105 protein-coding genes, 2 pseudogenes and 1 riboswitch (1 of these 108 running past the window's edge) are annotated in these 115,343 nt (G+C 35.0%); of the genes and pseudogenes, 16 read left to right on the forward strand and 91 right to left on the reverse strand.

The genetic code is table 11. The features are described 5' to 3' along the window. Nucleotides 1-555, forward strand: a 555-nt coding sequence (locus GFJ36_RS19295) for a Gly-Xaa-Xaa repeat protein (protein ID WP_142311178.1), incomplete at its 5' end; no start/stop codon positions are given. Between the two features lie 80 nt (nucleotides 556-635). Here the strand turns inward: GFJ36_RS19295 and hfq are convergent. Together hfq and miaA are read right to left on the reverse strand one after the other, a co-directional pair. Continuing rightward, nucleotides 636-860, reverse strand: coding sequence for an RNA chaperone Hfq (gene hfq, locus GFJ36_RS19300; RefSeq protein ID WP_000813896.1), 225 nt, complete (start codon nucleotides 858-860; stop codon nucleotides 636-638). Nucleotides 861-881: 21 nt separating this feature from the next. Further along, nucleotides 882-1,835: a tRNA (adenosine(37)-N6)-dimethylallyltransferase MiaA gene (gene miaA, locus GFJ36_RS19305; RefSeq protein WP_000504945.1), complete on the reverse strand. Its 954-nt coding sequence runs from the start codon at nucleotides 1,833-1,835 to the stop codon at nucleotides 882-884. A 181-nt stretch (nucleotides 1,836-2,016) separates the two neighbouring features. Between miaA and GFJ36_RS19310 the strand changes: the two genes are divergently transcribed. After that, on the forward strand, nucleotides 2,017-2,262 hold the full coding sequence (locus tag GFJ36_RS19310) for a hypothetical protein (protein WP_000814419.1): 246 nt from the start codon (nucleotides 2,017-2,019) through the stop codon (nucleotides 2,260-2,262). A 62-nt stretch (nucleotides 2,263-2,324) separates the two neighbouring features. Here the strand turns inward: GFJ36_RS19310 and entD are convergent, their stop codons facing one another. The 8 genes from entD to gabP all read right to left on the reverse strand — a co-directional run bounded on the left by entD (nucleotide 2,325) and on the right by gabP (nucleotide 11,304). After that, nucleotides 2,325-3,257 carry a cell wall-binding protein EntD gene (entD, locus tag GFJ36_RS19315; RefSeq protein ID WP_060487491.1) on the reverse strand — a complete coding sequence of 311 codons (933 nt, stop codon included), beginning with the start codon at nucleotides 3,255-3,257 and terminating at the stop codon, nucleotides 2,325-2,327. A 347-nt stretch (nucleotides 3,258-3,604) separates the two neighbouring features. Then, nucleotides 3,605-5,464, reverse strand: coding sequence for a PTS fructose transporter subunit IIABC (locus tag GFJ36_RS19320; RefSeq protein WP_097889699.1), 1,860 nt, complete (start codon nucleotides 5,462-5,464; stop codon nucleotides 3,605-3,607). A 13-nt stretch (nucleotides 5,465-5,477) separates the two neighbouring features. Continuing rightward, nucleotides 5,478-6,389, reverse strand: coding sequence for a 1-phosphofructokinase (gene pfkB / locus GFJ36_RS19325; RefSeq protein ID WP_060487493.1), 912 nt, complete (start codon nucleotides 6,387-6,389; stop codon nucleotides 5,478-5,480). Continuing rightward, a complete protein-coding gene (locus tag GFJ36_RS19330) occupies nucleotides 6,386-7,138 on the reverse strand; it encodes a DeoR/GlpR family DNA-binding transcription regulator (RefSeq protein WP_000957278.1) in 753 nt (250 codons plus the stop codon). Before GFJ36_RS19330 ends, pfkB begins: the two co-directional genes overlap by 4 nt. 158 nt (nucleotides 7,139-7,296) lie before the next feature. Beyond that, complete coding sequence (locus tag GFJ36_RS19335; RefSeq protein ID WP_046956536.1) at nucleotides 7,297-8,460, reverse strand: iron-containing alcohol dehydrogenase; 1,164 nt, start codon at nucleotides 8,458-8,460, stop codon at nucleotides 7,297-7,299. 117 nt (nucleotides 8,461-8,577) lie between these two features. After that, nucleotides 8,578-9,120: a DUF420 domain-containing protein gene (locus tag GFJ36_RS19340; protein ID WP_000228316.1), complete on the reverse strand. Its 543-nt coding sequence runs from the start codon at nucleotides 9,118-9,120 to the stop codon at nucleotides 8,578-8,580. 317 nt (nucleotides 9,121-9,437) lie between these two features. Next, entirely contained in the window at nucleotides 9,438-9,776 is a 339-nt protein-coding gene (locus tag GFJ36_RS19345) for a hypothetical protein (RefSeq protein ID WP_113732328.1), read from the reverse strand. A gap of 133 nt (nucleotides 9,777-9,909) precedes the next feature. Next, entirely contained in the window at nucleotides 9,910-11,304 is a 1,395-nt protein-coding gene (gene gabP, locus GFJ36_RS19350; RefSeq protein WP_000360103.1) for a GABA permease, read from the reverse strand. Between the two features lie 422 nt (nucleotides 11,305-11,726). Here gabP and GFJ36_RS19355 point away from each other — a divergent pair, with 422 nt between their 5' ends. After that, complete coding sequence (locus GFJ36_RS19355) at nucleotides 11,727-12,809, forward strand: chitinase (protein ID WP_088064244.1); 1,083 nt, start codon at nucleotides 11,727-11,729, stop codon at nucleotides 12,807-12,809. A 52-nt stretch (nucleotides 12,810-12,861) separates the two neighbouring features. Here GFJ36_RS19355 and GFJ36_RS30275 read toward each other — a convergent pair. Next, nucleotides 12,862-12,941 (reverse strand): annotated as a pseudogene (locus GFJ36_RS30275) (N-acyl-L-amino acid amidohydrolase); the annotation flags it as partial. Between the two features lie 168 nt (nucleotides 12,942-13,109). Continuing rightward, complete coding sequence (locus GFJ36_RS19360) at nucleotides 13,110-14,003, reverse strand: metallophosphoesterase (RefSeq protein ID WP_097889697.1); 894 nt, start codon at nucleotides 14,001-14,003, stop codon at nucleotides 13,110-13,112. A gap of 196 nt (nucleotides 14,004-14,199) precedes the next feature. On the opposite strand from GFJ36_RS19360, the gene GFJ36_RS19365 reads away from it, so the two are divergent. Beyond that, on the forward strand, nucleotides 14,200-15,015 hold the full coding sequence (locus GFJ36_RS19365) for a formate/nitrite transporter family protein (RefSeq protein WP_087984993.1): 816 nt from the start codon (nucleotides 14,200-14,202) through the stop codon (nucleotides 15,013-15,015). 141 nt (nucleotides 15,016-15,156) lie between these two features. Further along, the gene (locus GFJ36_RS19370) at nucleotides 15,157-15,429 is read left to right on the forward strand and encodes an HU family DNA-binding protein (RefSeq protein WP_001043904.1); all 273 of its coding nucleotides are present in this window, start codon (nucleotides 15,157-15,159) and stop codon (nucleotides 15,427-15,429) included. Between the two features lie 20 nt (nucleotides 15,430-15,449). Here the strand turns inward: GFJ36_RS19370 and GFJ36_RS19375 are convergent, their stop codons facing one another. From GFJ36_RS19375 to GFJ36_RS19425, 11 genes are all read right to left on the reverse strand, one after another. Continuing rightward, a complete protein-coding gene (locus GFJ36_RS19375; protein ID WP_088064246.1) occupies nucleotides 15,450-15,929 on the reverse strand; it encodes a GNAT family N-acetyltransferase in 480 nt (159 codons plus the stop codon). 161 nt (nucleotides 15,930-16,090) lie between these two features. Beyond that, nucleotides 16,091-18,511, reverse strand: a complete 2,421-nt coding sequence (locus GFJ36_RS19380) for a heavy metal translocating P-type ATPase (RefSeq protein ID WP_097889696.1) — start codon at nucleotides 18,509-18,511, stop codon at nucleotides 16,091-16,093. 95 nt (nucleotides 18,512-18,606) lie between these two features. Further along, a complete protein-coding gene (gene copZ, locus GFJ36_RS19385; RefSeq protein WP_002014669.1) occupies nucleotides 18,607-18,813 on the reverse strand; it encodes a copper chaperone CopZ in 207 nt (68 codons plus the stop codon). A gap of 202 nt (nucleotides 18,814-19,015) precedes the next feature. Continuing rightward, complete coding sequence (locus GFJ36_RS19390) at nucleotides 19,016-19,318, reverse strand: metal-sensing transcriptional repressor (protein WP_000349636.1); 303 nt, start codon at nucleotides 19,316-19,318, stop codon at nucleotides 19,016-19,018. A 293-nt stretch (nucleotides 19,319-19,611) separates the two neighbouring features. After that, a complete protein-coding gene (locus tag GFJ36_RS19395; protein WP_000849106.1) occupies nucleotides 19,612-19,839 on the reverse strand; it encodes a hypothetical protein in 228 nt (75 codons plus the stop codon). 276 nt (nucleotides 19,840-20,115) lie between these two features. Continuing rightward, nucleotides 20,116-20,934, reverse strand: a complete 819-nt coding sequence (locus tag GFJ36_RS19400) for an alpha/beta hydrolase (protein ID WP_097889695.1) — start codon at nucleotides 20,932-20,934, stop codon at nucleotides 20,116-20,118. Nucleotides 20,935-20,951: 17 nt separating this feature from the next. Further along, on the reverse strand, nucleotides 20,952-21,773 hold the full coding sequence (locus tag GFJ36_RS19405; RefSeq protein WP_046956533.1) for an ABC transporter ATP-binding protein: 822 nt from the start codon (nucleotides 21,771-21,773) through the stop codon (nucleotides 20,952-20,954). A 14-nt stretch (nucleotides 21,774-21,787) separates the two neighbouring features. Further along, entirely contained in the window at nucleotides 21,788-22,810 is a 1,023-nt protein-coding gene (locus GFJ36_RS19410) for a FecCD family ABC transporter permease (RefSeq protein WP_088609494.1), read from the reverse strand. Continuing rightward, nucleotides 22,803-23,810 (reverse strand): FecCD family ABC transporter permease, encoded by a 1,008-nt coding sequence (locus GFJ36_RS19415; RefSeq protein ID WP_088122939.1) that lies wholly within the window; start codon nucleotides 23,808-23,810, stop codon nucleotides 22,803-22,805. Before GFJ36_RS19415 ends, GFJ36_RS19410 begins: the two co-directional genes overlap by 8 nt. Before the next feature lie 27 nt (nucleotides 23,811-23,837). After that, nucleotides 23,838-24,803, reverse strand: coding sequence for an iron-hydroxamate ABC transporter substrate-binding protein (locus tag GFJ36_RS19420; protein ID WP_060487502.1), 966 nt, complete (start codon nucleotides 24,801-24,803; stop codon nucleotides 23,838-23,840). A 298-nt stretch (nucleotides 24,804-25,101) separates the two neighbouring features. After that, nucleotides 25,102-25,860: an exodeoxyribonuclease III gene (locus GFJ36_RS19425; protein WP_157349721.1), complete on the reverse strand. Its 759-nt coding sequence runs from the start codon at nucleotides 25,858-25,860 to the stop codon at nucleotides 25,102-25,104. A gap of 154 nt (nucleotides 25,861-26,014) precedes the next feature. Here GFJ36_RS19425 and GFJ36_RS19430 point away from each other — a divergent pair, with 154 nt between their 5' ends. The 3 genes from GFJ36_RS19430 to GFJ36_RS19440 are packed head-to-tail and all read left to right on the forward strand — an operon-like array spanning nucleotide 26,015 to nucleotide 28,030. After that, nucleotides 26,015-26,587 (forward strand): bifunctional transcriptional activator/DNA repair enzyme AdaA, encoded by a 573-nt coding sequence (locus tag GFJ36_RS19430; RefSeq protein WP_060487504.1) that lies wholly within the window; start codon nucleotides 26,015-26,017, stop codon nucleotides 26,585-26,587. A gap of 4 nt (nucleotides 26,588-26,591) precedes the next feature. Next, nucleotides 26,592-27,122, forward strand: coding sequence for a methylated-DNA--[protein]-cysteine S-methyltransferase (locus GFJ36_RS19435; RefSeq protein ID WP_088064252.1), 531 nt, complete (start codon nucleotides 26,592-26,594; stop codon nucleotides 27,120-27,122). Beyond that, the gene (locus tag GFJ36_RS19440) at nucleotides 27,119-28,030 is read left to right on the forward strand and encodes a DNA-3-methyladenine glycosylase family protein (protein WP_087985002.1); all 912 of its coding nucleotides are present in this window, start codon (nucleotides 27,119-27,121) and stop codon (nucleotides 28,028-28,030) included. Before GFJ36_RS19435 ends, GFJ36_RS19440 begins: the two co-directional genes overlap by 4 nt. A 36-nt stretch (nucleotides 28,031-28,066) precedes the next feature. Here GFJ36_RS19440 and pepT read toward each other — a convergent pair whose 3' ends face one another. Beyond that, the gene (gene pepT, locus GFJ36_RS19445; RefSeq protein WP_097889694.1) at nucleotides 28,067-29,299 is read right to left on the reverse strand and encodes a peptidase T; all 1,233 of its coding nucleotides are present in this window, start codon (nucleotides 29,297-29,299) and stop codon (nucleotides 28,067-28,069) included. 193 nt (nucleotides 29,300-29,492) lie between these two features. Here pepT and GFJ36_RS19450 point away from each other — a divergent pair, with 193 nt between their 5' ends. Beyond that, entirely contained in the window at nucleotides 29,493-30,131 is a 639-nt protein-coding gene (locus tag GFJ36_RS19450) for a YczE/YyaS/YitT family protein (protein WP_097889693.1), read from the forward strand. A gap of 91 nt (nucleotides 30,132-30,222) precedes the next feature. Here GFJ36_RS19450 and GFJ36_RS19455 read toward each other — a convergent pair whose 3' ends face one another. From GFJ36_RS19455 to GFJ36_RS19465, 3 genes are all read right to left on the reverse strand, one after another. Beyond that, entirely contained in the window at nucleotides 30,223-30,540 is a 318-nt protein-coding gene (locus GFJ36_RS19455; RefSeq protein WP_060487508.1) for a hypothetical protein, read from the reverse strand. A 317-nt stretch (nucleotides 30,541-30,857) separates the two neighbouring features. After that, on the reverse strand, nucleotides 30,858-31,433 hold the full coding sequence (locus tag GFJ36_RS19460) for a histidine phosphatase family protein (protein ID WP_097889692.1): 576 nt from the start codon (nucleotides 31,431-31,433) through the stop codon (nucleotides 30,858-30,860). Nucleotides 31,434-31,463: 30 nt separating this feature from the next. Continuing rightward, nucleotides 31,464-32,279 (reverse strand): alpha/beta fold hydrolase, encoded by an 816-nt coding sequence (locus GFJ36_RS19465; RefSeq protein WP_097889691.1) that lies wholly within the window; start codon nucleotides 32,277-32,279, stop codon nucleotides 31,464-31,466. Between the two features lie 439 nt (nucleotides 32,280-32,718). Between GFJ36_RS19465 and GFJ36_RS19470 the strand changes: the two genes are divergently transcribed. Then, nucleotides 32,719-35,439 carry a sensor domain-containing phosphodiesterase gene (locus tag GFJ36_RS19470; RefSeq protein WP_157349722.1) on the forward strand — a complete coding sequence of 907 codons (2,721 nt, stop codon included), beginning with the start codon at nucleotides 32,719-32,721 and terminating at the stop codon, nucleotides 35,437-35,439. Nucleotides 35,440-35,535: 96 nt separating this feature from the next. On the opposite strand, the gene GFJ36_RS19475 is transcribed toward GFJ36_RS19470, so the two are convergent. From GFJ36_RS19475 to GFJ36_RS19490, 4 genes are read right to left on the reverse strand one after another with little or no spacing between them, the layout of a single operon-like run. Further along, on the reverse strand, nucleotides 35,536-36,603 hold the full coding sequence (locus GFJ36_RS19475; protein ID WP_088609498.1) for an undecaprenyldiphospho-muramoylpentapeptide beta-N-acetylglucosaminyltransferase: 1,068 nt from the start codon (nucleotides 36,601-36,603) through the stop codon (nucleotides 35,536-35,538). Nucleotides 36,604-36,651: 48 nt separating this feature from the next. Continuing rightward, nucleotides 36,652-36,972: a DUF6572 domain-containing protein gene (locus GFJ36_RS19480; protein ID WP_060487512.1), complete on the reverse strand. Its 321-nt coding sequence runs from the start codon at nucleotides 36,970-36,972 to the stop codon at nucleotides 36,652-36,654. Between the two features lie 25 nt (nucleotides 36,973-36,997). Continuing rightward, the gene (locus tag GFJ36_RS19485; RefSeq protein ID WP_060487513.1) at nucleotides 36,998-37,909 is read right to left on the reverse strand and encodes an SDR family oxidoreductase; all 912 of its coding nucleotides are present in this window, start codon (nucleotides 37,907-37,909) and stop codon (nucleotides 36,998-37,000) included. Beyond that, nucleotides 37,906-38,892, reverse strand: coding sequence for a UDP-N-acetylglucosamine 4,6-dehydratase family protein (locus tag GFJ36_RS19490; protein WP_088064259.1), 987 nt, complete (start codon nucleotides 38,890-38,892; stop codon nucleotides 37,906-37,908). Before GFJ36_RS19490 ends, GFJ36_RS19485 begins: the two co-directional genes overlap by 4 nt. A 309-nt stretch (nucleotides 38,893-39,201) precedes the next feature. Between GFJ36_RS19490 and GFJ36_RS19495 the strand changes: the two genes are divergently transcribed. Together GFJ36_RS19495 and GFJ36_RS19500 are read left to right on the forward strand one after the other, a co-directional pair. Then, nucleotides 39,202-40,380, forward strand: coding sequence for a DUF2515 domain-containing protein (locus GFJ36_RS19495; RefSeq protein WP_087985011.1), 1,179 nt, complete (start codon nucleotides 39,202-39,204; stop codon nucleotides 40,378-40,380). Next, nucleotides 40,343-40,756, forward strand: coding sequence for a CBO0543 family protein (locus GFJ36_RS19500; RefSeq protein WP_141542695.1), 414 nt, complete (start codon nucleotides 40,343-40,345; stop codon nucleotides 40,754-40,756). Before GFJ36_RS19495 ends, GFJ36_RS19500 begins: the two co-directional genes overlap by 38 nt. 22 nt (nucleotides 40,757-40,778) lie before the next feature. Here GFJ36_RS19500 and GFJ36_RS19505 read toward each other — a convergent pair whose 3' ends face one another. From GFJ36_RS19505 to GFJ36_RS19560, 12 genes are all read right to left on the reverse strand, one after another. Beyond that, nucleotides 40,779-41,204: a YfmQ family protein gene (locus GFJ36_RS19505; RefSeq protein ID WP_088064260.1), complete on the reverse strand. Its 426-nt coding sequence runs from the start codon at nucleotides 41,202-41,204 to the stop codon at nucleotides 40,779-40,781. A 20-nt stretch (nucleotides 41,205-41,224) separates the two neighbouring features. Next, nucleotides 41,225-41,896 carry an LrgB family protein gene (locus GFJ36_RS19510; RefSeq protein WP_060487517.1) on the reverse strand — a complete coding sequence of 224 codons (672 nt, stop codon included), beginning with the start codon at nucleotides 41,894-41,896 and terminating at the stop codon, nucleotides 41,225-41,227. A gap of 23 nt (nucleotides 41,897-41,919) precedes the next feature. Beyond that, complete coding sequence (locus GFJ36_RS19515) at nucleotides 41,920-42,276, reverse strand: CidA/LrgA family holin-like protein (protein WP_060487518.1); 357 nt, start codon at nucleotides 42,274-42,276, stop codon at nucleotides 41,920-41,922. Between the two features lie 33 nt (nucleotides 42,277-42,309). Then, complete coding sequence (gene pdxR, locus GFJ36_RS19520; RefSeq protein WP_048545917.1) at nucleotides 42,310-43,743, reverse strand: MocR-like pyridoxine biosynthesis transcription factor PdxR; 1,434 nt, start codon at nucleotides 43,741-43,743, stop codon at nucleotides 42,310-42,312. 68 nt (nucleotides 43,744-43,811) lie between these two features. Further along, a complete protein-coding gene (locus GFJ36_RS19525) occupies nucleotides 43,812-44,585 on the reverse strand; it encodes an alpha/beta fold hydrolase (protein ID WP_088609500.1) in 774 nt (257 codons plus the stop codon). Nucleotides 44,586-44,608: 23 nt separating this feature from the next. After that, the gene (gene bshB2, locus GFJ36_RS19530; RefSeq protein WP_088609511.1) at nucleotides 44,609-45,289 is read right to left on the reverse strand and encodes a bacillithiol biosynthesis deacetylase BshB2; all 681 of its coding nucleotides are present in this window, start codon (nucleotides 45,287-45,289) and stop codon (nucleotides 44,609-44,611) included. 53 nt (nucleotides 45,290-45,342) lie between these two features. Next, the gene (locus tag GFJ36_RS19535) at nucleotides 45,343-45,534 is read right to left on the reverse strand and encodes a hypothetical protein (RefSeq protein ID WP_000575326.1); all 192 of its coding nucleotides are present in this window, start codon (nucleotides 45,532-45,534) and stop codon (nucleotides 45,343-45,345) included. A 215-nt stretch (nucleotides 45,535-45,749) separates the two neighbouring features. Beyond that, nucleotides 45,750-46,457, reverse strand: coding sequence for a GntR family transcriptional regulator (locus tag GFJ36_RS19540; RefSeq protein ID WP_088122945.1), 708 nt, complete (start codon nucleotides 46,455-46,457; stop codon nucleotides 45,750-45,752). A gap of 30 nt (nucleotides 46,458-46,487) precedes the next feature. Then, nucleotides 46,488-47,897: a GH1 family beta-glucosidase gene (locus GFJ36_RS19545; protein WP_088064263.1), complete on the reverse strand. Its 1,410-nt coding sequence runs from the start codon at nucleotides 47,895-47,897 to the stop codon at nucleotides 46,488-46,490. Between the two features lie 231 nt (nucleotides 47,898-48,128). After that, nucleotides 48,129-49,844 carry a methyl-accepting chemotaxis protein gene (locus GFJ36_RS19550; RefSeq protein ID WP_098230332.1) on the reverse strand — a complete coding sequence of 572 codons (1,716 nt, stop codon included), beginning with the start codon at nucleotides 49,842-49,844 and terminating at the stop codon, nucleotides 48,129-48,131. A 231-nt stretch (nucleotides 49,845-50,075) separates the two neighbouring features. Further along, a complete protein-coding gene (locus tag GFJ36_RS19555; protein ID WP_088064265.1) occupies nucleotides 50,076-51,056 on the reverse strand; it encodes a phosphatidylinositol-specific phospholipase C in 981 nt (326 codons plus the stop codon). A gap of 177 nt (nucleotides 51,057-51,233) precedes the next feature. Further along, on the reverse strand, nucleotides 51,234-53,075 hold the full coding sequence (locus tag GFJ36_RS19560) for a S8 family peptidase (RefSeq protein WP_097889687.1): 1,842 nt from the start codon (nucleotides 53,073-53,075) through the stop codon (nucleotides 51,234-51,236). A 290-nt stretch (nucleotides 53,076-53,365) separates the two neighbouring features. Here GFJ36_RS19560 and GFJ36_RS19565 point away from each other — a divergent pair, with 290 nt between their 5' ends. The 3 genes and pseudogenes from GFJ36_RS19565 (at nucleotide 53,366) to GFJ36_RS19575 (ending at nucleotide 58,154) form a co-directional block, all read left to right on the forward strand. Further along, nucleotides 53,366-54,169: a cell wall hydrolase gene (locus tag GFJ36_RS19565; RefSeq protein ID WP_097889686.1), complete on the forward strand. Its 804-nt coding sequence runs from the start codon at nucleotides 53,366-53,368 to the stop codon at nucleotides 54,167-54,169. A 260-nt stretch (nucleotides 54,170-54,429) separates the two neighbouring features. Continuing rightward, the gene (locus tag GFJ36_RS19570; RefSeq protein WP_097889685.1) at nucleotides 54,430-55,767 is read left to right on the forward strand and encodes an NAD(P)/FAD-dependent oxidoreductase; all 1,338 of its coding nucleotides are present in this window, start codon (nucleotides 54,430-54,432) and stop codon (nucleotides 55,765-55,767) included. 465 nt (nucleotides 55,768-56,232) lie between these two features. Next, nucleotides 56,233-58,154 (forward strand): annotated as a pseudogene (locus tag GFJ36_RS19575) (LTA synthase family protein). Between the two features lie 97 nt (nucleotides 58,155-58,251). Here the strand turns inward: GFJ36_RS19575 and GFJ36_RS19580 are convergent. Further along, the gene (locus tag GFJ36_RS19580; protein ID WP_157349723.1) at nucleotides 58,252-61,035 is read right to left on the reverse strand and encodes a dynamin family protein; all 2,784 of its coding nucleotides are present in this window, start codon (nucleotides 61,033-61,035) and stop codon (nucleotides 58,252-58,254) included. Between the two features lie 483 nt (nucleotides 61,036-61,518). Here GFJ36_RS19580 and GFJ36_RS19585 point away from each other — a divergent pair, with 483 nt between their 5' ends. Continuing rightward, the gene (locus GFJ36_RS19585) at nucleotides 61,519-61,704 is read left to right on the forward strand and encodes a hypothetical protein (RefSeq protein WP_000461129.1); all 186 of its coding nucleotides are present in this window, start codon (nucleotides 61,519-61,521) and stop codon (nucleotides 61,702-61,704) included. Nucleotides 61,705-62,160: 456 nt separating this feature from the next. On the opposite strand, the gene GFJ36_RS19590 is transcribed toward GFJ36_RS19585, so the two are convergent. From GFJ36_RS19590 to rnpM, 47 genes are all read right to left on the reverse strand, one after another. Continuing rightward, entirely contained in the window at nucleotides 62,161-63,147 is a 987-nt protein-coding gene (locus tag GFJ36_RS19590) for a choloylglycine hydrolase family protein (RefSeq protein ID WP_097889682.1), read from the reverse strand. A 276-nt stretch (nucleotides 63,148-63,423) separates the two neighbouring features. Then, nucleotides 63,424-65,367 (reverse strand): DNA mismatch repair endonuclease MutL, encoded by a 1,944-nt coding sequence (gene mutL, locus GFJ36_RS19595; protein ID WP_097889681.1) that lies wholly within the window; start codon nucleotides 65,365-65,367, stop codon nucleotides 63,424-63,426. 8 nt (nucleotides 65,368-65,375) lie between these two features. Continuing rightward, the gene (gene mutS / locus GFJ36_RS19600) at nucleotides 65,376-68,048 is read right to left on the reverse strand and encodes a DNA mismatch repair protein MutS (protein WP_097889680.1); all 2,673 of its coding nucleotides are present in this window, start codon (nucleotides 68,046-68,048) and stop codon (nucleotides 65,376-65,378) included. A gap of 181 nt (nucleotides 68,049-68,229) precedes the next feature. Continuing rightward, nucleotides 68,230-68,772, reverse strand: coding sequence for an outer spore coat protein CotE (cotE, locus tag GFJ36_RS19605; protein WP_001288802.1), 543 nt, complete (start codon nucleotides 68,770-68,772; stop codon nucleotides 68,230-68,232). Between the two features lie 125 nt (nucleotides 68,773-68,897). Next, nucleotides 68,898-69,329: a YlbF/YmcA family competence regulator gene (locus GFJ36_RS19610; RefSeq protein ID WP_073516058.1), complete on the reverse strand. Its 432-nt coding sequence runs from the start codon at nucleotides 69,327-69,329 to the stop codon at nucleotides 68,898-68,900. A gap of 3 nt (nucleotides 69,330-69,332) precedes the next feature. After that, nucleotides 69,333-70,862 carry a tRNA (N6-isopentenyl adenosine(37)-C2)-methylthiotransferase MiaB gene (miaB, locus tag GFJ36_RS19615; RefSeq protein ID WP_098082083.1) on the reverse strand — a complete coding sequence of 510 codons (1,530 nt, stop codon included), beginning with the start codon at nucleotides 70,860-70,862 and terminating at the stop codon, nucleotides 69,333-69,335. 428 nt (nucleotides 70,863-71,290) lie between these two features. Next, nucleotides 71,291-72,157, reverse strand: coding sequence for a 2-oxoacid:ferredoxin oxidoreductase subunit beta (locus GFJ36_RS19620; RefSeq protein WP_073516060.1), 867 nt, complete (start codon nucleotides 72,155-72,157; stop codon nucleotides 71,291-71,293). Then, a complete protein-coding gene (locus tag GFJ36_RS19625; protein ID WP_000625413.1) occupies nucleotides 72,144-73,901 on the reverse strand; it encodes a 2-oxoacid:acceptor oxidoreductase subunit alpha in 1,758 nt (585 codons plus the stop codon). Before GFJ36_RS19625 ends, GFJ36_RS19620 begins: the two co-directional genes overlap by 14 nt. 227 nt (nucleotides 73,902-74,128) lie before the next feature. Then, nucleotides 74,129-75,052, reverse strand: a complete 924-nt coding sequence (locus GFJ36_RS19630; protein WP_097889678.1) for a dipeptidase — start codon at nucleotides 75,050-75,052, stop codon at nucleotides 74,129-74,131. A 58-nt stretch (nucleotides 75,053-75,110) separates the two neighbouring features. Further along, nucleotides 75,111-75,371: a stage V sporulation protein SpoVS gene (spoVS, locus tag GFJ36_RS19635; protein WP_000404341.1), complete on the reverse strand. Its 261-nt coding sequence runs from the start codon at nucleotides 75,369-75,371 to the stop codon at nucleotides 75,111-75,113. A 149-nt stretch (nucleotides 75,372-75,520) separates the two neighbouring features. Then, the gene (locus tag GFJ36_RS19640) at nucleotides 75,521-76,315 is read right to left on the reverse strand and encodes a TIGR00282 family metallophosphoesterase (RefSeq protein WP_001221093.1); all 795 of its coding nucleotides are present in this window, start codon (nucleotides 76,313-76,315) and stop codon (nucleotides 75,521-75,523) included. Nucleotides 76,316-76,469: 154 nt separating this feature from the next. Next, nucleotides 76,470-78,032 carry a ribonuclease Y gene (rny, locus tag GFJ36_RS19645; RefSeq protein WP_048545962.1) on the reverse strand — a complete coding sequence of 521 codons (1,563 nt, stop codon included), beginning with the start codon at nucleotides 78,030-78,032 and terminating at the stop codon, nucleotides 76,470-76,472. A gap of 481 nt (nucleotides 78,033-78,513) precedes the next feature. Further along, the gene (recA, locus tag GFJ36_RS19650) at nucleotides 78,514-79,545 is read right to left on the reverse strand and encodes a recombinase RecA (RefSeq protein ID WP_048545964.1); all 1,032 of its coding nucleotides are present in this window, start codon (nucleotides 79,543-79,545) and stop codon (nucleotides 78,514-78,516) included. Nucleotides 79,546-79,687: 142 nt separating this feature from the next. Beyond that, nucleotides 79,688-80,926, reverse strand: a complete 1,239-nt coding sequence (gene cinA, locus GFJ36_RS19655) for a competence/damage-inducible protein CinA (protein WP_046956498.1) — start codon at nucleotides 80,924-80,926, stop codon at nucleotides 79,688-79,690. A 20-nt stretch (nucleotides 80,927-80,946) separates the two neighbouring features. Then, entirely contained in the window at nucleotides 80,947-81,525 is a 579-nt protein-coding gene (gene pgsA, locus GFJ36_RS19660; RefSeq protein ID WP_046956497.1) for a CDP-diacylglycerol--glycerol-3-phosphate 3-phosphatidyltransferase, read from the reverse strand. A gap of 63 nt (nucleotides 81,526-81,588) precedes the next feature. Next, complete coding sequence (locus GFJ36_RS19665; protein WP_000137490.1) at nucleotides 81,589-82,500, reverse strand: helix-turn-helix domain-containing protein; 912 nt, start codon at nucleotides 82,498-82,500, stop codon at nucleotides 81,589-81,591. Nucleotides 82,501-82,521: 21 nt separating this feature from the next. After that, a complete protein-coding gene (locus tag GFJ36_RS19670) occupies nucleotides 82,522-83,307 on the reverse strand; it encodes a DUF3388 domain-containing protein (RefSeq protein WP_000574107.1) in 786 nt (261 codons plus the stop codon). A gap of 139 nt (nucleotides 83,308-83,446) precedes the next feature. Further along, a complete protein-coding gene (locus tag GFJ36_RS19675; protein WP_000114455.1) occupies nucleotides 83,447-83,695 on the reverse strand; it encodes a DUF3243 domain-containing protein in 249 nt (82 codons plus the stop codon). A gap of 75 nt (nucleotides 83,696-83,770) precedes the next feature. Next, nucleotides 83,771-84,484 (reverse strand): elongation factor P 5-aminopentanone reductase, encoded by a 714-nt coding sequence (gene ymfI / locus GFJ36_RS19680; protein ID WP_088610158.1) that lies wholly within the window; start codon nucleotides 84,482-84,484, stop codon nucleotides 83,771-83,773. 99 nt (nucleotides 84,485-84,583) lie between these two features. Then, a complete protein-coding gene (gene yfmH, locus GFJ36_RS19685; RefSeq protein WP_048545969.1) occupies nucleotides 84,584-85,870 on the reverse strand; it encodes an EF-P 5-aminopentanol modification-associated protein YfmH in 1,287 nt (428 codons plus the stop codon). After that, nucleotides 85,871-87,145, reverse strand: coding sequence for an EF-P 5-aminopentanol modification-associated protein YfmF (gene yfmF / locus GFJ36_RS19690; RefSeq protein WP_157349724.1), 1,275 nt, complete (start codon nucleotides 87,143-87,145; stop codon nucleotides 85,871-85,873). Between the two features lie 198 nt (nucleotides 87,146-87,343). Beyond that, on the reverse strand, nucleotides 87,344-88,303 hold the full coding sequence (locus GFJ36_RS19695) for an ABC transporter permease (RefSeq protein WP_000008857.1): 960 nt from the start codon (nucleotides 88,301-88,303) through the stop codon (nucleotides 87,344-87,346). Beyond that, nucleotides 88,304-89,362 (reverse strand): ABC transporter permease, encoded by a 1,059-nt coding sequence (locus GFJ36_RS19700; RefSeq protein WP_001085261.1) that lies wholly within the window; start codon nucleotides 89,360-89,362, stop codon nucleotides 88,304-88,306. Continuing rightward, a complete protein-coding gene (locus GFJ36_RS19705) occupies nucleotides 89,355-90,887 on the reverse strand; it encodes an ABC transporter ATP-binding protein (RefSeq protein WP_064475025.1) in 1,533 nt (510 codons plus the stop codon). The genes GFJ36_RS19700 and GFJ36_RS19705 overlap by 8 nt, the downstream gene beginning before the upstream one ends. A gap of 118 nt (nucleotides 90,888-91,005) precedes the next feature. Next, complete coding sequence (locus GFJ36_RS19710; protein WP_088610159.1) at nucleotides 91,006-92,082, reverse strand: BMP family lipoprotein; 1,077 nt, start codon at nucleotides 92,080-92,082, stop codon at nucleotides 91,006-91,008. 92 nt (nucleotides 92,083-92,174) lie between these two features. Beyond that, complete coding sequence (locus GFJ36_RS19715; protein WP_000114176.1) at nucleotides 92,175-92,900, reverse strand: GntR family transcriptional regulator; 726 nt, start codon at nucleotides 92,898-92,900, stop codon at nucleotides 92,175-92,177. Between the two features lie 233 nt (nucleotides 92,901-93,133). Beyond that, nucleotides 93,134-93,235: riboswitch (purine riboswitch) on the reverse strand. A gap of 203 nt (nucleotides 93,236-93,438) precedes the next feature. Next, nucleotides 93,439-95,823, reverse strand: coding sequence for a DNA translocase FtsK (locus GFJ36_RS19720; protein WP_097889677.1), 2,385 nt, complete (start codon nucleotides 95,821-95,823; stop codon nucleotides 93,439-93,441). 212 nt (nucleotides 95,824-96,035) lie between these two features. Further along, the gene (locus GFJ36_RS19725; protein ID WP_000605020.1) at nucleotides 96,036-96,239 is read right to left on the reverse strand and encodes a YlzJ-like family protein; all 204 of its coding nucleotides are present in this window, start codon (nucleotides 96,237-96,239) and stop codon (nucleotides 96,036-96,038) included. Then, nucleotides 96,236-96,985 (reverse strand): translocation-enhancing protein TepA, encoded by a 750-nt coding sequence (gene tepA / locus GFJ36_RS19730; protein ID WP_000139828.1) that lies wholly within the window; start codon nucleotides 96,983-96,985, stop codon nucleotides 96,236-96,238. The genes GFJ36_RS19725 and tepA overlap by 4 nt, the downstream gene beginning before the upstream one ends. A 104-nt stretch (nucleotides 96,986-97,089) precedes the next feature. Next, nucleotides 97,090-98,760: a ribonuclease J gene (locus GFJ36_RS19735; protein WP_000823079.1), complete on the reverse strand. Its 1,671-nt coding sequence runs from the start codon at nucleotides 98,758-98,760 to the stop codon at nucleotides 97,090-97,092. Nucleotides 98,761-99,518: 758 nt separating this feature from the next. Next, nucleotides 99,519-100,397 (reverse strand): 4-hydroxy-tetrahydrodipicolinate synthase, encoded by an 879-nt coding sequence (gene dapA / locus GFJ36_RS19740; RefSeq protein WP_000564777.1) that lies wholly within the window; start codon nucleotides 100,395-100,397, stop codon nucleotides 99,519-99,521. Between the two features lie 11 nt (nucleotides 100,398-100,408). Beyond that, nucleotides 100,409-101,641 (reverse strand): aspartate kinase, encoded by a 1,233-nt coding sequence (gene dapG / locus GFJ36_RS19745; RefSeq protein WP_087985046.1) that lies wholly within the window; start codon nucleotides 101,639-101,641, stop codon nucleotides 100,409-100,411. Nucleotides 101,642-101,664: 23 nt separating this feature from the next. After that, on the reverse strand, nucleotides 101,665-102,711 hold the full coding sequence (asd, locus tag GFJ36_RS19750) for an aspartate-semialdehyde dehydrogenase (protein ID WP_000414854.1): 1,047 nt from the start codon (nucleotides 102,709-102,711) through the stop codon (nucleotides 101,665-101,667). Nucleotides 102,712-102,861: 150 nt separating this feature from the next. After that, entirely contained in the window at nucleotides 102,862-103,461 is a 600-nt protein-coding gene (gene dpaB, locus GFJ36_RS19755; RefSeq protein WP_001049480.1) for a dipicolinate synthase subunit B, read from the reverse strand. Then, nucleotides 103,458-104,360 carry a dipicolinic acid synthetase subunit A gene (gene dpaA / locus GFJ36_RS19760; RefSeq protein ID WP_000954740.1) on the reverse strand — a complete coding sequence of 301 codons (903 nt, stop codon included), beginning with the start codon at nucleotides 104,358-104,360 and terminating at the stop codon, nucleotides 103,458-103,460. The genes dpaB and dpaA overlap by 4 nt, the downstream gene beginning before the upstream one ends. Nucleotides 104,361-104,633: 273 nt before the next feature. Further along, a complete protein-coding gene (locus GFJ36_RS19765; protein WP_001239751.1) occupies nucleotides 104,634-104,885 on the reverse strand; it encodes a YlmC/YmxH family sporulation protein in 252 nt (83 codons plus the stop codon). 129 nt (nucleotides 104,886-105,014) lie between these two features. Beyond that, on the reverse strand, nucleotides 105,015-106,256 hold the full coding sequence (locus GFJ36_RS19770) for a M16 family metallopeptidase (RefSeq protein WP_000593006.1): 1,242 nt from the start codon (nucleotides 106,254-106,256) through the stop codon (nucleotides 105,015-105,017). Nucleotides 106,257-106,342: 86 nt separating this feature from the next. Further along, nucleotides 106,343-107,242 (reverse strand): polysaccharide deacetylase family protein, encoded by a 900-nt coding sequence (locus tag GFJ36_RS19775; protein ID WP_088064282.1) that lies wholly within the window; start codon nucleotides 107,240-107,242, stop codon nucleotides 106,343-106,345. 152 nt (nucleotides 107,243-107,394) lie between these two features. After that, on the reverse strand, nucleotides 107,395-109,533 hold the full coding sequence (gene pnp, locus GFJ36_RS19780) for a polyribonucleotide nucleotidyltransferase (protein WP_046957398.1): 2,139 nt from the start codon (nucleotides 109,531-109,533) through the stop codon (nucleotides 107,395-107,397). Between the two features lie 160 nt (nucleotides 109,534-109,693). Continuing rightward, nucleotides 109,694-109,963: a 30S ribosomal protein S15 gene (rpsO, locus tag GFJ36_RS19785; RefSeq protein ID WP_001229392.1), complete on the reverse strand. Its 270-nt coding sequence runs from the start codon at nucleotides 109,961-109,963 to the stop codon at nucleotides 109,694-109,696. A 100-nt stretch (nucleotides 109,964-110,063) separates the two neighbouring features. Further along, nucleotides 110,064-111,035, reverse strand: a complete 972-nt coding sequence (gene ribF / locus GFJ36_RS19790; protein ID WP_088123292.1) for a bifunctional riboflavin kinase/FAD synthetase — start codon at nucleotides 111,033-111,035, stop codon at nucleotides 110,064-110,066. Nucleotides 111,036-111,078: 43 nt separating this feature from the next. Further along, the gene (gene truB, locus GFJ36_RS19795; RefSeq protein ID WP_046957399.1) at nucleotides 111,079-112,002 is read right to left on the reverse strand and encodes a tRNA pseudouridine(55) synthase TruB; all 924 of its coding nucleotides are present in this window, start codon (nucleotides 112,000-112,002) and stop codon (nucleotides 111,079-111,081) included. A gap of 86 nt (nucleotides 112,003-112,088) precedes the next feature. Beyond that, nucleotides 112,089-112,445: a 30S ribosome-binding factor RbfA gene (rbfA, locus tag GFJ36_RS19800; RefSeq protein WP_000776445.1), complete on the reverse strand. Its 357-nt coding sequence runs from the start codon at nucleotides 112,443-112,445 to the stop codon at nucleotides 112,089-112,091. A 15-nt stretch (nucleotides 112,446-112,460) separates the two neighbouring features. Then, nucleotides 112,461-112,742, reverse strand: coding sequence for a DUF503 domain-containing protein (locus tag GFJ36_RS19805; RefSeq protein WP_000582364.1), 282 nt, complete (start codon nucleotides 112,740-112,742; stop codon nucleotides 112,461-112,463). Beyond that, entirely contained in the window at nucleotides 112,739-114,799 is a 2,061-nt protein-coding gene (infB, locus tag GFJ36_RS19810) for a translation initiation factor IF-2 (RefSeq protein ID WP_000036353.1), read from the reverse strand. The genes GFJ36_RS19805 and infB overlap by 4 nt, the downstream gene beginning before the upstream one ends. A 4-nt stretch (nucleotides 114,800-114,803) precedes the next feature. After that, nucleotides 114,804-115,115, reverse strand: a complete 312-nt coding sequence (locus GFJ36_RS19815) for a YlxQ family RNA-binding protein (protein WP_001286521.1) — start codon at nucleotides 115,113-115,115, stop codon at nucleotides 114,804-114,806. Beyond that, nucleotides 115,116-115,343: the 3' portion of an RNase P modulator RnpM gene (gene rnpM, locus GFJ36_RS19820; RefSeq protein ID WP_000071127.1), read on the reverse strand. It continues 45 nt past the right edge of the window; only the last 228 of its 273 coding nucleotides appear in the window; its start codon lies off the right edge, out of view; the stop codon is at nucleotides 115,116-115,118.

Raw genomic sequence — 115,343 nt, forward strand, 5'->3', positions numbered from 1 at the left:
GGACCTCAAGGCGTTCAAGGTAACACGGGCACTACCGGTGCCACTGGACCTCAAGGCATTCAAGGACCAACAGGTGCTACTGGCGCCACTGGTATAGGAGCTACTGGACCTACTGGACCTTCTGGTGGACCTACTGGACCAACCGGGCCTACTGGACCTAGCTTCCCTGTAGCAACAATTGTTGTTACAAACAACATTCAACAAACAGTACTCCAATTTAACAACTTCATTTTTAATACTGCAATCAACGTAAACAACATTATCTTCAATGGCACAGATACAGTTACTGTTATCAACGCTGGTATTTATGTCATTAGCGTATCCATCTCTACAACTGCACCAGGATGCGCCCCACTTGGAGTAGGAATTTCAATAAATGGAGCAGTCGCAACTGACAACTTCTCTTCAAATCTAATAGGCGACTCACTTTCATTCACTACGATCGAAACATTAGCTGCCGGCGCAAACATTTCCGTCAAACCTACCCTTAGCGAAATTACAATTCCTGAAACAGGAAACACTAACATTCGCCTTACTGTATTTAGAATCGCTTAAATTTCACTATGTATCGTTTATGGCAAATAAAAAAAGAGCGAGAAATTCGCTCTTTTTTTGTTATGTACAATAATTCATTACTACTCTAATTCAATTGAAACATTTTTTTGTGGTACAAATGTAGAAATTGCATGTTTATAAATAAGCTGTTGCTTACCTTCTGTTTCCAGTAGGACTGTAAAATTATCAAATCCTTTAATTAATCCACGAAGCTGGAAACCATTTAATAAGTACAGCGTAACAAACGTATTTTCTTTACGGAGTTGATTTAAAAACTGATCTTGAATATTGATTGATTGCTTCATGTCGAATCCTCCTCTTTTTCTCTACTTACTATTATTCGACTTTAGTTGTAACTTTCCTTCTATGTATCGTAAAATTTCTGACGTTTTTTCACCGCCTGTAACATCAAACCACGTGACATCCATCTTATTACGGAACCACGTTAATTGACGCTTTGCATAACGACGTGAATTCGTCTTTAATTGTGATACCGCTTCTTCTAAAGAGACACGATCCTCAAAATAATCATATATCTCTTTATACCCAATCGCTTGAATAGATTGACAATCTCGTATCCCTCTATTATACAATCCTTCTACTTCTTCTAATAACCCTTGGTCCATCATTATATCAACTCGTAAGTTAATGCGATCGTATAGCATTTCTCGATCCATTGTCAAGCCAATCAAGGAAACATCGTATAATAACTCGTTTTCTTGTTTTTCAAGTTGATCACTCATTTTTTCACCCGTCGTGTGGAAAATTTCTAACGCTCTAATGACACGACGTACATTATTTGCATGAATACGCTCAGCACTTTCTGGGTCTACTTCTTGTAATTTCTTATGTACATATTCCACACCACGTTCTAATGCTAACTTTTCCATTTGTTCTCGGTATATAGTATCGCCAGCATCATCCGTAAACTGATAATCGAATAAAACAGATTGTATATACAGACCAGTTCCACCAACGATAATTGGCAATTTACCACGCTCTGTAATCTCTCGAATATGCTTACGAACACGTTCTTGAAATTCGGCAACAGAAAATGATTCTTCCGGATTTTTTATATCGACCATATAATGCGGAATTCCATCCATCTCTTCTTTTGTCACCTTTGCAGTTCCAATATCCATCGTACGATAAATCTGCATGGAATCTCCACTTATAATTTCACCATTCAACGCTTTGGCAAGATCAATACTTAACTTCGTCTTTCCAACAGCAGTTGGTCCAATGATGACAGCAACTTTTTCACGTTGCACTTCTCCCATATCATTCAACTCTCTTTATGTAATGTACTCCATCTATTGATTATATCCAATCTTACCAATTTTAACGGCATGATTGCAAGTTCTTTCATTCCGGTACATGAAATTACAAATAAAAAAGAACATAGTTTGTCCAATTCCGCATATACATGATTAAAAATACCTTCGAGAGGATGAGTTGACTATGAAACAATCCACCATCAATTTTTCATCTTTAACAAAAGACCTTATTTTAGCTACTGCTACAAAAGAACAAAATTGTTCACAAGAAGAATTATATTTCGCCTTAAATTGTTTGCTACGTTCTTTTCATTCTACTCTCCAAGAAACAACATTACATCCAGAAAATAAAAATACAGAGTATATACAAAATCAATTTTGCAGTGCATATAAAATTATTACAGGTAAAACTATTTATCCTTTTCAATAATCCATAAAAAGCGGTTGCCTACATACTTTCAAGCAACCGCCTTTTATATTAATACATATACACTATTTGATTACTTTCACTTTTACAGATTTGCGCCCCCAGCTATCGGCACTACCATCTGAACCGACTAATACATCAATACGATTTCCTTTAATCGCACCACCAGTATCTCCAGCAATCGCTTCTCCATATCCTTCTACCCATACTTTTGATCCAAGCGGAATTACTTTAGGATCAACAGCAATTACTTTCATATTCGGATTTGCTGTTAAATCATGCCCCATTGCAGTTAATACACGACCACCATACGTACCATTCTCACTTGGATGCGCTGTATACGCTGTCGCTTCTACTGTTATTTCACGTCCACCAGCAGGTGCACTTGTTTCAGTAGATTTCGTAACTTGTTTCGTAGTTGACTGCTGTTTTGCCACAGGTTTACTTGATTCTACATTTTTAACAGACTCTTTGCTTTTAACTACTTTATTATTTTTAACCGGCGTATTTACTCTTACTGGCGCCTCTTCTTGCGTTACAACTTCTTTCTTTTCAATTACAGGTGCCGTCCCTGTTAAAAATGGCATGTGAACATATCCTGTTTTTCCATTATAGTCAAATTGTAACCATTCATTTTGAACTTGATTTGTCGTTTCAATTACATCATCTTTATTCAGTTTACCAAGAATTTCAGAGTCAGTATTCGCTCCAGCACGAACATTTAACACGCCCGGCGTTACATAATATGTACTTTTTGTAAATTCAGCACTTACAAACGCTTCTTTACCATTTAATTTAATTTTTGCCCATCCGTTTTCTGTATTTATAACATCTAATTTATTTCCACTTAACATTTTACCTACAAGCTTTGACTCTACAGTTGGGTTTTCTCTAACATTTAATACGTCTGTTGTTACAATCGTTTCTGCTTTCGCAGAACCTGCAAAAATCCCAAGACCAAAAACTGCCGCCGTTGCTATACCTAATAATTTTTTCATGAATAGCCTCCATTTGCTTTGTTTTCGTATTTTCATTATAGCAACAGATTTTTAGGATTTTTAGAAATCACACAATTACAAACCATTCGTAATACACGATTAATGAGTTGTAACATAAATTTCCATATTAATGAATTCCATTTCTAATAGAATCCCCAATAGTTTTCATATATTTTCCACATACTAGCCCAGAATTTTTTTCCAAAAAAAATTACAGTATTACTTTTTTGTTACAAAAAAACCATATTTCATTACATCTTTTACCAAAATTCATCATTCTCCAATTATTAATCTCCTTTTTTGTAATAAAAAAGAGCAGCTAATAAAAGCTACTCCTTTTTCATGTGTTATTTAACTTTCTTTTTCCAAATCCCCATCATAAGAGCTGAAATAACTGTCCCTATGAATATCGAGAAAATATATAGCACCGGTTTATTTACTAATGCGATAACAAACAATCCACCATGCGGTGCTGGTAATGTAATTTGGAATAACATAGATAATGCACCCGCAATACTTGAACCAACAACACAACTTACTATTACTCGAATCGGATCTGCAGCTGCAAATGGAATCGCACCTTCTGTAATAAACGATGCTCCCATAATATAATTTGTTAAACCAGATTTACGCTCTGCTTCAGTAAATTTTGATTTAAAGAAAGTAGTTGCGAATGCAATCGCTAATGGTGGCACCATACCACCGGCCATAACAGCAGAGTGTACGCCAAAGTTCTGCGCTTCTATTGCAGCAATACCAAATGTAAATGCAGCTTTATTAATTGGACCACCCATATCAATTGCCATCATACCACCTAATATAAGACCTAGTAATATAGCATTTGTACCGTTCAAACCATTTAACCATCCTGTTAACATTTCATTCAATGCTACTACAGGCGGAATTACTACTTTTTGCATAACAACTCCTGTAATCAACAATCCAAAGACCGGATATAACAATACAGGTTTAATTCCTTCTAACTGTGCTGGTAATCCTGAAAATAATCTTTTCAATCCTAAAACAACATACCCAGCTAAGAAACCAGCAATTAATCCCCCTAAAAATCCAGCATTCGCATGTGCTGCTAAAAATCCACCGACAACACCAGGCATAAATCCTGGACGATCAGCAATAGAACTCGCAATAAATCCAGCTAAAATTGGTACGAGGAATAAAAACGCACCTGTTTTGCCTCCACCAATAGACATTAACAATTCAGCCAATGGTCCTTCTGCTTTTATACCACCAATCCAAAATGCTAGTGCAATTAAAATTCCTCCACCCACAACGAATGGAAGCATATTACTTACACCGTTCATTAAGTGCTTATAAATTCCTAACCCTTTTTCTTTCTCTGTACTTTCTGTCTTCCCATCTTCCTTTATTCCATTAAAGATTGGCGCGTCTTGTTTTACAGCTCGATTAAGAAGTGTTTCCGTTTTTCTAATCCCATCAGCGACTGGCACTTGAATAACATGCTTCCCAGCAAAACGGTTCATTTCTACTTGTTTATCTGCGGCAACAATAATAGCTGTTGCTCGTTCAATGTCCTCTTTCGTTAAAGCGTTTTTTATACCTGTTGATCCATTCGTTTCAACTTTAATCGCTATTCCTAGCTCTGCTGCTTTTGCTTTCAAGCTATCCGCTGCCATATAGGTGTGAGCGATTCCAGTTGGGCAAGCCGTAACTGCTAGTACGTATGGTTCATTTCCTTCTGGTTTTGCAACTTCAATGTCTTCTTCTTCTTTTTCATTCTCTTTTTCATCAAATAAACGAAGAAGTTCCTCTTCATCCTTCGCTTCTAACAATTGCTTACGAAATCCTTCATCCATTAATAATGTAGATAGGCGCGATAACGTTTCTAAATGAGTATTATTCGCCCCTTCGCTCGCAGCAATCATAAAGAATAAATGTGCAGACTGCCCATCAAGCGATTCATAGTTGATACCGCTTACACTTCTACCAAAACAAATCGCTGGTTGCTTAACAGCTTTTGTTTTCGCATGAGGTATTGCAATCCCTTCCCCTATTCCAGTTGTACTTTGTGACTCTCGCTTTAAAATAGCTTCTTTAAATTCAGCTTTACTATTTAAACGATTTGCTCCGTCTAATTTCTCAACTAATTCATCTATGACAGCTTCTTTATTTGAAGCTGTCAAGTTCATAATAACTGTATCCCTTTTTAATAGTTCTGTAATTTTCATATGTTACTTCCCCCTATCGCTTAGTTACAATTACTTGCGACAATAATTCTTCTACTTTTTCTTTTTCACATAAATCAGCTGAAAATGCTGTTGCACTCCCTGTTGCAACGCCATATTGAAATGCCTTTTCAATATCTTTTGTCTGTTCATATTTACCTACAAATCCTGCAACGAGAGAATCTCCGGCCCCGACCGAATTAATTACAACACCTTTTGGAACAGTTGCTTCATATATACCTTCTGCCGTAAATAATAAAGCCCCATCTCCAGCCATTGATACGATAACGTGCTCTACACCTTGTTCAACTAATTTTCTTCCAAACGGTAAAACATCTTCTACTGTTGAAATCTCTACTCCGAATAACTCACCAAGTTCATGATGATTAGGCTTTAGTAAAAATGGTTTATTTTTAATTACATGCTGCAGCGCACTTCCACTTGCATCGACTACTACGCGAATACCTTTCTCAGCTCCGAGCGCTGCGATTGATTCATAAAAAGTAGTTGAGATAGACGCCGGTACACTTCCAGCTAGTACAACACAATCTCCCTGCCTCATACTTTCAATTTGTTTCATTAATTGTTCAAATTGTTCATTTGTCACATTAGGACCTTGCCCATTTAATTCTGTCTCTTCTTGCCCTTTTATTTTCACATTAATTCGGGAATCACCGTCTACTTGGACGAAGTTTGTTGTTACACCTTCCGCCTGTAATACATCTTTAATAAATCGACCGGTAAATCCACCAGTAAATCCAAGCGCTACATTTTCAACACCTAAACGATGAAGAACACGAGAAACGTTAATGCCTTTCCCTCCAGGAAATTTCATATCTTTCTCTGCTCGATTTACTGCTCCTAAATCGAAGGAATTAACTTGTACTACATAATCAATAGATGGGTTTAAAGTAACTGTATAGATCATTGTTTATCAGCCTCAATTACATTGGTTTGTCTTTTATATTTTTCTAAATCAATTTCTAAATAGTTTGTAATAATATTTGCTTCTTCAACATTGGCAATTTTCGCAAACGCAACTTCTGAAAACTTACTTTCATCAATTAAGAAATATCCTTCGTTTGCTAATGTTAATGCCATTTGTTTTAAAAGTGCCTCTTCTGGATCTGGAGTTGTAAAACCAAGCTGTTCATGCACACCATTCGCTCCTAAGAAACATTTATCAAAACGGTACTTCTGCATGCTTTCCTGTGCCATAGCACCAATTAAAGCTTTCGTCCTGCTTTTCATCATTCCGCCTAGTAAATACGCACGAATATTATTTTCAACTAAAGCTTCAATATGCATAAGTCCATTCGTAACGACAGTAACATCTTTATTTATTAAAAATGGAATCATTTCAAATGTTGTACTTCCTGCATCTAAATAAATGCAATCACCTTGTTCAACAATGCTAGCCGCATACTTCGCAATTTGTTGTTTTATTTGAATGTTTTTGGATGATTTTTCAACCATCGTTGGCTCTTGTCCTTTTCCTGTTAAAACAGCAGCACCACCATGAACTCTTTTTAATAACCTTTGCTTTTCCAATTGCGCTAAATCACGACGAATTGTTGATTCAGAGCTTTCTGTTCTTTCCACTAATTGCTGTAATTTAACAACCTTCTGCTCTTTTACAAGTTGCAATATCATTTGATGACGTTCAGGAGTTAACATTTTATTCACCTCTTCTTTGATTACAGTATAATGAAAACGATCATAAAAATCAACCATAAACATTCACGAATAACCAGAAACAGTCACAAACAGTTATAAACAACAAAAAAGAAACCCATTTGATTGTTATATCAAATGGGTTTCTTTTTTCGATTCACTTATAAAGAAGCTTTATATATACTTAAAACATCGTCTTTATTTAATTTTTTAAAGTTACCAAATTCACCATAAGCCATCGCTTTATCAGCCATTAAATCAATTTCATTTTCCCCAATACCGTAATCCGCTAACGTTACTGGTGCCTCAATTGAAGTCCAAAATTGACGTAACGCCTCAATTCCTTCTAACGCAATTTCTCGATCAGTCTTTTCATCTGTTTCTACATCGAATACGCGAATAGCGAACTGTTTAAAACGACTTACATTTTCATCTACAACACGCTTCATCCAGTTCGGGAATAAAATCGCAAGGCCACCCCCGTGTGGTATATCATGAACCGCAGAAACTGCATGTTCAATATTATGAGTCGCCCAATCTCCTTTTACTCCCATCGCTAAAATACCGTTTAACGCCATAGTACCGCAATATAAAATAGTTTCTCTATGCTCATAATTTTCTAAATCACTTAAAAGCTTAGGAGCAGTTTCAATTACTGTTTTTAAAACAGATTCACAATAACGATCTTGTAATTCTGTATTTGTTCCATGATGGAAATATTGCTCTAATACATGTGACATAATATCTACCATACCGTAAATTGTTTGATCCCTCGGCACAGACGCAGTATGAACTGGATCTAAAATCGAAAACTGCGGGAAAGTAACTGGGCTACCCCAGCCATATTTTTCATTCGTTTCCCAGTTTGTAATTACAGAACCAGCATTCATTTCAGATCCTGTTGCCGCAAGCGTAAGTACCGTACCAAATGGTAACGCCTCACTAGCAAATGCTTTTTTCGTTACAATATCCCATACATCTCCATCATATTTGCTACCAGCAGCAATTGCTTTCGTACAGTCGATTACACTTCCTCCGCCAACCGCTAATATGAATTCGACACCATTATCTTTACAAATTTGAATCCCTTTCTTTACAGTTGATACACGAGGATTCGGTTCAACACCTGTCAATTCAAATATTTCCGCATTTATATCTTTTAAAATAGAAATTACATTATCATAAATACCGTTTCTTTTAATGCTGCCTCCCCCGTATACGAGAAGAACTTTTTTACCGAACTGTGGAATTTCAGTTTTTAACTGTTCCAATTGACCTTTACCGAAAATAAGTTTCGTTGGATTACGAAATACAAAATTTTGCATATCCCTTTACCATCCCTTCTATATGAAAAGCAACTATACTTTTGTATACCATATTTTTTTCATTTCACAAAAATATTTGCCTAACAAAAAAAATCCCAGCCTAAAGGCTGAGATTTTTTATTGATAATAAGGTGAGATCATTAAGTAAACAATAACACCAGATAAACTTACATATAACCAAATTGGCATCGTCCAACGTACAATTTTACGATGACGTGTTAATTGATTTGTAAAACCAAATACAAGTGCAAACAATGCAAGTGGTACAATAATTGCTGCCAGGATAATATGTGTAATTAAAATGATGAAATACACATATTTAATGAATCCTTCTCCGCCAAAATGTGTTGCTGGCGCCAAGTAATGATACGATAAATAAGAAACACAAAATAGCAACGTCGTTGTAAATGCTGCTAAGATGAAACCACGGTGCATTTTCACATTCTTCTTAATAATAGAGTATAAAGCTGCTAATAAGAATACGAACGTAAAGCTATTAAAAATTGCATTTAACATTGGTAAAATTGTTACATCAAAATGTACTTCTCCTTCATAGCCAACAGGTCCAAAGAACAAAAATAAAATAATCGCATTTACAATTACAGAAAGCGTTATCACAATAGGAGCATAGCTTTTCTGATTAGTTGATTGATCCACCAAAATGGTCACTCCTCTTCCTTCAAATATGTATACGTAACCTCACTATTTTAACATATTATTCACAGTGTAAATGTGACAATAGTTTGACACAGTAAGACAGCGCAAAGAAAAAAATCCTTCTTAATAAAACTTCTTAAGAAGGATTTTATCGCTTTATTATTTAAATAGCAATGTAATTAGTTTTTGTTAAAAAATGTATTGCTATATGCTTGATAAATTTCAGACACTTGATATCCCATTAAAGAAATTGCTGTTAATGAAAAGAAACCAATCATAAGAAATCGAAACCACATATAAATCTCCTCCTTGTATTTAGCTTAAAAAGCAGTCGCTATATTACAAGTTGAATGGCACTCTTCATCGTCACTTTCCTTTTTCTTTACAATTGCTGTTATAAATCGAATCATAAAGAAAATCACAAAAGGAAATTGTTCGTAATTTACCTTGGCATAGTTTGGCAACGGCTCGCGCTGCACATCGAACGGAGATGAGAAGGAATAGAACATACCTTGCTCTTCCATATATACAATTACAATTTTCATACAAAACATTATTCCTAAAAATGAAACAATATCTTGCCATTCTGTCGTATATAACAAGTTATACAGCTCTAGTACGTACTCTTCCATCGTCATCCCCCCTTCCTTTTTTACCATTTTGCTCGCCTTCATATAAAAAGTCAAGAAAAAAGTTTATATTCACTATGACAATAGTAATTACTTGTCTCTATGATTATATATGATTCTTTTATAGCAATGATTGGGTGTAACTCTCTTCTAAAACAAGAAATTAGAATCGAACAGATTCCTCATTCTTGCTTTTAGGATTCAACAATGTACTATTTTTATTTCTATTAAAAATAAAATAAGAAATTATTATAAGAACAGTAACAAGCATTGTTAAAAGCGCTTGTGAACGTAAAGATTCAATTGCGAGCATGGCAACTAAAACTGCTATAATCGCAGTAATTGTAACATATGTTACATATGGAAAAAGCCACATTTTGACTTTCAAATTTTGTTGTTCCGCTTTCCCCATTTTTTTACGTATCTTGAAATGTGAAACTGCTATAACGAGATAAACGAGTAACGCAATCCCGCCAGATGCATTCACTAAAAATAAAAATACTTTATCTGGAGATATGTAACTAAAAACAACTCCAATGTAAGCAAAGAAAGTTCCAAATAAAACCGCCCGAACTGGAACACCACTACTATTCAATTTCAAAAATGCCTTTGGCGCGTCTCCTCTTTCTGCCATTGAAAAAAGCATTCTTGAGTTCGTATATAAACCCGAATTCAAACAAGAAAGTACAGCTGTTAAAACGATAAAGTTCATAATTTGTGCTGCCGCTGGTATCCCTATATGTTCCAGCACCGCCACAAACGGGCTTTTTAGTATGTTCGCTGAATTCCACGGAAGGAGTGTAACAACTACAGCAATCGATCCAATGAAAAATACGAGAATACGCCAAATTACACTATTTGTTGCTGTTTTTACTGCTTTTACAGGTTCGGCAGACTCTCCAGCGGCTACTGCGACAATCTCTGATCCCATAAATGAAAATATAACGACGGTAATTCCAAGTAGCACCGAACTTATACCATTTGGCATAAATCCTCCTTGCCCTACTAAATTCGAAGTGCCAGGTGCTTCCGTTCCTGGTACAAATCCTAAAATAACAGCGAGTCCAAGACAAAGGAACAAAACGATACTTATTACTTTAATAAATGAAAACCAATATTCAAACTCTCCAAATGATTTCACCGAAAAAACATTCGTCAATGTTAATAAAATCGTTAATATTAAGCTTAATAACCAGAGCGGGATTTCTGGAATCCAATATTGAATAATACCAGCACCTGCTGTAGCTTCTATCGCAATAACAATTACCCAGAAAAACCAATATAGCCACCCAATTGTATAACCCGCCCATGGACCAATTGCTTCTCTTGCATATGTTGCAAATGAACCACTTGTCGGGTTAATAGCTGCCATTTCCCCTAGCATTCTCATAACGAAAATGACTAGAAGTCCTGCTAATGCATATGAAACGATAGAACCTGGCCCTGCTGAATGCACAACCGCACCGCTTCCAACAAACAAACCAGCTCCTATTACGCCACCAATGGAAATCATTGTAATGTGGCGTATTTTGAGGTCTTTCTTAAGATTTTTATCCAACTCTTGTACATCCCCTTCCAAACTTAATTTTGAAATTTCCCCCGCATTAACGGGCAGTAAGACCCCCACCTTAAAATTCAGCTGAAGCAAAGAAGTTAGGTGGGGGATCGACTGCCCGTAAAAGCCCGATTGGTGAGGGCTGATAATCAGCGGGGGATGAACAAAGCCCCACTGATTAAAGTTTCACTTTATGTAAGAGTATTATGCGAAAAATCTTGTCCTATACTTTAAAATATATCAAAATATTCTGAATTTAACAATCGTAATTCGACCTCCTCCAAAAATTATTACATTAGGTTTAATAATTTTCCATACACAATTGTTGAGAAAATTATAGTCACCTTACAAAAGTTAAAATTTTCAGATATCATGAAATAAACAAGATTATACATCTAGACAACTTTTTGTATAGGAGTGTTGATATGTTAAACAAGTTCAAATTTATTTGTTGTACTTTAGTAATTTTCTTACTGCTACCGCTAGCTCCCTTCCAAGCACAAGCTGCAAACAATTTAGGATCAAAATTACTCGTTGGATACTGGCATAACTTCGATAACGGTACTGGTATTATTAAATTAAGGGACGTTTCACCAAAATGGGATGTAATCAATGTATCTTTCGGTGAAACTGGTGGTGATCGTTCCACTGTTGAATTTTCTCCTGTGTATGGTACAGATGCAGAGTTTAAATCAGATATTTCTTATTTAAAAAGTAAAGGTAAGAAAATAGTTCTTTCAATAGGTGGACAAAATGGGGTCGTTTTACTTCCTGACAATGCGGCTAAGCAACGTTTTATTAATTCCCTACAATCTCTGATCGATAAATACGGTTTTGATGGAATAGATATTGACCTTGAATCAGGTATTTACTTAAACGGAAATGACACTAATTTTAAAAACCCAACTACTCCTCAAATCGTAAATCTTATCTCAGCTATTCGAACAATCTCAGATCATTACGGTCCAGATTTTCTATTAAGCATGGCTCCTGAAACAGCTTATGTTCAAGGTGGTTATAGCGCATACGGAAGCATCTGGGGTGCTTATTTACCAATTATTTACGGAGTAAAAGACAAACTAACATACATTCACGTTCAACACTACAACGCTGGTAGCGGGATTGGAATGGACGGTAATAACTACAATCAAGGCACTGCAGACTACGAAGTCGCTATGGCAGATATGCTCTTACATGGTTTTCCTGTAGGTGGTAATGCAACTAACATTTTCCCAGCTCTTCGTTCGGATCAAGTCATGATTGGACTTCCTGCAGCACCAGCGGCCGCTCCAAGTGGCGGATATATTTCTCCAACTGAAATGAAAAAAGCTTTAGATTATATCATTAAAGGAATTCCTTTCGGAGGAAAGTATAAACTTTCAAATCAGAGTGGCTACCCTGCATTCCGCGGCCTAATGTCTTGGTCTATTAATTGGGATGCAAAAAACAACTTTGAATTCTCTAATAACTATAGAACATATTTTGATGCTATTCCCTTGGAAAAATAATAAAAAACAACAATAGGTTACATAACCTATTGTTGTTTTTTATTTATTTAAATTACTTTTTCACTTCTACATGATGAAAAGATTCTTTTCCATCTCTACATAACTATTTACAATACTTAAAAGTAATTTGCCACGAAACCATTTCGTTATATAAACTTTCCAATTCTTTATGCCATGTTTCTACCATAGAAATTCCCCTTTCCTTTTTAACACTTTAAATAAAAATCACATAACATTCTGTATTTATCCAATAAAAAAAGAGAACTTTCTCTGAAAGTCCTGTTACTACTCTAAAATAGTCTAGTTGCTATTTTGCTTTAACACAAATACTGAAAGTTCAGGTACACTCCAAAATCTAACAGGCATTCGGGTTGTCCCAATACCACGATTTACGTATAAATGTAACGGCTTATTCTTCCCTTCTAATTCATACATACCTTCAACATGACTCTCAGCTAATTTTGTAGTAATTAATGGACCTATAAAAGGAATTTGAACTTGTCCTCCGTGACTATGTCCTGACATTTGAAAATCAACTGGGTAACGAGCTACTTTTTCTACAACATCCGGCTCATGTACTAAGAGCATATTAAAATCTTGTTGCCTTACTTGTTTTAAAGTCGCGTCTATTTGCGGCTTCCCTAATAAAAAATCATCCAAACCTGATATTGTAATATATTTGCCATTTTCCGCATTAATTTTATGCACTTCATTTACTAACACAGAGAAACCAGCTTCCTCCATATACTTTTTATAAAATAAACTACCTCCCCCGCCCCTATCATGATTCCCAAACACTGCATATTTCCCTAAGGGCGCATGTATTTTCTGCAAAATGCTTTGCGCTTCTTCTCTTTCTGCCTTATACGATCCAAACTTATCTATTAAATCCCCTGTAAAAACTACTATATCTGGATGTAACGTATTCATCTTCTCTACCAAATTTTCTAGTTGTTTCAATGTAAATTCTGGCCCTAAATGCACATCTGAGAATTGTAATATCTTTTTGTTATTAAACTCTTTAGGAATTGTAGAAGCTTCTATTTCATTCCACGTAACTGTTACTAGTTTTCGTTCTATTTCTGTCGCATAGAAATACAAACTTATTGAAATCATTACTATACTTATGAAACTGATTATACATATCTTGACGATTGATTTTTTTTGTTCTTTTTTTACATGATTCGTATTCATGTTCTCACCTCTAGAAGTACTTTAAAGCCTTATTGTTACATTAATGTGACAACATGAACAATGTTAGCTATATCCAATTCTATCCTCATTCACTTTGACAAATTTATACAGAAGTCATAACATATTTTTATAATACATAGATTCTTAAAAATGTTCCTTCTATTCATTCTATCATTTTATTAAGGAGAGATTATTCATGTCTGTATTTACACCAGAAGAAATTACGGAACTTGCTGCGAATTCCGGAAGAAAAAAAGCTCATTTATCATTACTCCCTATGCTAATTCTCGGTTTTTTTGGTGGTGCTTTCATAGCATTAGGGTATTTACTCGATATTCATGTTATTGGAACAATGCCAAAGTCTTGGGGATCATTTACTAGTTTTCTAGGTGCCGCTGTATTCCCTATCGGTCTTATACTCGTTATTCTTGCAGGCGGTGAGTTAGTAACTGGCAATATGATGACCGTTTCAATGGCGTGGCTTCACAAAAAAATCGAATTATTTCACTTCATTCGAAATTTAGTTATTGTTACGTTTAGCAACTTCATAGGTGCTGTATTCGTTGCTTATTTTTTCGGTCATATCGTCGGATTAACAGAGGGAGCTTTTTTAGCGAAAACAGTTTCTATTGCGCAAGCTAAACTACAAGATACACCACTACAAGCCTTCATTTCTGCAATCGGATGTAATTGGCTCGTTTGTTTAGCTGTTTGGCTCAGTATGGGAAGTAAAGAATTTATCGGGAAGATTATCGGTATTTGGTTCCCAGTTATGACTTTTGTTGCGATTGGATTTCAACACGTTGTAGCCAATATGTTTGTCATCCCAGCTGCAATTTTTGCCGGTCATTTAACTTGGATTGAATATTTTCCAAACTTCATTTTTGTTTTCTTCGGAAACTTAGTAGGAGGTATGTTATTTGTAGCATTACCTTATTTCATATCCTATAATAAGGAACTCCCTTCCAATAAAGAGCAAACTGCATTAAAGAAAAAATCTGTATCCGCTTAAATTGAAAGTCTATACAGTGGCTCTAAAAAATATTACAAATTTCATTTTTTTTACGAATATATGTGCGTACACTTGTTCTCGAATGTTTTATACGTTATAATAACAACTTAAATAGCATTATTTACATATGAGGTGAAAAACATGAACAAAACAGAATTAATTAAAAACGTAGCACAAAATGCTGAGATTTCTCAAAAAGAAGCTACTGTAGTTGTACAAACTGTAGTAGAATCAATCACTAACACTTTAGCTGCTGGTGAAAAAGTACAACTTATCGGATTCGGTACATTCGAAGTACGCGAAAGAGCTGCTCGTACAGGCCGTAACCCACAAACTGGTGAAGAAATGCAAATCGCAGCTTCTAAAGTACCTGCTTTCAAAGCTGGTAAAGAACTTAAAGAAGCTGTAAAATAATGAAAAAATAGCCTTCTCGTTTACGAGAGGGCTATTTTTTTCATTACATAATTAATAAAAATCTGGCCATTATGCTGTTTCTTTTGTTCCTTTATGCAAATAAAGCCTTTACTTTCAAAGAAAGGTTTTGCTGTAATACTTGCTTCTGTATAAATCTCCCTATGCCCCAAGTTCACTGCTTCTTTTTCTAGCTTCTTTAGTATGTATGAGGCTATCCTTTTCCCTTGATAATCTTTATGCGTAAATAAGCGATCTACGTAATGATCATCATTATAATCCCCAAATCCCACTATCCTACCGTTATGATCCGCTACATAACTAATATTCTTCTCTAAAGACTGTAACCAACTTTCCCTATCTAGTTGATCTGGTGCCCATGCCTGTAGCTGTAACACGTTATAATCTTTTGCATTAATTGTATGAACTGTTTCATAGAACAACTGTAATACTTGTTCTAAATCCTCCTTATGGAATATTCTAATGATCGTATCTTTTAACATATATGAACCTCCTTACTAAACTATCATTTAACTTGTCTACCATCTAGTATTCAATATTTCTGCTTTATTATATCTTTTTTCTTTCTATATAAACAAAAAACAATACTTATTTCAAAGTATTGTTTTTCGTTTAAAAGCATATGCAATTACTCTCTAGATTTTTATTTTTTTAATTTCACTCTTTGTAATCGTAATGCATTTAATACAACGGATACAGAACTAAATGCCATAGCCGCTCCTGCAACCCAAGGTGCTAAGAAACCGAACGCCGCAATCGGGATTCCTAATCCGTTATAAGCTAGTGCCCAGAATAAATTTTGCTTAATATTTCTTATCGTCATCTTACTCATAAAGATTGCATCAGCAATACTATTTAAATCCCCACGGATTAACGTAATATCTGCCGCTTCCATCGCTACATCCGTTCCTGTTCCAATTGCCATACCGATATCCGCCGTAGCAAGAGCAGGAGCATCATTTATTCCATCTCCAACCATTGCTACTTTCTTACCTTGTGCTTGGAGTTTTTTCACTTCTTCTGCTTTTCCTTCTGGTAATACTTCTGCAATTACGTGATCAATACCAACTTGCTTAGCGATTGCCTGAGCAGTTTGTGTGTTATCTCCTGTAATCATAACAACGTCTAGACCCATTTTCTTAAGTCTTGCGATAGCTGCTTTTGAAGTATCTTTTACAGTATCTGCAACGGCCACTATACCAGCATATTCTTTATTGATCGCAATAAGCATTGCTGTTTTTCCTTCTCGTTCTAGCTCTTCCATCGATTTAGAAACTTCTTCAATATCAATATCGAATTTCTTCATTAATCGACGTGTACCAATTAATAATTGTTTCCCTTCTACAACTGATTCGATACCGAATCCTGGAATCGCTTCAAACGTTTCTGAACTTGGGATATCAATTTTCTTTTCTTTAATTCCTTCTACAATCGCTTCTGCAAGTGGATGTTCAGAATTTTTTTCTGCCGCAGCGACTAAACGTAGTATTTCTTCTTCATGGAATCCATCTGCTACAATTACATCTGTTAAAACAGGCTTTCCGTTTGTCACAGTACCTGTTTTATCTAGAATAACTGTATCTAATCGGTGCGTTGCTTCTAAATGCTCTCCACCTTTAAATAAAATACCATACTCAGCTGATCTTCCTGATCCAGCCATAATAGATGTAGGTGTCGCAAGACCTAATGCACATGGACAAGCTATAACAAGTACGGCTATCATTTTCTCAAGTGCTCCGCCAAAATCACCAGGTGTAACAAATAACATCCACACTGCAAATGTGATAATAGCAATCACAACTACAACGGGTACGAAAATACCTGAAATTTGATCAGCTACTCTTTGAATAGGAGCTTTTGACCCTTGCGCCTCTTCTACTACTTTAATAATTTGAGCTAATGCAGTATCTCTTCCTACCTTAGTTGCTTTCACTTTTAAAAATCCATTTTTATTCATTGTAGAACCGATTACTACATCCCCAATTGTTTTATCAACTGGAATACTCTCACCTGTTAACATCGATTCATCTATTGCTGACTTTCCTTCTACAATTTCTCCATCTACCGGGATTTTTTCACCAGGTTTTACATAAACGATATCACCAGCTACTACTTCTTCGATTAAAATTTTCATTTCTGTTCCGTCTCGTAGAACAGTAGCGGTTTTCGCCTGTAATCCCATTAATTTTTTAATTGCTTCTGACGAGCGTCCCTTTGCCTTTGCTTCAAATAATTTACCTAAAATAATTAATGTAATAAGTACTGCACTCGTTTCAAAATACAAGTCTGTCATATGTTCCGAAGAACCAATCGACCTAATACTTAAATACACACTGTAAAAATACGCTGCCGACGTTCCAAGTGCCACGAGAACATCCATATTGGCACTTTTATTTCGTAACGCTTTATAAGCTCCAACATAAAACTGCCCACCAATGATAAACTGAACTGGAGTTGCAAGAGCTAGCTGCACCCAAGGGTTCATAAGCATATCAGGTAAATAAATAAACGATGTAAATGAGAAATGACTTACCATTGCCCACAGTAACGGGAATGATAAAATAAATGAAATGATAAATTTCTTCTTTTGTCGCTCAATTTCTTGTAAGCGATGATCAGTTGATCCATCTTGCTCATCTGATTTCACTTCCAATTTATATCCTAATTTCGTAATTGCACTCTTCATTTCATTTACATTAATTTCATCAGGATTAAAATCTACTGTAGCTGATTCCAAAGCGAAATTTACTGTCGCTCCGTTCACACCTTCTAACTTATTTAAACGCTTTTCTACTCTATTCGCACATGCTGCGCATGTCATCCCTGAAACAGTAAACTCAGCTTTATCACTTACAATTCCATATCCTAACGATTCAACTTTTTCCTTAAACTGTTGCGGATTTGTTTTTTGGGGATCATACATTATTTTTGTTTTTTCAAGTGCAAAATTTACATTTGCATCATGAACACCTTCTACTTTTTTCAGACCTTTTTCAATTCTATTCGCACATGCCGCACATGTCATTCCTGATATTTGAAGATTAGCCTCTTTCTGTTCATTCATGTCTCTCACCTCTATATACCCTCATAAGGTATAATTATTAACAAAATAAATCGTACTTCCTATAAAGTACGATTTATTTCCATATCTAAAAATAATTATTGAACATCGTATCCTTGATCTTCAATTACAGCAACGATATCTTTTAGTGTTACAGCAGACGAGTCGATAGTAACTTCAACAGTTCCTTCTGCTAATTGAACCTTCACTTGTTCAACACCGTTTAGTTCTTTCACACTGCTTTCAATAGAATTTACACAATGTCCACAAGACATACCTTCAACTTTTAATGTTAACTGTTCCATTTAAAATCCTCCTCTTGTTTCTTCATTGTTTGTTAATCACAATTACATCTTACCATACCCCCCTAAGGTAATCAATGGTTTTGTATCATGATTTTTCAATTATTTTCTAAAAGTTTATTTTACATACACTTTTTCACATCAATACCCCGAAATCTTATATGAAGGTAAACAAAAAACAAGCCAGTTACATACTAGCTTGTTTTTACGCTTTTGAAAAACGTTCAAATACAGTCATTAATTCTTCAATTGCTTCGTCACCATTGCCATCTTTAATAGCACCTGAAACACAATGACTTGTATGGTTTTTTAATACACCCATTCCTACTTTTTTCATCGCTGCATTAATCGCTGAAATTTGCACTAAAATATCCACGCAATAACGATCATTTTCAATCATATTTTGAATACCGCGGACCTGTCCTTCAATTCTCTTTAATCTATTTATAATCTGCTCTTTTTCTTTTTCTGATCTATGTGTTACCGCTTCATGCTCTTTATGATCCATAATTATCACCTTCTTAAAGTTTCTCTTCATCCAATAAAACAATTGCTTTTACGAGTATACCAATTATAGCATTAATTATCTACGTATGATACCCCATATGAGTATATTTCCGCTCTATGCTTATTCTTAACAACTTATTAGCTTCTCAGACTCAATTATTATGATACCCTTGCCTTTTTTTCAAAAAACAATAATAAGCAGGGATTATCCATCCCCGCTTATTATTCATCCACAAATATAAAAGTCTCAATTTTCACACGTTTAAATTGAGACTTTTTTCTTCCTATATATAATTATTGCTGATCACATACTTTTGTATCATTCACTACTGAAGTTCCTTCAACGGTTACCGTATGAAAACAATCATTTACACGAACTGTCACGACATTATCTTGCCGATCAATAACGTGATATTCATTAAAATTTTTATTCAGAGCACTGCGAATTTGTTCTCCTTCATAAATTGGAATGCCATGTGATAAAACCCAAATAAGCCCAGCGATAGCAAGAATAGTTTTCATACGATCTACCTCCTTGAGAATATAGTGAACTTTTAATCCATGCTGTTTCAGCTCTTCTAATCATGAATGGAATGAATCAAGCCTTTTTGGAAATAAGTTCATTTCGTCTATTTTATGTTTATGCTAATTGTGACCGAATTGTGACAACTTTTTGTCTCTTTAGACGAAAAGTTGAAACAAAACGTTCAAAAAGGACAATTCTACTTGCACAAACAAAAGGCTATGGAAAATTTACCATAGCCTTTTGTTTGCATTTTATTAGATATTCATTTCAATTTATACGTAACTAATAAACCTTAACCCTTTACTTAAAGAAGTCGGCACAACAGATGCGTGATTCTCCCCTTCAGCTTCATAAAACGTAAATCGAAACTGACCGTGTTCTACTCGGAGAAGGCGCTCTGATAATTCATTTGCCCCTATAACCATATGCTCCCGTTCTAGTGACCCAACTGTAAGGAACACTCCCGTTTGAAACTTGGCACTGTTTAATTCATTTATAAGATTCGCTTCTTTTTCAAGCACAGATTGGTTATTCCACCAGATTGATGGACTACTAATAAAATAATTTTGAAAGGCATTTACGTTTGTAAATAATATATGTAAAGCAAATAAGCCACCTAACGAATGCCCAAATAATGTTTGCTTTCCTTTATCAATCTTATAATTATTTTCAATTTGAGGTTTCAGTTCTTCTTCCATAAAAGTAAAGAAGTTATGTGCTCCTCCTGTTTTAGGCCACGGTTTGCCATCTGGTTTTAAAGGCGCATCTTTTGAAATTACACTTGGCGTAAAATCATAACATCTTTCTTCTCCTGAAAATGCCTCTTCAATTGGATAACCAATACCTATTATAATGGCTGGTGAAACACCTGTTTTTTCCGCTCTAACTGATTGTATTTTAACCGCTTCATGGAATGTTTGAAAAAAGGCATTGCCATCTAATACGTATATAACAGGATATCCTGACTCTGGTGCTGGCCGCCTCGGCTTTGAAATATGAATTTGATATTCCTTACAGTCTAATTTTGAATACAGTTTCCACTGTTCTGTATTAGGTGTAATAATCTGCTGTTTTTCAATAGTAGTATTCATCTTATATTCCCCCCTTCTTAACTCGTTACATATATCTCTACTTTCTCTTCTTGAAGTGCAACGCTATCGTATCCAAAACAAACAGGAGACCCATTATACGGATCAATCATGACACGCGCATCAATATGAAATACTTCTTTTAACACTTCATTTGTAATGATTTCTTCTGGGCTACCAGTTGTAACGATTTCCCCTTCCTTCATCGCAATAATTTCATCTGAAAACCTTGCTGCATGGTTAATATCATGTAGTACCATAACAACCGTACAATTATGTTCTTTATTTAACTTCTCCACAATTTGTAATACATCTAATTGATGAGACATATCGAGATATGTAGTTGGTTCATCTAGTAGTAACACTTCTGTCTCTTGTGCTAAAGCCATCGCTAGCCATACCTTTTGTCTTTGACCGCCTGATAAATTTGCAATTTGTCTCGTTCGAAATTCAGAAGTTTTCGTTATATCTAATGCCCAATCAATCATCTCTTTATCTTTTGAAGTTAACTTATTTACATTATTTCGATGTGGATAGCGTCCATAGGAAATTAATTCTTCCACTTTAAGTTCTCCTGGTGCAATTGGAGTTTGCGGGAGTAAAGCTAACTGCTTCGCAATTTCTTTTGTTGGAATCGTATTTAAATCCTGTCCTTGCAAATATACTTTACCGCTCTTTTGCTTTAAAATTCTTCCCATTGTTTTTAACAGTGTTGATTTCCCGCACCCGTTTGGCCCTATAATTGTCGTTACTTTTCCTTCTTGTATTTCCACATTTAAATCGCGAAACACTGTAAGCTTTTCATAACTCGTTTCTAAATTTTTTGCACTTAAAATACTCACTTTTATTCCTCCTCTTACGCTTTCGCCTTATAAAGTAAATATAAGAAATACGGTACACCGACAATAGAAATAACGATTCCAACAGGTAACTCTACAGGGGTGAAAACTGTTTTTGCAATAAAGTCTGAAGCTATTACAAGGAACATTCCGATTACTCCGCACGTAGGAATGATATGCTTATGCTGAATACCGACAAGCCTTTTTGCTATATGCGGTGCCATTAATCCAATGAAACCAATACTTCCTGAAACTGCAACACATGCACTTACAAGTCCGATACTACTTAATAGTAAAATAGATTTCTCTCTTTCTACTGAAACACCTAAACTTGTAATACTCGTTTCTTCCAATTGAAATAAATCTAATAAATAAGCTTTCTTTTGTATAAGCGGAATTAATATGATAAGCCACGGCAACATAGCAATAATATACTTCCAGTTTGCACTATATATACTTCCTGACACCCAAACTGCAGCCATCTCGAAATCAGTTGACTTCATTTTGAGTGATAAGTACATAGAAAATGCTCCAAATCCTGACCCAATCGCAATCCCTGTTAATAAAAGACGTTGGGAGTCTAGCTTACCGTTTTTCCATGAAAACAGATAAATGATGATAGCTGCACCTAATCCGCCGACTAAACCAAACATTGGCATCATCATAATAGACATCCAGTCTGTGCTCTTTAATTGCCCTTGAAAGAAAAACATAAAAATAACGATTGCTGTGCCGGCCCCAGCATTCACTCCTAAAATACCTGGGTCTGCCAATCCATTTCTCGTAATCCCTTGAATAACAGCACCTGCAACGCCTAGGCCTAATCCTACTAGCCCAGCAATTACGATACGAGGAAGACGAAACTCAAAAATAACTAAATCATGGTCTGGTACTGGATCTATTCTAAAGAGTGTTTTAAATACATCTGTAATTGTAATATCAAACGTACCATTCGTTAAACTAATATAAATAGCACATAGTATTAAAAATATAATAATCCCCATCGTCATTCCAAAACGTTGACTTGAACTTTTAAGCATGTCTCTCTCCTCCTCTTGTACGAATTAAATAAAGGAAGAAAGGAATTCCAATTAAGGAGGTAACGACCCCAATAGGTGTTTCAAATGGATAGTTTACAAATCTACTTAAAACATCACATAACGCTAAGAAAACTCCACCAATAACGCCTGCACATGGCAAAATCCACTTATAATCTACCCCAATTATAAAGCGAGTAATGTGCGGAATAATTAAACCTACAAAACCAACTTTTCCTACTAAAGCAACTGCTGTTCCTGTTAAAAAGATAACTGATAAAATTGCCATCGCTTTAACTAGTTTTGTACGCTGCCCTAGATTAATAGAAACTTCTTCTCCTAAAGAAAGAATGGTAATAGATTTTGATATTAACAACGCTAAAATTATTCCGATTATCCCAAACGGTATCGTGATTTTAATGATATTAGGATCCACTTGGTCTAACTTTGCATTAAACCAAAAACTAACATTTTGAGAGATTTGGAAATATGATGCCATCGCGGCCGATACACTACTTAAAAATGTTCCAATAACTGTTCCGATAATCGCTAACCTAACTGGTGATAAGCCATTTTGAAGGAGCGAGCCAAAACCAAACACGATACCGGCTCCTAGTGCAGAACCAATCATTGAACATAAAACCATACCAATTGATGACATTCCCGGAAGAAAAATCATACAAAGTGTAATAACAAAGGCTGCCCCATCCGTCACACCCATAATAGAAGGGGATGCAAGATAGTTTCTTGTCATCCCCTGCATAAGTGCTCCTGATATGGCTAGAAATGCTCCAACTAAAAGAGCTGCAACTACCCTTGGTAAACGTGAAGTAATAATAATATTATGATTTACATCGCTTGAATCAAAATGAAATAATGCGTTCCACACTATTTCAGCATCAATACTCTTCGCCCCATACAAAATAGAAAATATAACTGTAAATAAGATGAGTATGGGTGCTATACATAATATAGTCACTGGTACTGCATTTGTTTTCTGCATATCATTCAACGCACCTTACTTATTGTATTATTTAGATAAATTTTTCACTGCTTCTTTTAAGAATGCTGTTTTACTCCAAGCAGTACCACCTTGTGCCATTGGGTCTACAACGTTTACAAATACTTTCTTTTCCTTCGCAGCATTCATACTTTGCCAAATTGGATTACTTTCAATTTCTTCTAGCACTTTCGGATTTTTATTTTCAGTTGTCTCATATTGTAAGAAAATATAATCCGGATTAAGTTCAGCAAGTTTTTCAAATGAAATTTTCTCTTGTGCTTTTACAGTTTTCAATTGTTCTGGAGCAGTTAATCCAAGATCTTTATAAATGACAGGGTTGAAGTATACTCCTTCTGGATATAGGAATAATTCGTTTGCTCTTAGTCTAATGACAAGTACTTTTTTGTCTTTTAACTTATCTCCTAGTTTTGCTTTTGCCTTTTCAGCGTCTGAATTGTAATCTTTAATAATTTTTTCTGCTTTATCTTTTTTACCAGTTAATTCTCCCATTAACTTTAAGTTATCTTCCCAATTTGTTGAAACGTGTGATACCGGGAATGTAGGAGCTACTTTCGTAAACTTTTCAGCTGTTTCTGCTGGGAATTTCGTACTTGATGTAATAACGTCTGGCTTTAATTGTAGTAATGTTTCAAAATTTGGTTGCATTTTCTCGCCAACAGATTTCGCACCCTCTAAATCTTTCTCAAGATACTTCGGTAATTTACCACCAACAGTAATGGCACCTACTGGCTTAATACCAAGTACCGCTGCATCTTCCATTGACTCTAAACTAGCTGTCGCAATTTTATCTACTTTTGCTGGTACTGTATATTCTTTACCTAAATATGTAATTTTTCTTTTTTCGTCTTTTTTCGTTTCCGTAGCTTTTGTCTGTTGCTTTTGTTCTCCTGAAGTTTTATCCGTACTATTGCATGCTGCTAGTCCTACACTTAAAACTGTAACCATCCCTAAAGTAAATAACTTCTTGTTCATCTTTATATAACTCCTCTCGAATTCTCAAACTATATTCTCAATAAAATTTAACTATATGAAACTTGTCTCACATATATATTTCATTAGATTAATAATTCTATCCAGAACTCATTCTCGTTCACTTCCCCTAAACTATAATTCTTTTACACCTCATCTATTGATAACACTTTTCATTGATAATGATTATCGTTACTAAGTATATATTTAATATGCAATTATTTCAAGAAAGATTTGAAAAATTTTAACAAACTGAATAAAAAAGAAGTATCCGCCTAATCTTAGGAAGATACTTCTTTTTTTAGAAATTTATATGTAATTCAACTGGGCAATGGTCTGATCCCATCACTTCACTATTAATTTTCGCCTCTGTTATTTTGTCTTTCATTCTTTCCGAAACAACAAAATAATCTAAACGCCATCCAATATTTTTTGCTCTCGCTCCCATACGATACGACCACCACGAATATGCACCTTCCTGATCAGGATACAGATAACGATACGTATCAATAAATCCTTCTTCTAAAATACATATGAATTTCTCTCGTTCCTCATCAGAGAATCCAGGGTTTTTACGATTACTTTTTGGATTTTTTAAATCGATTTCTTTGTGAGCAACGTTTAAATCACCGCAAAAAACAACGGGCTTTTTTTCATCTAATTGCTTAATATAAGCCCTGAAATCATCTTCCCATTTCATTCTGTAATCTAATCGTTCTAATCCTCGTTTTGAGTTTGGTGTATATAACGTTATCATGTAAAAATCTTCGAATTCTAAAGTAATAACTCGTCCTTCTTGATCATGCTCTTCAATTCCTAAACCGTATGTTACAGATAGCGGTTCTTTTTTCGAAAAAATAGCCGTTCCTGAATAACCTTTTTTCACAGCATAATTCCAGTATGTATAATATCCCTCTGGATTCAAATCAATTTGCCCATCTTGTAATTTAATCTCTTGTAAACAAAATATATCAGCATTTGATTCCTCAAGATATTCTAAAAATCCACCTTTTGCGATAACTGCTCGCAAACCATTTACATTCCACGAAATTAACTTCACCTATAGTCCTCCTCTTGATGTTCACTTTCAAATTTCATGCTATCACAAAATAGAAAAACAATCATATTTTCACCTTTGTAATCTTGCTCTTACATTTGTGAATACATACATACGCACTTTATTCAGGTTATACTAATTTCAGAGGTGATGTTCTTTGCACAATGAAGGGATTACGTTAACAAATGAGCATTGGCAAGCAATTATTCATAATGATTCTTCCTATGATAGTAAATTCTTTTATGCTGTGAAATCAACCGGAATCTTTTGCCGACCGTCATGCAAATCAAGAATACCGAATAGAAACAATGTACGAATTTTTCATCATGCAGAGCAAGCATTAAGCGAAAAATTCCGCCCTTGCAAACGTTGTAAACCAAATGGGCTCACTTTACCTAATGAAGAGTGGGTAGAACAAATTAAAGATTATATCAAAAAGCACTTTGACGAATTATTAACTCTCAACATACTTGCTGAAATATGTCATGGTAGCCCATTTCATTTGCAACGCACTTTCAAAAAAGTAACAGGAATAAGTCCAATAGAATATATACAGCAGTTTAGGATTGTTAAAGCGGCAGAACACCTTTTACACACAAATCAATCCATTAAAGAAATTAGTACTGCTGTCGGGATAGAAAACCCAGAGTATTTCGCAACTTTATTTAAAAAGAAAACCGGATTCACTCCTACTGAATATCGAAAAAAGAACGAAATGAAAGAAGGATAAAATAATGAATTCCTCCAAAAATAAATTTATATATTGGACGCTACTTACACATGAAAATTGGCAGTTTCATATTGCTGCAACTGAAAATGGACTATGCTTCATTGGATCACAAGATGAAAAATTTGAAGAACTAAATATATGGGCTAGAAAGAAATTGCCACAACATATATTGGCATGTAATCCAGATTACCTACAATCATATACGAAAGAAGTTATCGAGTATTTAGAAAGTAAACGAGAAACTTTTACATTCCCTATCGATGCTTACGGAACTGATTTTCAATTATCTGTTTGGAATACGGTACGTGAAATTCCTTATGGGGAGACATATTCTTATTCAGAAATTGCCGAAAGAATGCAAAAACCTACTGCTGTGCGTGCCGTTGCTACTGCTATTGCTGCCAACCCTCTTCTCATTACAATTCCTTGCCATCGTGTTATTGGAAAGAATGGTAAACTAACCGGTTTTAGAGGTGGATTAGAAATGAAGAAAGTGTTGCTTACATTAGAAAAGTCTCCGGTAGAATGCATATGACAGCAAAATATACTAGCACATTAACTTTAGCAGTTCCAACAGAATTTAGTTTCCAAGAAAATTTACGCTATCTATCACGTTCTAACAATGAATGTATGTTCCACATTGAAGATAACAAAATTTATAAAGTTATCCCTGTTCAGGATGTACATCCTTTAGTTGAAATTAGTATGAACTCGGATGATAATATTCAAATACGTTTTTTAGAAGAATCATATACGTCTGAAGAATCGATATGCGAAGCTGTAGCTCACTATGTAAAAGAGTGGTTTGATTTAACTACTGATTTAGCTCCCTTTTATACATTAGCTAAACATGATGTACTCCTTCAAGGACCAATTGAACAATATTATGGGCTTCGTACTTTAGGTATTCCAGACTTATTTGAAGCACTTTCCTGGGGAATTATCGGTCAGCAAATTAATCTCACATATGCTTATACACTAAAAAGAAGATTAGTCGAACACTTTGGAAATTATGTAGAATGGAACGATAGTAAACATTGGATATTCCCTTCTCCTGAAACGATTGCCAATTTACATGTAGAGGATCTCAAAAACTTAAAAATGACGACTAGAAAATGCGAATATGTAATAGGTATTGCAAAGCTTATTACAGAAGGAAAATTATCAAAAGAATCTTTACTGCAAATACAAGATGTGCAACAAGCTGAAAAACAATTAACTGCTATACATGGTATAGGACCGTGGACTGCCAACTATGTTTTAATGCGCTGCTTACGATTTCCTTCCGCTTTTCCCATTGACGATGTTGGCTTGCACAATGCAATTAAATATATAACAGGTTCTGAAAGTAAACCGACTAAACAGGAAATAAAAGATTTTGCGGCAAATTGGACCAACTGGGAGTCTTACGCAACTTTTTATTTGTGGCGAGTATTATACTAAAAAACCAAGTAGCGCATCCGCACTACTTGGTTTTTTTTAAGCTTGTTCTTCGAAGCGTCTTGCGATTTCCACAATAACTTGAACAGCTTTTTCCATCGTATCCACCGAAACATATTCAAATTTACCGTGATAGTTTTCACCACCTGTGAAAATATTCGGCGTTGGTAATCCCATATACGATAATTGTGATCCATCTGTTCCACCACGAATCGGGTGAATGTTTGGTTCGATATTTAAACTTTTCATCGCTTCATATGCAATATCAACAATTTCTCTCACTGGTTCGATTTTTTCAAGCATGTTATAGTATTGATCATTCATTTCTAAAACGACTGCATTTTGTCCATACTTCTCTTGCATTTGCTTCACAATATTTTCAACGTTATGTTTACGCGCCTCAAAATTTTCACGATCAAAATCTCGAATAATATAATACGCTTTACTTTGCTCAACATCACCATTTAATGAAAGTAAATGATAGAATCCTTCATAGCCTTCTGTATATTCTGGTGCCTCTTCTACTGGTAAGTGCCCATTAAACTCCATAGCAAGTTTAGTTGCATTACGCATTTTATTTTTCGCTGTTCCGGGATGTGTATTCGTTCCGTTAAACGTTAACTTAGCACCTGCAGCATTAAAGCTTTCATACTCTAAACCACCTAATGGACCTCCATCCATCGTATAAGCACATGATGCACCAAATGCTTCTACATCAAAATGCGCTGGCCCACGACCAATTTCTTCATCCGGCGTAAATGCTACTCTTATTTTCCCATGTTTAATTTGCGGATTATGTATTAAATAGTTCATTGCAACCATAATTTCAGTTAGACCAGCTTTATCATCTGCTCCTAGAAGTGTCGTACCATCCGTTGTAATAATCGTATGTCCTTTATATGATGGTAATTCTGGAAACTGTTCTGGCGTTAACACAACATTTAGCTCTTCATTTAACGTAATTGCATTGCCATCAAAATTTTCATGAATTTGTGGTTTTACGTTTTTCCCTGTAAAGTCTGTTGCCGTATCTAAATGTGCTAAAAAGCCGATTACTGGAACATCCTTATTCGTATTAGCAGGAAGTGTTGCCATTACATACCCATTATCATCCATTGTTACTTCTGTTAAGCCAATCTCTTTTAACTCTTCCACTAATAACTTACCAAACTCAATTTGTCCAGATGTTGTTGGTACTGTATGACTTTCTTCATTCGATTGTGTATCAATCTTTACATATCTCGTAAATCTTTCAATAAGTTCTTGTTGCAAACTCATTCACTCCCTTTTATGTTTCTCTCTCTATTATAATCCTTAAAACGAAATATTTTAACTTTTTTGACTGCGAATATATATTTCATTTGTATTTTAGCAATTTTAAATAACAACTAAAAAGTCTTAATATTTGTACATTAAAAATCTTACATGTAATATACATAATTATAAAATATAGGAGGTATTAAAGATGAGGCTAACTCTCTTTCGCTATTTTCTTTTTTTCTTAGGGTTAATTTTTTTTGGCCTTGGAAATGCTCTTGCAGTCAAAGTGAAATTTCTCGGTTTACATCCTTGGGAAGTTTTAAATATGGCTCTCTACCAAAGATTTGGATGGACCATTGGTACGTGGAGTGTCATATGTGGATTATGTCTCGTTCTCATTTCTTTATTAGTAGATCGAAAATATATAAATGTGGGCACATTTTTAAATGCACTACTTATCGGTCCCATTATGGACTTTTTCTTACAATCAAACATTCTTCCAAACGCTAGTGATTATTTATGGATAAACTTACTCATTTTATTTGCTGGGATTGCAATTACAGGTATTGGGGGAGGGATGTATGTTGCGGCTGGGATTGGTGCTGGCCCTCGAGATGGATTCATGCTTACTATTTCCGACAAAACAGGGCTATCTATTAGCCGTGCTAGAATCATAGTAGAATGTGTTGTACTAGTTATTGGATTTATGCTAGGAGGTCCTGTTTTCATCGTAACTTTTCTTTACACCTTTATTCAAAGTCCAATCTTTCAGCAATCATTTAAGATGTTTCAAACCCTCTTACATACTTTACATAACAAAGAGAAAGTTAATGAACATATTTAAACTACAACTTAATACAAAGTATTCACCCTATTTACGATTCTCACCGCAAATAGGGTGTTTCTTTTTTCATCTCACAATTTCAGAATATATACTACTCATTTACAATAAAAGTATATACATCGTCATAAATACAACCATTTACTTTAATTACATACTTCCCTGGTTTACTAAAACGAATTGTGTAATTATTTAACTGAATTGCTTCTTTATCTCCAGAAAGAATATCAATACTTCTACCACTCAATACATAAAATTCACTTTGATTCATCGTTACATCAATCGCATTGAAATTTCCTTCTTTCACCTGCTTTGTTTCCGCAGCGCTTACACTTGGTTCTAAAAACAGTAGTCCACTTAATCCAACCGTACCTGCTAAAGCTACTCCCGCAAACTTTTTAATCTTTTTCATCACATTGTCCTCCTTATAAATTTTGTATAAAGGTGATTTTCCCCTTTACACCACAAAGCCTATATGTAATGAAATGAAAAGTAAACGGGGACCGTAAGACAAAATTCTACATCTTTTTTTCCAATTGAATAGAAATCCAACGTTTGGAGTTTTGTCACATTTTAAATTGTTTCCTTAACCCAACTTCCATTTATATTATTCAGAAATTGAATAATTACTTATTGATTTAAGATTCTAAAAATAGTTGATAAAAATGCTTTCTATAAAAAAAGTATATTTTATAAGTACGAATTAAAACACACTCCATATATTCAGTTTCATTCTCCTATCCATAATTTTTTTACATTCAATAATTGTTCATCATTAAATTCCAGCTTATATATGTCAGGCTTTGATGTATGTATTAGAAATTCAAACCCGTATTGCTTATCAAAATAATTCATCATGAGTGTCATTACAAGCCCATGTGTGCCAATTACAATTTTTTGTCCTTGAAAATCCATTAATATTTCCTTTAACACTTTCACTACCCGTCTCTGACAATCCTTATATGACTCTCCTTCTGTTAGTGCAAAATCCGGATCAGAGAACATCTTCTTTACAAGCGGATATACCTCTCTATCTAATATAACTTGATCCCCACTGGAAAACATACACTCTTTAAGGTTTTCATATATTAATATTTCTTTTTCATAGAAATTGGCTGTTTTTTCTATCGTTAACACAGCCCTCTTATATGGACTTGAAATGAAAGTATCGATTCCCTCTGTTTTTAATATGTCTGTTATTCTATGAGCGTCTAAACTTCCCTTTTCAGTTAAACCACGTGTTCTTTCACTCCCTTCTAATTTTGATGATTCACCGTGCCTAACCATATAAATATATGTATTCATACTTCCTCCTTGAAAATATTCATTCGTTTTTTATAAATTTTGTTGTTTTGTTCGTGTAATCCATTCTCCTACTAAACTCTCGAATAGTTCAGGCTGTTCAATTTGCAAATTATGTCCCGCCATATCAAGCACCGCTAATGTTGCTCTTGGATAATCTTCAATAATTTCTATAATATCTCGATAACCTACCGATATATCTTGTCTTCCTGCTAATAAAAGAACGGGTTTCTCATATTTCTTTCGGTGAAACTCCATAGTAAGAGAATATTTTTTTTGCAATCTTTCAATAAATTCATAATTAGCAACATCTAACCCCGGCTTAATTTCTTCTTTAAATCGCTTATATGTATATTCATTTGCTACCACTGCTAACTCGCTAAATTCTTTTCTTTCGGTAGAAGTTAACGTATTTAAAAACTCCTTATCTTGTACAATTATCTGTTTATCCGGTAAACGTCTTTCTTTTTGCAGTGCAACAACCACAGGACATATTAATAATAATCCATTGACTCTCTCAAACATTTTTGAAAGTATCCCTCTAGCTAAATATCCGCCGAAAGACTCTCCTACTAGTAAAAAATCTTTCTTTGGAATGATTTCTTCAATAAATATAGTTAACACTTCTAATATATGATCTGAACTATTTACCCAATCTGGAGCGTTCGACTTTCCCATTCCAGGTAAATCAATATATATTCGTTGATAACCTTCATATTTTTGAAATACTGATTCCATACATTTCATCATTAACCTATGATCCGGCGCACAGCCATGTATAATAATGACTGGCTTACCCTCTCCAACAATTTCATAGTATATTTCCGCATCTTTAATTCGCCATAACATAAAAAGTCCTCCCTATTTAGTGAAAATACTATCCACTCTGTAAGAATACACGTTCTTATTTTATATCCTTTTGTAACATTTTTACAAATGTTAATTTTCAGATTAAAAATGAAAATCTTACTTAAAATAGCCTATAACAATCAAAAGATCAGCTAGAAAGAGGATTCTCATCATTTTATATGCAATTTTGCATCTCCGCTTGCAAATCACTAAAAAACCTTTACAATTCAAAGGATGACTAAATATACAATTTCTATTTAAAATCTTGATGCAATACATACTATCAAACGCAATGTTTTTTTAATTTTAAGAAGTATTAAACTCTTCAATACTTTCCTTATAAACAAGATTTTTACAAGGAAATCTGATACAATTTTTAAGTAATATTATTATGTATAGATATTACGAATATAGTGCATAATTAAAGAAGGTGATTTTATTGGAATTAAATAAAAATTTACAACTATGTATATTAATCGGAACATTAATATGCTATTCAATCTATTTTATATTTTTTTATCTGTTCCCTACTCATTTTTCAAATTCGGATGTACGCTTCGCTTCACTTATTGTTGAAGCCATTACATTTGTATCACTAATTTATTCTATATATTCTAAAAAAGTCAGTTCAAATCCGTTTTGGATATGTATCACGATAGCAATTGGGAGTTTTTTATTAGGTAAAATAGTATATACATATCAAGATAGTTTCTTCGAAATTCCAATACATCGTTTTACTATTTCTGATGTATTTTACATGTTTTTTCTACTCTTTTGTCTTATCGCTTTCAGTTATAAAATTTTAAAAGAATGCGATAAATGGGAAAAAACGTTCTTTATTTGTGATATATGTATAGTACTTACTTCCATATTCACATTAGAGTGGTATTTATTTAATCAACCAAATTTAAATATATTCTCTCTTTCACTAGGCGATGTTTTCCTTTCATTTCTATATCCAATTGCAGATTTATTGTTTCTTCTACTAGGCGTTAGTCTCTTTTTCCGTCCGACAATTTTTAATTCTAAACGGAAGATTTATATCTTTATTTTTGTATTGATAAGTTCTGCAACTTTTAACTATATTTATTTTTACTTAAATAACCATTTAGCAACTGAAACGATAACATTATTACGTCTTTTATATAGAATACCTATATTATTTATTGCAATAGCTGGATCTATTTCAGCAGATCGTAATAGCCATAAAAATTATTTCATTGTTAACCCTATAATAGGAAAAAAGGCTTTAGTTGTATTTCCCTATCTTGCTGTTGCAATACTAATCGGGTTTACATTAAAAGAACAAACATCATCCTCAACTCTCATTACAGGAAATTGTATTACTTTTATTTTCGTACTCATTCGTCATTCTATTGTACGTATGCAAAACAATTCCCTAACAAAACGTTTACAGGCATTCAATGCACAACTAGAAGAAAAGGTGACTTTACGGACTTCTGATTTAGTTCATAAATCAGAGGCTCTATCTCAAAAACAACAAAAGTTTAAATCGTTATATGAATATCACCCTGATCCTATTTTTACAATTGATTTACATGGCGTATTCTTAAATGTAAATCAAGCCGGAAGTATACTACTTGGAGCACCAACAGATGAGTTACTCGGTGAAACTTGTTTTTCGATTATTTTAGATGAAGACAAACATAAACTAACATCTGCATTAGAAAAGGTGAAACAACAAGAATCGGCATACTTACAACTAAGTTCTAAATATAAAGATGGTTTTACTTATTTTTTATACGTTACCATCGTCCCTATTATAATAGACGGACAAATTTCAGGAAGTTATATTATGGTAAAAGATATTACCGCACTAAAAAAGCAACAAGAAGAAATAAAGTATTTAGCATTCCATGATACGGTAACGAAAATTGGGAACCGTGCCTTTTTCCATAAGAAATTAAAAAGAGTTATAAAAAATGCTAAAACAACAGACAGTGAGTTCGCATTATTATACTTAGATTTAGATCGCTTTAAAGCAATTAACGATACACTTGGACATTCGGCAGGAAATCACATATTAGAAGAAGTAGCGAAGCGATTCCAATCATGTCTTCCATCACATACTCATCTGTCAAGAATCGGTGGCGATGAATTTACAATCTTAATTGAAAACTATACTGACGAAGATTCCTTATTCGATTTATGCAACCAGTTATTTGAATGCATGGAAAAACCGTTTGTCATACATGAGCATACATTAACTTTATCACTTAGTATCGGCATCGCTATTTATCCACATTCCGGAATCGATACCGCTACACTTTTGAAAAACGCTAATGTTGCAATGTATGATGCAAAGGCAAAAGAGCTTAACTCTGTCTCTATTTATGACGATGTAATCGCTAAAAAAATTGAAAGACGATTACGATTAGAAAAAGATTTACCAAACGCAATACAAAATGAAGAATTGTTCCTTTTGTATCAACCTCAAGTTGATAGTGAATCTAATAAAATTATCGGTGCAGAAGCTCTAATCAGGTGGAATCATCCTGAATTAGGCGTTATTTCTCCATATGAATTTATTCCGATTGCTGAAGAAACACTACAAATTATTCCAATAGGAAAATGGACATTGCAGCAGGCTTGTGAGCAAATGAAACGTTGGCACACACTCGGATATTCTCATTTAAAAATTGGTGTAAACTTATCTGCTAAAGAATTTGAACAAGAAGATTTTGTAAAGTCTATTTCTTCTACATTAGCAACTACAGGCTTACCGGCAAGTTCTCTCGACCTTGAATTAACAGAGCGCATTGCAATGATGGATGAGCGAGAAACATTGATAAAGCTCCGCACACTAAAGGGTTTAGGAGTTCACATTTCAATCGACGACTTTGGTACAGGTTATTCTTCACTAGCGTATTTACCTTTATATCCAATAGATACGTTAAAAATCCCAAGAGAATTTATTACAATGTCTGAAACGTGTGAAGATGGAATGGAAATTATTAAAACGATTATCACATTAGCACATACATTAGAAATGTCTGTCATTGCAGAAGGTGTAGAAACGAAAGAACATGTGAATTTCCTTCAAAAAAATAAATGTCAGTTTATTCAAGGTTACTATTATAGTAAACCTATCCATACTCATGCATTTACTGAGCTATTAGAAATCGGTATTCACCTATAGTATATTGCTAATATGGATAAGTAATAATGAATTTGAACAACTATAGTAAAAAGGAAAGAAGATATCTTCTTTCCTTTTGTTTTTTTATTTAAATTTCTATTCCTTCACCACTTCATTTATTATATTTATTAATTGATGAATCCCCTCATCATTTGTTTTCTTATATCCATTCATGTTTTGAATATATCTCTCCTTATTTGTATACAACTTATTTACTGCATGTATGAATACATTCGTACTTATTCTGTCCTGGATTATAACTTCCGCATATCCTTGCCGAGAAAAATATTCAGCATTTAAAACTTGATCTCCCCTACTAGAACTATTAGTTAACGGGATAAGCAACATCGGTTTCTTCAAAAATAGCAATTCAGAAATAGCAGTAGAACCTGCTCTAGAAACTACAACACTCGCCATATTTAGTATATGCGGCAACTCGTCCCCTATATACTCAAATTGCATATAACCTTCCATACCAATAGATGAATCCACCTTCCCTTTACCGCACATATGAACAATATTAAAATTTAATAGTAATTTTTCCAAACTTCCCCTTACCATATCATTTATCCATTGAGCACCTTGACTCCCACCCATAATTAACAATACTGGTTTATCTTGCTGAAATTTACAATAGCTTCTTCCCCGCAATACATTGCCCCTCTCAATTTCTTCCCTTACAATTGGTCCTACATAAACCTTCTTCTCATTACTTACATTTTCTCCTGTCTGAGGAAATGTTGTGCATAGTTTTGTAGTAAAAGGTAATGCTATTTTATTTGCTAATCCTAACGTACTATCTGGTTCACGTATTATTACAGGTACTTTATTCATCCACGCTCCTATTACTACAGGAACGGACACAAATCCTCCTGCCGAAAAAACAACATCTGGTTTTATTCGTTTCATCAATTTATAACTTTGTATGCAACCTTTTATTATTTTAAAAGGATCTTTAAAGTTCTCCCAATCCCAATATCTCCTAAGCTTCCCCGTTGAAATACTATTGTATTTCACATTTTGAACTAATAGTTTTTCAATTCCATTTTGAGATCCAATATACTCAATTCCCCATCCTTTTTCCATAAATTTAGGAATCAATACCATATTAATCATTACGTGTCCGGCTGTACCGCCCCCAGTAAAGAGAATCTTTTTATTCATAATTTATATCCACCTTTATCATTAAAAATCTTGTTTTATACTAATCTATTAAATGTAAGTAAACTTACTATTATTTATATAAACATTTAGCTCAAACCCTATATCTTGCAAAAAATCTTTAATAAGATCATAAAAATCATTTCCATACTCACTACATTCATACTGAGCAAAGACTTGAATTACAGGCCTAGTTCCTGTACCTATTACTGGATTTTTCCTATCACCCTTTTTACCTTCCACATAGGCTTGACATTTATTTATCGCCTCATAGATACACAAAACATGCTCTTCCTCATCTTTCCAGTCCAGCGTATCAACAATTAAAAGAAATAGCGTATTTTGATTATCCATTGTTTTATAGCCATTCATATATTTCTTACACCCTTTTCATTTTTCATTGAATGCAGATTTCACTACACTTCGCATACTCGAGTACATCTTTTAATGATTGATGGAATTGAATTTCTGGGACCCAACCTAACCTTTTTATATCCTCTATTACTAAACTCTCATTTGATTCGCTTCCACTATGCTCTGCTTCTTTTATGGAAAAACTCAGCTGTGTTAATTCTTTGTATTGTTCTATTACATCTAATAAAGACCGTTTTATCCCTGATCCAATATTATATTGTTTTCCATTTATTCCATCGCGCAATAACACATGATACGCTTTAACCGCATCACGTACATCTAGAAAATCCCTACTATCTTTCAAACTGTTTACTTCAATAATTGCTTCACTTTTATTCGACTCTATAGTTATCATTTTTTTTGCAAGAATAGAACAAATACCATTCGATACTCCTGGACCAATTAAATTCGAGGGCTTTGCAATGATAATATTTGAATTCATTAATTCACTCCACGCCTCTGCAATAATGACTTGCATCGTTTTACTTAAACTATATGGATTTGAAATTTTTATATTGCTCATACTATCTGCTTGCAAAGCAGATCCTATAACCAATGTTCTACAGTGAGGTACTTCTTGCTTAATTGCTTCTAATAAATATAACGTCCCTATTACATTAACCTCTACATATTCAAGAGCAGCTGTCCAAGACTCTATGACCGAATTCTTTCCTGCTAAATGCAATACATAATCTGGCTTTATTTGTTTCATTACCTTCATTACTTCGCTCTTATTAGTTAAATTACAAGTAATACCATTCCCAATTATTTCTCTATGTGCACGATTTTGAAACATAGGAATTACATGAAAGCCCTGCTCTAAAAAATATTGGCAAGCATGGCGTCCTGTGAAACCATTTGCACCAGTTATTAAAAGACTCGCATTTTTTTTCATCGTAAAAACCCTCCTTTTAATAACATTTGTTTCACCTCGTGTTTTGTAAGTAAGTCTTGTTGAGAACTAAAACTCTTCACATCCACAAGCGGATAGCTAGCATAATATTCTTGCAGTCCTTCTATAGGAATAGTCGGTAGTACCACAAAATAATTTTGATCAAAACTTATACTTGTTTTACTCTCTACCTCAGATAAAAGCATTTCACTTAATTTTTCACCCGGTCTTATCCCTACTTCTTTTACCTTCACGTTTTCCTTTTTCGAATCTTCAATTAAAACTTCTGCTAAATCTGTTATTTTACATGCCGGCATTTTCATAACAAAGATTTCCCCACCTCTACCTTGATATACGGCTTTAAATAACAATCCAACAGCATCTTCAATCGTTAAGAAAAATCTAGTCATATTTGCATCGGTAATCCCTACTTGTAAAGATTTTTTAATTTGTTTTTTAAAGAGTGGTACCACACTTCCGCTCGTCCCCAAAACATTTCCACCACGAACACAAATGAATTTTGTTTTCTTCGTTTGCATATTCGCATGCACCATTAACTTCTCACCAATTGCTTTTGTCATCCCATACGTATTTGATGGATCGGCCGCTTTATCCGTTGAAACATATATAACTTTCTCAACTTGCATCTGTATAGATGCTTCAATTACATTTTGTGTACCATGTATATTTGTTTTTATAGCTTCATAAGGATAATACTCACATACTGGAACATGTTTTAAAGCTGCAAGATGGAATACATAATGGACACCTTGGCATGCATAGACTAGTTGATCTTTATCACGAATATCTCCAATAATAAATTTTAATCTATCATCATTTATAAACTGTTGCTGCATTTCAAACTGAACCGTTTCATTTCTTGAAAAAACTCTAATTTCTTTCGGTGATTTTTCTAATAATTGTTTTATAAGTTCCTGTCCCCACGAACCTGTACCACCAGTAATTAAAATTATTTTATTTAGCATTTCTTTTCCTCCTACCACACATTTCAATTAAAATTGTATTTATAAAATTTATTGAATTATTTTCAATTGATTTAAATCATAATTGTCGTTTGTTACATTTAATTGACAAAATAAAAAAACAGAAACTATTAAAAATAGTTTCTGTTTTTTATTTCACCTCACAACAGTAAGATTTTTTATACTTTTTGCATGATAACTAAACCCTTATAAAAAACACCGCTCATTTATTTCTTATACTCGTAATAAAATAAATAGAACGATTCATAGCCAATAATCATGTTTAAATTTATGAAAAATGGAGGTAACGGAATGTACCGAAGCAATTCAAATCATACATATAACGGACCTTCCAAAGCACTGCCTCTCTCCCTATTTGATGTAAAAAATGAATTAAAACAAAAAAGCAAACTCATACATTCTGGCTCGATGTATAAATTAACGAAAGAAGAGCAACTCATCATCAACAACATAAAAATACAAACTGAACAGCTAAATAAAAATAATGTGACAAGAACACGAGCATACTACCAATTTTACACTCAATATCCAGAAATACATTGGGCACTACTTGGACATATGGTATCACGTAACGGCGGTTGGAATATGACTGATTTAAAGGGCGATTTATATACGAAAATTTTATCAGAGAAAGATCAAATCACATTTTTTTCTTTTTTAGAAAGAGGGAATTGGCTTATTTTCCAAGATGTATATCCTCAATTTCTGCTTTATGAACAAAGTGTGAAAAGAGCACAAAAGCTATTTCACCTTCTCCCTCACCTAAATGTTTCTACATTTATGGAAACGATGTGGAACGATTTTTGGAAAACAGGTAACAAAAAAACATTAGCCATTGCAACTATTATTAATGAGCAACACTACTTAGAAAAAAGAGTGATTCAAAATATACAATTTAAAAAGACTGTACTTAATAGTATTGGATTTAAACTCTTTGATTTCTTTCAATTTAATCATATTCTTTTCCCATTCTACGAAAATGATAAGAAACTCAAAGTATTACTATTTGGTGATACAATGAAACATTTCACTTCCTTACACGAACGAATCTTAATTGGAAAAAGGTTGTATTCATTATTATTTCGAGACACACATGTTTTATCTCAAATAATAAGCTGGGCCCAGCACCATCCGCATACAGGATCAAGAAAAGATTACTGGCCTCATTTATTTTCAAGTGTCAATGAATCTTTTTCCCGTGAGTTTTATAAGCGTCGAATAAAGAAATGCCAGTTGCGTAGTGGCGCTTATCGTATATACAGTCCTGCACTCATCTATGCATGGCGAGATATGAAGCATGAAGAAGTTGACAATGAAGATTGGTTTACGGACTGGCAAGTTGTAAATTACTTAGTAGATAAGGAGGAAAATATAAATGGACAAATTACAGAAGACTACTGTAAAACACTCGAAACAATTGAGTTGGCAATTCTTGCAAAGAAAAACGTCCTCCTTCGAGAAGAAGAATGATTTTCTAGCATTAGCAGTTACAATCTTACTCTCTTCTATTATCGGAACTTGCTTAGATGCTTTCTTTGTTGCGAACCAAATGTATTCCTTTCCCGTTAGACCATTCTCATCCATATTTTCAGTTAACATTGGCTTTACTTTGTTTGTACTACCGATTTTAACAGCTGTTTTTATACAAATTTCCAAAACATTATCTACAATTTCTAGAATTCTACTTATTATTTCAATAGGTATTTTTGCCAGCATTTTTGAACAAGTTGCTGAAAGATTCGGTTTCTTTATTCATAGCTTGGATTGGAATCATACATATTCTTTATTTGGCTATATGATTTTCTTTTCTTTTATTTGGAAAGTATATCATTTCATACAAAAATGAAGAGACCATAATCGATCTCTTCTTAAGCATAATCTTCGGTTATTGCTAATGGTGCAAGAGTTTGAAGACTTTTTGAACGTAAACGATAAGCAACGATTTTCTTCTTATATTGCTTGATTACATCAACATGTTCCTCATGGCTATATAGAGAAAATCTAATCTCTTTATTCCCTTTCTTCGTATCAATAACAAGTGGTGTTCCTTCTCCATGTGGCGGGAAATAATGTTTATCTAAAAATAAAGCTTCATTAAATTCATGAATAACTTGTCGTTTCATTTCTCCCTCTATATTCTTTCCATCTATCGATATAGAGGTATTCTCTTCCTCAAGTTTTTGATGCAATTCAAATCTACTAATAATTGATTCTACAACAGAAGTTGGCATACTAGAAACTAGCACTTTAACAGCGCCAAAAATAAATAAAGTAACTATAAACCATGTTGTCATTTTCTCATCTCCATTACATTTTAAAATATAAATTTCGTTCCATACGGTATGAATATACTAATGAGTATTCCCGTTACAATCATCGTTACCGAACCGATTGTCGCTTCTTTTTCGCCTTCCTTCACGAGACGGCTCACACCGATAATATGTGATGCGCAGCCCATCCCCACTCCTTTTCCAATCGTACTTGTTATTCGGAAAAACTTAAGTACTGTTGGTCCGATAATAGCACCTGTTATCCCTGCAACAACTACAAAACTAGAAGTCATAGATGGAATACCGCCAATTTGATCCGCTAATGAAATAGCAATAGGCATCGTCGCTAATTGCGGCAGTGTTGTTAATATGAGTTCCTTATCTATATTTAACATCCCGCCAATCACTACATTCATACTCGTTAAAACCACTATACCTACCGCTACACCGATAAGTATCGACAAAAAGTTTTTCATAAGTATGTTTCGCTCTTTAAATAAAGGTATCGCTAACGCTACAATTGCAGGACTTAATAAGCCGGAAAGAATATCTCCCCCATTTTCCCTATATTCATGATGAGAAATATCAAAAATTAAAAATAAGCAAATCATACTCGCTGTAACTGTTAACACCGGTAACGTAAATGGAAACGGAATTTTTTTATATAACTTTGTCGCCAATACATACATTACTACAGTAATAATAATTAAGACCATTTGCATCGTGCACCTTGTCGATTTTATTTTTTTGATGTTACTAATAATTGACTTATATATCCTGAAACAATTAAAGTTACTACCGTACTTGCAACTACTAACAGGAATATAATACTCCCCTTACCGAAAAGAAAAGACCCGAATTCCATCAGCCCTGTTGTCGAAGGAATTAGAAATAACGGTAAAAATACGAGTAACTTTTCCGCACCTTCCTCAAACCACTTTAATGGTAAAATACGAGTAGAAAGGAGCAGAAACAGCATTAACATCCCAATTAAACTTCCTGGCATTGATAAATGGAATACTTCCTGAATCCACGTACCAACTAAGCTAAATACATATAGCACGCCTACTTGCAGTAAAAGCGCCACGTACTTCATTTCTTTCCCTCATTTCAATATTACGCATCACTATTATGAGATCTCATTTAACGTTTCCGCAAACCTCGTAATTCCCAGTTGAATTTGTTCGACATCTACTCTCCCAAAAGTAAAACGAATATATTCATTTTTAGTACCTAAAACACTTCCCGGGACAAACGCTACACCATTTCGTATAGATTCGCCTAATAAATGATATTCATCAAATGTTCCTTGCACTTTGCACCATAAATGTATTCCACCCTCTGGAACAAAAAATTCAACCTGGTCCCCTAATATTTCTTCAAGCTTTCTAATTAACACATCTCTTCTGTCTTTCAATTGCTCACGAAGCATTGTAATATGTGCATGAAAATCTTCTGATTCTAAAAATTGATTTGCCACCCACTGCGTAAATACACTATGGCCAAAATCAACTTGCTGTTTTGCATCCGCTAAACGTTCTATTACACGCGTAGGGCCAATTACCCAGCCAATACGTAATCCTGATGCAACAATTTTTGATAATGAACTTATATAAAGAACATTCCCGTTTTGATCCATTGACTTTAATGTAGGATTCACTTCTCCATTAAATGAAGTTAAACTATACGGATCATCTTCTACAATCGGTATACCAAATTCAGAAGACAGCTCTAAAACCTTTTTACGCCTTGCTAATGACAACACAGTTCCCGTTGGATTTTGATAATCTGGATTCAAAAATACCATGCGAATACGATGCTTTTTATGCAAATCAATTAAGTCATCTGGATTCATTCCATGCTGATCAACAGGTAGATGGAATATTTTTAAGCCAGCAGATTTAAACATCGGCAATGAAAAACAATACGACGGATCTTCAATTGCAATCGCGTCTCCTGGTTTTAATAAGCATTGCACGATAAGGTTAAGTGCCTGTTGTGCGCCAGATGTAATAAGGATAGAATTCGAATCTGCTTCAATTTGTTTATATTGCTGAACATGTGCTGCAATTGTTTTTCTCAACATTTCATTTCCAAGCGGATGGTCATAACCGAGGTTTTCCATAAATGTTTTCTCCGACAAAATCGTTCGGAATCTATCGCTCGGAATCAATTCTGGTGACAATTCACCACTCGCTAAATTAATTAAGTCGTCTTTTTGTGTTTCCGTTCTAATTTGTTGAACGAGTGGTACGTTAGGTAAGAACGATCCATCCTCCACGTACCTACCCCAGTTCGGTATTCGTTTATGTGAGACACCCCATATATCTGTATTGACCCTTGTTCCGCTTCCCTTTTGCCGTTCTACTACTCCAAGTGATTTTAATTCTTCATACGCAGCTACTATTGTACTCCGGTTCACCTGTAATTCTTTCGCTAACGTACGCTCAGAAGGTAACTTGCTGTCAGAAGGAAACTCACCTGAAGAAATACCCCTTTCCATATAATCCGCTATTTGTTTATATACAGGCGTCTTATCTGCACGATTTGGTTTCCATTCCACCTTGTTGCCCCCTCTCAAAACGAACTATCCTTGATTCCCTAATAACAGTATTAACTTTAATAATAGTATTAATTAATTACATGATTTAAAAATCTTTCTACCGTCATATTAAAGCTAGTCGGCTGTTCTAAATAAGGTAAGTGTCCACTATTTTTAAACTCAATAAAAGTTGTATTTTTCAAACGTCTTTCAAACTCTCTTACATATTTCTCGGGAACGAAATCATCATTTTCCCCTCTTATAATTAAAGTAGGACATGAAATATTTGAAAGAAACAGTCTTTGATCATAATCTACTAATTCAGCAAATAATCTTTGAATATGCACCGAATTAATAGACTGTAAAGATTGATAAAATCCCCTAACAATTACTTCATTATCTGCTACTCCCATCGCCTTCAATAATGTATCCGCCCATGTTTTTCCATTATCGTGTAAGCTAAGTAAATCATATACTTCAATTCGTTCTTTTCGATCTTCAGGCTCCAAATAGGGAAATGCATTTACAACAATTAAACTAGAAACAAAGCCTGGATATTGAATAGCAAAATCGATACCGACTCTAGCTCCTTTTGAAAGACCACACATAACTACTTTTTGTATCTTTAAATAACTGCATAACTCATACAATACATTTGCATATTCTTTAAAAAGAATTTCCAGCCCTTCCGATTTCCCATGCCCCGGTAAATCAAGAGAAATCACCGTCCAATTCTCTTTGAAATATTGCCTTTGATATAACCAATTGTTTGCGTTCCCACCAAGACCGTGTAATAACAATATAACAGGGCCCGATCCTTCTATATTGTAAGAAATTTTCCGATTCTTATATTCAAAATACATATTCATCACCTTCAGCTATAACGTCACTTACTCTTATCTTTGAATGAATATATCCAAAATGGTTCCTTTTCTAACCACTCTACTGTTTCCGGTACACCTTCTTCATACTCTCTTTTTAGTTCCGTTACTTTCGTCGCAAATTGTGATGCATGTGCTTGCAATGCCTCTAATTTTTTGGGAACATATTCTTTCACTTCGTTTTTAAAATGCGGAGGACCTATTTCCGCTTCATGATTCTTCGAAAAAGCTACCGCATAAAATGTTGGCCTTTTATATTCCGGAATATTAGCTAACGCCTCTGCTACCGCTTCTCCTGTTGCATCATGATCTGGATGAACCGCATATCCCGGATAAAAAGAAATAACTAGCGAAGGATTCACTTCTTCTACACATTTTTGTAATACACGTCTTAACTCTCCGGGAGTTTCAAATTCAAGAGTTTTATCACGATATCCCATCATACGTAAATCTTTAATCCCTAAAATATTTGTAGCCCTCTTTAGTTCCGTCTCTCTTATAACATTTAATGATTCACGTGTTGCAAAAGGAGGATTCCCCATCGTTCTCCCCATTTCACCTAACGTTAAGCAAACATAAGTAAGAGGAACATTTCGCTGCGCATAAGCTAAAATTGTACCTGCCACGCAATATGACTCATCATCTGGATGCGGAAAAACAATTAAAACGTGGCGTTCATTTTTTATCAAAATCATACTCCTCCATCATATACAATATTAACTTTTTTCTTTCAAAACTATTAAATCACTACCGCATACCACGTTACCCCAACAAGTAGTACGAAAAGAAGAAGAATATAAATAGTTGATAAGTTTTTCACATTTCTCTTTGTAGACTTGCCGTAATTCTCCTCCACATTTCGTGCAACTAACACGGTCCCAAACAGGGATCCAATTACAATAATAACCACTAGTGAAATTGCAAAAATCATTGTATTTTCACCTCTCTAAAGACAATCTATTTTAATAAAGAACTTCCTCTTTAAAACTTTAATAACATACTACCTTTCTTCTCTTATCATAATAGATGTTTACAAAAAACGGACCAACCACTTTTGTGTTTTTTTGCTCATCCACTTTAAAAAATAAAAAGCAACTGATCACTTTGGACTCAGTTGCTTTTCACACGATAAATTATTTTCTATTTTTATTTGAAATTAATTCGATTTAAAAGTTTAGTCTTTTCATAATGAAACATCGATTGAGATAACTCGAAAATTGTCCCGTTTACAAGACATACTGTATTTTCAATAAGAAGCGCCGGATCACCTTCATTTAATTCTAACAGCTGCGCGTTTTCTTTATTTACTTTTTCACAACTAATAAATTTATCGGCAAAGCCAATATTTAATCGTAAATCTTCAATGAAATAACTGTATACAGAGCTTAATGCTATTTCTTTATTCAAATATGGAATAATATCCTTTTTGAAATAACTTACTTCAATAGAGAATGGTTTACCATCTACAATTCTTAAACGCTTCAAAAAATATATCCTAGTTCCAGCTTCGCATTGCATCCGCTTTGCTATATCTTCGTCCGCATCTATTACTTCAAGCTCTAACACTTTCGTTTCAATATTTTGCGAAACGAGATTTTTCGTTAATCCACGTAAACTTCCTAAATTAATGTAATCTGTTACAGAAGTTTCACGTAAAAACATACCACTACCTTGCACTTGAAAAATATAACCTCTATTTACAAGCTGACTAATTACTTTACGTATCGTATTACGGCTTACTTCAAACCGATTCATCAAAGCTTCTTCTGTAGGTAGTTTTTTCGTTTCATTAAAAAGCCCATCTCTAATGTTTTGCTCTAACACATCTGCAATTTGTTTATACTTTGCACTCATACACTTTCTCCTAAAATACTCTTTTATCTGTTATAACTCTTCTCCTCTCGTTTCGATCACATGTTTATACCAATGAAACGAAAGTTTTTTCTTACGTTTTAAGTTATCATTATGATCGACAAAAATAAAGCCATATTGCTTTTTATACCCATTTAACCAACTTAATAAATCAATCACTGACCATGCATAATAACCTTTTAAATTGATTCCCTCTTCAATTGCACGCTTTATTACTTTTAAATGCTCTTCAATAAATTTAATTCTCGGAACATCTACAACTTCTCCTTCAATGATTGGATCTTCATCACCAAGTCCATTTTCCGTTACATACATCTTTATGTCACCGTAACGCTCTTTCAACATATGCAATCCATCTAAGAAACCTTCGGGAGATATTTCCCATCCCCATTTTGTATATGTTTTATCATCCATTTTTACTGTGCGATAAAAACCATCAAAAGAAGGATTACCTGGAGCAAGTGTTGAGTTTTCTCGAGAATGCTCATCGCTCTTTATATCCATATCGTATCTTTCTACTCGTATTGGTTGATAATAATTCAAGCCAATAAAATCATTCTTTTCGGCATTTTGTTTAATGATTTCTAATTCTTCAACCGTCCAATTAGGAGTCCACCCTTTTTCCTTTAATTGTTGAACAACATAAGGTGGATACTCACCTTTTAAAACTGGATCATAATACCAATACGTTTCATATTCATTCGCATGATTTGCTGCTAGTATATTTTCTTTTTCATCATCCACACTATAAGCAGGTAAGAAAACATGTGTAATCCCAATCTCCCCATATTGTTTCAGCTGCTTGTACACCGCAACTGTTTTCGCATGTGCATAAAATACATAATGAGTCGCTTGAAAATACTTTGGAACATCATTTTTTATCCCTGGTGGATGTGCACCTTTTAAATAGCCTAATCCACAAAACATTACTGTTTCATTAAAAGTAATCCAATGTTTCACTCTATCACCAAATGCTTTAAAGCAAATTTCGGCATACTTTACAAAAGCATCTGCTGTTCGTTTATTCGTCCACCCACCATCCTTTTCTAACGGTAATGGTAGATCCCAATGATATAAAGTGACAAACGGTACAATCCCGTACTTTAAACATTCATCAATTAAATTGTTATAAAATTTAATGCCTTTTTCATTTACCTCTCCATCTCCATTCGGCAATATTCTCGCCCAAGAAATCGAAAAACGATACGATTCCAATCCCATCTCAGCCATTAAACGAACATCTTCCTTATATCGATGATAATGATCAACCGCTACATCACCATTTGTTCCATTGTATGTTTTGCCAGGAATTTTTGAAAACTCATCCCAATTCGTAACACCTTTTCCATCCTCATTCCATGCACCTTCTACTTGATAAGAAGCTGAAGCAGCTCCGAATAAAAAATCATGTGGAAACTTCATAGTATATACCTCCATTTCATTAGAATAAATCAAATTCATTATTACATATAAAATTTGTAGGTACAAATTTAAATGATTATTATATAACAAATTTCTGTTTTTCACTATAACTAAACATAGCATTCACACCATTTACAAAAAAAGAACCTATAAAGGTCCTTTTTCAAATTGTACAACGCAGCACTATATTGAGTATCTTAAAGTTTATACTACTGATAAATGTTAACAAACTTATTCTTCAATAATGAATTGTGAAATTAGCATTTCTAAATTTTCGACTTTCTTTTTCATTTCATTAGATTTCGTCGTTACTTCTTGAATCAATGTGGCTTGTGCTTGAATTGATTGTACCGTTCGATTCGTTTCTTGCGAGACTTGTGTTGCAGTTTCAGAGACTATTGATAAAGAGGCATTCACTTCTTCTGTCCCAGCAGACATTTCTTCTGTGGCAGCAGACACTTCTTGAATTTGGGACGTTATTCTATTAATATCTTGCATAATAGATGAAAATGCGAGTTCTGCCTTATATGCTGCTTCTTTACCACCACTAGCCTGTTGTTGACCTTTTTTCATTACATGAACTGTATCCTGTGTATCTTGATGTATAAAATGTAATAAATTATTTATATCATTTACAGACGTTTTAGATTTCTCAGCCAGACCTCTTACTTCAGCTGCAACTACTGCAAATCCTTTTCCATTTTCTCCGGCGCGTGCCGCCTCAATTGCAGCATTTAAGGCCAGTAAATTCGTTTGTTCTGCAATATTAGTAATAATATCTAGCGCTTCTTCAATTTGTTGTGTACGTGTAACAAGTCTATCAATGACCTTAGAAGTTTCTTCGACAACTTCATTCACACTATTCATTTGACGAATAGATTGTTTTATAACTTCACTACCAGAATTTGCTTGGTCTATTGTTGCAACAGCAACTTCAGCAACCATCGCTGAAGATTCAGCTACTGTTTGAACTCCAGTTGCAATTTCTTCCATCGCAGTTGAACTTTCTTGAATACTAGTCACCTGTCCCTCTATTTCTTTATTTATTTCAGAAGTAGTTCGAACAACCTCGTTTGATATATGTGCTGCCGTTTTTGTCTCTTGTAACATATTTTCAGTTGAAATAATCACTTCTTTTGCTGTAACCTTCACCTGACCGACTAATTGTTGCAAGTTATCTAACATACTATTAAAGGATTGTACAATATGGCCTAATTCGTTCTCGGATTTATAAGAAGTTCGAATTGTTAAATCTCCAGCAGATACTCGTTCCATATCTTTTTGTAATAATACAATTGGTTTTTTTATAGTATTTTTTATTATAAAACCAATAAAAATAATTATTATGATTCCAACACATGAAATAATTACAAATGTTATTATTGTATTTTTCACACTATTGATATTCTCTTTTTGTAGTTGTTCAGCCGCGGTATTATTATATAAAATAAGTTCACGGATAGACTGAATTGTTTTTCCCATATTAGGCTCAATTTCTTTTAAATAATAGCTATAAGCTTCTTCATTATTAGTCAGTCCCAAATCCTGTGCTTTCTTCATTTGTATTCTTAAATCTTTGAATTGACTTTGAAATGCATTATACAAGCCCTTTTCTTTATGAGAACTAATTCTAGTTTCAAATTGTTTTAATAACTCATCATTTTCTTTCCTAGTCTTATCCATTTCTGTTATTAGTTCTTTCATTCTTTTTTCATCTTTCGATATCATAATCTCCATAAAATTCATATTAACATGGTAAAAATTTGATTCTACAGTTCCTATCCATTCAATTGGTAATAGCCTTTCGTCATACATACTAGAAGATGTATTTTCACCTTTTTGAAGCCCTAAAAACCCTAGAGAAGATAACATGATACAAGCCAAACTCGATATAATGACTAACACATTTAATTTCGTTCCAATTTTACTATTTTTAATAAAAGACAACAATTCCACCTCATCTGTATATTATACTTATATGTTTTATATTACAATAATATTCGACATTTATCGACATTTTTTTGTGTCGATTTTATAACTGCATTAAATTATTATATTAACTATATAAACCTATTCAAAGAACTTTGATTCTCATAATATCCAATACTAAAAAGTCTTATGGGAATTCCACAAGACTTTTAATAGCGTTACATTGTTTCTATGAAATTATGGTGAAAATTAAAGTGACTTATTAGTTCTTATAACTTCTTGATAGAGAATCGGTGACCACTTATCACTAACATAATCTTGGATCACCCAACCAACTCTTTTTGGATTCTCTTGTTTAATATATGCCGCAATTTCGGGATTTATATAAGAGGCATAATAATATGGGCTATTCCATGCTGTACCACCAGAAGACAAGCTTGTAAAATTAACATATAGATGATTTAAATCCTCACTATTGTTCATCGTTTCCTTGATCGTATCTTTAATAGATTTTACTTTCACATCATAACTCACTTTATATTTATCTTGTACTGTTACATTTACATTTTGATTTACAGTTGTCGTAAACGTCTCATTATCTGGCCAATAAAAATTATTATATCCTCCAGATTCATTACTACCACTATATCTTTTTAGTAGTACAATTTTCCCTCGAGCATCTCCAAGTTTTATATTTCCTTCTGTTTTTAAAAAGATAGGATCAACAAAATAATTTTTTTCAAACGTATTACTAAATGAACCTTCTGCCCCTTTCATATCCTCATACTCTTTTTTTAAAGACATAATAATTGTTTCACTTGGGTTATCTTTTAAAAATTGTTTCGCTTCGTTTATGAATTCATGCAGTGTTACATAAAGATATAATGGCCCATGATGAAGAACTATCGTATTATCATCTGTTAAACGGCCTCTTATATCAAAAATGCGAGCTCCATGATCCATTTGATAACGAAAATCATACTCTTGCGTCATTCCCCATACTTGCTTTATTGGATTTTGTAATTTAAACGTACCACTATCATGTGTTCCTGGAATTGAAATTCGTGCTAACGGGATGTTATCAGGTATAGGTTGCATCCATTTTGACCAATTTTCAAGTTCAATAACAGAGCTAGCTGCAACGACTTGCTTATCGTGTAAAGCAAATACAGATGTGATAAATATCATACTACATATGAATAATTTCAAAATAAACTTCTTATTGCTCATTATTATTCCTCCCTTTTCTGTTTTATATCAAACTTATTGAATATAATATAATCTGGTGAGTAAAAAATAAATAACATTTCATCAATATGAAATATTGCATAGAAGTAAAGTTAAAAAATCATTCACATATACTGAATTAGAAAAATTTAAAGGAACTTCATCTGAAGTTCCTTTCGTTTATTTTATATTCAATATATATGAACCATCTTTATTCTCATACTTATAAACATATAAATAATATTTACCTGGCTTTGCATTATAAGTTCCTTTAACTACATTCCCTTCATTTTCACCATATGCTACATAGTTGTTTAAATCTGATTCATGATGAAGTACCCATGTCATTCCAATGTTTTGTTCATTTAGTAGAGAAATATTAATATTTTCTGGTGAGTCAATTTGGAAAGTAAATACATCTACCTTATCACGATTATGTAGTGTTCCTTTTATTGGTGTATGAAAGTTAACTTTATTTGCCTGTCTACGTTCATTATTTGGTTCATTTTCTGTTACTTGTAACTCATTCCCACCGTTCAGTTCTCTTCGTTCATACCCTAAATCTACTAGTATAGACTTCAAATCTGGTAAAACACCAATTTTATCTGAAGATGGATCTTTAGATTTCGTTCCAGTGTTACGGTTACTTAATATCGTTCTTAATTCACTTGGTCTATACGGTTGTCCTAAATTTTCTTTAGCAATACTTTGTACTAAAGTCGCTGCTCCTGCGATAATGGGTGAAGCACTAGATGTTCCACTAAAGCTTGAAGTATAAAGATTTACAGCACTTCGACTTTGCTCGGCTGTAGTTGTATCTACATTTTCTCCCCACCCGTACACATCAATCCGACTTCCATAATTTGAAAACCACATACGCTCATGAGGGAAAGATGAAGAGCCCGCTCCTACCATAATTGCACCTGAATCTTTAAAATCTTTACTATTACGATTTAAGACTTGTTTACCATTTCTATCTTTAAATTGATCTAAATCATTCCATCCATTTGCTCCAGCTTCTATAATGACAACACCTTTATCTGTACCAGCACGAATCGCATCAAAGATATCTGGTTGTATTTCAACAGGTAAATATTTATCACCATATCCATCAAAGGAAGCTTGTGCCTCTAATAATAAAACATCCCCAGCTTCTAACTGATTTACAGCACTTAATATTGCATCAGCTGTATTATACTGCCCGTTATCTCTTATTTGAGAAATCACTTTCGCTTTCGCTTTTGGCGCAATCCCAATATTCCCCACTGCATTATCTTCAGAGGATACAATTCCTAGTACTGACGTTCCATGTCCAACATGCTGATCTATATTTCTTCCAGACATTAATTTAATATTTTGATGTACTAAATCCTCATGATTTAATAGCCATCCATATTCCATATCAACAAAAGTTATACCATTTCCATTACCGCCTTGAACTCCCCAGGCGAAGGGCGCATTAATACCGTATGGTGCCGCATCAAGGTAACCTTGTTTTTTATATCTAGGATTGTTATTAGGATTAAAAGATACACTTAATGGTTGTACTTCCGGTGGCGTTATTTTTTCTTGTTTCTTCACATACACATCTTCTATTAAAGAAGATGTCTTTAACTTATCTACTAGTTCTTCTTCCTGCTCACCATTTTGAGTTTGAAGAATATAGTATTTTAATAAACTTGTAGATATATTATTGGGTGCTTTCACTTCAAGGTTTTGTATTTGTTCCGGGCTTACAGATGTGAATAAACGATTAAATGTTACAGCTGGATATTCTGCAAAAAAATCTTCTAGTACTTTATCGTTCGTTTGAGATTGTATTTGTTTTTCAATACCATCTTCATATGGCAATTTCAAATCCGCTCTGAATTTTACAATGATTTGCTTATCTGTTTCTTGTTCTATCCCTAATTTACTCTGCTGTTCTACAGAATCAGCCTTTACACTATTGACCGTGTCCCCTATTCCTAAAAATATTGAAATAATTACAGCTGAAACAGATATTCTTTTAAATATATTCATTACATCACTCCTCCTATTAATAATATGTAATCATTATATTAATCTATAATGATTTTACTTATATAACATATTCCCTTTCTACTAAATAGATTATAGTAATCAGCAATATGAACTTCAATGTATTTTCATATGCAATATTTCATATTCGGACTCTACACTACATAAATAAGAAACTTATGATGATTATTTATTTTATACGTGCTAATATACTTATATCAAAATATTATGTATAGACATTCTGAACTATATTACTTAACAATTTTACCTTATTTTTGCTAGGAGGATTTACAATGAAATTATTAAAAATAAAACATATAATCCCTATATCTGCAGCTGCAATTACATTCGTATGTCATCAAAGTACAGCTGAAGCATCTACCATTCATACAGTAAAAAAGAATGATACACTTTGGGGCATTAGTAAACAATATGGGGTTTCAATACAATCCATTAAACAGGCTAACAATAAAGGAAACGATCAAACCTTTATTGGTGAGCAGTTAAATATTCCAGGGTCCATGAATTCAAATGAAATCACCGTTCGTCAAAATGCCAAACCCAAACCTGCGAACATTTCTAGACAAATTATTTATCAAGTACAACAGGGAGATTCATTAGAAACGATAGCAAAGCGTTACAACGTTACCGTTCAATCTATAAAACAAATTAACAATACAGCCGGAAACAAGCTTTATACAGGACAACATTTAAAAATTAACTCAAGCATTTCAGAAAAAGAAAAAGACTTAATGGCACGCTTAGTTACCGCTGAAGCAGGTGGCGAATCTTATAAAGGTAAAGTAGCTGTAGCAAAAGTTATACTAAATCGTGTAAATGCAAAAGGTTTTCCAAATACAATAACAAGCGTTATTTATGAACCTATTAAATACGGATATGCCTTTACTCCTGTTACAGATGGAAGAATTAATCAGCCTGCAAGCCCAGAAGCAAAAATGGCAGTAGAAGAAGCTATCTCCACAAATGGCATACATTCTGATTGGCTTTATTTTTACAATCCAAAAACATCAACAGACAAATGGATTACGACACGTCAAACAGTAGCAGTAATTGGTAACCACGTCTTCGCTAAATAACATATAAAAAACAGACCTTCTCACTTAAAAGGTCTGTTTTTTTATATGTAAGAATTTATTTATCATATGACATAGTGATCTTTGAAAACTATTTCTTCTTTTAAATAAAGACATTTATATTTACTTCATCACTCCGAAAAATTAAAGAAGCATCGAGTTCAAAAACTCCCTTTTTATTAATAAAAGCTATTTCTTAACTTCATAAAATTGTTATACACTAGAAAAATAAAAACAAACTATTCGTTAGCAGGTGAAAAAATATGTATGATGTTACAATTATCGGTGCTGGAGTAAGTAGCATTTTTATGGCTTATTCACTGACTAAAAGTAACAAAAAGGTTTTAATTCTTGATAAAGGTAAAACGCTAGAAGATCGCCATTGTCCTTTAGACGAAGGAAAAGTGTGTACTTGTACTACATGTGATAAATATTTCGGATTTGGTGGTTTAGGAAAATCTGAAGGGAAATTTAATTATACAAACGGATTTGGCGGAGAACTTGAGCAAAAAGTCGGTAAAGAAAGCTTTATTCAACTCATGGCTGAAGTAGATGAAATTCTATGTCAGTTCGGAGGAAGTTCTGTTTCAAAATACTCTACAGAAAATCCAAATCTCAATAAGAGAGCTGAAACGTGTGGTTTACAAATGCTAACAACAGAAGTAAGACATCTTGGTACTACCCTTTCAAGTGACATTTTTCAGCAGCTCTATGAATTTTTACTTACGAAAATAAATATTCAATTTCATATAGATGTACAACATATTATGAAACAGAAAGATCATTTTACAATAGAGACAAATGAAGGAATAGTTCAATCTAAGCAACTAGTGTTTGCAACTGGGCGTTCCGGAGCGGATTGGTTAAAAGAAATGTGCACTTCTCTAAATATTTCTCAGGAACAAACTCGTGTAGATTTAGGTATTAGAGTAGAGATGAAAGAACACCAATTACGTTCTATATTAAAAGATACATTTGAGACAAAACTTTCTTATGAGCATGAACAATTCACAGCAACTACGTACTGTATGAATCCGAAAGGACGCATCATTAGAAAGTACGAAGAAGGTTTAGTTATGCCTGACGGTCAAAATTTTCGAGAGGAAGGAACTGGCACACCTAACTTAAATTTCACTTTATTTATCCCACGCTATTTTTCAACTCTCAAAGAAGCAAATGTATACGCAAGTTCAATTATTAAAAGCATTAACCAAGGACGAGATCGAATTGTTATACAGCGCTTAGAGGACTTACTAAATAAACAACCTACAACAGAGAAAGGCATGAAACATAACCGTATACAGCCTACACTACAAGGAGATTATGGCGATTTGCATACAGAAATTCCTCCATTATATATTGAAGGGCTTAAAGAATTTTTATTACGTTTAGAACAATTCATCCAAGAACCGATCGATAAAGATACTTTATTATATGGAATTGACGGAAAATTCTATGCTCCTACGATAAAAATCAATAACCATTTTGAAACAAGTGTGCATGGACTATTTTTAGTTGGAGATTGTTCAGGCGTCACTCATTCATTATCTCAAGCTGCTGCAAGTGGGTTGTATGTTGGAAAATATTTATCTCATATTTAATTTCTTTCATGAAGATAGCAATCAAATATTTTAACTTCCATAACGCTTTATTTATGTACCTTGTCCTTCCCCCGCTAATGATTATCCCACCAAAAATCGGGATTTTACGAGATACATATTTAACATAACTATGTATGGTAAAACTATCGACATTCAATTCTAACAAATTGAATGTCAACAGTTTTAAAAGCCTCTATTCATTTCCACTTTCATTTGTTCGATATTTTGTAACATCATCATAGTGTTTAATATGTTAGGATGTCTATAAGTATTTTTTACTACAACTATGACTATTTCTGTTCTATTTCCAAAAATAGATTTGCGCTTTAAAATTCCCTATTGTACGTATATGAATACTTCATATTGTTACCTTTAGAAACCATTAAATGGTTCATTACACTCTAATAGTTATGAAAATATAATATATAACACAAGTTAAATAAATCGTATAAAGAAGGTGTAAAAATGAAGAATAAAATTAATTTACAAATGCAAAATATAAGCTTTGTTTTAATAATTGCGTTAGCAGTATGGTTAAAAACATATCTTATTACAAGATTCAGTTTTGATTTAAAAATTGAGTCTTCTACACAAGAGCTTATTTTGTTTATTAGCCCTCTCGCTGCATCATTAGCTTTTGTCGGATTAGCATTATTTGCAACCGGTGAAAAGCGAAATTATATAGCTCTATGTATTAATCTCTTATTAACAATCGTACTTGTTGGGAATGTAATGTTCTATGATTTTTATAGTGATTTCGTTACGTTACCAGTACTTGGACAAACATCAAACTTTGGCCAATTAGGCGGCAGTATTATAGAAATATTGAACTACAAAATTATTCTCGCATTCGTAGACATTATTTTCTTCTTTATTTTGTTAAAGAAGAAGGCACTAGTCTTCCAAACCGGACGTGTAACTCATCCGGCACGCTTCGTATATTTTCTCTTTTTCTGCAAGGTGTATTTTTTGCGAATCTACACCTTGCAGAAAAAGAGCGCCCTGAACTATTAACGAGATCATTCGACCGAGTCATGCTTGTTAAAAATTTAGGACTATACACTCATCAAATATATGATTTAACACTGCAAGTAAAAGCAGGATCACAAAAAGCACTTGCTGATAGTAGTAAATTACAAGAAACTGAAAACTACGTAAAGGCAAACCAAAGTGAGCCAAACCCTAACATGTTTGGTGCAGCGAAAGGAAAAAACGTAATTGTTGTCACTCTTGAATCCCTGCAAACCTTTTTAATAGGCGCATCAGTTAACGGTCAAGAAGTTACACCATTCTTGAATGAATTCATCAATGAAAGCTATTACTTCGATAACTTTTTCCACCAAACTGGGCAAGGAAAAACGTCCGATTCTGAATTTCTAATCGATACGTCGCTGTATCCATTAAATCGAGGAGCTGTATTTTTCACGCACGGTAACAATGATTATACTGCGACTCCAGAGATTTTACGTCAGCAAGGTTATTTCACTTCTGTATTCCATGCGAATAACGCAACATTTTGGAATCGTAACATTATGTACTCTGCTCTCGGTTATGATCGTTACTATAATGAACTTGATTACAAAATTACGCCCGAAACAAATTTAAATTGGGGATTAAAAGATATCGAATACTTTGATCAATCAGTAGATATATTAAAAACTGTTGACCAACCATTTTACGCTCGTTTCCTTACTTTAACGAACCATTATCCATTTACTTATGATGAAGATACAAAATTCATTGAACCATACAACTCTGGTAATGGTGTATTTGATCGTTATATCGTAACAGCACGTTACTTAGACGAATCAATTAAAAAATTTATTGAGCGTTTAAAAGCCGAGGGAATGTATGATGATTCTATTATTGTGTTGTATGGTGATCATTATGGTATTTCTGAAAAACACAATCGTGCAATGGCACAGTTTTTAGAAAAAGATCAAATAACAGAATTTGATACTTTAAATTTACAACGCACACCTTTATATATTCATATGCCTGGCCAAACAGAAGGTCAAACGATTTCAAAACCTACGGGACAAATCGATATAAAACCTACTATTCTAAACTTACTTGGGATTGATACTACGAACGATATTCGTTTTGGTCATGATATGTTTTCAGATGAATATACCGGTTTTGTTGTTTTACGTGATGGTAGCTTTATTACAAACAAGTATGCATACACAAACAACACTTTCTATGACCGCATAACAGGTGAAATTGTAGATTTACCAAAAAAAGAAGCACGAGCACTCATTAACCGTGCACAAAATGAATTACGAATGTCTGACAAAATTATTGAAGGCGATTTATTACGTTTCTCAGAAAGTAATAAAATTAAAACTGGCGAAGTACAAACTAAAATTAAAGAGACTGAAAAATAATCTAAATATGAAAGGGAGCAACTGTAATAAGTTGCTCCCTTTTACTATCGTATAACATATGATGCAATGTCATATAAAAACCTCGTATATTTTACTTTTATTCTACGCTTGTTTCTAAAGTTACATCTGTATAGGTATGATCATCACCTATATTTAAAATTACTTCACATTGACGTAATCTCAATTCAAAGAGCATGATAGAATCATGATAAACTTCAGGTTGTGATTTCATCTTATGTAACATCTCTTGTTTTTCTTGTATTTCTAAATGAGTATTTTCTACAGCTTGTTTCAAGGAGTTAAATGGATTCCTAAAGAATATGTTAATATCCCGCTCTTGCGTGTTTTCAAATAGCTCAAATTGCAAGAAAAATTTCTTCATAATAGAAGCCGTTACCTCAGTATAATCTTCATTTTCTACATACTGTTTGTATTTGTTATATAGCATACCTTTGTTTTTAGGAAGAACTCCAAATAATTTACCGGCACTTTTCAGTATAAATTGTGCTGGCGTAAAGCGACGTAAAATATTTACTTCATCCATTTGTATTCTAGTCGTCATTCTGTCAGTATCTCTGCGCCAGTCATCAAGCACTTTAAAATCACATTCTAACTGTATTCGATTTTCTCCAAATAAAGAATTAAGTCCTTCACTAAGTTCTTCTAAGTACGATTGACTTTGAAGGAGCTCATTATTAGAAATCGCAATCCAATTTTTCATAGAAAGAGCAAAATTAGGTAATACAGTTTGTTCTAAATATTTATGTACTCTTTCATTCATCGCTTTATTTAGTTCCGTATCAATGTGCCCGAAATCGCTTTCTTCACTAATTAAATCTGAACAACTCTGTAATATCTTCGGAATATTTTCAGTAAGTTCATTCGTAATTTCCGTTTTCATTGTACGATATGACTGTGTAATGAAATGAATTTTTTCCTTCTCAAAAGTAGTAAGATTATTACTGCTACCATTTAGTTTCACTAGCATATCTTCATTCCAATGAATAGAATCCACTAAATTGTTTTCTTTCTCAACGCGTTTATCCAATAGATATGTAATTGTTTTTCGAATGAAAAACAATAGCTTTTCCGTACGTTCTGCATCGACATTTTTATGATTAAAGTTAAAATGAATAAACTCAGTTAAATCATTTAATTGTTGACTACTTGTATATAACGAAGAGTAAGGGAAAATTCTCGCATGCGGGAAATATGTGTTTATTCTCGCTTGCGTATCATGTAATACTCTTTTCACTTCTGCATCACTGTAAATGTTATCGATTTTATTTAATAAGAAATGAATTTGTAAATTTGGTGTATGTTCTTGAATGCTTAATAGAATATCACGTTCTTTGTCAGTAAAAGGTGAATCCGCATTCAATACGAATAGTAATTCGTCTACAGAATTTAAATATTCGAATACCTCATCTCTAGTATCGTTATTCCTATTAAATCCAGGTGTAACTACAAATGTAAGTTTATTTTCACTTAAAAATCTGCATGGTAATTTAAATTCAACACATGCTCTATCTCTACATGTTTGATGGTGCTGAGACATCATATTATGGTAATCCGAGACATCTTCAGTTGTTGTAATTGCTAAGTCTGTTATGGCGTTAATTTCTGTATGCGCATCATTTTTTAAAACTACTACATTTGAAATTGATTTTTCTAATATATTTTCTCCTATTATAGAGTTAATAAATGTAGTTTTTCCGTTTCCTGAAGTTCCCGTTACTAAAATGCGATTTGTACTTAAATCTGCGAGCTCGCCAACTAACCATCTAAATCGGTGACCCATTTCTATATTATGTTTTTGTGCCCACTCTGTAATAGATTCAAAAAGATGCAAACTATACTCTAAGCCATCCACATGATTAATAGAATATAACAACAGGTTTTCAGCATGTTTTATATTTGCTGAATCTATTTCGGAAGGGAAAATCTCATCCCATGCCAATACAGCTGCAGATGGAAATACAGCATAAGATGGATTAACAACCTTTAACCAATTTGTTAACAAGTTTGGAATGATATCGTGCAATTGTTTAAGGATATATTGACCTCGAATTAATTCAAAGTACGTTCCTTCGTAAAGAGAAGAAATTTTGTCCCATATATCGGACGAATGTATTTCAATATGTAAGAAAAATTCATTTATTGTGTTAAGCCATGATAAGTAATTTTGTTCGTTTTTATAACTATTCCAAAGTGATGAAACCATTTGCGTAAATTGTACTTGATCTACATTATTTAACGTAACTAATACTTCATAAAAATAATCTGGTGAAATATGTTTAGTAAATCTTTTATCGATATATCCTTTTAAAACCTCAAACCACGGATAAGATTCTGTTCGAATTAACTCATTCACAGCAAGCTCTACTGCACTATCAAAATCTTGCTGCTCCTCATAAAAGGAACGGGCAATTTTTGTGACATTTGGATAATCCGGATTTAAAGAAACTGCTTCTTTAATAACAGCGAAAGCAGAGTCAAAATTATTTTGCTCTATGTAAAGAGAAAGTAATTGTAATCTAATCTCCGTCATCAATATTATATTATCAGTAGTAATGGACGTATAAACATTTTCAGCAACTGGTAATTGATTAAGCTCGAAATAAGCATCGGCAATATTTTTTTGTGCCCATGGTGCTAATTCATTACTAACTTTTTCCCATTTAAAAATAGCCGCTTCAAAATCTTGATGGCGATAATAAAATTCACCTTGTGCAAAACGAATGTAAGATCCATCAGAAATCTCATTTCTTTCTTCGTTTACATAAGCTTCTCCAAGTACATCAATAGGTGGTTTTGTTTCATTCTCCATTAGGAATGTTTCATAATACATCTTTTTTATTAATTGTTTTTCTACTCTCATCTTTTCCCCCACTATATCTTGAAAATACATTTTTAAGATATGTCAATACTTTTTGTATGTATGCTTTTTATCTTAACAAAGAATATCTTTTGGAAAATTTCATTTTCCTTTCATTTTTCAAGTTAGATTGAATTTTTATGAGAAAAGTTTCAGTTTTTTTTCAATTTCCTTTCAGTTATGAAACAGCATTAAATGTTCCTAATAACCTAATAACACTATAATCTCCCGCATTATATTATCAGGAAAAGTCTATATAAACCCATATTATAAAAACAATTTATAACGAATATATATGCATTATTCCCTTCCCTAATAAATAAAAGAAGCATTATCATATATTTCTCACATTGTTTTCCTTTGAAATATTTCAGTAGTTACGTAATTTAATTCCATTAACCTCTATAAATAACTAGTCCCAAAAAAATCTATATGCATATCATGTTATAGTAAAGAATTCAGGAAATCCTAAAAGGAGGCATTTTCATGTTTGAAGATAAATCTAAAATAAACTACCCATATGAATTTACTGAAACTACAACAATCCCGCTAAAAAACCCCATCAATAAAACTTTCAAAAACGGCTCTGGTACACATACTTTCCCAATTAAAAAACACTATAAAGAACAGGTGTTATATACGGAAAAAATTAATAATAATAAAAACAAATAACCTTATAGGCCCTTATAGCACTAAATATATAAGAATCTATATTAGACCTTGCATAGTTATAGGTAATAAATAAATTTTTCTTATACAACTCATGTACTTTTAAAAAGTGCTGATATACAGCGCTTTTTTATACATAGATAATAAAAGAACAAAAAAGGGTATGGATAGTTTCCATACCCTTTTTTGTTCTTTACTATTTATAAATAAAGTACGCCCATATTTATTTTACCTAGTAGCACTTTAATGGCCCCTCTAGAAAAAATAAAAACTAGTTTAATTAAAAATAAATTTCTTAGCCAATGCTCCTACCAGCATAAATTTACTCGTTGGCGTAATTGAAGAAAGGAGTAAATTTATGATAAATCACAAAGTTAAAGAAGCACCCAACAATTATATTGGCCATTATTGCTCTATTATATATATTTAAAAATTTACTAAAAGTTGTTTCAAAGCTACTTAGTTTTCATAAAATATTTTTTGTTTCCGTTGGAACGGATAAGCTTTAATCTCATCTGTATCTAAATTTTCATGAAATAAATGAATGGCTATAATTTGTCTACAATCGTAGGTATGATAATAATATGTTCCGGACTCCATACACATTACGCTTGTATATATGGTATTATCTAATGCACCTTCTTCTGTTATTACTCCGCCTTTAGGAACCTCGCAATTTGATAAAATATGAAATAGGGCCGATACTCCCTCTTCTTCACTATCTATACCTTGAATGTTTTGTTTGCCATATGCTGCTCGCACAAACCTTGATGGCGGGGTGAAATCCCCTGGAAGTCCCATTGAACCTGAGCCCTGACCAAAAGCACTTAATGGTAAGTTACTCCACTCAGTTGGCGCGAATGGCTGCGATTTAAGGCCAATATATTGTCTTAAATTTTGCAAATGCCAATTAAACTCCGGACTATTCGTCATCACTCCTAGTGGGTTATCATACATTTTTAACCCTTCATTTGTCGGCTCCAGTACAATGCAATCTCCCCATTTATCCGCTAAAATCCAATGTAGCGGTGGCGTAAGTCCTAAATCCGGTAATGGTATATCCAAAAAGGTAAGGCTATCTACAGATTTCTTTAACTCTTTGACAGAATTGAATTGTGTCAGACTCCAAGTCACAAAATCAAATGGAGCCAAATTTGTATTGTTGTCATCTATGCTTTGACTATAAGTAGCGAATCCTGGAAAATAGAGTGTTGCACATGTCATACCTGCTTCATTTACTCCGTCCGCCATAATGATCCTTCCTTGATGATTAATACCCATTCCAACCGTAGCATGTTTCGTATTAATAATTTCACCAGTTATATTATTCCACTGGTAATGTCGAGGAATAATTATTACTTCTTGATTCATATCTAATGTGAAGTCCATCGTTCTTGCAAAAAGGTGCTGACCGTTTTTTGTCTGTAATGTCAAACTAGTACACATAAAGAACACCCCATTTTATGGTTTTATCTACACTTTACATAATTCCGATAAGTCTGTAAATTAAAAACTCTTCCCTTACAAAAAATGAGAAAGCACATATAAAGTACAAATAGGTTGAGCTTATCTGGTTATCTCTAGTTTATAAATGTTTTTTAAAAATATAGTTGGAAAAGAATTATATTAAAAAGGAGCGACTTATTACTATCGCTCCTTTTTATTTCACTCTATATTTTATTAAAATAACAAGAAACCATTTTTTCTCTATGAACAGTATCCCTACATAACCCTCTTAAACATCTTCTCCAACTCATAAGTAGAATGATGCACAAGAATCGGTCTTCCGTGCGGGCATGTGTATGGGTTTGTTGTTGTACGTAGTTCTTCCAGTAAAGCAAATATTTGATCGTTCGTTAAATATTGATTTGCTTTAATGGATGCTTTACAGCTCATCATGATGGCTGCTTCTTCACGTAACTTTTTAATATCCACTTTTTTTAGTTTGACAACTTGTTCCATCATTTCGTCGATAATTTCTGTTTCTTGACCTTTTGGGAACCACGTTGGATGCGAGCGGACGATAAAGGATTGATGGCCGAATTGCTCCAAGAATAGTCCAACTTTTTTCAGTTCTTCTAGTTGCTCTTCGACACGTAAAAATTCAGTAAGAGATAGGTCAATACGGTATGGTACAAGTAGTTCTTGTACTTCTTGCGCTACCCTTCCTACCTTATCCCGGAAGTATTCATAATTAATACGTTCCTGCGCGGCATGTTGGTCAATCATATATAAGCCTTTATCATTTTGAGCGAAAATATATGTTCCGTGCATTTGTCCAATTGGATAAAGCGGTGGTAAGTCATTACCGTTCATTTCAATCTCTTCTATTTCCTGAACTTCTTCTTCCAATTCCTCTAATTCAAAGTCTTCATCGTTACTGTTCCACGATTTCTCTTTTTGAATTGGTTCTTCCATTATCGGTTTAGTAGATGGCTGCCAACTTTGTTCTTCCCTTACGAGCGACTGTGGTGGTTGCCATTCTTGTTTCGGCGGTTGCCACAGTTGTGCTGGCTGTTTCACAGCCAGTTGTTCTTCTTGTTTTTCATCCATGCCAGTCGGTAAAACAATGTCTGGCATAGATGGCTCTTTCGGCTTCGCATGCTCAAACTGGAACTGTTCTTGCACACTTTCATCTTTTTCTTTTTTCTTCGTTGTTACACCTGCATCTGGAATGAGCTGTATTTTTTTGAATGCCGATTGCAATGTTTCTTCGATAAGCTTTAGTAATTCTTGTTCTTTACTAAAACGAACTTCTAATTTCGCTGGATGTACGTTAACGTCAACAAGCATTGGATCCATTTCAATCGATAAGAAGCCGATTGGATATCGTCCGACTGGCAGTAATGTATGGTATCCTTGCTGAATGGCTTTCATTAATACGAAATTTCGAACGTAACGACCATTTACGATCGTTGACATATAATTTCGAGATGCTCTCGTTACTTCTGGTAATGTGACATAGCCTTTAATTGTAAAATCTAAAGATTCAGCTTCAATTGGAACAAGCTTCTTCGCAACTTGAATGCTATAAATTGATGCAAGTACTTGTCTTACATCACCATTTCCTGATGTATGAAGCAATTTCTTTTCATTATGAAACAGCTTTAATGATACTTCTGGATGTGACATTGCAATACGATACACGATATCTGTAATATTCCCAAGCTCTGTATGAATGGTTTTCATATATTTAAGACGCGCTGGTGTATTAAAGAATAAGTTTTGTACTGTAATATCTGTTCCTTTTCGGCTCGCTGTTTTCTCCTGCTTTATAATGTCTCCACCTTTAATCATAAGGTGTGTACCAGGCGCATCACCTGTGCTAGTGATTAATTCTAATTCACTAACTGAGGCAATACTCGGCAATGCCTCACCGCGGAAACCGAGTGTTCTAATGCGAAACAGGTCGTTTTCATCTTTAATTTTGCTCGTCGCATGTCGTTCAAAAGCGACGATACAATCTTCTTCTGCAATGCCATCCCCATTATCAATGATGCGAATTTTTGATAAACCAGCTTCTTCTAAGTGGATTTCAATAGATGTACTATTCGCATCGATAGAATTTTCCACAAGTTCTTTTACGACTGAGGCAGGGCGCTCTACTACTTCCCCTGCCGCAATTAAGTTAGAGAGTTGATCATCGAGTTTGCGAATTTTCCCCATCTACTTACTCATCCTTTCTTTAACTTTTTCTGCAAGCGATACAGTTCGTTCATCGCCTCTAAAGGTGTCATATCAAGTAAATCAATTTTTTTAATTTGCGCAAGTACTGCCGTTTCTTTTGCATCTAGAACTGACTTGTCTTGTTTTTTCGAAGACTGTTCTCCACCAAAGAATGATAATTGCGATTCTTCCTCAGTCTCTACTTTCGTCTCTTGTATTTCTGCTGGTTCTTCTTTTACAACAGCTGGTTCTGGAGCCACTTCTTGTACTTTCACTTCTGTACGCTTTGGAATAATAATTTCTTCTTGTCCTTCTAGTTGCGCTAACACTTCTTTCGCACGAGCGATTAAGCTATCTGGAAGCTCCGCAAGTTGCGCAACGTGAATTCCGTAACTTTTATCAGCTGCTCCATCTTGGATTTTATGAAGGAATACTACTTTTCCATTCTCTTCAATAGCTGAAACGTGTACATTCTTCAATTGTCCTAAACTTTCTTCTAGCACCGTCAATTCATGATAATGCGTAGAGAATAACGTTTTCGCACCAATTTGGTCATGAATATGTTCAATAATTGCTTGTGCAAGTGCCATACCATCATACGTAGATGTACCGCGTCCAATTTCATCGAATAAAATTAAGCTTCTTTCTGATGCATTTGCAATTGCATTTTTCGCTTCTAACATTTCGACCATAAATGTACTTTGACCCGAAATTAAATCATCCGCTGCACCAATTCTCGTAAAGATTTGATCGAATACAGGTAATACCGCTTCTGTTGCTGGTACGAAACAACCAATCTGTGACATAACAGTTACAAGTGCTAATTGTCTCATATACGTACTTTTACCAGACATGTTCGGTCCTGTAATTAAAAAGACATCCATCTTCTCCGGCATAATACAATCATTCGGTACATACAATTTCCCGTTCAATACTTTTTCAACGACAGGATGACGACCATCTTTAATAAAGATTTCGCGCTTAGTTGTTAAAACAGGTTTTACAAACTGTTCTTCTTCACTAACTGTCGCGAAACTTTGCAGTACGTCTAATTCACTAATTACTTTCGCTAAATGTTGTAATCTCGGAATAAATACTTTTACTTCTTCACGAAGCGCTGTAAATAAATCATATTCTAATTGTACAATTTTCTCTTCTGCTTCTAAGATTAATGTTTCTTTTTCTTTCAATTCATCTGTAATGAAACGTTCCGCATTAGCAAGCGTTTGTTTACGCTCATAGCGGCCTTCTGGAAGCGCTGCAAGATTCGCCTTCGTCACTTCAATGTAGTAGCCGAAAATACGGTTGTACCCGATTTTTAACGATTTAACTCCTGTAATATCACGCTCTCGTTTTTCAAGCTCAGCGATCCACGTTTTCCCGTTTTTACTAACGTAACGATATTGATCAAGCTTGTCATTATAACCGTCTTTAATAATATCTCCATCTTTAATAGAAAGCGGTGGGTTTTCTTGAATACTTCTTCCTAGTAATTCAGTTAAGCTCTCACATGGATCCGCACCTTGAATTAACCTTGCTGCATAAGCATTATCTAACAAACTAATCGCTTCTAAAATAGCCGGTACTTGAAGTAAAGATCGTCTTAACTGTAATAAGTCCCGTGCATTCACATTACCAAATGCAACTTTCCCTGCTAAACGTTCTAAATCATATACTTCTTTTAATTTTTCTTTTAAATCTTCACGTAAGAAGTAATCATTTACAAATGTTTCAACCATTTCTAAACGCTCTTCTACTTTTTCTTTTTGGATCAGCGGACGTTCCATCCACTGTTTTAACATACGACCACCCATAGCTGTTTTCGTTTTATCTAATAGCCATAATAATGATCCTGTTTTTTCTTTCGTTCGGAGTGTTTCTGTCAGCTCTAAATTTCGCTTTGAATGCACATCAATTTTCATAAATTGATTCGTATAATAAATTTCCACTGGTTGTAAATGGTCTAACGAACGTTTTTGCGTTCTTATTACATAGTTAAATAAACGTCCAACTGCTTTAATTAACTTTGCTTGCGAAACGTTTTTCACAAGATGTTCTAACCCTTCCGGAATCGTTGTTGCATCTTCATACGAAATCGTCATTTTTAATGTTGCAGTTAATTTATTTAATTCATCTTTTGAAAATGTAGAATCTACAACAATTTCTTTTGAACCAGTTGCATACACTTCTAATAAAATATCTTCTACTGAACCTGTTAACAACGTTACTGTATTTTGTCCAGTCGTTAAATCATTACAAGCTAAAGCATACGATCCATCTTCAAAATGTGTTAATGCTGCTAAGAAGTTATTTTCTTTCTCATCAATAGTACGCCCTTCCATCATCGTTCCTGGCGTAATTAGTTGTACTACTTCACGGCGTACTACACCTTTAGCTGTTTTTGGATCTTCCACTTGCTCACAAACAGCTACTTTATATCCTTTTTCAACAAGTTGTTCAATATAATTTTTAGCTGCATGATGTGGTACACCGCACATCGGTATACGATCACTACTACCACCATCTCGGCTCGTTAATGTAATTTCAAGTTCATGAGCTGCTTTAACCGCATCTTCAAAGAACATTTCATAAAAATCACCTAATCGGAAAAATAAAAAGGCATCTTGATAGTCTGCCTTAACCTTTAAATATTGCTGTATCATAGGGGTATATTGAGTCATACTTTTCCTCCATAATTCTTACATAGTAATCGATTTTCATATATGTCACACTTCACGGACATCCATATCTCCTATTTCAGGAGTCTTTCCTCATTATAGCACATTTCATAAGGAATCATGTTCATTCAAGCATCACTTATGTAAAGTAAAAAGCTAGGAAGAACTTCTCCCTAGCTTTCTATTACTCTTCTTCTGCATCGACGATAAAGTTCGGATCTAATTCTTCAAACTCATCATCATCGACTTGGAAATCCTCGTCTGATTCTACGCAACCTTCAGGATTTACACTTACACAAATTTTCGTTTCCCCAACTACTTCTGTTACAAATTCACGTTCTACAGTTACAACAATTTTATTACCATTTGGTGATACAAGAGCTTCTAAACAATTTGGTGGCTGAATGACACGAGCAATAATTTCTAAATCATCACCAGAAAAGTTTTTATCACGATACCCAATACTCACTTCATCAGTGTAGTTCACACGTTCTGTTACAACTTCTGTCTTTGTATTACCATCAAATGAATACCAAGTGTTCACATCATAGAAACCTTCAATTTCCACATGCTTTCCATTCTTTCTTGCTTCGTACGAGTGGTTAATTACCCAGCACCCTAAAATACTTGTTGGCTCATTATTCGATTCACATGTATGCGTTGACTTTGTATACTTACGTCCTTTTCCAACCACTGCTTTTGTAATAATCTCTCTAAATTCGGACATTCGTAACCCTCCTCAATCACTATTCACTTAATCATATGCGTGACAATAGCGGAATGTGTCATTCTTTTTTCGAGAAGAACTTACGTTTAACCCATTAAAAAAAGAGATGTCAATTCGACATCTCTTTAACAACCACAATTTCCTTTTTTACTTTCTACCGCTGCGCCCGTTTCACCCTTCAATACATCGCCATTAGTTGAAATTAATATTTCATCTGTTACGTTGTTAGAAATCGTACTTGCAACTAGCTGGAGTAAGTCATTTACATATGTTTGTGAAGATTTAAATTCTTGCACAACTGGGATACTATCCAACTTATCTTGCAATGCATCAATGTCAGCTTCTACTTTTTTCAAAGCTTCCCATTTCCCGTAATGCTGCAAGTTTACTGCTTGTTTTTGCAGTGCTTTAATTTCATCAATTGCACGCTTTACATTTTCATTTTTATGAATTTGCGCCTCTGCTTTCTTAAAGAAATCAACTTCTTCTGTTTCAGAAATCATTTTTGCTAATTCTTTCGCTTGTTCAACAATTTCATCTTTCGAATATACTTTCATCTATTATTCCACCTCAATCGGCTCTTCAACTAATTCCCCGTTAAGAGACCAAGTTTTTGCTTCCGTTACTTTTACTTTCACAAGCTGACCAATTAAAGATTTTGAAGCGACGAAGTTTACAAGTTTATTCGTACGAGTATAACCTGCGAGTACTTCTGGATTATTTTTACTTTCCCCATCAACTAACACTTCTACAATTTGACCTTTGTAACGATTATTCTTTTCAATTGCCAACGTATTTACTAGTGTATTTAAGCGGTGAAGACGTTCTTTTTTCACTTCCATCGGTACATTATCTTTCATTTTTGCAGCTGGTGTACCTTCGCGCGGTGAATAAATAAAGGTAAAGGCAGTATCAAATCCTACTTCACGATATAACGACATCGTTTCTTCAAATTGCTCATTTGTTTCATTTGGGAAACCAACGATAATATCAGTTGTGAATACTGCATTTGGAATTGCTTCTTTAATTTTTCTTACAAGTTCTAAATAATGCTCACGTGAATATTTACGCGCCATAATTTTTAACATCTCTGTGCTTCCAGATTGCACCGGTAAGTGAATATGTTCTACTAAGTTTCCACCTTTTCCAAGCACTTCAATTAGGTGATCATCGAAATCACGTGGATGACTCGTTGTAAAACGAATACGGGCAATATCAACTTTACGGAGTTCGTCCATTAAATCGCCAAGTCCGTATTCAAAATCTTCAAAGTCTTTACCATATGCATTTACGTTCTGTCCAAGTAACGTAATTTCTTTATAACCATTCGCAGCTAAATGACGGATTTCTTGGATAATGTCTTCTGGACGTCTGCTTCGCTCTTTTCCACGTGTATACGGTACGATACAATATGTACAGAACTTGTCACAGCCATACATAATATTTACCCAAGCTTTAATATCGCCACGGCGTACTTTCGGAAGGTTTTCAATTACATCCCCTTCTTTTGACCAAACTTCAACTACCGTCTCCTTCGAGAACATTGCATCCTTTAGAATGTACGGTAATCTATGAATATTATGCGTTCCAAACACCATATCTACATGCTGATTTTTTTGCATAATTTTATTTACAACAGATTCTTCTTGCGACATACAACCACATACACCAATTAAAAGGTCCGGATTCCTTCGTTTTAATGACTTTAAATGACCTAGTTCACCGAACACTTTATTTTCAGCATTTTCACGAATGGCACAAGTATTTAATAATACTACATCTGCATCTTCAGTTGAAAAGGTTGGTTCATACCCAAGTGCGGTGAAAATACCCGCCATTACTTCTGTATCATGCTCATTCATTTGACAACCATATGTACGAATATAGAACTTTCTTCCTGTACCAAAATTGCGAAACTCTTCAGGTAAGCCAAAATCCCGTTCAATTTTAACTTCTTCTTTCCCTCGTTTTTTCGCGTCTTTTAAGGAAGGTGGTTGGTATACACTTTCAAAGTATTTACTATAATCTTTCTCTTCTTTTTTCGTAGAGGAATTTGCTTGTTGACTTGCTAATCGTTGTTGCTCGTTCATCGGTAATCTCCTTTCACCCTTAACTATACACACTCTATAGTCCATTTTAATGCGCTTTGACTAACCTCAAAAATGGTTAGATAGCTTGAGAGATAACTTGTCCTTTGAAACTTGAGTAATCAATCTAATCATTCATAAGAATGAAGTCTTCCCCACACACAAATAGACATTCCCTTTTAATATTTCTTTTTGTCCTACCCAAAAGCATATTGCTTTATCCTTATAAACATTACCATAGTATGAAGCGTTTCGCCAATTTTAACAGAAAGAGGCTCTGTTTGGATCTTACATTTCATATGCAATGAACTCACCATTTTCATACAACGATTTATATATTATTTTACCATTCTGAATTTTCTAAGTAAATAAGACTATCCTATATTTTCTCATAAAAAAAGGTTGCCACATGGCAACCTCCTCTTCTTATATTACATAAATTCAGCAACAAGTTCATCAAACATTTTCTGATCCATATTTAAATCAGATTGCACTAAAGGTTTCTCACTATAGCCTTTTACAAGTTCTTGGTATGAAGGTTGCGCTGTATTTTGATAAATTAAACCTGTTACTAATCCGTTATTTTCCATTAACGTTTGCATAGCCATCATGCGATTAGACGGATCATATCCCTCTACTGTACTTAGTTTTGTTAAATTCTCTTTAAACCAATCGTAAGTATTTACTTTATTGTAAGTAACACATGGGCTGTATACGTTAATTAATGAAAATCCTTTATGGTTAATACCAGCTTCAATAATTTGTGTTAATTCTTTTAAATCACTTGAAAAGCTTTGCGCCACAAATGTCGCACCAGCTGTTAAAGCCATTTCCATAACATTTAGTGATGGCTCAATTGAACCTTGTGGTGTGCTCTTCGTTTTAAATCCAGCTTCACTACGTGGTGAAGTTTGCCCTTTTGTTAATCCGTAAATTTGGTTATCCATTACGATGTACGTAATGTCGATGTTACGACGAATAGAATGGATTGTATGTCCCATACCAATCGCAAATCCATCACCGTCACCACCTGATGCGATAACTGTTAAATCACGATTTGCCATTTTTACACCTTGTGCAATTGGAAGGGCACGACCATGAATACTATGCACACCATATGAATTAATATAACCTGAAATACGACCTGAACAGCCGATACCAGAAATAACAGCAAGTTCATCTGGATTTAAGCCAACGTTAGCTGCCGCACGTTGAATTGCAGCTTGCACCGAGAAGTCTCCGCAACCTGGGCACCAGTTTGGTTTTACACTGTTACGAAAGTCCTTAAATGTTGCCATTTAATACAACCCCTTTTTTACATTCGTTGTAAATCTCTTTCGGCAAGAATGGGTTCCCATCATATTTTAAAAGACTAGAAATTTTCTCACCGTTACCAAGATTCATTTTCATAATGTTAGCAAGCTGACCTGTTGCGTTGTTTTCTACCACTACAACACGCTTCGCATTTTTCACAAGTGGATCGATTTCAGCTGTTGGGAATGGGTGAATTAAACGCACATGAGCATGGTTTACTTTCATACCCTCTTGTTCTAAGCGCTCCATTGCTTCTTCGATCGCACCGCGAGTTGAGTTAAATCCAACAAGTAATACGTCTGCTTCTTCATGCTTAACATTTTTATAAACAGGGGTATTAAACTTCAAGTTCTCCATTTTACGGAAACGTTTGTCCATTTGATCTTTACGGTTTATTGCTGATTCAGATGGCTTACCAGTTTCATCATGTTCTACACCTGTAACATGGTGAACACCATTTTTCATACCAGGTAAAACACGTGGTGAAACGCCATCTTCTGTTACTTCATAACGCTTGAAGTATGCTTTATTTTCACGTTCTGGTAATTCCGCTTCTAAATCAAGCTTACCGCGACGAATCTCCACTTTATCTAACGTAAGCGGTTCTACCGTTTGTTTTCCTAAAGAAAGCTGTAAATCCGTTAAGAAAATAACAGGAACTTGATATTCTTCAGCTAGGTTAAATGCTTCTACAATATCATAGAACGCTTCTTCAACTGTACTTGGCGCCATTACGATTTTTGGAATCTCACCGTGCGTACCGTAAATCATCGCCATTAAATCAGACTGCTCTTGTTTCGTTGGTAATCCTGTACTTGGACCACCACGTTGTGTATCAACAATTACTAATGGCGTTTCTGTAATACCCGCTAAACCAATCGCCTCCATCATTAAAGATAGACCCGGACCAGCAGATGCAGTTAATGTACGAACACCAGCATAGTTTGCACCGATTGCCATTGTACAAGCTGCGATTTCATCCTCAGTTTGGATTACTGTCCCGCCAACTTTCGGCAATTTTTTAATTAAGTATTCCATAATTTCAGATGCAGGTGTAATTGGATATGCAGACATAAAGCGAGCACCACCAGCTACCGCACCAAATGCGATTGCATCGTTTCCAATCATAAACATACGTTTCTTACCATCAGCTTTTTCAAGCTGCATCATGTTTACTTTCTCACCTAGCAATTCTTTCATATATTGAGAGCCGCGCTTAATTGCGTCCATATTCTTTTGAACAACTTGCTCTCCTTTACGACCAAAGATTTCTTCAACAACATCTAAATAAGCTGTTTCATCTAATCCTAATACCGCACTTGATGCCCCAACAGCAACCATGTTTTTCATTAATGATGTGCCTAATTCTGAAGCAATATCTGTAAACGGTATCACATATAGATTTACATCTGTATTATCAGGTATTGTTGGATTAAACTTCGCATCCGCAACTACAATTCCACCTGGACGTAGTTCGTGGAAGTTAAAATCAATTGTTTCTTGATCAAAAGCAATTAAAATATCTAAATCATCTGAGATCGCGCGTACTTCTGTTGTACTTACACGAATTTTATTATTTGTATGGCCGCCTTTAATACGTGATGAGAAGTGGCGGTAACCGTATAGGTAATATCCTAATCGGTTTAATGCAATACAGAAGATTTCTCCTGTACTTTCAATTCCTTCACCTTGTTGGCCTCCAACTTTCCATGAAAGTTGACTAATCATCTCCTACACCCCTTTTGGCTGCATTCATTGTAGTGTATTTTTTTACAGTAATAGTTTAGCATTTTTTATATAAATAAACTACAACGGACGCAAATTATGCCTCTTCTGATTTCCCTGAATCTTTAGTATAAAGCTATTTTGTTTTTCATTCTAGTATTAGGTCTTAAAAAAAGCAATAATATCAAATGAATTCATTCTAATTTTTCTGGATTTTTAAAACAAAAATCTCAAAAACTTATATGTTCAACAAAATTATCATATAAAAATCGCTCTACAGTAGATGCAGCATAGTGTTTACAAAGCTCATTCATTACATTTTCATAATCTCGATACGCTGATACATTTACAACCGTTTCTAAAATCCCATCAAAATCTGAACCAAATCCTATATTGTTCTCTCCACCTAATGAACAAATATATTCGATATGTTTTACTATATCTGCTATATTCGCTTGTTTTTCATTTGTTAGAAACTGCGGTACAAAAGTGACACCTATCATGCCATTTCGCTTTATAAGAGCTTTAAGTTGTTCATCGTTTAAATTACGTGGATGCTGACAAATTTTCATACAGTTTGAGTGGGAAGCAATAAGATTTTTTGCACTTTCTACAACATCCCAAAAACTTCTTTCATTCAGATGAGACACATCAGTCCATGCATGTAACGTATTAAGCTCTTGTACAACTTCTTTACCGAAAGTCGTTAAACCTGCCCCACGTGTCTCTAGCGCACCGTCAGCTAATAGATTGGCATAATTCCATGTTAGTCCAAAAGAACGTACCCCTAGGCGATACAACAACCGTAATTTCATTGCATCTCTTCCAATTGCTTCGCATCCTTCTAGTGTTAATATCGCTCCAATCTCGTCCTGTTTTAACATGTTAATATCATCTTTTGTCTGAATAAACTTCACACCTGGTAGGGATAAAATTTCATTATAAAAAATATCTACCATTTGTAATGCTACTTCAAATCGGTTTTCATATGCCACTGTTTCTGGCACATATATAGCAAAACATTGTATACTTCCTTTTCTTCTCTTTAATTGTTCAAATGTAATATGTAATTGCGGATCATGTTTAAAATTCTTTTTCCCTTGTGCACTCCATAACTGAAGAAGCACATCACAATGAGCATCAAAAATTTTCATTTTCATTCCTCCATTATAAAAACAACCTGTTTGCATACTGCAAACAGGTTGTTTAAGCTTAACGAGGTTCTACAATTAATTTTATTGCTGTACGTTCTTCCCCATCAATCATAATATCCGTAAACGCTGGGATACAAATCAGGTCCAAACCACTAGGCGCTACAAATCCTCTTGCAATTGCTACTGCCTTTACCGCTTGGTTCAATGCACCTGCACCAATGGCTTGAATTTCTGCTGTTCCGCGTTCGCGAATAACACCTGCAAGTGCACCAGCTACAGAATTAGGGACCGACGTTGCTTTAACTTTTAATATTTCCATTCCGCGTTTCCTCCTCGTTTCTATAAAAAGTATTAGCAATTATTTCACTTTAACTTATATTCACGAGGAATGACGCGTATTCCTGCTAAATTTCTGTAATTTTTCTAAAAAATTAAAAAATAATAACTTTTCTAAATCTTACCCAGAAATTACTCAAAAAATGGCTGATCATCATTAATTAAGATACGCTGGATTTTCTTAGCTTTTCCTGTATTAGGATCCACATCAACTAGCACTGCACTTAATTGTGTTCTACCACTTGTCACTTCAAATCGTACTGGTAAGTTTGTTAAAAACTTCTTCAATACCGCTTCTCGATCCATACCTAAAATCCCATCATAAGGACCTGTCATACCAACATCTGTGATATATGCAGTTCCGCTTGGTAAAATACGATTATCTGCTGTAGGAACATGTGTATGTGTACCCACTACTGCTGTAGCACGACCATCTACATACCAACCTAACGCTTGTTTTTCACTTGTAGTTTCCGCATGAAAATCAATAAAGATAATATTCGTACGTTTTTTTGCAATGTTAATTAATTCATCCACTTTACGGAATGGACAATCAATTGGAGGAAGGAATGTACGTCCTTGTAAGTTAATAACTGCCACTTCTGTTCCATTGCAGTTCACAAAGATAAGTCCTTTTCCTGGAGTTCCTTCTGGGAAGTTAGCTGGTCTTGCAAGATATTTTGCGTCATCAATAAATTCAAATACTTCACGGTTATCCCAAGCGTGGTTTCCAAGTGTAACCGCTTGTGCCCCGCATTCTAAAAAGTTTCGATATATTTTTTCCGTAATTCCACGTCCACCTGCTGCATTTTCTCCATTAATAATGGTTACTGTAGGTGTATATTTCTTCTTTAATGCCGGTACGTATTGTTGAATCATACCTCTACCAGGAGATCCTACTACATCCCCAACAAATAATATTCTCATATGTCTTACCCTTCCTATGTACTACATTTTTTATTACTATAGCTTCAAGTGATTTCCTTACAATATATTTATTATAAGTTTGTTTCACTTGTATACTAATTCCCTTTATTTTAACCAATTCCAACACAAAAAAATAAAGTGGTGTTTCACCACTTTATTTTGCGTATTCCACTGCACGTGTTTCACGAATAACAGTTACTTTAATATGTCCTGGGTAATCCAGTTCATTCTCAATACGTTTTCGAATATCACGAGCTAAACGATGAGCTTCTAAATCATCAATTGTATCTGGTTTTACCAGAATACGAACTTCTCGTCCTGCTTGAATTGCGAAAGATTTTTCTACGCCTTCATAAGACTCTGAAATCTCTTCCAACTTTTCAAGACGACGAATATAGTTCTCAAGTGTTTCACTACGAGCTCCAGGTCTTGCAGCTGATAATGCATCTGCTGCTGCAACTAAAACTGCAATGATAGAAGTTGGTTCTGTGTCCCCATGGTGAGATGCAATACTGTTTATAACTACAGGATGCTCTTTATACTTCGTTGCGAGTTCGACACCAATTTCAACGTGGCTACCTTCTACTTCATGATCAATTGCTTTACCGATATCATGTAATAGACCAGCACGTCTTGCTAGTTTTTCATCCTCACCAAGCTCCGCTGCCATAAGTCCAGTTAAATATGCAACTTCCATAGAGTGTTTTAAGACGTTTTGTCCGTAACTTGTACGGTATTTTAAACGACCTAAAATCTTAATTAAATCTGGATGTAATCCGTGAACACCCACTTCAAACGTTGTTTGCTCTCCGACTTCGCGAATATACTCGTCCACTTCACGTCTTGATTTTTCGACCATCTCTTCAATACGCGCTGGGTGAATACGTCCGTCCTGTACTAGTTTATCAAGAGCGATACGAGCTGTTTCACGACGAATTGGGTCGAATCCAGAAAGGATAACCGCTTCTGGTGTATCATCGATAATTAGGTCAATACCTGTTAACGTTTCTAACGTACGAATATTTCGACCTTCACGTCCGATAATACGTCCCTTCATTTCGTCATTTGGAAGATTTACAACCGAAACGGTTGTTTCAGCAACATGATCAGCTGCACACCTTTGCATTGCAAGAGATAAAATCTCTTTTGCTTTCTTATCCGCTTCTTCTTTCGCACGAACTTCACTTTCTTTTACCATTACGGCAATTTCATGAGAAACTTCACTTTCTACTTTACCAAGAATAATTGCTTTCGCTTGTTCGCGTGTCAGATTGGAAATGCGCTCTAATTCTGTTTGTTGCTTTTGAACTAACTCTCCCACTTTGCTTTCCAACTCTTCAATCTGTTGTTGTCTCGCTACAAGAGATTCCTCTTTCTTTTCTAACTGTCGCTCGCGTTTATCGAGCGTTTCGTCTTTACGATCAAGGTTCTCTTCTTTTTGCATTAAACGATTTTCTTGTTTTTGTAATTCGCTTCTACGGTCACGAATTTCTAATTCAGCTTCTGTACGAAGTGTATGAATTTCATCCTTTGCTTCTAAAAGCGCCTCTTTCTTAAGTGCTTCAGCCTCACGATTCGCTTCGTCTAGAATACGTTTCGCTTCGTTAGCTGCACCATTAATCTTCGCTTCAGCAATAGACTTTCGAACAAAAAAGCCAACAACTGCACCGACTGTTGCAAGCAAAATGGAGATGAGTATCCAAACTGTACTACTCATGATTTCACCTCCCCTTGCTATGAATGAAAAAAGACTGTCGGCATGTACATTGAATACCAACATACAGCAAAGACCGTCGTCCCGCTTTTTTAAGGGACTTTCTTCATTTCACAATTAAAATGTCATATTATTATTTCGGCAAGATTTAAGTCTTACTCCGAATATTACTTCTCTTCTTGAGAAGAGTGTTTCGTATATAAGAAAAAATATACATTCTCATTGTATCTATCGCAATTTTCATTGTCAAGCGTTGTCTACTTTTACTTTCTTTACCTTCAGCTCTAATTCATATATGAATTTAAAAAGAAGACAGCATATTATCCTGGAAAACCTTAGTGAATTCCAGTTTATGCATACAAAACATGCATATATCCCTCTTTATACATAGCCTTTTAGGCAAATTAAATATTTTATCTCCAACGATATACAACGCTTTCATAATAATTAAAAATAAAAGACACGGAACCGTGTCTTTTATTTTTTAATCTTGAAGATTTGAATCTTCCGTTTCTTCAGCACCAGAGTCTTCACCAATTCCGTGATGGTCACGAACAAAGAAGGCAATTTCCTCTCTTAAATCCGTATTCTCTTTTAAGAATTGCTTCGAATTTTCACGACCTTGCCCTAAACGCTCTTCATTATAAGAGTACCAAGCACCACTCTTTTGAACGATATCAAGTTCAGAAGCCATATCTAAGATTTCACCTTCTCTTGAAATACCTTCTCCGTACATAATATCAACTTCAGCAACACGGAATGGTGGTGCCACTTTATTTTTAACTACTTTTACTTTTGTTTTATTACCAACGATGTCGTTACCTTGCTTTAATTGCTCCGCACGACGCACTTCAAGACGAACTGTTGAATAGAATTTCAACGCACGACCACCTGGAGTTGTTTCTGGGTTCCCGAACATAACCCCAACTTTTTCACGAATTTGGTTAATAAAGATTGCGATTGTTTTTGATTTATTGATTGCACCTGACAGCTTACGAAGTGCTTGAGACATTAAACGAGCTTGTAGACCTACGTGTGAGTCACCCATGTCTCCTTCAATCTCAGCTTTCGGTACAAGAGCTGCTACAGAGTCAATTACGATAATATCAACCGCGCCACTTCGTACAAGTGCTTCTGCGATTTCTAGTCCTTGCTCCCCTGTATCAGGTTGTGATAATAGTAATTCATCTATGTTAACGCCTAATTTTTGTGCATATACAGGATCCATTGCATGCTCCGCATCAATAAACGCTGCTTGTCCACCTTGACGCTGTACTTCCGCGATTGCGTGTAATGAAACTGTTGTTTTACCTGAACTTTCTGGTCCATAAATTTCGATAATACGGCCACGTGGGTATCCGCCTACCCCTAATGCCACATCAAGTGCTAAAGAACCACTTGAAATTGTAGAAATTCTACGCTCCGCTTGTTCTCCTAATTTCATAATTGAACCTTTACCGAATTGCTTCTCTATTTGTTTTAACGCCATATCTAACGCCGCTTGACGATCACTCATTCAAAATTCCTCCTTAACTCAATTGCTAATCTTATTATACCTATTTTCAATTCAATTTGCCAACAAAATCGAACATTTATTCGATTTTTTTATTTTCCATTAAATAAAAATGAGTTTAACCATAAAAAAAGCTAGAAGAAACTTATATCTCTTCTAGCTTTTTATATAAATGATAAAATCCATATTTCACCGAACGTTCCCTAATTTGTTGACGACTTCCACTTAAAATAAGAGGAAAGACTACAGTTGGTTCATCCTTAATCGCCAATCCAACGAATACTGTTCCCGGCTCTTTATGTTCTGAAGCATCCGGTCCTGCTACCCCAGTGAAACTAATTCCGATATCCGCTTTTAATAAGCCCTTAACATTTTCAGCAAGATAACGAGCACATTCTTTACTAACTGCACCATCAGTAGACAACACTTCCGCAGGTACATGTAAAACATGTTGCTTCACATCATTATGATAACAAATGATACCGCCTTTAAATACTGAAGACACACCAGCACTTTCTGTTACTTGATTGCCAAAGAGACCACCGGTTAAACTTTCTGCACACGCTAAAGTTAATCCTTTTTTCTTCAATAACTCTATCGCCTTATCATGCAGAAACTCTTGATCATACCCGTAGAAAAATTTTCCTACTCTTTCTAAAATCAAATCTTCCATATGCTGAATGCGTTTCGCAGCTTCATCAGCATTTTGATGTTTGGCAGTTAAACGTAGTGTCACTTCTCCATCATTCGCAAGGGGGGCGATTGTCGGGTTCGTTTGTCCATCAATTAAATCTTGAACTTTCACTTCTAATTGAGATTCCCCGATCCCGAAAAAGCGAAGCACACGAGAATAAATGTTTTCTCCTGTTGTAAAGTTACGTAAAAAAGGCTCTACATAACTTATATACATCGGCTTCATCTCTTTCGGTGGTCCTGGTAATAAAATATAAACTTTCCTGTTCTTATTTAGCCCCATACCAGGTGCCATGCCGTGATCATTCGCAAATACAGTTGCTCCATTCAAAACGAGCGCTTGCTTTTTATTATTCTCTGTGAACTCGCGACCTGTACGCTTAAAGTACTCGCTTATCGATGCTAATGCCTTTTCATCATATACAAGCTCTTCACCCAACCTAGAAGATATCGTTTCTTTCGTCAAATCATCTTTTGTCGGGCCTAATCCACCTGTGAAAATAAGTATGTCAGCACGTTCTTCCGCAACTTCAATCGCCTGCTGTAATCGCTTGTTATTATCTCCAACTACAGTATGGTAGTACACATTAATTCCGATTGAAGCTAACTTTTCAGATAAAAACTGGGCATTTGTATTTGCAATTTGTCCAAGTAATAATTCAGTTCCAACCGCAATAATTTCAGCATTCATCCCAATTCCCCCATAAACTTCTATTTTGAGTTTACAAAAGCAGCTCTATTTTTCCAGAAATAATCCCACCCTGAAATAACAGTAAAGATTAATGCAATCCATATGAAAATATCAGCAACTGGGATATGGATTAAATTTAAAGGTACATCGTGTAATAAATACGCCGCAATTGCAATAATTTGTGTCCACGTCTTAATTTTCCCTAACTGATTTGCTGCCACTACTTCTCCTGTTCCAGCAAGTACAAGGCGTAAACCAGTTACTGCAAACTCACGGCTGATAATTACAATAACGATCCAAGCAGGTACGTATTGCATCTCAACTAATGTAATAAGCGCTGCTGAAACAAGTAATTTATCAGCTAACGGGTCAAGAAACTTCCCTAAATTCGTTACAAGATTATACTTTCTTGCGTAATGTCCATCAATCCAATCTGTAGCCGAAGCAATAATAAAGATAAGTGCCCCTACTAAATGTTGAATTGGTAAATCAACATCACCAATTGTGTATGAACCCCAATCAAAGGGCGCTAACATAATTACCATAAAAATTGGAATTAAGAAGATTCTAGATATTGTAATTTTATTTGGTAAATTCACAGCTATTCCTCCATCATATCAAAAACATTTGTTCATTGAAAAAAGTCATCGAGGCGATGACTATTATTGTGCAGGTTGCCCTATCCCTTGGTTTTTTATCACCAATCTTTGGTGAAGTTCTTTTTCTGGATCCAATGGATAAGCGACCACTTGGCCATTCAGTTTAACTTCAACATTCGTTGCATTCCCAATATTAAGTCGCACTTCTTTTAATGTTGATACATCACGTTTTTCTATTTGGCCCTCTTGTACTGTAGCGTTTAGAATCACATTCCCCGCATCATCTTTAACATCTACATAACTCGCACCTTTACCCGATATTTCCAGTTCTAATGTTTTATTGTTATGAATTTCCAAAGTAGATACTTTACCAGTTGTACCAACTACTTTTACTTCTTCTTGTCCCGTTGGTTGTGCTGGTTGTTCCTCTTTCTTTGGCTCTTCTTTTTTTGGTTCCTCTTTTTTCGGCTCTTCCGCTTTCACTTCATCTTTCTTCGTATCTAACGGAGAGTTTTCTGCTTTTTTAACTTCAATTTTCTCACTTTGAGCATTCGGAACTTTCTCATCACCTTTTCCAGTTAACGCTTGGAAAACAAACCAAATTACCACTCCAAATGCAATTACTAATAGCGCAACTAAAACTTTCGGCATATGATCTGCAATTGGCCATGATGAAGATTTTTGCATTGTTTCTTGTGTTTTCTGTCCTGTTGATACTTGTGGAACGTCGCGTTTTTCAGATTGTGGTATCGTACTCTGATATTCTACAAGCAGTTCCTCTCCATTTAACCCAACCGCATCTGCGTATTGTTTAATGAATGCACGCGCATAAAAAGCTCCGGGCAATACATCATAATTGCCTTCCTCAATCGCTACTAAATGGCGTTTTTGAATTTTTGTAATCTCATGCAGCTGATCCATAGACAAGCCCTTCGTTCCTCTTGCTTCTTTCAGCTTTTGTCCTAATTCTGTCACTACTAACACCTCAATATTTCTTTAAAAGTCAAACATAGAGAAATTATTTTGCGTACCTTGCTCAATTTCATCTACTAAATTATATTGAATTTCTTCATCATAATCGTTACGCAACTCGATAATATAATCAAAATCATCCAATGTGTATTCTGACTGACTCACAAATACGTCAGGATGTTCCACAACTTTCGTTGCAGGTAATCTCATAATTTCACGAACAAGCTGCCAATGCCTTTCGTTAGCACGCTTTGTTGACACGATTCCATCTAAGATAAAAATATTGTCGTCGCTATACTCATCTTCAATCAATTGACTACGAACAGTTTGCTTAATAAGAGTAGATGATACAAATAACCATCTTTTATTTGCACAAACACTTGCAGCAACAATGGATTCTGTTTTTCCGACACGAGGCATTCCTCGTATCCCGATTAGTTTATGACCTTCTTTTTTCATTATTTCAGCCATAAAGTCTACAAGTAACCCTAATTCATCACGTACAAATCGAAATGTCTTCTTATCATCTGCATCTCGTTGTATGTACCTACCATGTCTAACCGCTAGCTTATCTCTTAGCTTTGGCGGACGATATTTCGTTACCGTTATGTTATCCATCGTATTTAAAATTGATTCAAGTCTAGAGATTTGCTCTTGATTATCACACATAAGGAGTAATCCACGTCGTGCATTATCTACACCATTAATTGTGACAATATTAATGCCGAGCATACCGATTAACGAAGAAACGTCACCAAGCAAGCCAGGTCGGTTTTTATGTATTTCATATTCAAAATACCATTCAATCATCCAAGATCACTCCCCTTGCTTACTTTACACCTACGTACTATATTATATGATTTCACCTTAATAGGGAAGCTAAATGTATAATCTATCCCGTTCAATTATTATACAAAAAAAATAGAGAGGAGAATCTCCTCTCTATTTTTTACTTATGCTGTACAAACTTCACCATTAAGTTTGCGATTGTATGTTGCTCTTGTTCATCAGCAACTTTCCAAAGCTCAGACAATAATTTCTCTTGATCGTTGCGCGCTTCTACTTCATTTGCTAAATAATCTCCAACACGAAATGCCATATCTGATACAGCACCACCATCAAGACCTTTTCCTGATGCCTGTTCTAAACGTTCTCCTAAAAAGCTCTTCCATTGATCAAAATTATCTAAAACTGACATGTGTAAGCACCTCACTACTTAGTAATAGAATCATGCTTAATTTGTACAGTTTTTCATTTTTTATGTAAGAAATTTTTAGCAATGCCAACCACCATTTACTCCGATAATTTGTCCAGTTATGTAAGATGCTCCTGGTGATACGAGGAATGACACTGTTTTCGCTACCTCTTCTGGTAGCCCCAACCTGCCTAACGGGATCTCTTCAGCAATTTCATTCTTATCCTCTTCTGAAAATACTTGTAACATTTCCGTTTCAATTGCACCTGGCGCCACCGCGTTAACCCTTAATCCACTTAATGAAACTTCTTTCGCTAAAGCTTTCACATATGAATTTTGTGCACCTTTTACCATCGAGTAAAGCACTTCACATGATGCGCCGATTTGGCCCCATATAGAAGAAACAAGTACAATATTACCACTTCTCCGCTGAATCATAGATGGCAGCGCCCTTGATAATAATTTATAGATACTCTTCACTTGAAGTTCTACCATATAATCCAATTCATCGTTCGTTACATCTGTTACGAGTCCAAAGATACTCTTCCCAGCTGCATATACGATAACATCAAGAGGATGTTCAATTTGTTCCCACAACTGCTCTGCCCCATCAGTAGAAGCTAAATTCGCTTGAACAGGAATCACTTCACCCCATTCTTTCTGCAACTCGTTCACTTTCTCTTCACCGTTATTATAATGAACATATACTGTATATCCATCTTGAATTAATTGTTTTGAAATAGCAGAGCCAATCCCTCCGCTTCCTCCAGTTACTAATGCATACTTTTTCATACAATTCCTCTCTTATCTCAACAAAATCTTTCTCCTATAAATAATACCCTCATCTTACAATTTATCAATGATAAGATGAGGGTATTATTATGAAATCTTTTATTTTTTCGGTAAAACTTGACAAACACTCATTTTCTCTTCTGATAATAATAATTTGGCTACTTCTTGTAAATCTTGAACAGTTAAACTTTCTAATACAGTCAATGCCTCAAACAGACTAGATTCATTAAACGCATATCGTGTAAATTGATTTGCAATATATTCCGGCGAATTCAACGAGCGTAAAAAGCCACCTATTTTCTTTTTCTTTACTCGTTCTAATGCCACCTCATCTAATTGATCATAATTTGTATTTAGTAAAATGCTTTTCAAACGCTCTTCCAGCTCATCAGGTTGCTTCGTATCGCCGCCAACCATTGCAAAACCGAAGTTATTCTCTTCCGTATAATCATACGAGAACGAATCATCAATAAGACCTTCATTATATAAAGATTCGTAATGAACGGAGCTTTTCCCAAATAAATAATCTAAAAGTAACGTAAGCGCAATTTCTTGTTTTAAAAGGGCTTTCCCTTTTTCTTTTAAATTTGTCGCTTTAATACCAACTAAACATTTCGGTGTTTGTACAGGCATGGAAATAATTTTCTTCTTTTCATTTACCTCATCTGGTTCTTCTTCAAATGAACGTACAATTTCTGGCTGGTTTTTATAATCTTTTTTCGCTTGATTTTCACGTACTAAATCCATTGTTTTCTCTGGATCAATTGCCCCCACAACGAACAATAACATATTGCTCGGATGATAAAATGTTTCATAACATTCATATAATAAGTCTTTCGTAATTTTACTAATAGACTCGATTGTCCCTGCAATATCAATTTTAATTGGGTGCTTTACAAACAAGCTATCAATTAATCCAAAGTATAAGCGCCAATCTGGATTATCTTGATACATTTGAATTTCTTGCCCAATAATCCCCTTCTCTTTTTCAACTGTTTTTTCAGAGAAGTAAGGCTCTTGTACGAAGTTTAACAATGTATTTAAATTTTGTTCTACATTTGATGTACATGAAAACAGGTAAGCTGTTCTTGTGAAAGATGTGAAAGCATTTGCTGATGCTCCTTGTTTACTAAACAATTGGAAAGCATCGTGATCTTCTTTTTCAAATAATTTATGTTCAAGAAAATGAGCAATTCCATCAGGCACACGAACCATTTCTTCTTTACCTAGTGGTACGAATGTATTATCCATAGAACCATATTTTGTCGTAAACGTTGCAAATGTTTTATTAAATCCTTGCTTCGGTAAAATATATACATCTAATCCATTAGGAAGTTTTTCATAATAGAGTGTCTCTTTTAATTGCTCATAAACAATTTTCTCCATTTATTCTCCCTCCGTTCCTTGTAAAAAGTAAATTGTATCTAGTTCAATATTTTTAGCAACTTTCACAATCTCTTCTTTCGTCACACTTTCAATGCCTATAAGCCATTCTTCAACCGGACGCGTACGATCTGAAATAATACCATGATACAGCATCTCCACAAATCCGCGTGGTGTATCAATCGCCTCTAATATTTGATTTTGAATAACACTTTTCGTTTGATGCATCTCTTCTTCAGAAAAATCACCATTTTGCATCGCTAACATTTGTTCTTTAATAATCTCAACAGCTTTTTCATAATTTTTCGCTTCGATCCCTGACATGACAAACAATAAGCCTTTATGACTTTCAAAGCGGGATGCCGCATAGTACGCTAAACTATTTTTTTCACGAACGTTAACGAATAACTTCGAATGAGAAAATCCTCCAAACAATCCATTGAACAATTGTAGCGCAAAATAATCTTCGTCTTTATACGTAATAAACGTACGATAACCAATGTGTAATTTACTTTGTTTTAATTCTTGTTTTTCAACAACTTCTTTTTCTTCATTATTTCTCTTATGAAGAAGTACATTTCTTTCTCTCGCAGGACGCGCTGAAATAGAAAAATACTTACTTACAAGATCCACTGCGTTTTCTGAAATATCACCAATAATGTATAGATCCATTTCATCTTCTGCTAACACTTTTTGATAATATTGATACAAACTTTCATTTGTAATAGAAGAAACAATCTCTTTTTTCCCATGTGCACTTAAACGATACGGTTCTACTTTGCACATTTCTTCAATTAAACGCTCGTTTGCATAGCGCATTTTATCATCGTACGTAGCTTCAATTCGTTGCAAGAGCGCTCTCTTTTCACTTTCTACGATAGAAGGTAAAAAACCATTCCCCTCTGTTGCTGGATGTAAAACGATATCCGATAACATAGAAAGCGCTTTTTCAAATAGCGGTGGTGCATCATGTAAATATACTTCATTTGCAATGTCTACATAAATAGAGATAATATGGTCTTCTCCTTTTTTACTTACATCTACTGCCAAAGAAGATCCGTATAATTCTTCTAAATATTGACGAAGACGAATTACAGAAGGAAGCTTTTCTGTCGCACTTTGCAATACGTATGGCAATAGGGCACGCTCTGTCACCGTCTCCTCATTTAAAGGTGCTTTAAAACGAAATACAAAAGTATTTGTTTTATATTTATCAGTCGGAATAATATGTACTCGCAAACCACCTAACTCATGTAACTGTTGTTCCATTAGTTTCATTTATAGCCCTCCTTTACGTATATAGGAATATTCCTCTTCAATATACAGTTTTTAGAAATGAAAAATCAACTTTTCTTCCTCACTATACTTACATGAGGCTCTTTCTAAAAACTTTCATATGTAAGGAACATAGTAAAATTCCGTATTACATATATTCTATGTAAAAAAGCCCGCACTAATGTGCGAGCTTTTTTATACTTATCGTTTTCCTTTTTCATACGGCGTTCCTAACGCTTTCGGAGCTTCAGAACGACCTACAAAACCAACAAGTGCTAATATTGTGAATACATACGGTAATATCGTTAATAAAACACTCGGAATTTGATCTAATACAGGAATTGTTCCACCTGTTACACTTAACGATTGTGCAAAACCAAAGAATAGCGCTGCACCTAATGCACCTAATGGATTCCACTTCCCAAAGATCATGGCAGCTAACGCTAAGAAACCTTGTCCAGTAATAGTTGCCCCTGAGAAGTTATTAGAAATTGACATTGCAAAAATTGCTCCACCAATTCCAGCAAACACACCTGAGATACAAACACCAATATAGCGCATTTTATATACGTTAATTCCCATCGTATCAGCTGCCATTGGATGCTCACCAACCGCACGAAGACGAAGACCGAACGGTGTTTTATAAATAACATACCAAACAACGAATGCTAAAATAATAGCAATATACGACGTTATCGGTACGTTAGAGAAGAATATTTTCCCTAAAACCGGAATATCCGAAAGGCCTGGAATATCAATCTTTTCAATACGGTACTGAATAAAGTCAGTCTGTCCTTTATCAAAAATCTTCTTAATTGCAAATACCGTTAATCCAAGAGATAAGAAGTTAATCGCTACACCACTTACAACTTGATCCGCTCGGAATGTAATAGATGCTACCGCATGAAGTAATGCAAATAACCCACTACCGATTGCCGCAAATAATAACGCAATCCACGGAGTCATCGTCCCCCATGTATCACCCATTAATAAGTTTGTAACAACTCCAATAAATGCACCAAATAGCATTAGTCCTTCTAATCCAATATTTACAACACCTGATCGTTCACTAAATACACCACCTAGTGCTGTAAAAATTATAGGTGCTGATGTATATAACGTACCCGTCACAAGAATGGCTAATATATCTAAAAAGCTCATTTATTTCCCCTCCTTGCTCATGCGTGTAAGCGCCCATCTTAACACATAACTACATGCAACAAAGAAGATGATACATGCAATAATCACATTAATAAGCTCTGATGGTACATCTGCCTCAAAGTTCATTTGAGGGGAAGCACTTTTCAAACCACCAAATAATAAAGCTGAAAGGATGATACCAAACGGATTATTCCCCCCAAGTAAAGCTACGGCAATCCCGTCAAATCCTACTCCTGTAAACGAAGACATTGCTGTCATACTTTGGAATGTTCCTAACCCTTCCATCGCACCACCAATCCCTGCAAATGCACCAGCAATTGTCATAGAGAATACTACATTGCGAGAAACTTTCATACCAGCATATTGGGAGGCATGTTGATTAAATCCTACCGACTTTAATTCATACCCTAAAGTTGTTCGATCTAATAAGAACCACATTAAAATAGCGATTAAAATTGCTACAACAATTCCCCAGTGAAGGCGCGAACCGTCAGTGATGGCAGCAAGCCAGTCTGAAGATAATGACGCACTCGCTTTGATGTCGTACGTTTTATCATTACCCTCGTGCAAGAAACGCTTAATAATGTCATATGTTACGTATAACGCAATGTAGTTCATCATAATCGTTACAATAACTTCATTAACTTGAAATTTCCCCTTTAAATATCCAGGGATGAAACCCCAAATTCCACCTACCAATGCTGCAAATAAAATAGATAACGGAATGTGAAGAACAGCTGGTAGCGAAACTGCATAACCGAACCAAACTGCTGCAAGCCAACCAACTAGTAATTGCCCCTCTACCCCGATATTAAATAAACCTGTACGAAATGCAAACGCCACTGATAAGCCGGCAAGAATAAGCGGGATCATTGTACGAAGCGTTTCACCTATTGCACTTGGGCTACCGAACATTCCTGTCCAAAGTGCACTATAACCAACAATTGGATCATAGCCACTAACTAGCATTACAATTGCTCCGACAAGTAAGCCAAAAATAACGGATAGTACTGGGACTAAAATATTTATCGTTCGTTCTGTTAAAAGTTTTTTAGCCATTTGTACCCACCTGCTCCTTCTTTGTTCCTCCAGCCATTAACAATCCAAGCTGTTGTTCATTCGTTTCTTTCGCATCAACAATTGCTACAATTTTCCCTTCATAAATAACAGCAATTCGGTCACTAACATTTAAGATTTCATCTAACTCTAAAGATAAAAGTAATACACCTTTTCCTTTATCCCTTTGCTCTATTAATCTCTTATGAATAAATTCAATTGCTCCTACATCTAAACCACGTGTTGGCTGTGCCGCGATTAATAAATCTGGATCACGGTCTACTTCACGTGCAATAATTGCTTTTTGTTGATTCCCCCCAGATAAAGCGCGCGCTAACGTTTGCTCACTAGGTGTACGTACATCAAACTGTTCAATAAGTGCCTTTGCTTTTTCTGTAATTTTACTAAAATTTAAAATCCCTTTCTTTGAAAACGGATTTTTATAGTACGTTTGCAGAACTATATTATCTCTAACAGAAAAATCAAGAACAAGGCCGTGTTTATGACGATCTTCTGGAATATGACCAATTCCTTCTTCTGTTATCCTTCTAACAGGCCAATTTGTTATTTCTTTTCCTTTAATTGCAATAGAACCTGACTCAACTTTTCGTAAACCAGTAATTGCTTCTATCAATTCACTTTGTCCGTTTCCATCAATCCCTGCAATTCCAACAATTTCCCCCGCACGAACAGTTAAGTCAAGGCCTTTTACAGCAGGTAGTTGACGTGCATCGTGAGCAACAAGATTTGCAATTGAAAGTACCTCTTCTTTTGGCTTCGCGTCTATTTTTTCTGTTTTAAAATTCACTTGACGTCCGACCATTAATTCTGCAAGTTTATTTTCATCCGTATTTGCAACGTCAACCGTTCCAATCCCTTTTCCTTTACGAATAATCGTACAACGATCGCAAACTTCCATAATTTCTTTCAACTTATGTGTAATAAGAACAATAGATTTTCCTTCTTGTACAAGCTTTTTCATAATTTGAATTAGCTCATGAATTTCTTGCGGTGTTAACACAGCTGTCGGTTCATCAAATATTAAAATTTCTGCCCCACGGTAAAGTGTTTTTAAAATCTCAACACGCTGCTGCATACCAACTGAAATATCCTGTATTTTCGCATATGGATCTACAGCTAATCCGTATTGTTCAGACAGTTTTTGAATTTCTTTAGCAGCTTCCTCAACAGCAATTTTCCCGTTTTTCTTCGGTTCATTTCCGAGAATAATATTCTCTGTAACTGTAAAATTATGAACAAGCATAAAGTGCTGATGAACCATTCCAATACCAAGGTCATTTGCCACATTCGGATTGGTAATGTTTACAGACTTTCCTTTAATTTTAATTTCACCTTGTTCTGGTTGATACAAACCAAATAGTACATTCATCAATGTGGATTTCCCTGCACCATTTTCTCCAAGTAAAGCATGTATTTCTCCTTGCTTTACTTGCAGCGTAATATCATCATTCGCTACAATGCCTGGGAATACTTTCGTAATGTTATTCATCTCAATTACGTATTCCATTTCGTTCCTCCTTTTAACAGGGAACATTCCCCTATTACACTATTAACTTATTAAGCAATTTGGAAGTTTTATACATACAAAGGTTAGTTCTATGAACTAACCTTTGCTATTTCTCTATTTATTTTTTTAGAGAAGCTTCATATTCTTTATACTCTTTATCTGTAGCTGGTACTTTAATTTCACCATCTGTAATTTTCTTTTCAAACTCTTCTACTTTTGTTAAAATTTCAGGGTTAACTTTTTTCACGTTGTCAGTTGTTTTTGCAATACCAACACCGTCATCTTTTAAGCCAAACGCTTCTATTTTACCGCCTTTTAATTTACCATCTTTCGCTTCTTGTGCTACTTTTTCAACAGCGATATCTACACGTTTTACCATTGAAGTTAATGTTACGTTTTCAGGCATACCTTCTTGGTTTTGGTCACGGTCCACACCGATTACCCAAACATTTTCACCTTTTTTCTTACGGTTTTTCGCTTCAGTGAACACGCCGTTACCTGTACCACCAGCAGCATGATAAATTACATCTACACCCTGTCCATACATTGCTGATGCAAGAACTGTACCTTTTTCCGGTTTATCAAATGCTTCCGCATATTCAGATACGATTTCAATATTTGGATTTACTGCCTTTGCACCCGCTTTAAATCCATTTTCAAATTTACTAATTAAATCACTCTTCATTCCACCAACAAATCCTACTTTATTAGATTTTGTTGACATAGCCGCTACCGCACCTACAAGGAATGAACCTTCATGATCTTTAAATGTGATACTTGTTACGTTCGGTGCATCTACAACAGTATCCACAATTGCGAATTGTTGTTTTGGAGCTTCTTTTGCTACTTCTTTAATTGCACCTTCTAATTTATAACCGATTCCGAAAGATAAATCATACTTATCTTTTGAAAATTTCTTTAAGTTTGGAATATAATCTGCTTCTTTTTCAGACTGTAGGTAACGATAATTTGTCTTTTCCTTTAATCCATTATCTTTACCAAACTTTTTCAAACCTTCCCAAGAAGATTGGTTGAATGATTTATCATCAACACCCCCAACATCCGTTACCATACCAACTTTGAATTCTTTATCTTCTTTCTTGTCACTGCTCGCCTTATCCGAGTTACCACATGCACCTAAAATCGCGCTTGCTGCTAATGTTAATGATAATAAAAGACCTGTTTTTTTCTTCATACTAGAAACCCCTCCTAAAATTATATATATCTCTTTATTCTTACGCTGCTGTCCCTAACTTCTTGCTGTCACCTCCCTAAAATGGAACTTACCTACATACGTTTTCTTAATACGTGGAAGCTAAACTTATCAGCTCTAAAGTAATTGATAGAATATAAGATTGGCTCATCATTTTGATCATAGTGCATTTGTTTTAAAACTAGCAGTGCCGTTTCCGGTTCACATTCTAAAATCGGTGAGATTTTCGGATGATAGCCAATTGGCTCAATGTGAGCAACTGCGTATGTGATACGTTTGTGCGTATTGTTATGTATCACTGTAAGTAACGATTCTTCGTTGTATCCCGATAAATCTGGCAAGATTTCTTTTGCAAGTTTATCGATACAATATACAACAGGTTCCCCATCTGCTGTACGCACACGCTCAATCATTACGGCATTAAAACCGTCTTCACTATTAAACTTCTCTTTTTCTTCTTCTGTTAAACTTGTTGTAGATGATGATAAAAAGATAGTTCCTGGTGTTTTCCCCACACTAGAAATCATATCTGTAATACTAGAAAGTTGTTCAATCCCAGAAGAAAATAACGGCTTTGCATTTACAAATGTTCCTACACCATGTCTACGAATGACAACATTTTCTTCTTCTAAAATACGCAGTGCTTCCCTTAAAGTCGCCCTACTTACACCAAGTTCTTTCGCTAAATCAAACTCTGATGGTAACTTCTGTCTTTCTTTGTAAGCTCCATCTTTAATTTTTTCTTTGATGTGATCAATCACCCGTAAATATAGGTGACGACTATCGGATTTTACTGACATAAGACTCCCCCGCATTTCAATTATTCGACCTCTGATGTAAGACTTCTTTTCTCTTTTTTCAACTTACAACATAATAAAAATTGCTAAATACTAAAAATAAGCTTAATTGTCGAATAAATATTAATAATTTTTCAAGATGAAATTTTCACTCTTTACTGCATAAAAAAAACTTCGCACCATAAACATTCCTCATTTCGAGAAAAAGTTCGGCACAAAGATCTCTTACATCCTTTGTTACACACTTTTCCCCTCATAGTCCAGCAATTCATGGTTGCCGGGTAGAAACTTATGGACCTTATCTCCAAGATTATATGAGGCAGTGATTCTTTTCGAAGTAATCTTACCACTTGCTCCCATACGTGTCAACAAAATTTAACATTTTTCTACATTAAATATCGAACATTCATTAAAAACATAATCAAAGTATTCGTATTCTAAAGAATCGCTTTAGATGTAAGCCCTTTCTTTATCGCTGAATATAGTATATAACAAAAATAGCATATAAAAAAGCCTAATTGTAAAAACAATTAGGCTTTTTTTATGAACTTTTTTCTTGTACATCATTAATGAGTACTTCTCGTGGTTTACTACCTTCATACGGACCTACTACACCATTCATTTCCATTGCATCAATTAAACGGGCAGCTCGCGTATAACCTACTCTAAACCTACGTTGCAACATAGAAACAGATGCTGTTTGCATTTCCACTACAAGCTGAACTGCTTCATCATATAATTCATCTTCTACTTCCTGCTTCGTATCAGGAACATCTTGTGGAATCATATCTTCTTGATATTGCGCTTTTTGCTGACCAATAACATACTCTACAACTCTCTCAACTTCATCATCGGATAAAAATGCACCTTGTACACGTACAGGCTTCGATGCACCAATTGGTATAAACAGCATATCTCCACGACCTAGCAGTTTCTCTGCACCACCACCGTCAAGAATTGTACGAGAGTCCGTTTGAGAAGATACCGCGAATGCAATACGTGATGGAATATTCGCTTTAATAACTCCCGTAATAACATCAACCGATGGACGCTGCGTCGCAATAATTAAATGAATACCAGCCGCACGAGCCATTTGTGCTAAACGCATAATCGCATCCTCTACATCTGATGAAGCAACCATCATTAAATCGGCTAACTCGTCCACTATTACTACAATATAAGGTAATTCCGGTTGTTTCGCTTCTGATTGACTATTATGTTCTTTAATATGATCATTATATCCTTCAATGTTACGCGTGCCACTATGAGCAAATAATTCATAACGTCGTTCCATTTCACTCACGACTTTTTTCAAAGCTTGTGATGCTTTTTTCGGATCAGTTACAACTGGTGTTAATAAATGCGGAACACCGTTATATACATTTAACTCTACCATTTTCGGATCAATCATCATTAATTTTACTTCATGTGGTTTTGCACGCATTAAAATACTAACAATAATACCATTAATACATACACTTTTCCCGCTACCTGTCGCACCAGCTACCAGTAAATGGGGCATTTTATTTAAACGGGCTAATACAGCTTCACCTGTAATATCTCGTCCAAGACCAATTAACAACTTCTCTTCCGGATGATTATTAGCCTTAGAATCAAGAACTTCTCTTAGCGTTACCATAGATACTTCTGAGTTCGGAACTTCAATCCCTACAGCTGATTTCCCGGGAATAGGTGCTTCAATACGAATGTCTTTCGCAGCTAAAGCAAGTGCTAAATCATCACTTAAACTAACGATTTTGCTTACCTTTACTCCCATATCAGGATACACTTCATATTTTGTAACTGCAGGACCTCTATGTACTTTTGTTACTTTCGCTTTCACTCCAAAACTTTGGAATGTACGTTCTAATTTACGAGCATTCTCATAAATTTCTGCATTTTCATTTGTAACTTGTTTATTCTTAGGAAATTTCAATATATCAAGTGCAGGAAGCTTGTAATCTTTATTTTCTACATTTGAAAATTGCATTGGCGGGGCACTTGTTTCCGCCTCTAAAGATTCTACAATCTTTTCTCCACGCTTTTTCTTAGATTCTTCAACAGACGGAGCCTCTTCAATAGACGGTGAAGTTATTAACTCTGCTCCCTGTTCTTCGCTAATTCGTTTATTCTCTTCTTCATTTACAGGATAATTCTCAGTGAAATTCGAAATAATTGGAGGATCAATTGAGATTTCTTCCATCGGCTCAATAATCTCTTCTTGTTCTGCAGCACGTTTGCTCCTTGTGCTTCTCGTTGTTTTTTTCTTTTCTGTTTGTTCAGCCGTCCTTTTGGATCTCCAATCTTTATAATCCCCTTGCATTACTTCAAATTGACTTCTAAGGATCCTTCCTACAGGTGCAAGTACTTCTCCAATATGCTTATTTGTTATACAAAGTATGCCGAGAATCACTAAAATAATACCAATGATATAAGCTCCTACTTCATCAAATAAAAAGTAACACGTCGCGAACATAAGCGCACCAAACATACCACCGCCTAAATGAACGCTATCTGGCCCCTTTTTCATTTCAAGAAAGAAGTTATCTTTCGTACTCACAATAACAGAAGTATTTTGCACTGCTCCATCTTTCGTAAGAAGGTTAAATAATGTAATATGACTAAACATTAATATCGCCAATACTATTAAATAAAAACCAATTAACCGTTTATTTAAAAGGTTCGGCCATCCACGTTTGATAACAAACGAAACCGATAAAGCTATTACACCTAACACACCAATTATGTACCACTCACCAAAGAAGAAGCGAAAAAATAACACAAACGATTTCCCTACAACACCTAGCTGTAAAATCGTAATGATTGAAAGTGCAAAAAGAGTTAAACCGACGATTTCATAATACAAAGTTGGCTTTATCGTGCGTCTTGCTTTTGCCTTCGTCCCTCTTTGCTTTTGTTTTGCCATTTCTTCACCTCGTGTTCTACATGTAAGTAGGGCTTCCTTAAAAAAGCACTACTTATATGTCTGTTTTCTCTATTTTTTCAGGTCTTATATCTTCTATTTTTACACTTCTTGTAAATTGTTAAATAAACAGAAGAAAGCAGCCCTCTCATGGCTGCTCAACCGTCTTGTTTTTTATATTATACCATAGCTTCTAAACAAAATCCTTCTTTTTGCTAAAAGGTTATTTTCTGGCCGGGCTCAAACTCTAAGTAGTGTAGCGGATCCGTACTTAACACACGTACAATAGAATAACACCCATGTTCTTCTTCAGAAACCATTAATTCAACACCGTTTATATTTACAACTTTTTGGCTTTCACATTGCGAATAATCAGCTGGATATACAAGTTGCTCTGGCATAATTGTGTATAAAATCATTGTAACATTGTCCCTTCTGCACTATCATCCATGCGAGCATCTATTAATTCATTCAGTTTTCGAATCGCATTCCCAATACCACCGACATCATCTATAAGACCATATTTCACTGCATCGCCACCAATTACATTCGTCCCAATATCTCGCGTCAAATTCCCTTTCGCAAACATAAGTTCTTTAAAACGATCTTCGGTTACTTTCGAATGCTTCGTCACAAATCGAATGACTCTTTCTTGCATTTTATCTAAATACTCAAATGTTTGCGGCACACCTATAACAAGACCTGTTAGACGAATGGGATGAATTGTCATCGTCGCAGTTTCCGCAATAAATGAGTAATCCGTAGAGACGGCGATTGGTACACCGATAGAATGCCCTCCGCCCAGAACAAGTGATACCGTTGGCTTTGAAAGCGAAGCTACCATCTCAGAAATTGCTAACCCTGCTTCAACGTCACCTCCGACCGTGTTTAATATTAAAAGCAAACCTTCAATTTTCGGATTTTGTTCTATCGCAACAATTTGCGGAATAATATGCTCATATTTTGTTGTTTTATTTTGCGGCGGCAACTGAACATGACCTTCCACCTGCCCGATGATTGTTAAACAATGAATACTTGATTCATTCATTTGTGGTACATTCGTTTGCCCTAGCTGTTGAATTTTTTCCACTATCGAAGCTTCTTTTCCAGTTTCTTTCGGCTCAGCCTCTTTCCCTTCATTTGTATAACGATCACGTTCTGTCATATCGCATCCCCTTTCACTCGTATATAACTATTATTTCTTAAGTTATAAATTTCATTCGATAGAGTTTAAAAAGAAAAAAAGATCACCTGTAAAGGTGATCTTTTTTATACTTCCATAATAATCGGTAAAATCATAGGTTTTCTCTTTGTCTCTTCGTACAAGAACTGCCCTAATAATTCACGAATATTTTGTTTTAACATAGACCATTCAATTGAATACTCTTTAATCGATTGCTCAACAATCATACGTACAATCTCTGTAGAGCGGTCAATTAACGCTTCTGATTCACGAACATACACAAAACCACGTGAAATGATTTCTGGACCAGAGATAATTTTCTTTTCATCTTTACCAAGTGTTACAACAACTACTAATATTCCATCTTGAGATAACATTTTTCTATCTCGAAGAACGATATTACCAACGTCACCTACACCTAATCCATCAATTAACACATTACCAGCTTGTACTTTGCCAACTAAGTTTGCGTCATCGTCACCAAAAGCAATCACATCACCTTTTTCTACGATAAAGATATTCTCTCTTGCAATACCTACATCTTCAGCTAAATATGCATGTGCTTTTTGCATACGGAACTCACCATGTACGGGTACAAAATATTTCGGTTTCATTAAATTTAACATTAACTTTAATTCTTCTTGGCTGCCGTGACCTGAAACGTGAACTTTTCTTTCACCGTAATAAATAACATCAGCTCCAGCTCTAAATAACAAGTCAATAATTTTCGATACAGATATTTCATTACCCGGAATTGGAGAAGCCGCAATAATAACCGTATCGCCTTTACGAATTGAAATTTGTTTATGAGCTTGCTTCGCCATTCTAGAAAGGGCTGCCATCGGTTCACCTTGGCTACCTGTCGTTAAAATAGCTACCTTTTTCTCTGGGAAATTGTCTACTTCTTGTAGTGAAATAACCATACCTTCTGGAACATCTAAATAACCAAGACGTCTTGCGATATCTACCACTTTCACCATACTACGTCCTACAACCGCTACTTTTCGTCCTGTTTCAGCAGCTGCATCAAATACTTGTTGAATACGATGTACATTCGATGCAAATGAAGCAACGATAATACGTCCTTCTGCGCCGTAGAACACTTTAGAAATTTCTACACCAACTTCTTTTTCAGAACCTGTATAGCCTGGACGCTCAGCATTTGTACTATCAGATAATAAGCACAGTACGCCTTCATTTCCGATTTGTGCCATTTTTCCAAGGTCTGCTCCACTATTTCCAATTGGAGTTTGATCGAATTTAAAGTCTCCCGTGTATACGATAGCACCTTTTGATGTATGGAAACAAACACCAACAGAATCTGGAATACTATGTGTCGTTCCAAAGAATGACACCGTTGTAGTATTAAACTCTACTGTTGAATTTGAATCGATTGTTTTTAAGTCTACACGGCCTAACATACCCGCTTCGCCAAGTTTTTCTTGTATAAGTCCTACTGTTAATTTCGTTGCATACACTGGAATTGATAATTTACGAAGTACGTAAACAATTCCACCAATATGATCTTCATGACCGTGAGTAATAAATAAACCTTTTACTCGCTCTTGGTTTTCCACTAAATATGTAATATCAGGAATAACGATATCAATTCCAAACATTTCATCTCCTGGGAACATTAATCCTGCATCTACAATAAAGATTTCAGAATCAATTTCAACACAGTACATGTTTTTCCCGATTTCACCTACTCCACCAAGAGCAAATACTTTAACAGACTCATTCTCTTTTCTCTTCATGTTGTTGCCTGGTTTAAAAATCTTTCAAACACTGATTTCACTAAAATTGCAGAGACACCAGGGGAAACTCTACAACCACCATATATTCACCGTCCAAGACGAATGTCCTTACCGTTATGCGATATCATGTCCTTGTTTATTTTTTAAACCAGGTTTCACCTCTCTTTCATTATATAAATCAAATATCTTATTCGATATGATATGAAAATGTAATCAAATTATAATTTTTACCAATTTTGCTAAGCATACCCGTACTAAGCTACTTAGCCATATTATACCTGATACAAGAAATAGAACACAAGTTAAATCGTGCGAAAGAGAAAGTAAAAGAACGGAATTACAACAAAAGTATCGAACGTATTTCCTTTATATTTACTCCGATTTTATACTCCATATTATTTTGAAGAAATAGGCATAAATACGCTAAATTTATTTCATTATATGGATTTTCAAGACTTATTTTTCTAGAATCGAACAAAAACACTTATAAAATGAAGCTTTTTTATGAATCACGTCACATTTGAGACAATTCCTCTGAAAAACAGAATCGATAGTTTATTACGTTTATACAAATGTTTATTCTATAATAACTATGTTTTTTTGATTCATTTAAAGGGGTACAATTATTTTCTTGTACATGTTGCAATACATAATGAAAAAGCGATCAAACACGTGGAGTATTATGGTAGGTAAAAAAGAGCGGCAAAGATTTTCATACCATAAAAAAATGACCTAGTTCTACACTAGGTCATTTTTTATTAACGAGGGATAGATTGCATAACAGATTGTAACGTTACTCTTTCTTCTTCTGTTAATGGAAGAAGTGGTAAACGTACAGAACCTACATCTAACCCAACCATTTGTAACGCTGTTTTTACTGGCGTTGGGCTTGGCGCCATAAATAATGAATCCGTTACTCTTACAAGTAATTGATGTAATTTTTGCGCCTTTTTAAATTCTCCTGCTTGGAATGCTGCAATCATTTCTTGCATTTCATTTCCAATCACATGAGATGCTACAGAAACGATACCTTTCGCTCCAACTGCCATAGCTGGTAACGTTAAACCATCATCACCGCTGTATACTGCAAAGTCGTCCGCTGTTTTTTCAATGATTTCTGTCATTGTTAACACATCGCCGCCTGCATCTTTAATCGCAACAATGTTTTCTATTTCTGATAAACGAACAACTGTATCAACGGAGATTTGTACAATAGATCGTCCTGGAACGTTATATAGCATAACCGGAAGCGGCGTGCTTTCAGCAATTGCTTTAAAGTGCTGATACATTCCTTCTTGACTCGGTTTGTTATAATACGGTGCTACTAGCATTACTGCATCAACACCAACCTCTGTTGCCTTTTTAGTTAAGTCAATAGAAGCATGCGTATTATTACTACCTGTTCCAGCGATTACGGGCACCCTTTTATCGACAACAGATACGACATGGCGATATAACGCTACTTTTTCTTCTGAAGTTAATGTAGGAGATTCTCCTGTCGTTCCTCCTACCACGATTGCTGTTGTACCGTTATCTATTAAATAATTTACCAATTTCGTTGTCTTCGCAAAATCGATATTTCCGTTTTTATCAAACGGAGTTACCATCGCGGTTGCAATTGTCCCAAAATCTATCATGGTCTCACTCCTTATTGTTCCAGTTGCTTTTCTTTTGAAAGCTCAAACGCACTATGTAATGCATTTACAGCCTCCACTAAATCAGTTTCTTTTACAAGAACCCAAATTGTCGTATGACTATCTGCCGATTGCAAAATTTGAATACCTTTTTCCGCTAAAGCTGTAACGATTTTCGCAGTAACCCCTGGGTACCCTGCCATTCCAGCTCCTACAATAGATACTTTTGCACAATGCTCTGTCACAATTGGCTCATATCCAAGGTTTTTTAATAATTCAACTGCACGACTTGATACATTATCACTCACCGTATAAGCTACCCCAGTAGGTGAAATGTTAATTAAATCGACACTGATTCCTTCATTCGCCATTTCTTTAAACACATGCTGTTGCAAATCATATGCTGTTTCTTTTGCAAGCACTTTAATTTGCGTCACATTTGATACATGAGCGATACCTGTAACAGGACGTTCTTCTACATCACGGCCTTTTGTCGCACCGTCCGATGCTGAAATAAGCGTACCTTCACTATCAGAATACGTAGAACGTACACGAAGTGGTACTTTGGCATGCATCGCAATTTCAACTGCACGTGGATGAACGACTTTTGCACCTTGATATGCCATGTTACAAATTTCATTGTATGTTACCGTTTGAAGATGACGTGCATCTTTTACAATGCGAGGATCCGCAGTCATAACACCTTCTACATCTGTAAAGATATCAATAAATTCAGCATGAAGCGCAACACCTAATGCAGAAGCTGAAGTATCGCTACCTCCGCGTCCAAGTGTTGTCGTATCACCTTTTTTCGTTTGTCCTTGGAATCCTGTAACGACGATTACATCTAGATTTTCTAGCTCTTCATGTATACGATCGCAGTTCATTTCAATAATCTTAGCATTTGTAAAATCATCATTTGTTACAAAACCAGCTTGTGCACCATTTAATGCCGCTGCTTTTATACCGTTCTCATTTAACATGTTAGAGAAGACGATTGCTGAGATTAATTCTCCGCATGATAATAATAAATCTTGCTCACGATTAGAAATACGAGATTCCTCTTGATTTACAAGACTTAACAAAGTATCAGTTGCATATGGTTCACCTTTACGGCCCATAGCAGATACGACAGTAACTACTTTATAACCCGCATCTAGCGATTTTTTTATATGATGAAGCGCATGCTTACGTCCATTTTCATCACGTACGGATGTGCCACCAAATTTTTGAACAATAATTTTCATATTTTGCACCTTCTCTTAGCCGTTTACACTAATTGTAATTTTACTAAGCGCTCTGCAATTTGAACAGAATTCCATGCAGCGCCTTTTAATAAGTTATCAGATACGACCCAAAGATGGAATCCTTTATCGTTATTTAAATCTTTACGGATTCTTCCAACGAATACTTCGTTTTTACCTACTGCAGTAGCTGGCATTGGATATAACTGCTCTTCTGGATTATCTTGCAGAACGATACCTTCCGCATTTGCAAGTAAGCTCTTGAATTCTTCTACTGTTACACCTTCTTTTTCTACTTCGATGTAAACAGACTCAGAGTGACCTGATACAACTGGTAAACGTACACATGTTGCCGCTACTTCTAATTCAGGCATATGCATAATTTTTTTCGTTTCATTAATCATTTTCATTTCTTCAAACGTAAATCCATTATCTTGGAATTTATCAATCTGTGGAATCGCGTTGAAAGCAATTTGGAAATGTTTCTTATCACCTGATACAGGTAAAACATTCGCCTTCACTTCTTCACCATTTAAGATTGCTTGTGATTGTTCATGAAGTTCTTCAATCGCTGCCGCACCAGCACCTGATACAGCTTGATATGTGGAAACGATTACTCGTTTTAAACCATATTGCTGACGAACTGGCTCAAGAGCTACTACCATTTGAATTGTAGAACAGTTTGGATTTGCAATAATACCATTATGTTCTTTTAAGTCGTTTTCATTTACTTCAGGTACAACAAGTGGCACGTTTTCTGTCATACGGAATGCACTTGTATTATCAACAACAATCGCACCGCGCTTTGCTGCTTCTGGCGCTAATTGTTTTGATACAGATCCACCAGCACTAAATAGTGCGATATCTACTCCTTCAAAACTTTCAGGAGTTGCCTCTTGAACTGTAAATTCTTCGCCTTTAAATACAAGTTTCTTACCTGCAGATCGTTTAGATGAAAGTAACGTTAACTTCCCGATTGGAAATTCTCGTTTCTCTAAAGTATTTAACATTTGTTCACCAACTGCGCCGGTTGCTCCAACTACAGCGACATGAAAAGTTTTTTGCTTTTCCATCACTATGCCCCTTTCTAGATACCAATCCTTCTATAACTTAGAATTAGAAGGAGTATACAATACCCCTTCTAATCTTAATAACGTTAATTTTATCATATTCTACAGTAAGAATGATGGTTTCATCAAAAATTGTCCGTTTTTTTTCGTTTTTTAATTCATATATCTGAATTTTTCTACGACAACCGGCTGCAATTGCTTCCCTTGCAGCGCTTCTAATACTGTATCTTCCAGCAGCTCCATGCGAGCTACCATTGAGTTTGGTTTTTTCTCTGGTGCATCTTGACCGAATGGGACGAAGTAGATGTTTTTTGTTGCCATTAGGCGCATGAGGTTTACTCCATTCAGCCCTAAAGCATCATTCGTCGAAACAGCCAATACGACAGGCTTGCCATTTCTTAACGTCGCTTTCGCTGCCATTAGTACTGGAGAGTCTGTCATTGCATTTGCAAATTTACTCATAGAATTTCCTGTTAGTGGTGCAATTACCATACAATCTAGTGGAATTTTAGGTCCTAGTGGTTCTGCGCCAACGATTGAATTAATTGCTTTAAATCCTGTTACTTCTTCAATCTTTTTAATCCACTCTGCTCCTTCTCCAAATCTCGTGTTTGTTGATTGAACAGTGTAAGAAACAACGGGGCGTACTTCTGCTCCCTCAGCAATTAATTTTTCTAAATGAGGCATTACTTCTTCGTACGTACAATGTGAACCAGTAAAACCAAACCCTATTCTTTTCCCTTTTAAATTCATTCCCCATTCTCCTTTCTTGCTATTACGTCTTCTGCTAGTAACTGAGAAAGAACGTTCGCTAAAATTTGTCCTGCTGTTTTTGGAGCAACAATACCTGGTAATCCAGGTGCTAACAGCGCTTTGACTCCTCTTTTTTCCGCATATCTAAAGTCGGTACCGCCTGGTTTAGAAGCTAAATCAATTACTAACGTATGAGCCGGCATTTTCGAAATAACATTCGCTGTCACGACGAGATGCGGAATTGTATTAATGACAATATCGATATTTCCTACTTCTTTCTCAATATTTTGCATATGAAAAGGAGAAAACATCATTTCTGTAATACGTGCAATATGTTCCGATCGTCTTGCTCCAACTTTGACATGGGCTCCTAATGATTGAAATGCTCTGGCAACACTCATCCCTGTTCTACCAAATCCTAAAACCATTACATTGGAACCATGAATTGTATAGTCGGTATGTTGAATTACCATCATTAATGTACCTTCTACAGTTGGTATAGAATTGTAGATTGCCACATCATCACGATCAAATAATTTAACAAGTTTGCGGTTTGTAGTAGATACGAGATTTTCCAAGTAAGGCGTACCAATACCTGAATATATAGTAAAGTGTTCTGGTGTATTTTCAATTTGTTCTTTCGTTATAGAAACTTTTTCGTTTGAAAAAATAGTATCTACTTCTCCCTTGGCATTTGTACCTGCAACTGGCAAAATAATTGCATCTACAGAAGTGAAATCTAAATTTTGTATACTTTCTTTTGCTGCCCCTGTGAAGCCATGATCTAACTGATCAAACCCTATCAATGAAAGTTTCGCATCCAATTCAACTAGCTTGCGAATTACTTCTAGCTGTCTTGCATCTCCTCCTATGACAGCAATATGCATCTCAGTCAACATTCCCTAATTCACCTTCTTTTTCTGTCATTTATAAGAAAAGTGCCTACTTTTTCTTTTTCCTCCACATCATATGTAATGTACGAGTTTTAGGTGATTGAAAAACAAAAGCACGTATGATTTATCCCGCTATTTGTATGCAGTTAGACTTCCATCTCAACATTCGACATATGAGAGGACATTATACGGGAAATTGATTTCCGGTAAACGCTCGATTCATGTGAGCTTTTACTCAGAGGAGAATGAACAAAAAAAGATGACCAAAATGGCCACCTTTCACTTCGAATTTGAATGATCCGTAATATCACAAAGGATCATATCGTGCCCTACTTTCTTAATTTGGCTCCACGTGACTCTTACTTCTTGTGGTTCCTTTTTAAAACCTCCCCATTTCCCAGCCGGTATGATAAGAGCCTGTATTTGGCCATCCTTCTCATCAATCTCTAAATCAACATAACCTAAAACTCCCATTTTTTCTGCTCTTTCTAAATTTACAATCTCTTTGCCACTTAATTCACTTAATCGCATACACTCTCCCCCTACCGAATTATGAATTTAAGTTATCTATAATTAGTACCTATTCTGTATATCCAAAAAAAATAACCGTATCTCATTTAAAAGAGATACGGTTATTTTTACATACTTCATATAAAGCAATTATAGTTTTATTCCTTTTGGAAGTTTTCCATCTGGACTAATTAATGCTGCAGAGAATTCATCTGTAAACATGTTACGAATTAACTCATCAACATTTTCTTTTGTTACTGTGTTTACACTTTCAATAATCTCATCAAGTGAACGATGCTTACGAAGTAGCAATTCATTTTTACCATTACGGCTCATACGGCTATTCGTACTTTCTAAACTTAACATTAAGTTTCCTTTTAATTGCTCTTTACTATTAATAAGCTCTTTTTCTGTAATACCTGTATTTTTCAATGTTTCTAATGTTTCTTGCATTGTTTCATACAGTGTATCTAATTGTTGGCTACCTGTTCCACCATACAGCGTTAACATACCTGTATCTTCATAAGAAGAATGGTAAGAAAATACTGAATAGGCTAACCCGCGTTGCTCACGTACTTCTTGGAATAAACGGCTACTCATACTACCGCCTAAAACGTTATTTAATACAATTAAGTTATAAATATCTTCGTGTCCCATTTGTAAGCCTTTATATCCTAAACATAAATGAGCTTGTTCTGTTTCCTTTTTACGTGCTACCTTATTAAAATGGAAAATTGGGCTATGTACTTGTTCACGATTTGTTGTTCCTTCATAACTACCGAAATATTGCTCTACTGTTTGTAAAAAGGCTTCATCAATATTTCCTGCAACTGAAACAACGACATTTTCAGGTGTGTAATGATCCTTGATATATTGGCGTAGCGTATCACCTGTAAACGTATCAAGCGTTTCTTCTGTTCCTAAAATAGGATATCCAAGCGGATGCGTTTCATATGTTGCTTTCGTTAACATATCATGCACAATATCATCTGGAGCATCTTCGTACATTTTAATTTCTTCACATACGACATTCTTCTCTTTTTTCAGTTCTTCCTCATCAAATGTTGAATTAAAGAACATATCTGCTAATACATCTAAAGCATATTTAGCATGCTCATCTAGCACTTTTGCATAATAACAAGTGTATTCTTTTGAAGTAAAAGCATTCACTTGCCCACCAATGCTATCAAATGATTCTGCAATTTCGCGTGCACTACGTGTTTCTGTTCCTTTAAAGAACATATGCTCTAAAAAGTGGGAAACCCCGTTATTTTTTTCATTTTCATTTCTTGATCCCGCATGGATCCAAATACCAATCGCAACCGATCTTACAGTTGGTATATTCTCCATAACAATTCTTACACCATTTTTACAAGTATATTTTTTAATCAAAAACTTTCCTCCTACTGCCAGTTTCTCTAAATAAGTGCTATTATTTAATGATAACAAGTTTAAGGATGAATGTCATGCAAATGTATTTAATCCACACGTTTTTCATCCAGTAATTCTGTTATATTCCCTACTTTATATCCTTGTTCCTTCAATTTTGTAATCATTGTATCTAATGCTTCTGCTGTAGATGACGTTGGATGCATTAATACGATAGCACCTGGATGTATTTTTCTCATCACTCTCTGCAATAGTACCTCTGGCTCAGGTCGCTTCCAATCAATTGTATCTACAGTCCACATAATCGTTCCCATTTGGAAATCATCTGCAATTTTCACGACTTCATCCCGAAAACTTCCACTCGGCGGAGCAAACCATCTTACCTTTTGATTCGTAGCTGCTTCGATCATTCGATTTGTTTTTTGTAACTGATCTCGGATTTCATCAGAAGATAGCGTTTTCATATTAGGGTGTGTGTAAGAATGATTTCCGACTTCTTGATTTGCATCAACAATCATTTTGGCAAATCGCAAATTTTCCTTCACCCAACGTCCTTCTAAAAAGAAAGTCGCTTTCACATCATGTTTTTTCAATATTTCTAATATACGAGGCAAATACTCGTTTCCCCACGCCACATTTATTGTTAATCCCACCATCTTTTTATTTGGATGTCCCCTATAAATTGGGGCTGGTGATAAATCTTCTAAGTGGACACTCGGTGATACTTCCTTGAATTCAAGATTTCTTTGATCAAATTTCTTTAGTTTCTTCATATTATTATAGGATGCTTCGATATCAACTTGTCTTCCATTATATCCTGGTGTTGATTTCCATATCTTATCAATCATCGCATTTTGAGGTGCAATCTCATATTGTTTTGCATGTTTTTGAATTTCTTCATATAAGTTATCCTGTGCAAAAACGGAATAAGAGCCTACACTGACATATAAAAAGAATATACATATGTATGCCAATACACGAGCTTTCATATAAACCCTCCCATTAACTATATAAAAACCTTTTTTCTTCTTATCTTTGTTAATTTGAGCGTTATAATGAAAACTATACCTATACTGACATAAAAATATATGTAAATCATATTTTTTATATAACAAAAAAAGCCAGTTTAACTGGCTTTTACTTATTGCTGCTCTTGTTTGTTTTCTTCTTTAGCAGCTTCTTTTTCTTGCTCTTCTTTTAGCAATACTTTTCTAGATAGATTCACGCGACCTTGCTTGTCAATCTCGATAACTTTAACTGTAATTACATCACCGATTTTCACAACGTCTTCTACTTTACCTACACGCTCAAGTGCAAGTTCAGAAATGTGAACTAATCCGTCTTTACCGCTGAATAATTCAACGAAAGCACCGAATTTCTCAACACGTTTCACTTTTCCTTCGTAGATTTCACCTACTTGTACTTCGCGAACGATATCTTCGATAATTTTCTTAGCTTTGTCATTCATTTCTTGATTTATTGAAGAAATGAATACTGTACCATCTTGCTCGATGTCAATTTTAACGCCAGTTTCTTCAATAATTTTATTGATTTGTTTACCGCTCGGCCCAATAACGTCACGGATTTTATCTGGGTTAATTGTCATTGTAATAATCTTTGGAGCATAAGCTGATAATTCAGTACGTGGCTCTGCAATAACAGATAACATATGATTTAGAATGTGCACACGACCAACTTTCGCTTGTTGTAATGCCTCTTCTAAAATTTCACGAGATAGACCATCTATTTTAATGTCCATTTGCAGTGCAGTTACACCTTTTGCTGTACCTGCTACTTTAAAGTCCATATCACCTAAATGATCTTCCATACCTTGAATATCAGATAAAATTGTGTAATGCTCACCAGTTTTAACTAGACCCATTGCAATACCTGCAACTGGAGCTTTAAGCGGAACACCAGCATCCATCATTGCTAAAGTACTACCACAAATACTTGCTTGTGAAGTAGAACCATTTGATTCTAAAACTTCAGATACAAGACGCACTGTATATGGGAAATCTTTTTCAGATGGAATTACAGGCTCAAGAGCACGTTCTCCTAGTGCACCGTGACCAATTTCACGACGACCTGGTCCACGCATCGGTCTTGTTTCACCAACACTAAATGATGGGAAATTGTAATGGTGCATAAAACGTTTTGATTCTTCTACACCAAGACCATCTAAAATTTGTACATCGCCTAATGCACCTAATGTACAAATACTTAATGCTTGTGTTTGTCCACGTGTGAATAAACCAGAACCGTGTGTACGAGATAAAATACCAACCTCTGATGCTAATGGACGGATTTCGTCACCTTTACGGCCATCTGGGCGGATTTTTTCAACTGTAATAAGACGACGTACTTCTTCTTTTACAATTTTATATAAAATCTCACTTACTTGTCCTAATGTATCAGCGTCAGCTTCCTGCGCTTCGTAATGCTCAATTACACGCTTTTTCACTTCGTTAATTGCATCTTCACGTGCATGTTTCTCATGTACTTGAATTGCAGAATGCATATCCTTCTCAGACATTTCACGTACAGCTTGATTAAGATCAGCGTCAACTTCATAAAGTTTCACTTCTGATTTCTCTTTACCTACAGCTTGTACAATCTCTTCTTGGAATGCAATTAGACGTTTAATTTCGTCATGTCCAAACATAATTGCTTCTAACATTGTTTCTTCAGGCACTTGATCTGCTCCTGCTTCAACCATGTTAATTGCATCTTTCGTACCAGCTACAACAAGGTGAATATCACTTTGTTCTTGCTGTTCTACTGTTGGATTAATAACGAATTCGCCGTTAATACGACCAACTGTTGCACCCGCGATTGGGCCTTCAAATGGAATATCTGAAATCGATAACGCTAATGAAGAACCTAGCATAGCTGCCATTTCAGAAGAACAATCTTGATCAACACTCATTACTATGCTGACAACTTGTACTTCGTTACGGAAACCATCTGCGAAAAGCGGACGAATTGGACGGTCGATTAAACGACTTGCCAAAATTGCTTTTTCACTCGGACGACCTTCACGTTTAATGAAACCGCCAGGAATTTTTCCGACTGCATATAAACGCTCTTCATAATTTACTGTAAGTGGGAAGAAATCTACATTTTTTGGTTCTTTTGATGCAGTTGCTGTAGATAGAACCGCTGTATCGCCATATCTTACTAATACTGCTCCGTTCGCTTGCTTCGCAAGCTGACTTGTTTCAACTGTTAGCTGGCGACCAGCTAAATCTATCGAGAAGACTTGCTTTTCTTGACTCATTTAAGTACCCCTCTCAATTTAAAGTATTCAATTCTTCTATGTAAATGGATAGTATATCACAATATTCTACCTCTAGTATTACCGAAAATGAAGTAAGCTATAAAGGGTAGAAGATATATTTTTACCTAACAAAAAAGCGGGAATATTCCCGCTTCTTTGACTATCGACGTAAGCCAAGCTTTGTGATTAATTCACGGTAACGTGTGATATCGCTATTACGAAGGTAAGTTAGTAAGTTACGACGTTTACCAACCATCTTTAATAGACCACGACGTGAATGATGATCTTTCTTGTGAGTACGTAAGTGCTCGTTTAGAGTGTTAATTTGCTCCGTTAGGACAGCAATTTGAACCTCTGGAGAACCAGTATCAGTCTCATGAGTTCTAAATTGTGCAATGATTTCATTTTTACGCTCTTGTGTTAAAGCCATCCTATTTCACCTCCTATTAATTAAACCCCCAATTACCTAGCAAGCGTCGGTGAGTCGCAATGCCAAGCAATGGTTGTCATAAAGTACATAACATAGAATACTACTTTTCATTTGAAAAAGCAAGTATATTCTTTTCGTTCGCAAAATATTCTTGTGCTATTTTCTTATCTTTTGCAATTTGTTCAACTAACTCATCGATGCCATTGAATTTCTTTTCTTCTCTTATACGCATATGCCACTCTACTGTAACATTTTGATCATATATGTCTTTGTTAAATTCAAATAAGTGCACTTCAATAGATAATTGACGCTCATCTTCTTTAAAAGTTGGTTTATATCCAATATTACATACACCATCGTACCATTCATCGTGAACTTTTAATCTCACTGCATAAACACCTACAGGTGGTAATAGATACTCATCACTTAAACCTATATTAGCTGTGGGAAAACCAATTTGACGTCCACGCTTATCACCGTGTACAACTGTTCCCCCTACTGTATATGCTCTACCTAAAATAGATGGAATTTGTTCCATTTCGCCATTTCGAATTAACTTTCGTAATGCTGTAGAACTTACTTTCTCTTCTTGAAATTCAACTTTTTCAATCACAGTCTGTGTAAACTCCCCTCTTGCATGAAATGGTAAAGTCTCCATCTTTCCTTTTCCTAAACGTCCATATGAATAATCAAACCCTGCTACTACATGCTTTACATTCAAACCAATAATATAATCATCTACAAATTGTTGTGGCAATAAGCCTGCAAACGATTCATCAAATTTAATAACATATAATATATCGATCCCTAAGTTTTCGACTATTTTTTCTTTATCACACATTGGTGTAATATACTCCGCATGCGCTTCCTTTTTTCCTAAAACAACAGATGGGTGCGGATAAAATGTCATAACTGCACTTTTATATCCTCGTTCATCAGCTATTTGTTTCGCAGTTCGAATCACACATTGATGTCCTAAATGAATGCCATCAAAAAATCCTAATGCCATTACAGTAGGTGGTAATTCTAATTTATTTTGTTCATGTGGATGAGTTAAATGAATAAGTTTCACGCTTGAATTCACCTTTTTCTGTAATAATCCTTCCAATAATTCATTATAGCTTTAGTTCTTGATTATTCACAAGTACTTTCATCGGCTTTAGCATACCAGGGTGTTTTGGATGGTGCTCATAAATTGCAAGGCAACGATTATTTGTATCAAACACTGTTATAAATGGCGCCGTTATTTGCAATTCATTTTTTAAGAACATACCATTCTTTATTTTCTCTGCTTGCTTTTCATCTACAACCATTTTCGGAAACTTACTTAATGCTTCATCAATTGAAATGAAGATAGACTCTACTGTTCCATTTTGCACGTTTTCTTCAATTTCTTCAAATGATATGCAATCTTCTAATAAAAACTCACCAGAAGCTGTTCTTACAAGGTGAGACATATGTGATGGGAAACCAAGTTTTTCACCAATCATTACTGCTAACGTTCTTACATATGTCCCTTTACTACACGTTACACGGAAACGGAATGAAATATTTTCTCCCTCAAACACTTCACGGTCATCTAGTAATACAAATTCATGAATTGTAATTGTACGAACTGGACGTTCAACTTCTTGTCCTGCTCTTGCATATTCATATAATTTTTTTCCGTTAACTTTTACAGCTGAAAACATCGGAGGCATTTGTTCAATCGTACCTGTTAATGCAGCAAGAGCCCCTTCTACTTCCTTACGAGTAATAACACGATCTACATTTTTCCTTTCAACAACTTCACCAGAAGCATCTTCAGTTGTCGTTGAAAATCCAAGTGTTACTTCACCTTCATATGTTTTCGTCTCACTTGTTAAAAATTGTGCAATCTTCGTTGCTCGTCCTACACAAATAGGTAATACTCCTGTTACATCTGGATCTAATGTTCCTGTATGACCAATTCGTTTCTCACGCAATATCTTTCTTAATTTAAATACACAATCATGTGATGTCATGCCTTTTGGCTTATGTAATAATACTACACCTTCCATATATGTTCACCTCATCATAATTCTTTCATAGTAATTATCCAAAATTAATTTTGCATTGAAAAAATGGATAGACAAATGTCTATCCATTATTCTTCACGTTTACCGTCTTTATTAATTTGATGTAAAAGTGTATCAATTCGATGACCATATCCGATAGACTCATCAAACTCAAAGGAAATTTCCGGTGTTTTACGAAGACGAATACGCTGGCCAATTTCTGAACGAATGAAACCTTTTGCCTTCGCTAAACCTTTTAATGTACTTTCTTTCTGTTCCTCATCACCTAAAACAGAAATATATACTGTAGCAATTTGTAAATCTCCACTCACTTGTACATCTGTTACTGTAACAAATCCAACACGTGGATCTTTAATTTTACGACTGATGATGTCGCCTAATTCTTTTTTCATTTGCTCGCCTACACGGTTTGCACGTAATTTCATAACTCTTCACCTCATTCAATACCATTCCAATTGTGTTATTGTACGTTCAATTTCAGGAAATGAATCGATGTACTCGAGTACACGATTCATTTCTTTTTCACAAATAACACGATTAGAGGATACAGAAACAATTGCAATTTCTGTACGTTGCCATACATCTTGATGCCCTACTTCTGAAACAGCTACATTATAACGCTGCTTCACACGAGTTAGCACCCGTTGCAAAATTGCTCGTTTCTCTTTTAAAGAATGCACATCGTAAATCATACACTCGAATGAGAGTGAAGCGATAATCATCGCTTCACTTCTTCCATAATGTACGCTTCAATGATGTCCCCTTCTTTAAGATCATTATATCTCTCAATTGTAATACCACACTCATAGTTTTGTGCAACTTCTTTTACGTCATCTTTGAAACGTTTTAACGTATCAAGTTGTCCTTCGAAAATTACTACGCCATCACGGATAATACGCACGCCACTATCACGTGTAATTTTACCGTCAATTACGTAACAACCTGCGATTGTTCCAACTTTTGTTACTTTGAATGTTTGGCGTACTTCCGCTTGACCGATTACTTTTTCTTCGAATTCTGGATCCAGCATACCTTGCATTGCTGATTCGATTTCTTCGATTACTTTATAGATAATACGGTGTAAACGAACATCAACATTCTCTAATTCAGCTGTACGCTTCGCATTCACATCAGGGCGTACGTTAAATCCAATTACAATTGCATTAGATGCAGAAGCTAAAATAACATCAGATTCTGTAATCGCACCTACGCCTGTATGGATAATTTTAACTTTAACACCTTCAACATCAATTTTACGAAGTGACGCTGCCATTGCTTCTACAGAACCTTGTACGTCTGCTTTCACAATTAAGTTAATTTCTTTTACATCGCCTTCTTGGATTTGTTGGAATAAATCTTCAAGGCTTAATTTAGATTTTTCACCACGCTGAGCAAGTAACGCTTCTTGTGCACGTGATTCACCGATTTGACGAGCTTTCTTCTCATCAGCGAATGCCATGAAACGATCTCCCGCTTGTGGTACTTCGTTTAAACCTGTAATTTCAACAGGAGTTGATGGACCAGCAACTTTTACACGACGACCAATATCACTTACCATTGCACGAACACGTCCGAATGAAGTACCAACAACGATTGGATCTCCAACTCGAAGTGTACCGTTTTGAACAAGTAATGTCGCGATAGTTCCTTTACCTTTATCAAGCTGTGCTTCGATTACAGTACCAGTTGCATAGCGGTTTGGATTTGCTTTATATTCTTCTACTTCACTTACAAGAAGAATCATTTCTAATAAGTTGTCAATTCCTTCACCTTGAATTGCAGAAATTGGTACGAAAATTGTATCTCCGCCCCAAGCTTCTGGAACTAATTCATATTCTGTTAATTCTTGCATTACACGATCAGGATTTGCCGCTGGTTTATCCATTTTATTCACAGCTACAATAATTGGTACTCCAGCTGCTTTCGCATGGCTAATTGCTTCAACTGTTTGTGGCATAACACCGTCATCAGCTGCAACAACAAGGATTGTAATATCCGTTACTTGCGCACCACGAGCACGCATCGTTGTAAATGCCGCGTGACCAGGCGTATCTAAGAATGTAATCTTCTTGTCATTTACTTCAACTTGGTATGCACCAATATGCTGAGTAATTCCACCTGCTTCGCCTGCAGTTACTTTTGAATTACGGATAGAGTCAAGTAAAGTTGTTTTACCATGGTCAACGTGCCCCATAATTGTAACTACAGCTGGACGCTCTTTTAAGTTCTCTTCATCATCTTGCTCATCGATGAATGTTTCAAATTCAGTTTCACTTACAACTACTTCTTCTTCTACTTCAATACCATAATCAGTAGCAATTAACTCAATTGTATCTTTATCTAAGTCTTGGTTAATTGTTGCCATAATCCCAAGCATAAAGAGCTTCTTAATAATTTCAGATGGCTCTTTGCTTAATTTTTTAGCAAGCTCACCTACTGTAAGACTTCCAGAGAAAGTAACTTTATCTGGTGTTTCTACAGTTTGTGTTTGTTGTCTTCCAGCAAAGTTATCTTGACGTTTGTCTTCATTTCCTTTGCCTTTTTTCTTTTTCTTATTGCTGTTCTTTTTACTACGAACAACTTTTTCTTCTACTTCAAACTCATCTGCAACAGAAGGTTTTTCAGTTTGATACGCATTATCTAATTTATTTACTACTTCATCTTCTAACATTGTCATATGATTCGAAACCTCGATATTCATTTCTTTTAGTTTTGTCATAAGATCTTTACTTGAGATATTATGTTGTTTTGCATATTCATGCACTCGAATTTTACTCATACCTTCACCCCCGGTAATTTGTATCGAGCATGCTACGCAGCTTTTTCGCAAAGCCCTCATCTAACACAGCTACAACGACTCGCTCGTCTCTCCCAATCGCATGCCCTAATTGTTGTCGATTTTCGACCTTTCTCATTGGTACGTTGTAATACGTCGCTTTATCCGTGATGCGTTTTGTAGTATTTGCTGACGCATCTTCAGATAGCAATACAAGTTTTGCTTTGCCACTTCGTACTTCTTTTAAAACAAGTTCTTCACCCGAAATAATTTTCCGAGCCCGGTTTGCTAGTCCTAAAAACGATTTCCAATCGGACACTTATTTCGACTCCTTCTCAACAAGCTCAAGAAGCTCTTCGTATAGAGAACCGTCGATTTTCGCTTTTAGATGATGTTCCAAAACATTTTTCTTTTGGGCTTGAAGAATACTTTCTTTATCTTTTGATAAATAAGCACCTCGTCCTGATTTCTTTCCAGTTAAATCAATGGACACTTCTCCCTCTTTGGAACGAACAATGCGAACGAGCTCTCGTTTTGATTTCATTTC

Source organism: Bacillus sp. EE-W1 (assembly GCF_009760835.1).
GTDB classification, from domain to species: domain Bacteria; phylum Bacillota; class Bacilli; order Bacillales; family Bacillaceae_G; genus Bacillus_A; species Bacillus_A wiedmannii.

Excerpts from the sequence above, each read along its gene's own strand:
- spoVS (WP_000404341.1), bottom strand. The coding sequence starts at position 75,371 with ATGGAAATATTAAAAGTTAAAGCAACGTCGGTCCCTAATTCTGTAGCT.
- GFJ36_RS19715 (WP_000114176.1), bottom strand. The coding sequence starts at position 92,900 with ATGTCAGTAAAATCCGATAGTCGTCACCTATATTTACGGGTGATTGAT.
- yfmF (WP_157349724.1), bottom strand. The coding sequence starts at position 87,145 with ATGAAACTAATGGAACAACAGTTACATGAGTTAGGTGGTTTGCGAGTA.
- dpaA (WP_000954740.1), bottom strand. The coding sequence starts at position 104,360 with ATGTTGACTGAGATGCATATTGCTGTCATAGGAGGAGATGCAAGACAG.
- GFJ36_RS19805 (WP_000582364.1), bottom strand. The coding sequence starts at position 112,742 with ATGATTATCGCTTCACTCTCATTCGAGTGTATGATTTACGATGTGCAT.
- cinA (WP_046956498.1), bottom strand. The coding sequence starts at position 80,926 with ATGAATGCTGAAATTATTGCGGTTGGAACTGAATTATTACTTGGACAA.
- GFJ36_RS19465 (WP_097889691.1), bottom strand. The coding sequence starts at position 32,279 with ATGTTATGGCGAATTAAAGATGCGGAAATATACTATGAAATTGTTGGA.
- GFJ36_RS19630 (WP_097889678.1), bottom strand. The coding sequence starts at position 75,052 with ATGAAAATTTTTGATGCTCATTGTGATGTGCTTCTTCAGTTATGGAGT.
- GFJ36_RS19420 (WP_060487502.1), bottom strand. The coding sequence starts at position 24,803 with ATGAACAAGAAGTTATTTACTTTAGGGATGGTTACAGTTTTAAGTGTA.
- truB (WP_046957399.1), bottom strand. The coding sequence starts at position 112,002 with ATGGAAGGTGTAGTATTATTACATAAGCCAAAAGGCATGACATCACAT.
- GFJ36_RS19475 (WP_088609498.1), bottom strand. The coding sequence starts at position 36,603 with ATGAATAAAAAGATTCTCTTTACTGGGGGCGGTACAGCCGGACACGTA.
- rbfA (WP_000776445.1), bottom strand. The coding sequence starts at position 112,445 with ATGAAATTACGTGCAAACCGTGTAGGCGAGCAAATGAAAAAAGAATTA.
- GFJ36_RS19460 (WP_097889692.1), bottom strand. The coding sequence starts at position 31,433 with ATGAATACATATATTTATATGGTTAGGCACGGTGAATCATCAAAATTA.
- rpsO (WP_001229392.1), bottom strand. The coding sequence starts at position 109,963 with ATGGCTTTAACACAAGAGCGTAAAAATGAAATCATTGCACAATTTAGA.
- GFJ36_RS19320 (WP_097889699.1), bottom strand. The coding sequence starts at position 5,464 with ATGAAAATTACAGAACTATTAAAAAGGGATACAGTTATTATGAACTTG.
- GFJ36_RS19345 (WP_113732328.1), bottom strand. The coding sequence starts at position 9,776 with ATGGTAAAAAAGGAAGGGGGGATGACGATGGAAGAGTACGTACTAGAG.
- entD (WP_060487491.1), bottom strand. The coding sequence starts at position 3,257 with ATGAAAAAATTATTAGGTATAGCAACGGCGGCAGTTTTTGGTCTTGGG.
- yfmH (WP_048545969.1), bottom strand. The coding sequence starts at position 85,870 with ATGGAGAAAATTGTTTATGAGCAATTAAAAGAGACACTCTATTATGAA.
- pfkB (WP_060487493.1), bottom strand. The coding sequence starts at position 6,389 with ATGATCTATACAGTTACTTTAAACCCATCTATTGATTATGTAGTACAA.
- miaB (WP_098082083.1), bottom strand. The coding sequence starts at position 70,862 with ATGAACGAGCAACAACGATTAGCAAGTCAACAAGCAAATTCCTCTACG.
- GFJ36_RS19640 (WP_001221093.1), bottom strand. The coding sequence starts at position 76,315 with ATGAGAATATTATTTGTTGGGGATGTAGTAGGATCTCCTGGTAGAGGT.
- rny (WP_048545962.1), bottom strand. The coding sequence starts at position 78,032 with ATGAGTAGTACAGTTTGGATACTCATCTCCATTTTGCTTGCAACAGTC.
- GFJ36_RS19590 (WP_097889682.1), bottom strand. The coding sequence starts at position 63,147 with ATGTGTACTAGTTTGACATTACAGACAAAAAACGGTCAGCACCTTTTT.
- mutL (WP_097889681.1), bottom strand. The coding sequence starts at position 65,367 with ATGGGGAAAATTCGCAAACTCGATGATCAACTCTCTAACTTAATTGCG.
- GFJ36_RS19495 (WP_087985011.1), top strand. The coding sequence starts at position 39,202 with ATGTACCGAAGCAATTCAAATCATACATATAACGGACCTTCCAAAGCA.
- GFJ36_RS19725 (WP_000605020.1), bottom strand. The coding sequence starts at position 96,239 with ATGATTTTATACACAATTATGCCAGAGCAACTTGTATATCCAGCTGAT.
- GFJ36_RS19695 (WP_000008857.1), bottom strand. The coding sequence starts at position 88,303 with ATGAGCTTTTTAGATATATTAGCCATTCTTGTGACGGGTACGTTATAT.
- GFJ36_RS19565 (WP_097889686.1), top strand. The coding sequence starts at position 53,366 with ATGAAATTATTAAAAATAAAACATATAATCCCTATATCTGCAGCTGCA.
- GFJ36_RS19415 (WP_088122939.1), bottom strand. The coding sequence starts at position 23,810 with ATGCAGAAAACAAATGCAGTACCAGTGACTATATTATGTATAGCACCC.
- miaA (WP_000504945.1), bottom strand. The coding sequence starts at position 1,835 with ATGGGAGAAGTGCAACGTGAAAAAGTTGCTGTCATCATTGGACCAACT.
- dapG (WP_087985046.1), bottom strand. The coding sequence starts at position 101,641 with ATGAAAATTATTGTTCAAAAATTTGGTGGCACATCCGTACGTGATGAA.
- recA (WP_048545964.1), bottom strand. The coding sequence starts at position 79,545 with ATGAGTGATCGTCAAGCGGCGTTAGATATGGCGTTAAAACAAATAGAG.
- GFJ36_RS19610 (WP_073516058.1), bottom strand. The coding sequence starts at position 69,329 with ATGAAAGTATATTCGAAAGATGAAATTGTTGAACAAGCGAAAGAATTA.
- GFJ36_RS19580 (WP_157349723.1), bottom strand. The coding sequence starts at position 61,035 with ATGAGAGTAGAAAAACAATTAATAAAAAAGATGTATTATGAAACATTC.
- GFJ36_RS19380 (WP_097889696.1), bottom strand. The coding sequence starts at position 18,511 with ATGAATGAACAGAAAGAGGCTAATCTTCAAATATCAGGAATGACATGT.
- GFJ36_RS19540 (WP_088122945.1), bottom strand. The coding sequence starts at position 46,457 with ATGAGTGCAAAGTATAAACAAATTGCAGATGTGTTAGAGCAAAACATT.
- GFJ36_RS19335 (WP_046956536.1), bottom strand. The coding sequence starts at position 8,460 with ATGCAAAATTTTGTATTTCGTAATCCAACGAAACTTATTTTCGGTAAA.
- GFJ36_RS19620 (WP_073516060.1), bottom strand. The coding sequence starts at position 72,157 with ATGGCAACATTTAAGGACTTTCGTAACAGTGTAAAACCAAACTGGTGC.
- GFJ36_RS19735 (WP_000823079.1), bottom strand. The coding sequence starts at position 98,760 with ATGAAGAGAAAAGAGAATGAGTCTGTTAAAGTATTTGCTCTTGGTGGA.
- GFJ36_RS19410 (WP_088609494.1), bottom strand. The coding sequence starts at position 22,810 with ATGCTTAAAAGTTCAAGTCAACGTTTTGGAATGACGATGGGGATTATT.
- GFJ36_RS19700 (WP_001085261.1), bottom strand. The coding sequence starts at position 89,362 with ATGGCTAAAAAACTTTTAACAGAACGAACGATAAATATTTTAGTCCCA.
- GFJ36_RS19555 (WP_088064265.1), bottom strand. The coding sequence starts at position 51,056 with ATGAGCAATAAGAAGTTTATTTTGAAATTATTCATATGTAGTATGATA.
- copZ (WP_002014669.1), bottom strand. The coding sequence starts at position 18,813 with ATGGAACAGTTAACATTAAAAGTTGAAGGTATGTCTTGTGGACATTGT.
- GFJ36_RS19400 (WP_097889695.1), bottom strand. The coding sequence starts at position 20,934 with ATGAATACTACTATTGAAAAACAGCAGATTATTACACCTAATACAGAA.
- GFJ36_RS19330 (WP_000957278.1), bottom strand. The coding sequence starts at position 7,138 with ATGTTAACTCCTGAACGTCATCAAATGATATTGCAACTTGTAAAAGAG.
- GFJ36_RS19545 (WP_088064263.1), bottom strand. The coding sequence starts at position 47,897 with ATGAAGTTTCCACATGATTTTTTATTCGGAGCTGCTTCAGCTTCTTAT.
- dapA (WP_000564777.1), bottom strand. The coding sequence starts at position 100,397 with ATGATAGATTTTGGGACAATTGCAACCGCGATGGTAACTCCGTTTGAT.
- GFJ36_RS19765 (WP_001239751.1), bottom strand. The coding sequence starts at position 104,885 with ATGCGATTAAGTGAATTAAGTGGCAAAGAGATTGTAAATTTAGAAAGA.
- ymfI (WP_088610158.1), bottom strand. The coding sequence starts at position 84,484 with ATGAAAAAGTATGCATTAGTAACTGGAGGAAGCGGAGGGATTGGCTCT.
- GFJ36_RS19710 (WP_088610159.1), bottom strand. The coding sequence starts at position 92,082 with ATGAAGAAAAAAACAGGTCTTTTATTATCATTAACATTAGCAGCAAGC.
- hfq (WP_000813896.1), bottom strand. The coding sequence starts at position 860 with ATGAAGCAATCAATCAATATTCAAGATCAGTTTTTAAATCAACTCCGT.
- GFJ36_RS19535 (WP_000575326.1), bottom strand. The coding sequence starts at position 45,534 with ATGATTTTTGCAATTTCACTAGTGGTTATTATTGTAATTGGATCCCTG.
- GFJ36_RS19720 (WP_097889677.1), bottom strand. The coding sequence starts at position 95,823 with ATGGCAAAACAAAAGCAAAGAGGGACGAAGGCAAAAGCAAGACGCACG.
- GFJ36_RS19450 (WP_097889693.1), top strand. The coding sequence starts at position 29,493 with ATGAGGCTAACTCTCTTTCGCTATTTTCTTTTTTTCTTAGGGTTAATT.
- GFJ36_RS19490 (WP_088064259.1), bottom strand. The coding sequence starts at position 38,892 with ATGCTAAATAAAATAATTTTAATTACTGGTGGTACAGGTTCGTGGGGA.
- pnp (WP_046957398.1), bottom strand. The coding sequence starts at position 109,533 with ATGAGTCAAGAAAAGCAAGTCTTCTCGATAGATTTAGCTGGTCGCCAG.
- GFJ36_RS19435 (WP_088064252.1), top strand. The coding sequence starts at position 26,592 with ATGAATTCCTCCAAAAATAAATTTATATATTGGACGCTACTTACACAT.
- GFJ36_RS19675 (WP_000114455.1), bottom strand. The coding sequence starts at position 83,695 with ATGTCAGTTTTAGATAATTTTGATCAATGGAAGAGCTTTTTAGGAGAA.
- GFJ36_RS19360 (WP_097889697.1), bottom strand. The coding sequence starts at position 14,003 with ATGAATACGAATCATGTAAAAAAAGAACAAAAAAAATCAATCGTCAAG.
- GFJ36_RS19705 (WP_064475025.1), bottom strand. The coding sequence starts at position 90,887 with ATGGAATACGTAATTGAGATGAATAACATTACGAAAGTATTCCCAGGC.
- GFJ36_RS19775 (WP_088064282.1), bottom strand. The coding sequence starts at position 107,242 with ATGAAAGCTCGTGTATTGGCATACATATGTATATTCTTTTTATATGTC.
- cotE (WP_001288802.1), bottom strand. The coding sequence starts at position 68,772 with ATGTCCGAATTTAGAGAGATTATTACAAAAGCAGTGGTTGGAAAAGGA.
- GFJ36_RS19570 (WP_097889685.1), top strand. The coding sequence starts at position 54,430 with ATGTATGATGTTACAATTATCGGTGCTGGAGTAAGTAGCATTTTTATG.
- GFJ36_RS19455 (WP_060487508.1), bottom strand. The coding sequence starts at position 30,540 with ATGAAAAAGATTAAAAAGTTTGCGGGAGTAGCTTTAGCAGGTACGGTT.
- dpaB (WP_001049480.1), bottom strand. The coding sequence starts at position 103,461 with ATGAATTTAAAAGGGAAAAGAATAGGGTTTGGTTTTACTGGTTCACAT.
- GFJ36_RS19585 (WP_000461129.1), top strand. The coding sequence starts at position 61,519 with ATGTTTGAAGATAAATCTAAAATAAACTACCCATATGAATTTACTGAA.
- GFJ36_RS19375 (WP_088064246.1), bottom strand. The coding sequence starts at position 15,929 with ATGTTAAAAGATACGATCATTAGAATATTCCATAAGGAGGATTTAGAA.
- GFJ36_RS19480 (WP_060487512.1), bottom strand. The coding sequence starts at position 36,972 with ATGAATGGCTATAAAACAATGGATAATCAAAATACGCTATTTCTTTTA.
- GFJ36_RS19670 (WP_000574107.1), bottom strand. The coding sequence starts at position 83,307 with ATGATTGAATGGTATTTTGAATATGAAATACATAAAAACCGACCTGGC.
- infB (WP_000036353.1), bottom strand. The coding sequence starts at position 114,799 with ATGAGTAAAATTCGAGTGCATGAATATGCAAAACAACATAATATCTCA.
- GFJ36_RS19355 (WP_088064244.1), top strand. The coding sequence starts at position 11,727 with ATGTTAAACAAGTTCAAATTTATTTGTTGTACTTTAGTAATTTTCTTA.
- GFJ36_RS19625 (WP_000625413.1), bottom strand. The coding sequence starts at position 73,901 with ATGATTAGTCAACTTTCATGGAAAGTTGGAGGCCAACAAGGTGAAGGA.
- GFJ36_RS19525 (WP_088609500.1), bottom strand. The coding sequence starts at position 44,585 with ATGTATTTTGAATATAAGAATCGGAAAATTTCTTACAATATAGAAGGA.
- GFJ36_RS19310 (WP_000814419.1), top strand. The coding sequence starts at position 2,017 with ATGAAACAATCCACCATCAATTTTTCATCTTTAACAAAAGACCTTATT.
- GFJ36_RS19485 (WP_060487513.1), bottom strand. The coding sequence starts at position 37,909 with ATGAAAAAAAATGCGAGTCTTTTAATAACTGGTGCAAATGGTTTCACA.
- GFJ36_RS19365 (WP_087984993.1), top strand. The coding sequence starts at position 14,200 with ATGTCTGTATTTACACCAGAAGAAATTACGGAACTTGCTGCGAATTCC.
- asd (WP_000414854.1), bottom strand. The coding sequence starts at position 102,711 with ATGGAAAAGCAAAAAACTTTTCATGTCGCTGTAGTTGGAGCAACCGGC.
- mutS (WP_097889680.1), bottom strand. The coding sequence starts at position 68,048 with ATGACTCAATATACCCCTATGATACAGCAATATTTAAAGGTTAAGGCA.
- GFJ36_RS19510 (WP_060487517.1), bottom strand. The coding sequence starts at position 41,896 with ATGGTCTTAATTATTATTACTGTAGTAATGTATGTATTGGCGACAAAG.
- GFJ36_RS19395 (WP_000849106.1), bottom strand. The coding sequence starts at position 19,839 with ATGAAAACTATTCTTGCTATCGCTGGGCTTATTTGGGTTTTATCACAT.
- GFJ36_RS19505 (WP_088064260.1), bottom strand. The coding sequence starts at position 41,204 with ATGACAACATGGTTTATAGTTACTTTATTTATTTTTGGCGCTGTTAAA.
- tepA (WP_000139828.1), bottom strand. The coding sequence starts at position 96,985 with ATGACAGAACGTGATCGTTATACAAATGAAGGGAAAGAGGCTGAGCCG.
- GFJ36_RS19370 (WP_001043904.1), top strand. The coding sequence starts at position 15,157 with ATGAACAAAACAGAATTAATTAAAAACGTAGCACAAAATGCTGAGATT.
- GFJ36_RS19515 (WP_060487518.1), bottom strand. The coding sequence starts at position 42,276 with ATGAAGTACGTGGCGCTTTTACTGCAAGTAGGCGTGCTATATGTATTT.
- GFJ36_RS19560 (WP_097889687.1), bottom strand. The coding sequence starts at position 53,075 with ATGAATATATTTAAAAGAATATCTGTTTCAGCTGTAATTATTTCAATA.
- GFJ36_RS19440 (WP_087985002.1), top strand. The coding sequence starts at position 27,119 with ATGACAGCAAAATATACTAGCACATTAACTTTAGCAGTTCCAACAGAA.
- GFJ36_RS19390 (WP_000349636.1), bottom strand. The coding sequence starts at position 19,318 with ATGGATCATAAAGAGCATGAAGCGGTAACACATAGATCAGAAAAAGAA.